Genomic DNA, 115343 nt, shown 5'->3' on the forward strand with positions numbered 1-115343 from the left:
GGCTTCCTTCAGGCCCTGCCGTTGGCCAACAGCGCCCTTGCCATTCGGATTATCTTCCCCTCAGTCAGGGTGATTCAGGTTTCTTTCAACCTGACGGGTTTGCCAGCTTCGCTGGGCAAACAAAAAACCCGCGACAAGCGCGGGTTCTTTAATAGCTACACCTGAACTCAGGCAGCAACCACCTGAATGGTTACGGTAGCTTTAACGTCTGCGTGCAGCTGAACACCGATTTCGTATTCACCTACGTTGCGCAGAACGCCGTCATACAGGCGAACTTCGCTCTTGGCCACTTCAACACCGGCAGCGGTGATGGCATCGGCCACGTCACGGGCACCGATGGAGCCAAACAGCTTGCCTTCGTCGCCAGACTTGGACTCGATAACAACGGCTTCCAGAGCAGCCAGTTGATCGGCGCGGGCCTGGGCAGCAGCCAGCTGGTCGGCCAGCTTGGCTTCCAGCTCGGCGCGGCGGGCTTCAAAAGCCGCTACGTTGTCTTTGGTAGCCAGTACTGCTTTGCCCTGGGGCAGCAGGAAGTTACGGGCATAACCGGACTTTACGGTTACCTGGTCACCCAGGCCGCCCAGCTTGGCGATTTTATCCAGCAGAATTACTTGCATGATTACCTTTCCTCTTTACAGGTACGAGTTAGGCCGCTGCTTACTTGTGCAGATCGGTGTAAGGCAGCAGGGCCAGGTAACGAGCGCGTTTGATCGCACGGGCCAGCTGGCGCTGATATTTAGCGCGGGTGCCGGTGATGCGGCTCGGTACGATTTTACCGGACTCGGTGATGTAGTTCTTCAGGGTAGCGATGTCTTTGTAATCGATCTCGGTAACACCGTCAGCGGTGAAACGGCAGAACTTACGACGACGGAAATAACGTGCCATGATTCTCTTCCTCTACTAAAACGTGAATTACTCGGCAGCGGCTTCGGCGCGAGCATCGTCGCGACGGGGCTGACGCTCTTCCTTGGCCTTGGCCATTTCGGAAGGCTCGGTAACGGCTTGCTTGGTGCGCATGATCATGTTGCGCAGCACGGCGTCGTTGTAGCGGAAGTTAGTTTCCAGCTCGTCGATCACAGCCTGGTCAGACTCAACGTTCATCAGAACGTAGTGAGCTTTGTGCAGTTTGTTGATCGGGTAAGCCAGCTGACGACGGCCCCAGTCTTCCAGACGGTGGATTTGACCACCGGCATTGGTGATGGCGCCGGTGTAGCGCTCGATCATGCCGGGAACCTGTTCACTCTGGTCAGGGTGAACCATAAATACGATTTCGTAATGACGCATGGATTGCTCCTTACGGGTTATAGCCTCGGCGCGGGCTCAGTCACACCAGCGGAGGCAAGGAACTTGATTTTAACGACTGATTTCAAGGCGGCGTAGTTTAAGGGATAACCAACCGGCCGGCAAGGAATTAAATGCGGGGACTGGGGACTGGGGACTGGGGACTGGGGTGTTTTTACCAATCCCTAATCCCAAGTCCCTATTCCCCGGTGTTTTCAGCGCAAGCGGCGCTGTAACCCGATGGCGGCAATCACGATTAACGCGCCGAGGTAGACGTTCCAGTCGGGGAACTCGGCAAACAGCACCATGCCCATCAGGGTGACGAAGATCAGCCCCGAATATTCGCTGGCGGCAATCTTGCTGGCGTCGGCCATGGCGTAGGCCATGATGCAGATGCCCTGATAGATAATGCCCACCAGGGTGGAGCCAATCAGCAGCCACCACACCTCACCGGGAGTGGGCTGCCAGCCAGGAATCGCCAGCGCCAGACTGGCGGGAATGGCCAGTGCCTGGGTCATAAACAGGGTGGCCAGCACAGAGCGACCCTGGGGCAGCCGGCGCACCAGCACATTGGAGGCGGCCATCGACAGCGCAGTGAGCAGCGCCACCCAGGCGGCCCAGTGCCACTCGGCGGGGTTGAGCACCACCAGTATGCCGCCAAAGCCGAGCAGGCTCACCCCGTAGGTGGCCGGACGCACCGACTCCCGGTTGATCAGCGCCGCCAGCGGCAGGGTCAGCAGGGGTGCGGCGTAAAACACCGCATTGGCGGTGGCCAGAGGCAGGTAGATCAGGCTGACAAACACGCAGGCGGAGCCCATCAGCAGCAGGTGGCCGCGCAGACAATGGATCTTCCACTGCCCCCAGCCTCTGTGTTCCGGCGCCAGCCGCCACCAGAACGGCAGCAGCAGCAGCGAGGTCAGGGTAAAGCGCAGAAACACATACTGGTAGGGCGTGATCTGGCTCTGCCCCATGAGTTTCACCAGCACATCGCCAAAGGAGATCATCAGGTTGCCGAGCACCAGCAAAAAAATCGCCAGCAGCTGGCTGTCGGCCCGCATACGGCCCACTAGCTGTTGCATGTCAATTCCATCACCCGATTAGCCCCTTGGGTCATTTGTTGTGAAGCGTGTAAGGGTGAGGAGCTGGAGTACCCCTCGTGTTGGGATTCGCTGCGCTCATCGCCAACCTACGTTTTACTCGTGAGGAGTGAGTGAGTAAGGAGTGAGGCATCTCCTCCCCCCCTCTCCCTTCACCCCTCACCACCATTACCCGCGCTGGCGCACCATTTCAAACAGGCAGACGCCGGTGGCCACCGATACATTCAGGCTGGATACCGAGCCCGCCATGGGAATGCTCACCAGCTCGTCGCAGTGCTCCCGGGTCAGGCGGCGCATGCCCTTGCCCTCGGCGCCCATCACCAGCGCCAGCGGCCCGGTAAACCTGGCCTGATAAATGCCGTGATCCGCCTCGCCGGCGGTGCCCACCACCCAGATGCCCTTGTCCTGCAGGGCGCGCAGGGTGCGCGACAGATTGGTCACCTGAAACAGCGGCACCACCTCGGCGGCGCCACAGGCCACCTTGCGCGCCACCGGCGTCAGGCTGGCGGACTTGTCCCGGGGCACAATCACCCCGTGCACACCGGCGGCGTCGGCGGTACGCAGGCAGGCCCCCAGGTTGTGGGGGTCGGTGACGCCGTCCAGCACCAGCAGCAGCGGCGTCTCGGTGCGGGCCAGCAGGGCATCGAGATCCGCCTCGTTCAGTGCCGGCAATGCCTTTATCCGGGCCACCACACCCTGGTGCTGGGCGCCGCCGGCCTTGCCGTCCAGGGTCTGGCGATTAGCCAGCTGGGCGCGCACGCCCACGGCCTGCAACTGCGTCTGCAGCTGCTGCAGACGGGCATCGTCCCGACCCTTGAGCAGCCAGACTTCCAGAATGTTTTCGGGGTGGTTTTCCAGGGCGGCGTTCAGGGCATGAATGCCGAAGATCAGTTCACTACTCATGTTTTTTCTCGGGGAATAGGGAATGGGGATTAGGGAGTGGGAAATGGGCTCAGGTATTAACTATTCCCTGCTCCCTATTCCCTACTCCCTGATAGGATCAACGGCGCTTGCGACCGCGGCTGCGGTTACGGGAACGGGGCTTGTCGCTCTTTTCGCCTTGTTCGCTCTTTTCGCCGCCCTTGCCGCCGGTGGGCTTGGCGCGCTTGCGCGATTTCAGGTTTTTGGCGCCCTTGCCGCCGTCAAACTCGGCCTTGGGGCCTTCCTCCACCAGCTCAAAGTCGATCTTGCGCTCGTCCAGGTTCACCGCCATGACCTTGACCTTGATCTTGTCGCCCAGGCGATAGCGGCGGCGGAAGTTCTCGCCAATCAGCTGCTGGCGGGCCGGATCGAACTGGTAGTAGTCGTTCTGCAGGCTGGAGATATGCACCAGACCGTCGATATGGAACTCGTCCAGACGAACAAAGAAGCCAAAGCCGGTCACGTTGGCGATGGTGCCGCCAAACTCGTTGCCCACATGATCCAGCATGTATTCACACTTGAGCCAGTCGGCCACGTCGCGGGTGGCGTCGTCGGCCCGGCGCTCGGTCATGGAGCAGTGCTCGCCCATGGGCGCCACTTCGTCATACTGGTAAGGCACGCCACCGGTCTTGCTGCGCTCTCCGCCGTGCATTTTGGCCAGCTGGGCCTTGATGGAGCGGTGCAGCACCAGATCCGGATAACGGCGAATGGGTGAGGTAAAGTGGGCGTAGGACTTCAGCGCCAGACCAAAGTGACCGTTGTTTTCGGCCTGATACATCGCCTGCTTCATGGAGCGCAGCAGCATGGTCTGGATCAGCTCCGCATCGGGTCTGTCCTTGATCTGCTCGGCCAGCAGGGCGTAGTCCGCCGGCTCCGGCTCCAGACCGCCTTTCAGCTCCAGGCCCAGTTCACCGAGGAAGCTGCGGAATCCGGTGAGCTTTTCCTCGCCCGGCTTGTCGTGTACCCGGAACAGGGCGTGAGCCTCCTGCTTTTCAATAAAGCGGGCGGCGGCCACGTTGGCCATGATCATGCACTCTTCAATGATCTTGTGAGCATCGTTGCGTACCACGGGCACGATCCGCTCGATCTTGCGCTGGGGGTTGAACACAAAGCGGGTTTCTTCGGTTTCAAACTCCACGGCGCCGCGCTGGTGGCGGGCTTCCTTCATCGCCAGATACATGCGGTTCAGCTCTTCCAGGTGCGGCACCAGCGGCGCGTAGCGCTCCCGCAGGGTTTCGTCCCCTTCCAGCATGGCGGCCACCTTGGTGTAGGTGAGACGGGCATGGGAGTTCATCACCGCTTCATAGAATTTGAAGCCGGACAGCTTGCCGGTGGCGGAGATGGTCATTTCCGCCACCATGCACAACCGGTCCACCTGGGGGTTGAGGGAGCACAGGCCGTTGGACAGCACCTCGGGCAGCATGGGGATCACCTGCTCGGGGAAATACACGGAGTTGCCGCGCTGATAGGCTTCCGCATCCAGGGGGGAATTGGGGCGCACATAATAGGACACGTCGGCAATGGCCACCCACAGGCGCCAGCCGCCGGAGCGCTTGGGCTGACAGTGCACCGCATCGTCAAAGTCGCGGGCGTCTTCGCCGTCTATGGTCACCAGCGGCAGATCCCGCAGATCCTTGCGGCCCGCCTTGGCTTCTTCCGGCACCTCTTCGGTGAGATTGGCAATCTGCTGCTTCACCGCTTCCGGCCAGTCGTGGGGAATGTCGTGGGTGCGCAGGGCAATTTCAATTTCCATGCCCGGATCCATGGTTTCACCCAGCACCTCGATGACCTTGCCGATGCCGGTCATGCGCTTGGTGGGGCGCTGGGTAATGGTGATCACCACCACCTGGCCCATGCGTGCGCCCATGGTCTCGCCCTGGGGAATAAGAATATCCTGGGCGATGCGGCTGTCGTCGGGCACCACATAGCTGACGCCGTTTTCCACAAAATAACGGCCCACCACGTCCAGGCTGCGGGACTCCAGCACCCGCACCAGACGGGCTTCGCGCCGGCCGCGGGAGTCAAAACGCAGGGGCTGCACCAGCACATAATCGCCGTGCATCACCGCATCCATCTCGCGCTGAGCCAGGAACAGATCGTCGCCGCCGTCTTCCGGGCGCACAAAGCCAAAGCCGTCGCGGTGGCCGATCACCTGGCCCTTGATCAGGTTCAGCTTGTCGGGCAGGGCGTAACACTTGTTGCGGGTAAACACCAGCTGGCCGTCGCGCTCCATGGCGCGCAGCCGGCGGCGCAGGGCTTCTTCCTGCTCTTCGCCGGCGAGGCTCAGCTCGGCGAACAGTTCGTCCCGGTTGGCCGGCGTCTTGCGCTGTTTCAGATGCTCAAGAATAAACTCCCGGCTGGGAATAGGGTTGTCGTATTTTTCGGCTTCCCGCTGCTGGAAAGGATCTTGTTGTTGTGACATAAGAGGGTCCGTTTGGAGCACTGTGATACAGGGTTTATATCAACAGTGTAAGAATAACAAGTGACAACACGCCCGGTTAAGCATTAACCGGGCGTGTTGAATATGAGGGAAGCCGCCGGGCATTACAGATTTTTCAGCATCTCTTCCGGCAGCGCCAGGCTCTGGTTGCTGTTGATGCCGATGCCCCGCTCAAGAATATTGCGGGCGATGGCCTTGGCCTCGTCCAGGGAGTGCATCACATAGGTGCCGCACTGATATTCGTTGAGCTCGGGGATCTGGGACTGATTTTCCACCTTGAGCACGTCTTCCATCGCCGCCTTCCAGGCACTGGCCACGCGCTGCTCGTCGGGCGCGCCCACCAGGCTCATGTAAAAGCCGGTGCGACAGCCCATGGGAGAAATATCGATGATCTCCACGCCGTTACCGTTGAGGTGGTTGCGCATAAAGCCCGCAAACAGGTGCTCCAGGGTATGAATGCCCTTTTCGGACAGAATTTCCTGGTTGGGCAGGCAGAAACGCAGATCAAACACGGTAATGGTGTCGTTGTGGGGGGTGGCCATGGTTTTGGCAACCCGCACCGCCGGGGCTTCCATACGGGTGTGATCGACGGTGAAACTGTCCAGCAGTGGCATGAGTAACTTCCTCAATTCAAATTCAATCAGTCATTGTGGCAAAAAAACCGCAAGGTTGAAACAAAAGAGCGGGGATTGGGGAGCCGGTGCCGTGCTGTGCTCGGTGCGAACCAGTCCCTATTCCCTAATCCCCAGTCCCTAAAGTTACACCGCTTCTTCGTTCTGCTCGCCGGTGCGAATGCGGATCACCTGGCCCACGTCGAGCACAAAAATCTTGCCGTCGCCGATCTTGCCGGTGCGGGCCGTGTTTTCAATGGCTTCGATGCAGGACTCCACCAGCTCGTCCTGCACCACCAGCTCCAGCTTGACCTTGGGCAGAAAGTCCACCATGTATTCGGCACCCCGATACAGTTCGGTGTGGCCCTTCTGACGGCCAAAGCCTTTTACTTCCGATACCGTCATGCCGGTAATGCCGCGCTCGGCCAGGGCCTCGCGCACGTCGTCCAGCTTGAAGGGCTTGATAATGGCTTCAATTTTTTTCATCGGTGGCTCCTTACCAGTTTGTTTTGCCAAATCCCGAGGTAATGGGGTAACGCCGGTCCTTGCCGAAATTGCGCGCGGTAATGCGCGGGCCCACGGCGCTCTGGCGGCGCTTGTATTCGTTGATGTCCACCAGCTTGATCACCCGGCGCACATCGGCTTCATCAAAGCCGGCGGCCAGCAGATCCTCCAGGGATTTGTCCTGCTCCACATAGCCTTCCAGAATGGCGTCGAGCACATCATAGGGGGGCAGGCTGTCCTGGTCGAGCTGATCCGGTGCCAGCTCGGCAGACGGCGGCCGGTCAATCACCCGCTGGGGGATCACATAGCCCAGGGTGTTGCGGTACCGGCACAGCTCAAATACCAGGGTCTTGGGCACGTCCTTGATGGGAGCAAAACCGCCCACCATATCGCCGTAGAGAGTGCAATAGCCCACCGCCACTTCACTCTTGTTGCCGGTGGTCAGCACCAGCCGGCGGCGCTTGTTGGAAATGGCCATCAGCAGCACGCCCCGGGAGCGGGCCTGCAGGTTTTCTTCGGTGGTATCGCGCTCGGTGCCTTCAAACATGGGAGCCAGCTGGCCCATAAAGGCGTCGAACATGGGCTCGATGGAGACGATATCGAACTCCACCCCCAGGCGCTCGGCTTCTTCCTGAGCGTCTTCCACACTGATGGAGGCGGTGTAGCGGAACGGCATCATCACCGCCTGCACTCTGTCCTTGCCCAGGGCATCCACGGCAATGGCCAGGGTCAGCGCCGAGTCGATGCCACCGGAGAGCCCCAGCACAGCACCGTTAAAGCCATTTTTGTTGATGTAATCCCGGGTGGCCAGCACCAGCGCCTGATACACCTCGGCCAGGGGCTCAAGGGCGGGCTGAATGGCACCGGGTACAGGCGCGCCCTGCTCAAACCGCACCAGTACCAGGTCGTCGGCAAAGGCGGGCAGGCTTTGAGTGAGTTCGCCCTGGGCGTTAAACACCTTGGAGCGACCGTCGAACACCAGCTCATCCTGACCGCCCACCTGATTGAGGTAAACCAGGGGCAGGGCATTGTCGCGGCTGCGCTGGGCCAGCAGATCCTTGCGGATCCAGGCCTTGCCTCTGTGGTAGGGCGAGGCATTAAGGCTGAGCAGCAGTTCGGCCCCCGCCGCCTTCGCCGACGCCGCCGGACCGGCTTCCCACACGTCTTCGCAGATCAGCAGGCCCAGCTGGTGGCCTTTAAACTCGATGACGCAGGACTCGGTGCCGGCGGTGAAGTAGCGCTTTTCGTCGAAAACACCGTAGTTGGGCAGCAGTTGCTTGAAATAACGCCCCTTCAACTCGCCCCGGTAAAAGAAGGAAGCGGCGTTATACAGCTTGCCGTTTTCCCGCCAGGGGTGGCCCACCACCAGGGCGATATGCTGACTGGCTGTGGCAAGCGTATTCAGCGCGGCGTCTACCCGTGCGTGCAGATCGTCGCGATACAGCAGATCTTCCGGCGGATAACCAGTCACCGCCAGCTCGGGAAACAGCACCAGATCGGCGCCCTGCTCAGTCGCATTGGCGGCGGCGGTCAGCATCAGTTGGGTATTGGCTTCAATGGCACCGACGGTCGGGTTAAGCTGGGCCAGCGCCAGGGTAAGGGATGAGGACATGATTGTTCTGTGGTTCAAAGGGCAATAACCGCCATAGTAATAAAAGACGGGGGCCTTGTCAGGCCCCCTGTATTCCATGGCTTAGGTACAGTTGCCCGGCAGAGCCGTACCCGATGGTCGCCCGATCACCACCAGCAGGCAGCCACCGGACACACTCTTCTGACCACTTAATGAAGCCGTCCAGGCGCCTGAAGGAACCGACTCGTACCCGCTGGGCAGGCTCGGGGACAGGGTAGCCGAAGAGCCAGGCGTCACATAGCAGTTATAGCTTATGCCCTGGTTATTGGCCTGCTTCCCTCCGTTGCCTCCTCCCTGGCCGGGAGAAGACTGAGTTTTACCACATACATCACCGTTGTACATGACTGACACACTGGTGTAGTGGCTATCGTTACAGGCGGCTTCCAGGTAATTCCCCGCCGCATCCTGAGCATAAGTCAGGCATTTTATCGGTCCACTGACACTGGCCAAGCCATTTATATCCGGCACCGTCACCTTCAGTTTCGATGTCTTGCGGTGTTTGTCATCATCCTTGTTTTCATCGGGCGACAATGGTTTAAAAGCGGTAATGCCGCTGTTACCACGCCGAATTGTAGCGGTGATGTCTGCATCCCCTTTCTCCTTGGCATTTACCACACCACGGCTGTAGGTACCATAATAGTTCTGGTTGGAGTCCACTATGGTCCGCACCGCTTCGTTGCTGACTGAGGCCACAGTGGTTGCCTTGTTAGAAGTCCAGTCCGCCAGCAGGGTCAGGTTTACCTCGTAAAAGGGCACATATTTCAACAAATTTGAAGGCGGTGTTTCGCTTTCACCGATGATTTCCTCGTCCAGATACTGGCGGTATTCCGGCGAAACGATATCTACATAAATACCCCTGGCCATCAGCTGCCGCAGACCGGGCTGCAAGCCATCAATATCCGTAGTGATCGGTGCATTCGAATCCAGAGCCAGAATTTCCTCCTTGTGATCGTTGAGGTAATTATCAAAGGTATCAGGTGAGTAATAACTTTCTCCCACCACCTTGTCGCCTTTTTCTACCTGGCTAAGAATGTATGCAATCACCACCTCATTTACATAATCCTGATAAGCCTGCCGTACGGCCGTGTTGGACAGAAGGGAGGCATCGAAAATATTCAGCGCCACCAGATTCCAGTCATTGGCCATTTCATAGATGCCATTGATGCGCACCATACGGCAGGCCTCAACATAGGGCAGAGACAAGGCAGCTGGAGTAAAACTATATACTTTAGTCGTGTTGTTATAGGTTGCATTGTAATGAGTACCGATGGGATCATCATCCCGCTTGACAATATTATACCAGTGGCTGAATTGAGTGCTGTCCGGGCCATCGAAGTGATTGGCGCAACACTTGGTGCACAAGGGATCCTGATTCTGCGTTGCCGGCACACCGGTCACCTTGCTGGCAGTCTCCCCCTTGACCCAGTATGAAAGCCCGGATACAACCGAACGCACCGACGGCAGGTCGGCGACGCCGGTGCTGCCGAGTTTGCAGTTGCAGGCCACCGTTGCCATGTCCTGCACCTGAGACTTCTTGTTGCCGGTGTCGTAGGCATTGGTATTGAATGCCACCCTGAGGCTGTCTGAACTGCCCTGCTGCACCAGCTTGGGCAAGGGGCGGCTGGTTTCCTGGGTAATGCCATCCCCAAGGGTGATGGGGATCACATTGGGAACCGTACCCGGGGTATGGGATACCTCGGGACCACCCAGCCCCAGCCCAATATTGCCCCCGCCGTTGCCCCCGCCAAAGCCGCTAAACGATTGCTTGGGGGACACCACAGAGGACAGGGTAAAGCTTTGAGGCTGTCCGGTATCATCCCAGTTAACGGTAACCGCGATTTCCTTTTTGTCCGAGGGCACTCCGGTCGGGGGAGGAGTCACCCACTGGCTATTGGCTTCGTCCCAGCCGTAGTCATTGACGGTCCAGGCCAGATCGTAGGAGATCTCGTCCACCGCGCGGGTTTCGGTGCCCCCGGAAATATTCTGGTAGCTCAGCTGATCCCTGAATTGCCGGAACTCATCCAGCTTGGACTCGGCCAGCCGCACGGCTACCTCCCGGTTGAGTCCGTCCCGGCTGTATTCCAGATAACTCTTGTTCAGCTGCAACAGGGCGCCCGCCGTCACCGCCACAATCACAAAGGCGATCAGCGCCTCTACCAGACCAAATCCTTGGTGCCGTTTCATGCCGCCTCCTGCTACCAGTCTTTCCAGCTGCCGGGAATGACATCAATGGAAATAAAGGGATTACTGCTGCCGCTTCCCAGGCCGCTGCTGGCGCAGGCACTGAGATCACAGATAATGTCTTCGTTATAAATAAAGCTGAAGGTGCCATTGGCCATGGTCACACTGTCGTGGTTGGCCAGCAGGCTGCCATAAAACTCGGCGCCGCCGTTGACCTTGATGTTATAGGCCGGAGCGGCGGCGGGATCTGAGTCATAGGAAAACAGTATGCCGTAGAATTTACTGCTGGCATTCATCACCACACTACTGTCCTTGACCAGCAGAATCACAGGGGCAGTGCTGGAGCCAATGGTGTCAAAAGTGCAGTTTGCCGCGCCCTCAACGATAAAAAAACCGGCGCCGCCGCTCAGCAGGGGATCCGTGCAGCTGCTGACAATGGCGGTGGCCTTGGCATTCAGCTTTTCCCAGGCAGCGGCGGAGTCCGGCTCGCCAAACACATAGTCGAACATGTCACTGGGAAAGCCGGGATCATTGTCAACAATATCGCTCCTGATAACCGTACTTGAGCCCTGCTTGTGGCTGTAGGCATTATTGGTGGTGCAGCCGCCATTCTTGTATTCGTGCAGGCCACAGGTCAGGGCACTGCCGCCTATGGTGACCGCGTCCTTGCTCCATACCGACACCGGCACTCCCTTGCCGCTGCCATTGGGATTGGCCACTATGGTGATATTACCGTTCAGGGGGGCCGTGCCACTGATGATCAGGGGGGCTGCCGGCCCGGAAGTATTGGGGTTGAGCACACCGCTTTCAGCCACCTGCACACTGACCCGGCTCTGCGCACCGCTCGCCAGGGTAGCGGTGGAAACTATCTCTCTGACGCCGTTTATCGGCACATCCTCGGCTATGGTCACCTGATAGGTGGCCGTGCCCGACGAGGTGCTGACCGTGCCGGCAGGAAGCGTCGTGACCGAGTCGCTGACATTGAGCCAGGCGATGGCCTCGGCCATGCCCTGCTCCGCCGCCGCCATGGCCACCCGGTAGTCGATTTCGTTCAGGGTAATACGCTTTTCCGATACCAGCACCTTGCCGATAAAGGCCGATACCGCCACCAGTATCGACACCAGGATCAGGGTGACCGCCAGAGTGGTAAATCCGTTGTGTCTGTTCATGGTTCAGTACCCGTCGTTACGCAATTTGATTTGTCGCTGCAGGCTGACGGACAGCCCCCCCCGTGAAGCATGGGACGCAGACACCGCCAGCTCGATGGCCCGCATGCCGGTGGTGCTGCTGCCGGATACCAGGGCAAACCCCAGATGATCGATCAACACTTCCTGGTCCGATATCAGCCGGCTCCAGCCGGTGGTGCTGTCGCACAGGCTGGCCATCGAGCCCGTAGCCACAGAGGCCGTGATGGAGTTGCTTTCCTGATATTCCAGCTGCTCGTTGGCGGCATCGTAATGATAAACACGGATCACCGGCTCACCGTCCCAGTAGCGGACGCGGATACAGTCCGGCGCCGTGGCGCCACTGGAGGCGTAGAGATCCGCCGAAGGAGAGAAGACATAGGCGGTTGAAGGCGCAGAAGATGGCGGCGTTCCGCTTTGTGCGTCTTCGGCGGCGCTGGGGTGGTAGCCCGCCCGGCGTATGTCACGCATCATGACATCGGCCATGCCCTGCACATCCTGATTCAGGCGCGACAACATCAGGGTGGTGTTGCCGGCGGCGATCACCGAGGCAAACAGCGAGGTCACGCCCGCCACCACAATCAGGCCAGCCACCAGCGACACCAGCATTTCCACCAGGCTCATGCCCTGTTGTAAGCGGCTGGCTAGCATGATGGCACTCCCATCAAATCATCAGCAGAGCAGGTTCTGATACGGCCGACATTAGACGTAATTAGCTTCATCATATGGTTGCCGTTAGAAAGCTGAATATTGCCACTGGAAAGACTGTTTCGTCTTGGGCCAAAGGTCAGGCGGCTGGGTGAATAGGAAGCCGTCAACATCATAGATGGATAGTTCTGGCTGCTGACGGCTTCAATAATATCTCCGGTGCAGTCACCAGATTCATGAAGTGTATAGCTCCAGCTTGTCGAGCCCGAATTGGTAAAACAGACGGTGACCTCACTGTTGCGCTTGATCGCCTCGCTGCGGGCCAGCTGCAGATCGGCATACACCGCCATGCCGGCGCTGCGCACCGTATATTGTTCGCGCAACCCTTGAAAGCTGGGCACGGCAACGGTCAGCAACACTGCCATCACGGCAAGGCCGACCAGCAATTCAACAAGGGTGAGACCGGACTGCTCTCCTGGCATGCTATCTGATTCCTCCATGAATACAGAGATATACTGCCGCAAGACACAAGTTGGGTTAAGCTTGAACCACTTACGGAGTTTAGACAAGGATGTTCTAAATGCGCAGATATAATGGTTTTACGCTGACAGAGCTGTTGATCACGGTAGCCGTGCTGGCCATCATCACTGCCGTGGCCTACCCCTCCTTTTCCAGCCACCTGCTAAAAAGCAAGCGTATTGAAGCCATACAGGCGCTGTACAGCATGCAGTTAAAGCAGGAAGACTGGCGCATCACCAACCCCTCCTACACCAGTTCGGCGACCAATCTGATAAGCCCGGTCAGCAACGCCCGCTATACCTTTAGCGCCTCGGTTTCCGGCAGCAGCTATACCCTGACCGCCACCGCCAAAGGCAGCCAGCTGAACGACAAGGAAGGCAGCACCGTCTGCTCACCGCTTACCCTGAACCGGGACAACAGCAAGTCTCCGGCCGCCTGCTGGCAATAAAAAACCGCCCCTCGGGGCGGCCTGATTATACCGATTTGATTTTGAGCTCGGGCGGTACTTCAAACACGATATTTTCTTCCCGGCCCGGGTGCTCGGTCACGGTATGACCGCCCAGCGACTGCAGATGGGAGATCACCTCCTGCACCAGCACTTCCGGGGCCGAGGCACCGGCGGTGACGCCAATGCGCGCAGCACCCTGCAGCCAGGCCGGCTCGATCATTTCCACACAGTCGATCAGGTGTGCTTCGGTGCCGATCTTCTCCGCCAGCTCCCGTAACCGGTTAGAGTTGGAGGAGTTGCGCGAGCCCACCACCAGCATCAGATCCACCTTGGCGGCCAGTTCCCGCACCGCGTCCTGGCGGTTCTGGGTGGCGTAGCAGATATCGTCCTTGCGCGGCCCTTCAATGGTGGGAAAGCGCGCCCGCAGGGCGTCGATCACGTCCGAGGTTTCATCCACGCTCAGGGTGGTCTGGGTGACAAAGGTAAGCTTGTCGGGGTGCTTCACCTGCAGCGCCGCCACGTCTTCCGGGTTTTCCACCAGATACATGCCGCCATCAATGCTCTCATACTGGCCCATGGTGCCTTCCACCTCGGGGTGGCCGGCATGGCCGATAAGAATGGTTTCAATGCCCTTGCGGCTGGCCCTGTGTACTTCCATATGTACCTTGGTCACCAGCGGGCAGGTGGCGTCAAACACCTTGAGGCCGCGCCGCTTGGCTTCTTCCCGCACCGCCTTGGACACGCCGTGGGCGGAGAAGATCACAATATTGCCGTCGGGCACCTGATCCAGCTCGTCCACAAACACGGCGCCGGCATCCTTGAGCTTGTTGACCACATAGCGGTTGTGCACCACTTCGTGACGGACATAGATGGGGGCGCCGAACTTTTCCAGGGCGCTCTGCACTATGCTGATGGCTCTGTCTACGCCGGCACAGAAGCCACGGGGGTTGGCGAGCAGGATTTGCATGATCAGGCTCCGTTTTCGTCGTCTACGCTCAGGATTTCCACCTCAAAGGTGACATTCTGACCGGCCAGAGGGTGGTTGAAGTCCACGGTCACCGAGTCGCCGGCCACACCGCGAATAATGCCGGGGATCTCGGCACCATTGGGCTGGGTGAACGACAGAATGGCCCCTTCTTCCAGCTCCAGATCGGCGCCAAAGCGGCTGCGCTCCATATGGTGAATGTTGTCCGGGTTGATCGGACCAAAGGCATCGTCCGGGGTCAGTTCAAACACCTTTTGGGCGCCGCTTGCCAGCCCCAGCAGGCAGGCCTCAAAGTTGTCGGTCAGGCTGCCATCGCCCATCTGCAACCGGGCGGGCTTGCCGTGCACCTGAGTGCTGTCGGCCACGGAGCCGTCTTCCAGCTTGATGGTGAAATGAAACAGCACCGTGCTGTTGGGGCCGATAAGTTTGCTCATTGGGGGCTGTCCTTTTTAAAGCTGTCGATAATGATCATGGCGGCGCCGATGAAAATAAAGCTGTCGGCCAGGTTGAACGCCGGCCAGTGCCAGTTGCCCACGTAGAAGTCGAGAAAATCGACCACATGGCCAAGCCAAAGCCGGTCAATCACGTTGCCGATGGCGCCGCCGATGATCAGCGCATAGGCCACCGGCAGCCAGCGCGCGGTGCGCGGCGCCTGATACATCCACCAGCCGAGCAGCCCGGTCACGGCAAAGGCCAGGCCGGCAAAAAACCAGCGCTGCCAGCCGCCCTGATCCGCCAGAAAGCTGAACGCCGCCCCCGGATTGTAAACATGCACCAGGTTAAAGAAGGGGGCGATCTCCACCCCCGGATAACCGTAATCCAGATAGTTTACGGTCAGCCATTTGCTCAGCTGATCCAGCACTATGGTGACCAGCGCCAGCCACCACCAGCGCAGGCCGCTATTGCGCACTGCCCGCATCAGGCAAACCGGCGAACTTCGCCGTCTCCGGCCACGTTGGACACACAGCGGCCGCAAATGCCGTCGTGGCCTTCATGGCTGCCCACATCGTCCACATGGTGCCAGCAGCGGCCGCACTTGTCGGCACCGCTTTTGGTAACCTTCACTTTCAGGCCGGCCAGCTCGGTGTCGGTGGCGTCCGCGGCGTCGGCAAGCGGCGCTATGGTGACCTTTGAGGTCAGCATCACAAAGCGCAGCTCATCACCCAGCTGGGCCAGCTTGCCGGCCAGGGCGTCGTCGGCATAGAGGGTAATGTCGGCTTCCAGCGCGCCGCCAATCACCTTGTCGCCCCGGGCGCTTTCCAATGCCTTGTTCACCGCCTGACGCACTCTGAGCAGCTCGGCCCAGTAGGCATCGTTCAGCTGCTCGCCTTCGGCCAGACCAAACAGGCCGTCGTAGAACTCTTCGGTAAACACGAAGCGCTCGCGCTTGCCGGGCAGCAGGGCCCAGATCTCGTCGGCGGTAAAGCTCATGATGGGCGCCATCCAGCGAACCAGGGCTTCCACAATATGGTACAGCGCGGTCTGGCAGGAGCGGCGCGCCTGACTGTCGGCCTTGGCGGTGTACTGCCGGTCCTTGATCACGTCCAGATAGAAGGAGCCCATCTCGATGGAGCAGAACTGCATCAGTTTCTGGGTGACCAGGTGGAAGTTGTACTCGTCGTAGGCCTGGGTGATTTCCTGCTGAATGGCCTGGGCGCGGCCCACGGCCCAGCGGTCGATCACCACCATGTTCTCCGGCGCCACCATGTCGGTTTCCGGGTTGAAGCCGTTGAGGTTGGCCAGCAGGAAACGGGCGGTGTTGCGAATACGGCGATAGGCATCGGCGCTGCGCTTGAGGATCTCGTCGGACACCGTCATCTCGCCGGAATAGTCGGTGCTCGCCACCCACAGGCGCAGAATGTCGGCGCCCAGCTTGTTCATCACCTCCTGGGGGCTGACCACGTTGCCGATGGACTTGGACATCTTGCGGCCCTGGCCGTCCACGGTAAAGCCGTGGGTCAGCACCTGGCGGTAAGGAGCATGGCCCTTCATGGCGGTGGAGATCATCAGGGACGACATAAACCAGCCACGGTGCTGATCCGAGCCTTCCAGATACATGTCGGCGGGGTAACCCTGAAACTCGGGACGCACGTCAACCACAGAGGCGTGGGTGGAGCCGGAGTCGAACCACACATCCAGGGTGTCGAGCACCTTGTCGTACTGATCGGCTTCCTCGCCCAGCAGTTCGGCCGGGTCCAGATCCCACCAGGCCTGAATGCCGGCTTTTTCCACCCGCCTGGCCACTTCTTCCATCAGCTCGGTGGCGCGGGGGTGCAGCTCCTGAGTGTCTTTATGCACAAACAGGGCAATGGGCACGCCCCAGGTACGCTGACGGGAGATACACCAGTCCGGACGGTTTTCCACCATGGACTGAATGCGGTTCTGACCCCACTCCGGCACCCACTGTACCTGTTCGATTTCGTTCAGCGCCTGACCGCGCAGACCGGCCTGATCCATGCTGATAAACCACTGCGGCGTGGCCCGGAAAATAATCGGGGTCTTGTGCCGCCAGCAGTGCGGGTAGGAGTGAGTGTAGGCCTCGTGGTGCAGCAGGGCACCGCGCTCCTTGAGCACCTCCACCACGGCGTCGTTGGCCTTGAATACGTGCTGGCCGGCAAACAGCTCGGTATCGGGCAGGTAAACGCCGTTGCCGCCCACCGGATTGGCCACTTCCAGGCCGTAGTGCTGGCCGACCGCAAAGTCTTCCTGACCATGGCCGGGGGCGGTGTGCACGGCACCGGTACCTGAGTCAGTGGTGACGTGATCACCCAGAATGGCGGGCACATCGAAGTCGTAGAAGGGATGCTTAAAGCGCTTGAGCTCAAGCTCGGCGCCCTGACAGTAACCCAGGTTGTGGTAATGAGTGATGCCGGCGCGGTCCATCACGTCCTTGACCAGATCGGCGGCCAGGATCAGCCGCTCGGGATGGTCGCCTTCCACCTGCACCAGGGCGTAGTTCAGCTCGGCGTGCAGCGCCACCGCCCGGTTGGCGGGCAGGGTCCAGGGGGTGGTGGTCCAGATCACCACAGACACCGGGCCCTTGCCGGTATGGCCCTCGGCGCAGTCAAAGCTGGCGGCCACGGCGGCTTCGTCAACGGCCCGGAAGCGCACGTCAATGGCCGGCGAGCGCTTGTCTTCGTATTCCACTTCGGCCTCGGCCAGCGCCGAGCCGCAGTCGGTGCACCAGTGCACCGGCTTGGAGCCCTTGTGCAGGTGACCCTTGTCGATGATCTTGCCGAGGGCGCGAATGATGTTGGCCTCGGTGTCGAAGTTCATGGTCAGGTAGGGATTGTCCCAGTCACCCAGCACACCCAGGCGAATAAAATCGGCCTTCTGGCCTTCCACCTGCTCTTTGGCATAGGCGCGGCAGGCTTCACGGAACTCGGCGGCAGACACCTTGACGCCGGGCTTGCCGACCTTGCCTTCCACCTTCAGCTCAATGGGCAGGCCGTGGCAGTCCCAGCCGGGAATGTAGGGAGAGTCGTAGCCCAGCAGGCCCTTGGACTTGACGATGATGTCCTTGAGGATCTTGTTGACCGAGTGACCGATATGAATGCTGCCGTTGGCGTAGGGAGGGCCGTCATGCAGAATAAACGGCTTTTTGCCGGCCTTGGCGCGACGCACGGCACCGTAGAGATCTTCATCAATCCAGCGCTGCAGCATGTCCGGCTCGCGTTTGGCCAGGTTGCCGCGCATGGGAAACTCCGTTTCGGGCAGGTTCAGGGTGTGTTTATAGTCGCTCATGGATCCTACATTCCGTTCGGTTCTGACACCGCCAGGCCGAACCATTTTCGGGCACTGGCGGCATCGCGTTGAATCTGCTCCTTCAACAGCGCAAAGGAAGCGAATTTTTGTTCATTTCGCAGCTTGTGGCACAGCTCTACTTCCACCTGCTCGCCGTATATCTCACCGGAAAAATCAAACAGGTGCACTTCCAGCAGGGCCTTGGTGCCGTTCACCGTGGGCTTGTGGCCGATATTGGCCACCCCGGGATAGCGCTGCTTGCCCAGTTTCAGTTCCACCGCATAGACCCCCGCCACCGGAATGACCCGGCGCTTGAGCGCCACATTGGCGGTGGGAAAGCCGATGGTGCGGCCCAGCTTGGCCCCATGGGCCACCCGCCCGCACAGACTGAAAGGGCGGCCCAGCATGCGGGCGGCATCGTCCAGCCGGTCTTCCGCCAGCGCCTTGCGAATAAGGGTGCTGCTGACCCGGCGGTTTTCCATGCGCCAGCTTCGCGTGCTGACCACCTCAAAGTCAAAGGCACGGCCGGCCTGGGTGAGCAGCCGAAAGTCTCCGCCCCGGTTGCGGCCAAAGCGAAAATCGTCCCCCACCACCAGAAAGCGCACGCCCAGCTTGTCGACCAGCAGACCGCGAATAAAGTCATCCGGACTCTGGGCGGCAAAACCGGCGGTAAAACGCACGCACAGCAGCCGGTCGATGCCGAGCCGGGCCAGCTGAGCGTATTTTTCCCGCAACCGGGTCAGCCGGGGCGGCGCATCGTGACCGGCAAACAGCTCCTGAGGCTGAGGCTCAAACACCATGACACAGGCGGGCACGCCCAGACGACGCGCCTGCTCCACCAGGCCACGCAGCACCGCCTGGTGCCCAAGATGCACGCCATCGAAGTTGCCAATGGACAGCACGCAGCCCTGATGCCACGGTTTGATGTTGTGAATGCCGCGAATTAGCTCCATAAGTCTCGCTGCCGGCCCCTGCAAATCGGCGGATTATAACTCAGCCGGCCCCCGGGATCAGCCCTTGATGGACAGCGACGCGATCGGGTGCAATCCCGTTGCACTATTCAGCCGCCCTGAAATGGCGGGGCCGCACGCCCAGCAGCAGCAGCAGCACACCGTAACACAAGGCGCCGGCTCCTATGTAGCCCAACAGATGCAGTGCACTTTGGGCCAGGTTCCACCCGGCCCAGATATCAAGAGAGGGTGACAGCCACCACAGCAACAGCGCCATGCCGGCGCCCGCTCCGGCCACCTGCCCCATAAAGACCAGGGTGGTTCTGCTCGGACTGTATACGGCCCGCTGGTGCAGCCCCCAGCCCAGCAGGCCGGCATTGAGCATGCCCGACAGGGCCGTGGCCAGGGCCAGCCCCACATAGCCCAGGGGAAAGATCAGCACGGCATTGAACACCATATTGGCCACCATGGCGATAATGCCAAAGCGCACCGGCGTTTTGGTGTCCTGACGGGCGTAATACCCGGGCGCCAGCACCTTGATTAGCATAAAGGCCTGCAGCCCCAGACCATAGGCCACCAGGCTTTTGCCCGCCGCCGCCACTTCTTCCACGCCGAACTCACCACGCATAAACAGCACCCGCAGCATGGGCTCGCTCAGCATGATCAGCCCCAGCATGGCGGGAAAGCCCATCAGCAGCACCATGCGCACACCCCAGTCCATGGTGGCGGCAAAGCCGTCTCTGGCTTCATCCACATGCCGGCTGGACAGAGCCGGCAAAATCACGGTGGCGATGGCAATGCCGAACAGCCCGAGAGGGAACTCCAGCAGCCGGTCCGAGTAATAGAGATAACTGATGGAGCCGGTGGCAAGAAAGGACGCCAGCATGGTGTCGAACAGCAGGTTCACCTGACTGACCGACACCCCGAACAGCGCCGGTATCATCAGGGTACGGATTTTCACCACCCCGGGGTGATGCCAGGCCCAGCGCGGCCGCACCAGCAATTTGAGCCTTGCCAGAAACGGAAACTGAAACAGAAACTGCACCAGGCCGCCGGCAAACACCCCCACCGCCAGACCAATTTCCGGCTGGGCCAAGTGAGGCGACAGCCACCAGGCTGCGGCAATGATGCACACATTGAGAAACACGGGAGTAAAGGAGGATACCGCAAACTTGCCAAAGGTGTTGAGAATGGCCCCGGCCATGGCGGTAAAGCTGATGAACCACAGATAGGGAAAGGTGATCTTGAGCAGCAGGGAGGCCAGTTCGAACTTCTCCGCCTCGGGGCCGTCCTGCAGCCACTCCATAAACCAGCCGGCGCCAAACAGGGCGGTCACCACCCCGGAGCCCAGCATGCCCGCCAGGGTGACCAGAGTGACGATCAACCCCAGGGTGCCCGATACCGCCGCCAGCAGATCCTGGGTGTCCTTGAAGCTTCTGGTCTGCTTGTATTCGGTCATCACCGGCACAAAGGCCTGGTTAAAGGCACCCTCGGCAAACAGCCGGCGCAGAAAGTTGGGAATGCGGTTGGCAAAAAAGAATACGTCGGCGGAGGCTCCCGCCCCCATCAGGTTGGCGATCACCACGTCCCGGGCCAGTCCCAGCACGCGGGAAACCAGGGTCATGGCAGAGACAATCATGCCCGACCGCAACAGCGCCTTGCTCAAAATGAAAACCTCACGGTAAGAAATTGCTGAACGCAGGTGAATACTGCTAGAATTCGGCGGACAGTTTAACCCCCTGCCCTGTGCCACGCCACAGGGCGGTGTTTATTTGCACAAATCAATTGACAATCAGCGGTGAAAAGGGCATATTCCTCGGCCTTTTATGAGCACTCGCTAAGACAGATTCAGGAGTTATACCTTGGCTAACATCAAGTCTGCTAAGAAACGCGCGATTCAGGCTGAGAAGCGTCGCAAGCACAACGCCAGCCGTCGTTCCATGGTTCGCACCTACGTGAAAAAAGTCATCGCCGCCATCGCTACCGGTGACAAGGCCAACGCCCAGAAGGCGTTTGAAGCCGCTCAGCCGCTGCTGGACCGCATGGCCACCAAAGGCCTGATCCACAAGAACAAGGCCGCTCGTCACAAGAGCCGCCTGAACGCTCAGATCAAGGCTCTGTAAGAGTTCTGACCAGGCGTTAAAAAAACCGGCTATATGCCGGTTTTTTGTTGCCTGTTTCTCGGTGAGGGGGGAGGTGTCAGGAGTGAGGCGAATACCTCCTCACGCCTCTCTCCTAACTCCTCACCGGCAGTACAGCCGGTGCAGCAGGGCGATCATTTCCCGCACTTCCTCACTTTTCAGCGAGTAATACACGGTCTGGGCTTCCTTGCGGGTGCTCACCAGGTTGTCGTTGCGCAAAATCGCCAGATGCTGGGACAGGGCCGACTGGCTCAGGCCCAGAAATTGGTTCATCTCCCCTACCGACAGCTCCTTGTCGAGCAGATGGCACAGAATAAACAGCCGTCGCTCGTTGGCCAGGGCCTTGAGCAGCTTTACGGCCTGAGCGGCATTGGCTTCCATGTCTTCGATATTCATGTGGTTGGTCGAGTTCACGTTTGGCTCTCAGCTGAATTCATCATCAAAGGTGGCAGGTGGCGTAACCGCCGAAAAGTCGTCAAGCCCCGAGAACAGTGAGCTGAAGTCGCTCTCGCACAGCCGCTTTACCGCCGGATGCTGGATCATGCGCTCGGCAAAGATCACGTAGTACTCTTCTTTCAGCTCAGAAGCCCGGCCAATCTCAACCACCGGCTGATACTGCAGTATAGCGTCCCGGTAAATGGCGGGGGCCACAAAGATACCCTGATTAAAAAAGCCAAAGGCCTTCATCAGGGCGGCATCGTCAAACTCCCCCAGGATCTGCGGCTTGAGCCCCTGCACCTCCAGCCAGTGGCGCAGCTGGCGACCCATGGCGGTACGCCGGCCAGGGATAAGCAGCTTGCGCTCTTCCAGGCAGGCGGGAAAAGGCTTTACCGGCAGCGGCTCGCGGCAGTAAAAGCCCATGTCGCACTCCCCCAGTTTCTTGGACAGCAGGCCGGCGTGCTGGGCCGAGTCCACCGGGCAGTCGGACAATATCATGTCGAGCTTGTGCTGGCTGAGCTGCTCCAGCAGCATTTCATGGGTGGACTCATAGCAGCGCAGGTGAATGGAGCCGTCATTGGGGATCACCGACAGCAGCACCCGGCTGGCCAGTCGCTTTGACAGGGCATCGGCAATGCCCACTTCAAACACCAGATGATCTTCCTTGCGGTAGTTGACGATATCCAGCATCTCGTAAGACAGGCTGAACATGCGATCCGCATACTGATACACCAGCTGACCCAGCTCGCTTGCCTCCAGCTGCCGGCCCTTGCGCTTGAACAACTTGCCCCCCAGGCGTTCTTCCAGCTGGCGGATCTGCCCGGTTACGGTCTGGGGCGTCAGAAACAGGGCTTCGGCCGCCTTGGTGACCGAGCCTTTTTTCTGGGTCATCCAGAAATAATAGAGATGGTTGTAGTTCAGGTGTGACAAGATGCCGTCTCCACGAATTCAATATTTCATCATAAAGAAACCGGCCGGGTTTTTACACCCGGCCGGCTCTGTCGATAAGGCATGTCTGGTTACACCAGCTGAGTATGCACCGATACCTTACGGCGCACCGGCTCTTTTTTTGGCAGTACCCTTCTCAGCATGATATAGCCACTCACTGCCGCCAGACTTGATCCCATCAGGATCCCCAGTCGCGACAGGTTGGCCAGCTGAGCCTGGTCGGCAAAAGCCAGTGACGAAATGAAGATCGACATGGTAAAGCCGATACCACACAGCACGGATACCGCAAATATCTGTTTAAAGCACACACCCGCCGGCAGCTGGGCATAACCCAGGCGTACCGACAGCCAGCTGACCAGGAAGATCCCCATGGGTTTGCCCAGCAGCAGACCCGCCATCACACCCAGGGGCAGCGCCGAGGTCAGATCGGCCAGGGACAGCCCTTCCAGCGACACGCCGGCATTCACAAAGGCAAACAGCGGCAATATCACAAAGGCGCACCAGGGATGGAGGAAGTGCTCCAGCTGCTTGGACGGCGAGAAGCGGTGGCCATAAAGCGGAATAAGGAACCCAAGGATCACCCCGGCCAGGGTGGCATGCACACCCGACTTGAGCACGGCAACCCAGATAATCCAGCCCAGCAGCAGGTAAGGCACCAGATTGCACACCCTGGCCCGGTTCAGCCATACCAGGCCGACGATACCGAGCGCGCCCACCGCCATGGCGGTGAAGTCCACACCATGGTTATAAAACAGCGCAATAATGATGATGGCGCCCAGATCGTCGATGATCGCCAGTGCCAGCAGAAACACTTTAAGGGTAAGAGGCACGCGCTTGCCCAGCAGCGCCATCACCCCAAGGGCAAAGGCGATGTCGGTGGCGGCGGGAATGGCCCAGCCACTCTGGTTGGCAGGCTCACCCAGATTCAGCAGCATAAACCACAAGGCCGGAAACACCATGCCACCAATGGCCGCCAGGGCCGGAAACATGGCTTTTTCACGGGTAGACAGGGCGCCTTCCACCATCTCGCGTTTGACTTCGAGACCCACCAGCAGAAAGAACACCGCCATCATGCCGTCGTTCACCCACAGCAGCAGTGGCTTGTCGAGGTTGAGATCGCTGATGCGCAGCTGAATGGGCATATTGAGGAAGTCCTGATACATACCGGACAGGCCGGTATTGGCCATCATCATGGCGATCAGGGCAGCAATAATTAACAGAATTCCACCGGCCGACTCCATGGCCAGGAAGCGTTTAAGCACATGAGACATATCGAGCTCCTTCTCAAAGAATAGCCCGAGTGTAATCAGCTTGTTACAGAGGTAATAATCGATTGTTTCTGATCAACACCTCGGGAAAAACGAAAGAAAGTGCATTACAACTTACAAATTCCGATGAAATTGAAATGTTAAACTAAAGTATAGCTTTATTTACAAACAAACATCTGTCAAATGGCAACTGGTGCTTTTATATGCGGGTGCGGATGGTACTCCTCCAGAATAAAATCCTCATAAGCATACTCAAACAGTGAATCCGGGCGGCGCGCCAAGCGCATTCTGGGCAATGCTCTCGGCTCTCGTCCCAGCTGCAGCCGGGCCTGCTCCAGATGATTGCTGTACAGGTGCACGTCGCCACCGGTCCAGACAAAGTCTCCCGGCTCAAGGTCGGCCTGCTGGGCCATCATCATAGTCAGCAGCGCGTAGCTGGCGATATTGAAGGGCAGACCGAGAAAGACATCACAGCTGCGCTGATAAAGCTGGCAGGACAGCTTGCCGTTGGCCACGTAGAACTGAAACAGGGCATGGCAGGGCGCCAGCGCCATTTGCTCGATTTCCCCCACGTTCCAGGCGGAGACGATAATACGACGGCTGTCGGGGTTGGTTTTGATGGTCTCCAGCGCCTGGCTTATCTGATCGATTACCCGGCCGTCGGCGGCTGCCCAGCTGCGCCACTGCTTGCCGTAAACCGGCCCCAGCTCGCCGTTTTCATCGGCCCATTCGTCCCAGATGCTGACGCCGTTTTCCTTGAGGTAGGCAGTGTTGGTGTCGCCGTTCAGAAACCACAGCAGCTCGTGAATAATGGATCTGAGGTGGCACTTCTTGGTGGTGACCAGCGGAAATCCGTCGGCCAGATTAAAGCGCATCTGGTGGCCGAACACCGACAGGGTGCCGGTGCCGGTGCGATCCTCTTTGCGCTCACCATGATCAAGAATATGCTGCATCAGCTCGAGGTAGGCTTTCATGCGGTTTTTGCTCCGTTACCAAACCAGTGAGGGCGGCGACAGGCCGCCCATAACATCAATACGCCACCGACCATCATCGGCAGCGACAACAACTGACCCATACTGAACAGGTCCAGATAAAGACCCAGCTGAGCATCGGGCTGGCGTACGAATTCCACCAGGAAGCGGAACAGGCCGTAGCACAGCAGAAACAGCCCGGAGATCACGCCCCGGGGCGGCCGGGCGCGCCAGGCCAGATTGAGGATAATCAGCAGCACCACCCCTTCCAGGGCAAACTGATAGAGCTGGGACGGATGCCGGGGCAGCTCGCCTGCTGCGGGAAAGATCACGCCCCAGGGCACATCGGTCACCCGGCCCCACAGCTCGCCGTTAATAAAGTTGCCCATGCGCCCTGCGCCCAGGCCAAAGGGGATCAGCGGAGCGATAAAATCGGCCACCGCAAAGAAGGTTTTATTGTGTTTGCGGCCAAACAGCCAGAAGGCGGTGAGCACGCCCAGCAGGCCGCCGTGGAACGACATGCCGCCGGACCAGATCTTGATGAGGTAAACCGGGTCGGCCAGAAAGGTGTCGAACTGGTAGAACAGCACATACCCCAGCCGGCCGCCGACAATCACCCCGAGAAAACCGTAGAAGAGCACATCGGAGACCTGGTCTTTGGTCCAGCCGGAGCCGGGTTGCGCCGCGCGCCGGTTGCCCAGCCACCAGGCAAACAGAAAGCCCAGCAGGTACATGAGGCCATACCAGTGCACCGCCAGCGGCCCCAGCTCAATGGCGACGGGATCGAAGCCGGGAAACACCCAATGAGAATCAGACATGCGCTTACCCCGAAAAATGGAAAGCGGGTATTGTAAGGCAAACCGTGATGAGTGTCTGTGGACCTGTGCATTTCGTCGGGCAAAGGGCAGGGTTATAAAGTGGCAGGCGCTGCTTTAGCTGGCGCAAACCTGAAGGCGACGGTGTTCCAGAGGCCTGTTGCACAGGCCCCGCCGACTAAAGTGGTGGCTACAATCCTTGCTGTTGCTTCAGCTACGATCGTTTAGACGATGCGCTACAACCCGGAGCGCAGCAGGCCGCCCAGGCCGCGCTCTTCCAGATAGCGGCCAAAGATGCCTTTAAAGGCGCCGACATGGCGGTGACTGAGGGCTTCCTGCAGCAGCTTTTGCAGCTCGTCGATGCGGGACTGCCGCACGATATACTTGATGCGCATGATGTTGCTGTTATTCATGCTGAAACGGCGATAACCCATGGCCATCAGCACCAGCACGCCGATGGGATCCCCCGCCAGCTCGCCACAGATGGACACGGGCCGGGCGTGCTTGCGGGCGGCGTCAATGATCTGCTGCAGGGCGCGCAGCACCGCCGGATGCAGGGAGTCGTAAATATCGGCCACCCGGCCGTTGTTGCGATCCACCGCCAGCAGATACTGGGTGAGGTCGTTGGTGCCCACCGACCAGAAGTCCACCAGCGGCGCCAGTTCGGCCAGCTGATACAGCAGCGACGGCACTTCTATCATCACCCCCAGGCTGGGATAGCGGATAATGCCCTGCTCATCGGCGGTTTCTGCCGATACCTCGCGCCAGGCCCGGTCCAGCAGCCGGCGGGCCACCCGCACCTCGTCCAGACTGCCCACCATGGGCAGCATGATCGACAGATTGTCGAGGCCGATGCTGGCTCGCAACATGGCCTTGAGCTGCACCAGAAAGATCTCGGGATGATCCAGGGTCAGGCGAATGCCACGCCAGCCAAGAAAGGGGTTTTCCTCGACGATGGGAAAATAGGGCAGCTGCTTGTCGCCGCCCACGTCCAGGGTGCGCATGCACACCGGCTTGCCCACATAGCTGGTGAGCACCCGGCGATAGCTGTGCACCTGCTCCTGCTCGGACGGAAAGCGATCCCGCATCATAAAGGGGATCTCGGTACGGAACAGCCCGACGCCGTCGGCGGCATCGTTCATGGCGATATCTGCGTCGGCACTGAGGCCGGCGTTCAGCAGCAGGGAGACCTGCACGCCGTCCAGAGTCCGTGAGGCTTCATGGCGCACGGTGGCAAAGAGCTCGTCCATCTGGGCTTCTTCGGCGATCACCCTTCGGTATTCCTTGAGCACCGAAGAGGCCGGCTCCACCAGCAACTCGCCGGTGTAGCCGTCCACCACCAGCAACCGATTTTCCAGCAGTTCAAAGGAGTGATCGATGCCCATGACCGCCGGAATGCCCATGGCCCGGGCCAGAATGGCGGCGTGGGAATTGATGGAGCCCCTGGCCGAGACGATGGCCATCAGCTTGTTGCGGGGAATTTCGGCGATCAGGGTGGCGCTGATCTCGTCGGCCACCAGAATGATGGGCTCCGACAACGCCAGCGGGCCGTCGTCTTCATGAATAAGCCGGGTCAGCAGGCGCTGCCCCAGATCCCGAATATCCGCGGCCCGTTCACGCAGATACAGATCGGACATATTGGCGAACTGGGCTATCTGTTTTTCACAGACCCGTTTAACCGCGCTGCCGGCGGTCCAGCCATGTTCAATCTCTTCGCGTATCAGGCCGATAAAGACCGGATCCTTGAGAATGTACTGGTACACCTCAAACACCGCCACCGACTCACCGGAGGGTGACTCCTTGAAACGCAGCGCCATGCCGTCGAGCTCAGCCTCCACCTGCTGCAACACCTTCTCGAGGCGCTGATGCTGCACCGGCAGATCGTCGGCACGGCGCAGCCGTACCCGATCCAGCTCGACCTTTGGCCGCCATACCCAGGCCTTGCCAATGGCCACCCCGGGCGAGCCGGCCAGGCCCCGCAGCATGCCGTGCCAGTTGCGGGAGCTGAGGTTGCCTCTGGCTTCGGCGTGGGCGATCACGGTGGCCAGCTGAGCCGCCAGGGTCACCAGAAAGGATTCTTCTCCTTCTTCAAACAGGCGCACCTGTTTTTGCTGCACCACCAGCACTCCCAGGGTTTTACGCTGGTGAATAATGGGTGCACCAAGAAAGGATCTGAACTCGTCTTCGTGGGCTTCGGGCAGGTATTTGAAACTGGGATGGTGCTGGGCGTCGGCCAGGTTGATCAGCTCTTCCTTTTCACCAATCAGGCCAACAATGCCTTCTCCCAATGGAATGCGGGCCCGGCCCACCGCCTCGGGGGCCAGGCCATCAGTGGCCGCCAGCAAATAAAAAGGATCTTCTTCCCGGCGTAAATAAATGGAGCAGCAGTCTGCCAGCATGACCTGACGGGTCTGTTGTGCCAGCTCCGCCATGGCCTCGTTCAGATCGGAGCTGGCCGTGACCCGCTGGACTATTTCCCTCAGTTCCCTTAACACGCTGCTCCCCCTTGTGCTACCTGTGTCGCCTGCGTCCGTCCCGCTGGCGCCCCTGATCCGCCCTGTGGCGGCCATGATCGCTTCGGTGACGGCCCTGCTCTGCCATTACGATGGGGGCGAACTCCCGCAGAACCCGCCGGTATACTTCCCGTTTAAAAGACACCACCTGACGCACCGGATACCAATAGCTGACCCAGCGCCAGTCATCAAACTCCGGATGCCCGTGGCAACCGAATTCAATGTATGATTCATGATCCGGGTCCAATCGCAGCAAAAACCATTTCTGTTTCTGACCAATGCAGACCGGGTTGCTGTCCCACCGGACCAGGCGCTTGGGCAACTTGTACTTGAGCCAGTGACGGGTTACCGCCAGCAGGGTCACATTTTCGGGCTTGAGCCCGATTTCTTCGTACAATTCCCGGTACATGGCCTGCTCGGGGCTTTCACCGTCGTCCACGCCCCCCTGGGGAAACTGCCAGGAGTGCTGACCATAGCGCCTGGCCCACAATACCTGGCCTTTGCGATTGCAGATCACTATGCCTACATTGGGACGAAATCCGTCACCATCTATCACGCAATCACCAGACTATAAAGCTAACATGGCAACGATTGTTCCATATTACCCCATTCCCGGCAAATCAAGCCTGCAGTCATAATCAGAGAGAGCCACTGAATAACTCACACTCATGTCAACAGTTATAAACAAAAAAAGCTGACTCTTCGAACCGTTTCCCCCAGAACATGTGGATAACATTGTGATCAAGTCGGTATAGTTGAAAGTGGCACCCTTGATTCTTTTACCTACGGTTTGTGATCAGCATCAACATAAAAATAAAAAAACCTTATTAAACAAAAAAATAAAAACATGATGGTGGATCAAGCTGGATCTTTGATCAGGCTGTTCTGCCATCATATCAATGTTGATAAGTTCACAAGCTCAAGAATCCATCACTAAAATGTTATCCACAGGGCGTTGTCGACTTTGCCTTTGCCGGCCATGAGAAAATCCTGTTTTTTTCTTCTCGTGAGCAGGCAGTCTGTTTTTTAGCAAGGTACTACCAGTTATCCAGTTTTTCTGTGGATAAGCTTGTGCAACGGCATGTTCATACTTGAGTAAAACGGGTATATGATCGGCCCCCGCCCCATGGGTACAGGCACCGCCCTGACACACAAAAGGTGAGCAAATTTTGAACATAACCGTATCCCGCCCGGACAGCCTCGATATTCTGCTGAATCGCGCTCAGGGGCTGGCCGGCCTGCCTCTGGCGGAGCTGGCCGGTGAACTGGGCCTGGCGGTGCCGGCCAGTCTGCGCCGGGACAAGGGCTGGATTGGCCAGCTGCTGGAACTGAGCCTGGGCGCCAGCGCCGGCTCAAAGCCGGAGCAGGACTTTCCCGAGCTGGGCGTCGAACTCAAGACCATTCCGCTGGACACCGCCGCCCGGCCGCTGGAAACCACCTTTGTGTGCGTGGCGCCGCTGCTCGACATCGCCGGCCTGACCTGGGAGACCAGCAATGTGCGCAACAAGCTGTCCCGGGTGCTGTGGGTGCCTGTGATTGGCGAGCGAGACACCCCCCCCGGCGAGCGCCTGATCGGCCAGCCGCTGCTATGGATGCCGAATGAAGAAGAAGAGTGGCTGCTGCGTCAGGACTGGGAAGAGATCATGGAGCTGATAAGTCTGGGCCGGGTACAGGAGATCACCGCCCGCCACGGCCAGGCCCTGCAGTTGCGGCCCAAGGCCGCCAACGGCCGCGCCCTGACCGACGCCATCGGCCCCGATGGCGGCTATATACAAACCCGCCCCCGGGGCTTTTACCTGAAAACCGGCTTTACCAAAGCCCTGCTGGCCCGGCATTTTATGCTTTGAGGCCGTGAGGGGTGAGGGGTGAGGGGCGATGAAATGTTGCAATTCGCTGCGCTCATTGACAACCTACGCCGCCACCGGCTCCTGAGTATTGAGTCGCCAGATCAGCATTAATACCAGCAGGATCCAGGGCACGGCGAACAGGTTCAGGCCGGTCCAGCCGAGCAGGGTCACGCCCTGACCGGCAAACAGGCTGCCAAGGGCCGCGGCGGTAAATACCAGAAACTCGTTAATGCCCTGCACCCGGGCCTTTTCCGCCGGCCGGTAACAGCGGCTCAGTAAATGAGTGGCGCCGATAAAGGTAAAGTTCCAGCCTGCGCCCAGCCACAGCATGCCCCACCAGTAGTGCCAGAAGCCAATACCGGACAGGCTCGCCGCCACGCTCAGCAGCAGGGTGGCACAACCCCAGAGGATCACGCTGCGGGTGCCAAAGCGGCGAATAAGGTGGCCGGTAAAAAAGGACGGCACAAACATGCCCAGCACATGCCACTGGATCACCAGGGCGGTATCGGGAAAGTCGTGGCTGTGATGCGCCATCGACAAGGGAGTGGCGGTCATCAGCAACACCATGATGCCATAGCCGATCATGCCCGAGGCCACCGCCGCCAGCAGCAGCGGCTGGCGAAACAGCTCCCCATAGGATCTCACCCGCTCACCGGGCGCAACCACGGTCGCCGCCGGCAGCGGCAGCAGCAGGATCAACAGCAAGGCCACCGCGTAAAGACCAAGCAGGCCATAAAAGGCACCGGCATACGCGCTGGCGTCATGCCAGTGCTGCGACCAGATCGCCAGATTGGGCCCGATCACCGCCGCCAGTACGCCACCGGCCATCACCAGGCTGATGGCCCGGGCATGCTGACCGCTGTCACAGGCTTCCAGCGCCGCGAAGCGGTATTGCTGGCCAACCCCAATGGCGATGCCGGTCAGAAAGGTGCCACAGGCAAACAGCCCGAGACTGGTCGCCACCAGCCCCTGCAGCGCCACCCAGGCGCCCAGCAGGCCAAACAGGTTGCCGAGCACAAAACCGGTCTTGCGACCCAGCCGCTGCATCAGGTGCGCCGCCGGCAGGGTGGCGGTGATCAGCCCGGCAAACTGACAGGCTACCGGCAGGGTGATCTGCCAGGCTTCAGCGGCCAGCTGCTGGCCGATCAGCGCCGACACCGACACCAGCAGAATATTGCCCGACATCAGCAGCGCCTGGGCAATGGCCAGCCCCCATACGGTAATCGGCATGACACATCCTTGGTTACATTAGAAACAATTAAAGCATCTTAACCCGCCCGCCAAAAAACAAAAAGGCCCGCAAATGCGGGCCTTTTTCGACAGCCGGTTCGGCTTATTTGGTGGCGAGACGCTCTTTGATCCGAGCGGACTTGCCGGAACGATCGCGCAGGTAGTAAAGCTTGGCACGACGCACGGCGCCGCGACGCTTCACTTCCACGCTGCCGATCAGCGGGCTGTGAGTCTGGAAGGTACGCTCAACGCCTTCACCGCTGGAGATCTTGCGAACGGTGAAAGAAGAGTGCAGACCGCGGTTACGCTTGGCGATAACAACGCCTTCGTAAGCCTGCAGACGCTCTTTGCCGCCTTCTACAACACGTACCTGTACGCGCACGGTGTCACCCGGTACGAATGCGGGGATATCGCTGCGCAGTTGTTCTTCTTCAAGCTGCTTGATGATGTTGCTCATGATATTTCCTTACCTAGGGTAAACTGAAAACTCTACTGCTTGTCCTGCTGTTCGCGGACAAATTGGGCAAGAAGCTGTTCCTGCTCGTCAGTCAGAGCTAGGTTGTTAAGCAGTTCCGGCCTTCTCGACCAGGTACGGCCCAATGCCTGCTGCATTCTCCAGCGTGCTATGTCTGCGTGGTTGCCACTGAGCAACACCTCGGGAACGGCCATTCCCTCCAGTTGCTCGGGACGCGTGTAGTGAGGATGATCCAGCAGACCTTCACTGAAGGAATCCTGCTCCGCACTCGCCATGTCGCCCAGTACGCCGGGCACCAGACGGGCCACCGCATCAATCAGCACCATGGCCGGCAATTCGCCGCCACTGAGCACGTAATCGCCCACCGACCATTCTTCATCGATATCGGCTTCAATCACGCGCTCGTCCACACCTTCATAGCGTCCGGCCACCAGGATTAATTTTTCCTGATTTGCCAGCTCGCGCACGCCCTGCTGATCCAGCCTGCGGCCCTGGGGTGAAAGGTAAATCACCTTTGCTCCCTCGCCCGCCGCTGCCCGCGCCGCCGCTATGGCGTCGCGCAATGGTTGCACCATCATCAGCATGCCCGGTCCGCCCCCGTAGGGTCTGTCGTCGACAGTGCGGTGTTTGTCCCGGGTGAAATCCCGCGGATTCCAGCTTTCAAATGTCAGCAGACCGTCTTTAACGGCCCTACCGGTGACCCCGTAGTCACTGACTGCCCGGAACATCTCCGGGAAGAGGCTGACGACCCCTATCCACATGATTCTCTCCGTGCAGGACTACCGGGATTAAAAATCCGGATCCCACTCTACTTCGATGATTCGGTCCTGAATATTCACGGACTTGATCACCTGTTGCTCCAGAAACGGAATCAACCGTTCCCGTTGACCAAATGCGTCGTTGGCATTGGCTTTGACCACCAGCACGTCGTTGGAGCCGGTTTCCATCAGCTGAGACACCACACCGAGGTCATAACCCCGGGTATTGCTCACTCGACAACCGACCAGATCGCGCCAGTAAAATTCATCCGCCGGCAGCGAGGGCAGAGCCTCGGCGCTGACTGCGATGTCGGCACCGGTCAGTGCCTGAGCCTCTTCGCGCAGGTCGATATCGGCCAGCTTGCAAATCAGGCTCTTGTTGTGGCGCTTCCATCCAGTGACCTGAATTTCACGCCAGCCTTTGCCATCGTTTATCAGCCAGGGCTGATAATCGAAAATGCCATCGGGCTGTTCGGTAAAGGAGTTGACTTTCAGCCAGCCCTTGATGCCGTACACGGCGCCCAGGCGGCCTACTATGACAGGTTCACTCACCTTACACTCCTCGCCCGACCGGCTCAGGCAGCGGCCTTGGAAGCGTCTTTGACCAGCTTGGCCACGCGCTCGGAAAGGCTTGCACCCTGGGCTACCCAGTGGTTGATGCGCTCGAGGTCCAGACGCAGTTTTTCTGCCTGGCCGGAAGCGATCGGGTTGAAGAAGCCTACTTTCTCGATGAAACGACCATCGCGAGCGTAGCGGCTGTCAGCAACTACTACCTGGTAGAACGGACGCTTTTTCGCGCCACCACGTTGTAAACGAATGGTTACCATACCGTCCTCTATTTACTTGAAACAAACAAGGTTCGCGAACAATGCGAACCCCGGCTTAAAATAAGCCGCGCAATTGTACTCCGATCAGGTGAGAATGCAACCAAAAGGGGGATGCGCGGCCCGTGTATGCCACCGGCCGAGGCCGGTGGCAAATTCGTGGTGACTCAGAACGGACCGCGACGGCCACCGCCGCCCAGACCGCCCGGCCCCATCATGCCCTGCATCTGGCTCATCATCTTGCGCATGCCGCCCTTGCCGGACATTTTCTTCATCATCTTCTGCATCTGGGTGAACTGCTTGAGCAGCTTGTTCACTTCCTGCACCTCGGTGCCCGAGCCCAGAGCGATGCGGCGCTTGCGGCTGCCCTTGATCAACTCGGGATGGCGGCGCTCCTTGGGGGTCATGGAGTTGATAATGGCCTCCATGCGCACGGTGAGCTTGTCGTTAACCTGATCCTTGACGTTGTCGGGCAGCTGGTTCATGCCCGGCAGCTTGTCCATCAGGCTCATCATGCCGCCCATATCACGCATCTGCACCAGCTGGTCGCGAAAGTCCTCCAGATCAAAGCCCTTGCCCTTTTTGAGCTTCTGGGCCATTTCGGCGGCCTTGTTCTTGTCCACCGAGCGTTCCATCTGATCGATCAGCGACAGTACGTCACCCATGCCCAGAATGCGCGAGGCCACCCGGTCCGGGTGGAAGGGCTCCAGAGCATCGACCTTCTCGCCCATACCGATAAACTTGATGGGCTTGCCGGTAATGTGACGCACCGACAGGGCGGCGCCGCCCCGGGCGTCACCGTCGGCCTTGGTGAGGATAACGCCGGTGAGCGGCAGCGCCTCGCTGAAGGCCTTGGCGGTGTTGGCGGCGTCCTGACCGGTCATGGCGTCGACCACAAACAGGGTTTCCACCGGCTCGATGGCGCTGTGCAGCTGCTGGATCTCGGTCATCATGTCTTCATCGACATGCAGACGACCGGCGGTATCCACCAGCACCACATCAAAGAATTTCTTGCGGGCGTAATCGACGGCGTTGCGGCCGATGTCCACCGGCTTCTGGCTGATGTCACTGGGGAAGCATTCCACCTCCAGATCCGCCGCCAGGGTTTCCAGCTGCTTGATGGCCGCCGGACGATAGACGTCGGCACTGACCACCAGCACCTTTTTCTTTTCGCGCTCTTTCAGGTATTTGGCCAGCTTGCCCACCGAGGTGGTTTTACCGGCGCCCTGCAGGCCCGCCATCAGCACCACGGCCGGCGGGCTGACCGCCAGATCCAGGGCCTCGTTGGCCTCGCCCATCACCGCCACCAGCTCGGCGTTGACGATCTTGATAAAGGCCTGGCCCGGGCTCAGGGACTTGGACACTTCCTGGCCCACTGCCCGCTCCTTGACCCGGTTGACGAACTCCCGCACCACCGGCAGGGCCACGTCGGCCTCGAGCAGAGCCATGCGCACTTCGCGCAGGGTTTCCTTGATATTGTCTTCGGTCAGGCGTCCGCGACCGCTGATGTTCTTCAGCGTGCGCGACAGTCTTTCGGTGAGATTCTCAAACATGAACTGCGTCCGCAAATGGCGAAAATTGCGACCAGTATAACCAAGTTGCGCCCCGAACTTAAGCGAACCCGGCTGGCGATGGGCGAGGCCTTGGGGGTATACTGCCCTTTCTTTTTATATTTCCGATAAATGGCTGACATTCATTATGGAATTGCTTGCTGTTCTGGCGATGGCATTTTACCTGTTGGCGGCCTTTGCCTGCGTGCACAATCTGTTTAATCCGCACAACAAGGGCCGCCGTTACGGCCTGATGGCAGCCGTCTGCGCCCTGCTGCTGCATGGCGCCTGGCTGATCAATACGGTGGTGCTGGTGCCGGGGCAGAACCTCAGCATGCTCAACGTGGCTTCCCTGGTCAGCCTGATGGTGGCCGGCCTGATGTCGCTGCTGGTGACCCGCTTCAACGTCTGGGTGCTGATGCCGGTTGTCTATGGCTTTGCCTTTCTGTTGCTGGTGGCCGACATGCTGCTGCCCGGTCACTACACCATGCATCTGGAAACCCGGCCCGAGGTACTGGTGCATATCGGTCTGGGGCTGATGTCCTATTCACTGCTGGGCATTGCCTGCCTGCTGGCCATTTTGCTGGGTTTTCTCGATCACCGGCTGAAAAAGCACAAGCTGACCAACCTGCCCGCCATGCCGCCGCTGATGACCCTGGAACGTCACCTGTTCCGGCTGATCTTTGCCGGCGTGGTGCTGCTGACCCTGTCCATTTCCACCGGCCTGTTCTTTCTGCAGGAAATGTTCAGCCCAGGCAAGGTACACAAGGCGGTGCTGACCATTATCGCCTGGTGCGTCTATGTGGGGCTGCTGTGGGGCCACCACCGTCTGGGCTGGCGCGGCCGCAAGGTAATATGGACCAGTGTGGCCGGCAGCCTGCTGCTGACCCTGGCCTATTTTGGCAGCCGCTTTGTGCGGGAAGTTCTGCTCGGTTCTTGACAGGCTTTCGGCAAACTCGTAGAAATTGATCAGGTTTTTTACACAGGACGGTCTGTTTGGACGACATATCGACGGGTGCCCTTGGCGGCATCCTGATTGCACTGCTGTTTGTTTCCGCCTTTTTCTCCAGCTCCGAAACCGGCATGATGTCGCTCAACCGCTACCGGTTGCGGCACCTGGTGCAAAGCCGCCACAAGGCCGCCACCCGGGTTGAAAAGCTGTTGTCCCGCCCGGACAGGCTGATTGGCCTGATCCTGATCGGCAACAACCTGGTCAATATTCTGGCCTCCGCCATCGCCACCCTGCTGGCCATTCGGCTGTTTGGCGACTATGGCGTGGCCGTGGCCACCATAGGACTGACCCTGGCGGTGCTGATCTTCTCGGAAGTGACCCCCAAGACCCTGGCCGCCCTCTACCCGGAAAAGGTCGCCTTTCCCGCCTCCATTATTCTGCGGCCGCTGATGGTGCTGCTGTATCCGGCGGTGTGGACCATCAACGCCATTTCCAACGGTCTGCTGGTGCTGTTTCGCATCAACCCCAAGGGCGGCGAAGATACCGCCATCAGCTCGGAAGAGCTGCGCACCATCGTCAACGAGGCCGGTGGCCTGATCCCCCGCCGCCACCAGGACATGCTGGTATCGATTCTGGATCTGGAAAAGGTGACGGTGGACGACATCATGGTGCCGCGCAACGAGATCTACGGCATTGACATCACTCAGGACTGGCGGAGCATCAACCGCCGGCTGCTGCAGAGCCCCCACACCAAGGTGCTGCTGTACCGGGACAATATCGATGATGCTCTGGGCTTTATTCACGCCCGGGACGCCCTGCGACTGCTGGGCCGGGAAGAGCTGTGCAAACCCAGCCTGATGCGGGCGGCACGGGAAGTGTATTTTATTCCCGAGGCCACACCGCTGAACGTGCAGCTGCTCAAGTTTCAGCGCAACAAGGAACGCATCGGCCTGATTGTGGACGAGTACGGCGATATTCAGGGGCTGATCACCCTGGATGACATTCTGGAAGAGATCGTCGGCGACTTTACCACCACCATCAGCCCTACCCTGAGTGACGAAATCCAGCCTCAGGATGACGGCTCCTACCTGATTGAAGGCTCTGCCAGCATTCGGGATCTGAACAAGGAGCTGAACTGGAACCTGCCCACCGACGGCCCCCGCTCGCTGAACGGCCTGATCCTGGAGTATCTGGAAGACATTCCCGAGGCCAATATCGGCCTGCGGGTGGCGGGTTATCCGATAGAAATTCTGGAAGTGGAAAACAATGTAATCAAGCAGGTGCGGGTGCAGCCCCAGTATTATCTGCCGGGGCCTTGATGACCGTCCATTCCTGCCAGATTAAAGACGCACTCATTGTATGCGCGGCCTGTAGGCGCCGCTTCAGCTGGCGCAAGCCTGAAGGCTACGGCGCATTCAAGGCCTGTTGCACAGGCCCTGCCGACTAAAGTGGCAGCTACAACGGAACCGGAATGCACTCAGCCCGCGCTGCGGCGCAGGCTTTCCGCTTCCAGATGAGTAAAGATGGTCATCAGCTCGTCCCGGTTTTCCACCAGATCCGCCAGGGTGTACTGCTCCATCACCTGCAAAAAGGCTTCCATGGCCTCGGCCAGGGCATTCCGCAGCCGGCAGGCCGGTATCAGATGACAGGCCGGGCTGCCACAGTCGATGCCCCTGAGGTTATTTTCCAGCAGCCGGATCACTCGGCCCGCGTTGATATCCCTGGGCTCACGGGCCAGACGAATACCCCCATTCTTGCCGCGCAGCGCCTCCACATAGCCCTCACGGGCCAGCTGATTGATCACCTTGACCATGTGATTGCGGGATACATCATAGAGCGCCGATACCCGGGCCACGCTGGTCAGCTCTCCTCTGGGCAGAGTGGCAAGGTACATCAGGGCCCGCAGGCCAAAATCGGTATAGGTGGTCAGCTTCATGAGCGATGTGTCCTGACAGTGGGCACTAACATATATACATAATACACATTCATGAGCACACTGACATTAAATGTCAGCCCTGGTCACGCTTGACCCGGTTCCAGTAACCATCCAGCTCTTCCAGGGAGCAGGCGCGACTGTCCTTGCCATCGGCGGCCAGGGCCTGCTCCACGGCGCGAAAACGACGCTCAAACTTGTCGTTGGCCCGGCGCAGCACGCTTTCCGGCTCCTGCTTGAGATGGCGCACCAGATTGACGGTGGCAAACAGCAGATCCCCGAGCTCGTCGGCAATGCGGTCATCATCACGTTCGGGCTGGTTGAGCTCTGCCATGACCTCGTCCAGCTCTTCGTGGATCTTGTCCACCACCGGCGGCAGCTCGCGCCAGTCAAAGCCCACGGCGGCGCAACGTTTCTGCATCTTGTGGGCCCGGGTCAGTGCCGGCAGTGCCAGGGGAATGTCATCCAAGGCGCTGGTGGCCGACTCATTACGCTGCTTGCGTTCCTCGGCCTTGGTGGCCTCCCAGTTGGCCTTGATGGCCGCCTCGTCGTCAAAGCGGACATTACCAAAGACATGGGGATGGCGGCTGACCAGCTTGTGGCTGATATTCTGTACCACATCACCAAAATTAAAGCGCGACTGCTCCTCGCCGAGACGGGAGTAGAACACCACCTGAAACAGCAGATCCCCCAGCTCTCCGGGCAGCTCATCCCAGGCCTCACGGGCAATGGTGTCGGCCACTTCGTAGGCCTCTTCCAGAGTGTGAGGCACTATGCTGGCAAAGTCCTGCTTCAGATCCCAGGGGCAGCCGTTTTCCGGATCCCGCAGCGCGGCCATGATCGCCAGCAGATCGGTCAGTGAATATTGATGTTGTTCCATGTGTCTCCCTAAAGCCGCCGGGCTTCCAGAATATCCGGCAGCTGACTGATCCTGGCCAGAGTACGGCTCAGGGTGTCGATATTGTAGACTTCCAGCTCCATGTCGATGGTGGCGGTCTGCTGCTTGCGGTTGGAGCTGCTGTTGACTCCCATCACATTGATCTTCTCATTGGCCAGTATGGTGGTGATATCCCGCAGCAGACCGGAGCGGTCGTTGGCCACCACCCGCAGGGTGAGGTGATAGCCACCGCCGTTGTCTTCGCCCCAGACCGCATCCACCATGCGTTCGGGGTGCTGGGCCGCCAGCTCCTTGAGCTGATCGCAGTCGGCCCTGTGGATGGAAATACCCCGCCCCTGAGTAATAAAGCCGATGATCTCGTCGCCGGGAATGGGCTGGCAGCAGCGGGCGGTATTGGTGAGCAGGTTGCCCACCCCCTGCACCACAATATGGCCCCTGGGCTTGTGGTCCTGATGCTTTTTCGCGGCCTTCTGCTCCAGCTCCCGCAGCACCTGTTCATCCTGCTCTTTGCTGGTGGGCTTCTTGTGCTGGCTCTGCAGGTAGTTGAGCAACTGGTTAATACGCAGATCGCCGCCACCAATGCCCGCCAGCAAGTCATCCAGGTGAGTGACATTGAATCGCTCCAGGGCCTTTTTATCGACCTGGGACAGGGTCAGCCCAAGACGCTCCAGCTCCTTGTCGAGCAGCTCACGCCCGGCGTGAATATTCTTGTCCCTGTCCTGTTTCTTGAACCAGGTCGCCACCTTGGAGCGGGCGCGCGAAGTGCGCAGAAAGCCCTGATTGGGGTTCATCCAGTCACGGCTGGGATTGGGCTGCTTCTGGGTGATGATCTCCACCTGATCGCCGGTCTGCAGCTGGTAGGTAAAGGGCACGATGCGTCCGTCCACCTTGGCGCCGATACAGCGGTGACCCACCTGACTGTGCACATAATAGGCAAAATCGAGGGGCGTGGCGCCGGCGGGCATGTCCACCACGTCGCCTCTGGGTGTGAACACATAGACCCTGTCTTCAAATACCTGGCTGCGCAGCTCGTCCACCAGTGAACCGCTTTCGGCCATGTCTTCCTGCCAGGCCAGCAGTTTTCTGAGCCAGGCGATTTTTTCTTCGTATCCGCCCTGCTTGCCGCCGGCAGCGCCTTCCTTGTATTTCCAGTGAGCCGCCACCCCCAGCTCCGCATCCTGGTGCATCTGATCGGTGCGGATCTGGATTTCAACGGTGCGCCCTTCCGGTCCGATCACCACCGTATGTATGGACTGGTAGCCGTTGGGCTTGGGATTGGCGACATAGTCGTCGAACTCACGGGGAATATGGCGCCACTGGGTATGCACTATGCCCAGCGCAGCGTAGCAGTCCTGCAGCCGGTGGGTCACCACCCGCACCGCGCGCACGTCAAACAGCTCGTCAAAGTCCAGATCCTTTTTCTGCATTTTGCGCCAGATGCTGTAGATGTGCTTGGGCCGGCCATAAACCTCGGCCTCCACGCCGGCTTCATGCAGGGCGTTTTTCAGGCTGGTGACGAAATTGGTGATGTAAGCTTCCCGGGCCAGCCGCTTTTCATCCAGCAAGTGAGCGATACGCTTGTAAGTGTCCGGGTGCAGATAGCGAAACGACAGATCCTCCAGCTCCCACTTGAGCTGGCCGATGCCCAGCCGGTTGGCCAGAGGCGCGTAGATATTGGCGATTTCCTTGGCCACCAGCACCCGGGTTTCCTCGTCGGCGCTTTTGACTTCGCGCAAACAGGTAATACGTTCCGCCAGCTTGATGACCACGGCGCGAACGTCTTCCACCATGGCCAGCAGCATGCGCCGCACCTTGTCGACCTGATCTTCGTTGCCCTTGTCGCCATGCACATGCTGCAATGAACGAATGGCCTCCATGTCGGCCACCCCCCGCAGCAAATGCTGAATATTGTTGCCGAAATCCTCGCATACCTGCTCAGGACCCAGGGCGCCATATTCCACAAAGGGATAGAGCAAGGCCGCTTTCAGGGTGTCGGCATCCATGCTCAGGGTCAGCAGAATGCCGACCATTTCCACCCCCTGGGCCAGCAGCCGGTCCCTTGCCTCGGCACACAACTCCAGTCGCTGGCAGTACTCGTAAACCGCCTTTAGCCGCGTCCGTTCATTGGCGTCCAGCGGCAGGCCATCGGCCCATTCCTGCAGGCAAAAGGTCGACTTGAGATGAGTTTCGCGCACGGCAACCATAAGCGTCCTTAACTGAGTTCAAACAACGCCATCGCTTCGCAATGGGGCGTATGGGGGAACATGTCAATCAGCCCGAGCCGGCTGAGGCGGTAACCGGCCGCCAGCAGCACTTCACTGTCCCGGGCCAGGGTGGCCGGATTGCAGGAGACATACAGCAGCCGCTCCGGCGCAAGCTCCGCCAGATAGGGCATGACCCGTTCGGCCCCGGCCCGGCCCGGGTCGATCAGCACATGGCCAAAGCCTTGCGCCACCCAGGGCTCTTGGGTGAAGTCGGTGGCCAGATCGGCCCGGTAAAAGCGGGCCTGGTTCAGCCGGTTGTCTTCGGCATTGCCCCGGGCCTGCTCCACCATTTCCATCACGCCTTCCACCCCTGTCACCGGATGACCGGCAGCAGCCAGCGGCAGGCTGAAATTGCCGATGCCGCAGAACAGATCCAGCACGGGAGCGCCGGGGTCCGGGGCCAGCCAGTCGATGGCCTGGCGCACCATGCGTTCGTTAAGGGCTGCATTGATCTGAATAAAGTCCCCCGGCGTAAACGAGAGCCTGAGATTATCTATCTGATAATAAAGCGGAAATGGAACATGTAAAGGGCGCCGGGCAGTATCGTCCTGTAAAAACAGCGCCAGCGTCCGCGCCTGGGCAAAGGCCAGCAGGGCGTCCAGATCCGGCGCCGGCAGGTGTCCCTTGTGACGCAGCAACAGGGCCACGCCTTCGGCCGAGTCATAGAGCTCCAGATGGCCCAGCTGACGCAGGGCTGTCAGCCGGTTCAGCAGCTGACGCAAGGGAGCGATCAGCGCCGACAGTACCGGCGTCAGCACTCCACAATGCTCAATCTCTGCCAGTTCGTGAGACTGGGACCGGCGAAATCCCAGCGCCACGCCCTTGCCCCGGCGGCGAATGGCCAGCCGGGCCACCCGGCGGTAGCCCTGCCCTTCCCCCTGCAGCCATTCCGGCTCGGGCAGCTCATTCACGCCATGACGGCCAAACAGGCTGAATACCGCCTTTTGTTTCAGCGTCCGCTGGGCTTCGAGCGGCAACTGCTGCAGGTTGCAGCCGCCACAGTCGGCCACATGGGCACAAAAGGGTTTTATTCTGTCGGGCGAGGCCTTGAGCACTTTCTGCAGGGTAGCGGTGGCGTAACGGCTGGTCTGGGTAGTCAGTTTTACCCGCACTTCCTCACCGGGCAACACGCCTGCCACAAACAGGGGTTTGCCCTGATGGCGGGCGACCCCCATGCCATGGCTGTTAAGCTCAAGAATGCGAATATCAAGTGGCGTTTGCACCGGTGCTGCGGGCTTTTTGACCTTGAAGAACTGAACCATAAAACGTGGAGCCCTCGAACCGGCTATGTCATCATAAGTCTACTGTCTTTTGAACGCGCATTGTCCCACATAAGCCCACTATGACCAAATACGGCCTGCGAGCCCGGGTACTGGCCTTTACCATTATTCCCACCCTGATCATCGGCATTTTGCTGGCGGGTTACTTTTCCGTGAACCGCTATCAGCAACTGGAAGAAGCGCTGATCAAGGAAGGCGTCAACGTGATAGAGCCCCTGGCCCTGGCCAGCGAGCTGGCGCTGACCGGCCGCAACCGGGAAGCCCTGAATCGCCTGCTCAGCAATATTCACCGCAACAATACGCCGCTGGTCAACGCCATTGCGCTGTTCGACCCCGAGGGCCGGCTGCTGGTGACCTCCAACTATCACCGGAATTTCAGCACCCTGCGTCTGCCTGACGGCACGGCCATTCCCGCCACCACTCAGGTGGAAACCGGTGAACACGGCATTATTCTGCGCACGCCGGTACTCACCGACGCATCCCGGCCCGATGCCCTGTGGGAAGAGTCCTCCACCCAAGCCCTCGGTTATGTGGCCATGCAGCTAACCGACGACTCGGCCATGCTGCTGCACTACCGCGACACCTTTTTTGCCGGCCTGATCGTGCTGCTGGGCGTGTGTCTCAGTGCCCTGTTCGGGGTCAGGCTTATCAAGGGCGTGTCTCAGCCCATCACCGACATGGTGAGCGCCGTGTACAAAATTCGGGAAGGCCGGCTCGACACCCGGGTCAGCGGCGAGTTTACCGGCGAGCTGGAAATGCTTAAAAACGGCATCAACGCCATGGCCAAGTCGCTGTCGGAATACCACGATGAAATGCAGCAGAACATCGATCAGGCCACCTCGGATCTGCGCGAAACCCTGGAGCAGATCGAGATACAGAACATCGAGCTGGACATGGCCAAGAAACGGGCCCAGGAGGCGGCCCGGGTCAAGACCGAGTTTCTGGCCAACATGTCCCACGAGCTGCGCACCCCGCTCAACGGCGTGATCGGCTTTGCCCGGCAGCTGCAGAAAACCAAGCTCACCTCCAGTCAGCTCGACTACCTGAAGACCATTGAAAAGTCGGCCCAGAATCTGCTTGGCATCATTAACGACATTCTCGACTTTTCCAAACTGGAAGCGGGCAAGCTGAAAATGGAGCAGATCCCCTTCTCCCTGCGCGACACCCTGCAGGAGGTGATGACCCTGCTCGCTCCCAGTGCCCACGACAAGGGACTGGAGCTGTCGCTCAGGGTGGATGCGGCGGTGCACGACAGCCTGGTGGGGGATCCGCTCCGGCTGCAGCAGGTGCTCAACAACCTGGTGGGCAACGCCATCAAGTTCACCGAGCAGGGCAACGTGGACGTGCGGGTGGACGCCCGGCCCGCCGGCCAGCCGGAACGCACCGGTCTGTGCATTCATGTGCAGGACACCGGCATCGGCATTTCCGACAGCCAGCGCCGTCAGCTGTTCCAGGCCTTTAACCAGGCCGACTCCAGCATTTCCCGCCGCTATGGCGGCACCGGGCTGGGACTGGTGATCACCCAGAAACTGGTGCACCAGATGGCCGGCGATATCGAACTTTACTCCGAGCCGGGTTCCGGCTCGGTATTCAGCTTTACCCTGGAGCTGGACAAGGCCGCCCTGCCCCTGGCCGAGCCCCTGCCACTGGCGGAGCTGACCGGCAAAACGGTGCTCTATCAGGAAGAAGACAGCTTCAGCCGGCGCGCTACCAGCGCCCTGCTGCGGGAGTGGGGCATGCAGGTGCTTTACGAGCCATCGGCCGAACAGCCCGTCGATATGGCCCTGCTCGGCTTTGGCCCCCATGCCCTGCCCAGTCAGATAGAGCAGGAACTCAGACGCCAGCTGGCCTTTGACAACAAGACGGTGATCCTGCTGAGCTCCACCGATCCGACCCTGAGCGACTCCCTGCTGGCGGCCGGGGCCGCCCATTGCCTGAGCAAACCGGCCCACTACCATAAACTGGCTCAGGCCCTGACCGAACAACGCCGGCCCGCCGACGAGCCGGTGACGCCCATCGCCCTGCCGCCGCCCGACTCCCGTCTTCCGTTGCGGGTGCTGGCGGTGGACGACAACCCGGCCAATCTCAAGCTTATCAGCGCCATGCTGGGCGAGCTGGTCAACCAGGTGGATACCGGCCGCAACGGTCAGGAGGCGCTCAACCTGGCCACCGTCAACCAGTACGACATTATCTTTATGGATATTCAGATGCCGGTGCTGGACGGCATTCAGGCCACCCGGGAAATCCGCGGTCAGGGTGGGCCCAACGCCACCACGCCCATCGTCGCCGTCACCGCCCACGCCATCGCCGGTGAACGGGACCGGCTGCTGGAGCAGGGCATGGATGACTACCTGGCCAAACCCATCGACGAGACCATACTGACCCGCATTATCAGCCACTTCGCCCACAAGCCGGAAACCCGTGGTCAAATCGACTGGTCGCTGGCATTGCAGCGGGCCGGCGGCAAGGAGGCCCTGGCCAGGGAAATGCTGAGCCTGCTGCTGCAGAGCTTTGACGAGTTTACCCCGCGCCTGAGTGCGGCATTGGCCGGTGAGCTGGGGGAGAGTGCGCTCTATGGTCCGCTGCACAAGTTGCACGGCGGCGCCGTGTATTGCGGTGTGCCTCAGCTGCAGTCACTGCTGGCCGCTCTGGAGCAGGCCCTGCTCGACAAGCAGCCCATTGACGACCTTGAGCCGGAGCTGCTGGAGCTGGAAGAGCGTATTGAACAGATACGGGAAGAAGCGAAAGCTTTTTTATAACACCAGGGATTGGGGATTAGGGACTCGGGACTGGCAAAGAACGGGACCTTTCCAGTCCCCATTCCCCAGTCCCGAATCCCCGGGTTTACACGCCCTGTCTGGCTTCGCGCAGCAGCCGCTTCATGTCGCGCACCGCCTTTTCCAGGCCGTCAAAGGCGGCCCGGGCGATGATGGCGTGGCCGATATTCAGCTCCAGCATCTCGGGAATGGCGGCGATGGGTTTGACGTTGTGGTAATGCAGGCCGTGGCCGCCGTTGACCTTGAGCCCGGCATCGTGAGCATAAGAAGCAGAGGCGGCAATGCGCTTGAGCTCGGCCAGCTGTTCGGCTTCGCTGGCAGCATCGGCGTAATGGCCGGTGTGGATTTCAATGTAGGGGGCACCGGCAGCCACCGCCGCATCGATCTGGGTCCGGTCGGCATCGATAAACAACGACACCAGAATGCCCGCTTCCCGCAGCCGGGTAACCGCATCTGTGATCCTGTCGAGCTGGCCGGCCACGTCCAGGCCGCCTTCGGTGGTCAGCTCTTCACGCTTTTCCGGCACCAGACAGACAAAGGCTGGCCTGGTACGACAGGCGATGTCGAGCATCTCCTCGGTCACCGCCATTTCCAGATTCATTCTAGTCTGAATGGTCCGCGCCAGGATCTCCACATCCCTGTCGGTAATATGCCGGCGATCCTCGCGCAGGTGCACGGTAATGCCATCGGCTCCCGCCTGCTCGGCCACGGCGGCGGCATAGACCGGATCCGGATAGCTGGTGCCCCGGGCGTTGCGCAAGGTGGCGATATGATCGATGTTCACACCCAAATACAGTTCACTCACTGGGACTTCCTCTCTTTCCTTTGATAAACAGGGCCCGGCTTTTCAGCTCCCGCCCTTCCAGATAAGGCGCCAGCGCCAGACGACTGAAACGCTTGGCCGCCGCCAGTACCTCCGGGCTGCTCAGCTCAAGCTCGGCCAGGGCATACAGCCAGTCGCCACGAAAGGCGCCGGGCTCGGCCCGCTCCAGCGCCACAAAGCCGGCTTCGGGCAGGTAAGCATACCAGCCCCGGGAAGATACCGCTGCCCCGGTGTGAGCCTCCTGAGTAAAATCCACCCCATAGCCGAGCACATTCAGCATATAAAACTCGAAATAACGCAGACAGGGCTCAAGAGCACTGCCAAGCGCCAGCTGTTGCAGGGTGTCCTGATAGACGTCAAACACCTCGTCAAAGGGGGTCTGCACTTCCAGCAGGTAATAGATCAGCTCATTGAGATAGAGGCCACTGTAGAGGGCGGGGCCGGCCAGAGCAATGGCCGGGCCGGTGGCTTCGGCACTGTACAGGGTTTTCAGCTCGCCCTTGCCGCCAAAGGTCAGTCGCAAAGGCACAAAGGGCTGCAACAACCCCTTTAAAGAAGAGCGGGGCTGACGACTGCCCCGGGCCACCAGGCTTTGCCGCCCCTGCTCACGAGTGAACACCTCCACCAGCTGGCTGGTTTCCCGGTAGGGACGGCTGTGAATGACAAAGGCGGCGTGCGCCATGCTCAGTCGTCGCCGTAACCCAGGCTGCGCAGGGCACGCTCGTCATCGGCCCAGCCGGACTTGACCTTGACCCACAGTTCCAGATAGACCTTTTGCTCCAGCAATCGCTCCAGATCGAGGCGGGCTTCGGTACCTATGGTGCGCAGCTTGTCACCCTTGTTGCCGATCACCATGCGCTTCTGGCCACTGCGCTCCACCAGGATCAGGCCGTTGATATGCACCACGCCCTTGTCATCCACCTGGTAACGCTCGATCTCCACGGTGATGGAATAGGGCAGCTCGTCACCGGTAAAGCGCATCAGCTTTTCGCGAATGATCTCCGCCGCCATAAAGCGGGAAGAGCGGTCGGTGATGTAGTCTTCCGGAAAATAGTGCAGCGAGGGCTTGAGCCGGGACTTCGCCAGTTTGGCAATGGTATCCACATTGGTGCCCTTTTCCGCCGAAATCGGCACGATATCGGCAAAGTCCATTTGCTGGGCCAGCCACTGCATATGGGGCAGCAGCGCCTCCTTGCTCTCGACGTTGTCGATCTTGTTGATGGCCAGCACCACGGGGCAGCTCATGCGGCGCAGCTTGTTCAGCACCATGTCGTCGTCCTTGGTCCACTGGGTACCATCCACCACGAACACCACCATTTCCACATCACCCAGGGAGCTGGAAGCCGCCCGGTTCATCAGCCGGTTGATGGCACGCTTTTCCTCGATGTGTAGGCCCGGGGTGTCGACATAGACCACCTGATGGGCGCCGTCGGTGTCGATACCCATAATGCGGTGACGGGTGGTCTGCGGCTTTTTCGAGGTAATGCTGACCTTCTGCCCCAGCAGCCGGTTCAGCAGAGTGGACTTGCCCACATTGGGCCGGCCGACAATGGCCACAAAGCCACAATAGGTTTGCTTTTGATCTGTCATAACAAGGTATCCAGGGCCTGCTCGGCCGCCGCCTGCTCCGCCTTGCGGCGGCTGGTGCCCACACCCACCACGGGCTCGTCCAGGCCGTCCACAATGCAGTGCACGGTAAATTTCTGATTGTGGGCTTCGCCAATAACGTCGACCACTTCATAGCTGGGCAGCGGCTTGCGCTTGCCCTGCAGCAGCTCCTGCAGCCGGGTCTTGGGATCCTTCTGCTCCACGCCGGGCTGAATGTCGTTCAGCCGGCTGTCATACCAGCTCAGCAGCAATTGAGTAATGCGCTCGATGCCGCTGTCGAGGTAGATGGCGCCGATCAGGGCCTCCACCGCGTCGGCCAGAATGGACTCCCGGCGGTAACCCCCGCTTTTCAGCTCGCCGGGCCCCAGGATCAGGTACTCACCCAGTTCAAAGTCCCGGGCCAGCTCGGCCAGGGTCTTTTCCCGCACCAGGGTGGCGCGCATGCGCGACATGTCGCCTTCATTGACCTTGGGAAAGCGGTGAAACAGGGCATCGGCGATCACCATGCTGAGTATGGAATCGCCGAGAAACTCCAGCCGCTCGTTATGGCGGGAGCCGGCGCTGCGGTGGGTCAGCGCCCGTACCAGCAGCGCCTCGTCATTAAAGGTATGGCCCAGTTTTTTTTGCAGGTTGTTCAGTTTTTTCATTAATGAATTGCGCCTATTCGGCTGAAACGCACATCACTGGGCACCCACTCAGGCAGCCAGCTGTCGGCGTTGCGATCAAACTCAAAGCTTATCCAGATGGCAACCGCTTTGCCCACCAGGTTGGCCTCGGGCACAAAGCCCCAGAAACGGCTGTCGGTGCTGTTGTCACGGTTGTCACCCAGGGCGAAGTAGTGTCCTTCCGGAACGACCCATTCATTAATGGCCGTGCCCGGCTGGCGGTGATACATGGATACGCGATCCGGCAGCAGCGGGTTTTGCAGAACGTCGTGAGAACGCTCGGTCAGGCTTTCCTGATAGCGGGCCAGAGGAATGCCCATCTGGGTAAACTCGCCGCTTTGTTCAAACTTGAGCGGCACCGGTAGCGCTTCATCAGCACAGTCGTTTCCATTGCAGGCTGGCTGAATATACAGCTGCTTGTCGCGGTATACGATACGATCACCGGGAAGACCCACAATACGCTTGATGTAGTCGATGCGGGGGTTTTCCGGATATTTGAACACCGCAATATCGCCCCGTTCCGGCTTGCCGGTGGGAACCAGGGTGGTGTTGGTGACCGGCTCCTTCAGCCCGTAAGAGAACTTCTCCACCAGAATAAAGTCCCCCACCAGCAGGGTGGGCATCATGGATCCGGAGGGGATCTGAAACGGTTCATAGATAAAGGAGCGCAGCACCAGTACCGCCGCGATCACCGGAAAAATGGATCTGGCCTGCTCAATCCAGCCCGGAGTGGCGGCGGCCTTGGCCAGCGCCGCCGCGTCCACCTTGTTGCCGTGGCTGGCTTGTGCCTCTGCCAGCCGGCGCCCCCGCTGGGGCGCCCAGATCCACTTGTCACAGGCCCAGATGATGCCGGTGACCAGAGTCACCAGCACCAGGATCAGGGCAAAGGTACTTGCCATGGTTACTTGTCCTTACCAACGTGCAGAATGGCGAGGAAGGCATCCTGCGGAATGTCCACCCGGCCCAGGGACTTCATTCGCTTTTTACCCTCTTTCTGCTTGGCCAGCAGCTTTTTCTTGCGGCTGACGTCACCGCCGTAACACTTGGCGGTCACGTCCTTGCGCAGGGCCTTGACCGTGCTGCGGGCGATAATCTGGTTGCCGATGGCCGCCTGAATGGCGATATCGAACATCTGCCGCGGAATAAGCTCGCGCATCTTCTCCACCAGCTGACGGCCCCGGAACTGGGCGTTGTCCTTGTGGGTGATGATCGCCAGGGCGTCGACCCGGTCGCCGTTGATCATGATGTCGAGACGCACCATGTCGGCGCCCTCAAAGCGCTTGAAGCCGTAATCCAGAGACGCATAGCCCCGGCTGGTGGACTTGAGCCGGTCAAAGAAGTCGAGCACCACTTCCGCCATGGGAATATCGTAGGTCAGCGCAACCTGATTGCCGTGGTAAACCATGTTGGTCTGCACGCCGCGCTTCTCGATACACAAGGTGATGACGTTGCCCAGGTATTCCTGAGGCACCAGAATGTGACACTCGGCGATGGGCTCGTGAATTTCTTCAATATTGTTCACCGCCGGCAGCTGGGACGGGCTGTCGATATAGATGACTTCACCGTCGGTCTTGACCACTTCGTATACTACCGTGGGCGCCGTGGTGATCAGATCCAGATCGTATTCCCGCTCCAGACGCTCCTGAATGATCTCCATGTGCAGCATGCCGAGGAAGCCACAACGGAAACCAAAGCCCAGCGCGTTGGAGGTTTCCGGCTCGTAGAACAATGAGGCGTCGTTCAGCGCCAGCTTGTCGAGCGCGTCACGGAAGGCTTCATAGTCGTCGCTGGAGATGGGGAACAGGCCGGCATACACCTGGGGCTTGACCTTCTGGAAGCCGGGCAGCGCTTTTTCTGCACCGTGTTTGGCATGGGTCAGGGTATCCCCCACGGGCGCACCGTGAATGTCCTTGATGCCACACACCACCCAGCCCACTTCGCCGCAGTTGAGGCCGTCGGTGTCCTTTTGCTTGGGCGTAAAGATACCGATGCGATCCACGCCCCAGACCTGACCGGTGCTCATCACCTTGATCTTGTCGTTCTTCTTCAGGCTGCCGTGCTTGATGCGCACCAGCGACACCACCCCCAGGTAGGAGTCGAACCAGGAGTCGATGATCAGCGCCTGCAGCGGCCCTTCCGGCTCACCCACGGGCGACGGAATCTTCTGAACTATGGTCTCCAGCACCTGATCCACGCCCAGGCCGGTCTTGGCAGAGCAGCGCACCGCATCGATGGCGTCGATGCCGACGATGTCTTCAATCTCTTCCGCCACCCGCTCCGGCTCGGCCTGGGGCAGGTCTATCTTGTTCAGTACCGGCACCACTTCCAGGTTCATGTCCAGCGCGGTGTAACAGTTGGCCAGAGTCTGTGCCTCAACCCCCTGACCGGCATCCACCACCAGCAGCGCCCCTTCGCAGGCGGCCAGCGAGCGGGATACCTCATAGGAGAAATCCACATGCCCGGGCGTGTCGATGAAGTTGAGCTGGTACTGGTTGCCGTCCTGCGCCTGGTAGTTCAGGGTCACACTCTGGGCCTTGATGGTAATGCCGCGCTCGCGCTCCAGATCCATGGAGTCGAGTACCTGTTGCTGCATTTCCCTATCGGTGAGGCCGCCACATACCTGGATCAGGCGATCGGACAGGGTCGATTTGCCGTGGTCGATGTGAGCGATGACGGAGAAATTACGAATATGCTTCATGATGCGATAAGGCGTCCGTAGTCAATGGCGACAATAAAGACGGGATTCTACCGGATTCGCGGCACAGTGACCAATCCTTAGTCTGCAGGGGCGGTACTAATCTTCACTTCGGGCCAGCGGTATCAGGGCATCCAGTATCACCGGATGATCCTTTTTGCCTCTGTGGCGGGACAGCCGTGATGCCAGACCAAAACCCAGCACTCCGCCGGCCAGCGCTCCCGCTATGCTGCCCCCATCCGCAAAGCCGGCCCAGCTTGCCAGCAGCCCGCCCGCCAGCAGGCACAACAGCGGCAGCAGATACACCAGCAGGGCGCCGGTAATGAGACTGTGCTCGGGAATACCGATGCGTACCTGCTGGCCGGGTCTGAGCTCGAGACCGGTGGCGATCACAAACCGGTGATCCCGTCCGGGCAGCGCCTTTGACACCAGGCCGGTGCCACAGCTGCTGCTTTGCCGGCACTGGCCACAGGCCGATTTGCTGAAACAGCTGACTTCCACCGCTCCCGTGTGCACTGTGGTAACGGTGGCGATTTCTTCAATCATTCTTTTGCCTCCACCGCCTCACTGGGCGCTATCGACTCGGCAATGCGGCGGGCGGTATCGGCGGGTACATCACCCACCACGGTCACTTCCACCCGCCCCGGACTGACCAGGCTGACCAGATGAGTCGCTCCCTGGCGCACCAGCTGCTGACGGGATTCATTAACCTGCGACTCGGCCACATACACAGAGATATCAACCACACCGTTGGATGCCATCAGGTATTCTACCGGCTGTTCCGTCAGCGGCAGACGGTGGCGATTTTGAGTGCGGATCTCAAACCCTGCCGGCAGCCAGCCGGCCTGCCAGGTTGCCGGCGCCCCGGCCGCCGGCTGTGCATCGGCCAGTGGCATGGCCGGAGGCAGGTGAATATTCTGCAACTCCTGCAGCAAAGGCGCCGGTTGCTCACTGATGGACAGTGCCACCCCCATGCTCTGTGCCACCAGTGACGCTTCATGATCCAGGGTGTCGAGGCGCAGCAACAGACCGCTCTGCTGATCCAGCCATAATACATAGCCATAGCAATGCTCGGCCTTTGGCAGCAGCCGTACCAGATTGGCGGTGCGCCCCAGTACCCGGCTGCGTCCGGCGATCACCGCCTCGTAATGCTCAAGCAGGTGTGTGAGCGGCAGATGCTGCACACGCGTGAACAGCCCTGGTAAACGGGCATTGCGCAGGGTGTAACCTTCGGAGCTGTAATCGAAGAAACTGGTTTCATCGTCCCGCTGCAGGAATTCCCGGGGACGACCATTCAGGTGCAGCAGGTGGGTCAGGGTCTGACCATCGAGGTGACCCCGGGTCAGTCTTTTGGGCTCGGGCTCACCGAGACCGGACTCGACCAGCGTCAGTTCGAAGTTGAGTTGATGATAGGCCTGCTGCATGTTTTTCAGCAGTGCCACAGGATCGGCTTCAACCGTGGCCCGGGCGGGCCACGCCATGACCAGCAAAAATACCAGTGCCGTCCGCAATCCGTTCTGAATCAAGAAGCTGTCACCTCAGTCCTGACGCAGCCGTTGCTGCAGCTCATGATCCATCAGTACCGCATTGATGCGCCGTTCCTGTTCCAGCAACCGCTGCTCATTTACCCGCTGCGGCATATCAGCCTGATAGTTCAGGCTGACCGGCGCAACGCCACCACTCATGGGCACGGTATTGAGCACCGGCGACTGGATGGCCGAAGGCTGACTGTATTGCTGTACGCCAAAAATCACCGCCGCCGACACCGAAGCGGCAATGGCAAACTGACCGGCATGACGCAGGGCAGGCTTGAGCCGGCTGAAACCAAAGCGCGGCCGCACCACCTTTGCCGGCTCCCGGGCAACCGAAGCCGGCTCTGCGTTACTGTCGTTAGCCGCAGTCAATGGGGCATCCTGCTCCAGCGCCGCCATAACACGGTCGCTCAGATCAAATGGCAGCCGCTCGGGCAGCTCGTTACGCAGGGCATCGCCGTACAGGTGATAGCGGCCAAAGGCGTCGGCCAGCTCCTTGTTGCCGGCAACGTCTTCCAGTAACACCCTGTCCTGAATTTCTCCGTCTACCAGTGCCGATATTTGCTCTTTGTTAGCCATAACACTTCCCCGTTCAACTCCGAAGCAAGGGGGTTACCCGCTTGTCTATTGCTTCCCGAGCCCGAAAGATACGTGAACGCACGGTGCCTACCGGACAATCCATGACACTCGCAATGTCTTCGTAGCTCATTCCTTCCAGTTCCCGCAACGTAATCGCCGTTTTAAGATCGTCCGGCAGTCCGTCTATGGTGTCAAAAACGGCCCGGCGGATTTCTTCGGTCAGCATCAGATTTTCCGGTGAGGCCTGCTCCTTGAGCGCCTCGCCTCCGCCGTAATACTCGGCGTCTTCAATCTCCACGTCAGAACCAGGGGGGCGCCGCCGCTGCGACACCAGATGATTCTTGGCGGTGTTGACCGCAATGCGATACAGCCAGGTGAAAAAGGCACTTTCACCGCGAAAGCCGGGCAATGCCCGATAGGCCTTGATAAAGGCCTCCTGGGTCACATCGGGCACGTCTCCGGGGTTGGACACGTAACGGGACACCAGGTTCGCCACTTTGTACTGATATTTTTTCACCAGCAGGTTGTATGCATTCTTGTCACCCCGCTGAACCCGCTCGATCAATTGCTGATCCGTCAAATTTTCGCTCATACGAGCCGTGTAACCTCCGATTCTTCCGGTGCTCGACCACCAGCCCGTCACAAGCGTACCTTAATGGACTCCAACGGCGGGAAAAAGTTCTGAACTCATTTGGAAAAGCCAATTACGGCTGCGCAAAAGGGACGCATGGGATAACATGCAATGATTCTCCATTTCAAGCCAATGATACTTTATGAAGGATCCTGTTGAATATCTCTGCGATGTACTCATCATTGGCAGCGGTGCCGCCGGCCTGTCTCTGGCGCTGAAACTGGCCAGTCATGCCCGTGTGCATGTGCTGTGCAAAGGGCCGCTTGCCGAAGGCGCCACCCTGTATGCTCAGGGTGGCATTGCCGCCGTCTTTGATGAAACCGACAGCATCGAATCCCATGTGGCCGACACCCTGATCGCCGGCGCCGGCCTGTGCGATGAGCAGGTCGTGGAACTGACCGCCCGCAACGCCCCCGACGCCATTCGCTGGCTGATCGGACAGGGAGTACCCTTTGATACCGAAGAAACCGAACAGGGAGAGCCCAGCTATCACCTGACCCGGGAAGGCGGACACAGCCACAGACGCATTTTTCACGCCGCCGATGCCACCGGCCGGGCGGTACAGACCACGCTGATCGAGCAGGTGAAGCGCCATCCCAACATTCATGTGCTGGAACGGGTCAACGCCCTGGATCTGATCACCTCCGCCAAAGTCGGCCTGCCCGGCAACCGGGTGCTGGGCGCCTATGTCTGGAACCGCAACAAGGAGCGGGTGGAAACCGTGCGGGCCAAATTCGTGGCCATGGCCACCGGCGGCGCCTCCAAGGTCTATCAGTACACCTCCAATCCGGATGTCAGCTCCGGCGATGGTATCGCCATGGCCTGGCGGGCCGGCTGCCGGGTGGCCAATATGGAGTTCAACCAGTTCCATCCCACCAGTCTGTATCATCCGGACGACAACAACTTTCTGCTGACCGAGGCTCTGCGCGGCGAAGGAGCTCACCTGCTGCGCCCGGATGGCAGCCGCTTTATGCCCGACTTTGATGACCGTGGCGAGCTGGCGCCGCGGGACATAGTGGCCAGAGCCATCGACCACGAGATGAAACGCCTCGGCGCCGACTGCATGTACCTCGACATCAGCCACAAACCCGCCGATTTTATCATCAGGCACTTTCCCACCATTTATGAGCGCTGCCTGAAAGTGGGCATCGATATCACCAAACAGGCCATGCCGGTGGTGCCCGCCGCCCACTACACCTGTGGCGGCGTGATGGTCGACCACAAGGGCCGCACCGATATCGACGGTCTCTATGCCATTGGCGAGGTGTCCTACACCGGTCTGCATGGCGCCAACCGCATGGCGTCAAACTCGCTGCTGGAGTGCATTGTGTTTGCCCGCGCCGCCGGCGAGCACATGCTGGCAAACCTGGCCACCACCCCTGAGCCGCCCATGTTGCCGCTGTGGGATGAAAGCAAGGTGACCGACTCCGACGAGGAAGTGGTGATCCACCATAACTGGCACGAGCTCAGGCTGTTTATGTGGGATTATGTGGGAATAGTGCGCTCCAACAAGCGGCTGGAGCGGGCCAAGCGCCGTATCGAGTTGCTGCAGCAGGAAATTCAGGAGTACTACGCCAACTTCCGGGTCAGCAACAACCTGCTGGAGCTGCGCAACCTGGTGCAGGTGGCGGAGCTGATTGTGCTGTCGGCCATGGAACGCAAGGAGTCCCGGGGACTGCATTACACCCTGGACTATCCGGACCAGCTCGACAACCCGCAGCCTACCGTACTCACTCCCGTCAACTACTGCGGCCGTCAGCCGGGGTAAAGCAGTTGCCGTGCCAGGCGCCGGTACACGGCGTCGGGCACCGCATCCTGAAACAGCCACAGCGGTGGCCAGGGATCGTCCTTCAGCACCAGCAGCAAAAAGCCGGGACCGGCCCGGCTGTAACGGGACAATTCGCCGCGGCGGCCGTTAAGGCTGAGCACGCCTTCATGAAATTCGCCCTGCAGCCGGTAACGCCGGCTGCCACGCCACATCAGCACCACCGCCAGCAACCAGCCGGGGACAAGCCAGGGCAAACGGTCGGCACTCAGCAACAGCGAAGCGGGCAGCCATAACAGCAAGGCCAGCCCCAGCAGGTAGAGCTGGTGCAACCGTGAGGGCTCAGCGTTGATTGCGAATCTGGTTACGCTCAAGAATGTAGCTCACCATGCTCTGCAGGGCCGCATCCTTTGAGCGGTCGTGGCCCATAAACCAGGCGAACAGATCCGGGTCATCACATTCCAGCAGGCGGCGGAAGGTCGCCTGCTGCGCCTCGTCAAGGGCATCGTATTCGTGCTCCACAAAAGGCGCGAGGATCACATCCAGCTCGAGCATGCCCCGGCGGCATGCCCAGATCAGGCGGGGTTTGTCAGTGCTAGTGAGCATGTCGGCTTCCATGTAACAAAACAAAGCTCATGGTATAAGGTCGAATGAGTACTGACAAATAACTTGGCCGTCTTTACCATAAGGGTCACATTTTAGGAATGAAACAGAGGGTATTCCCGTGTTTAGCATCGCCTCATCTCCCCAACTCTACCCGCTGACCGACAGGGCCGTGATCAGCCTGACCGGCGACGAGCGGGTCAAATACCTGCAGGGTCAGATTACCTGCGACGTGACCGCCCTCAACCCCGGTGACGCCAGTCCCGGTGGCCACTGCGACAGCAAGGGCAAGCTGTGGGCATCCTTCTGGGTGGCCAACCAGGGTGAACAGCTGTTGCTGGTGCTGAACCGCTCGCTGGTGACCCGCCAGCTGCCGGAGCTGAAAAAATTTGGCGTCTTTTCCAAAGTGGATATCGATGATGCCAGCGAACGCTGGCAGGTCTGCGGTCTGGCCGGTGAAGGACTGTCTCACTGGCTCAGCCACGAGGTCGGCGACGGCAACCTGTGGCAGGGCGGTGTGATTATTCCGGTGGCCGCCGAGCATGCGCTGCTGGTGCTGCCCAAAGACGCCGCTCTGCCCGACCTGCCCCGGGGCAGCGAGCAGGAATGGCAGGGTCTGATGATCCAGGCCGGACTGCCGGACATGAGCGCCGAGCATCAGGGCGAATACATTCCCCAGATGCTCAACCTGCAGGCCATTGGCGGCATCAGCTTTAACAAGGGCTGCTACATGGGTCAGGAAACCGTGGCCCGGGCCAAGTATCGCGGTGCCAACAAAAAGGCCATGTTTATTCTGGAAGGCGAAGCGGAAGCCGAGGTAACCGTCAACCAGGATCTGGAACTGCAGCTGGGCGACAACTGGCGCCGGGCCGGCACCGTGCTGAGCCTGTGCCAGCAGGGCAACCATTGCCTGCTGACCAGTGTGCTCAACAAGGATCTCGACGCCGACACCGTACTGCGCATCAAGGATCAGCCCGGCAGCCGGCTGCGGCTGCGCGCCCTGCCCTATAAACTGACCGACTGAGCCCTCCCCCGCCGGCAACGGCGGGGGGCTTTTCTCATTCGCAAGGATACCGCATGCGCACCACCAAAGATCGCATTCGCCACACCATCGGCTTTGAGCTGCTCGGTCTCGTTATCTTTACACCGCTGGCAAGCCTGGTGTTTGGCTTTGAACTTCATCTGATGGGCGTGCTGGCGGTCGCGGGGTCGCTGATTGCCACCGTCTGGAACTATCTTTACAACCTGCTGTTCGATCACGCCATGCTGAGATGGCGCGGGGATGTCCGCAAGACCACGCTGATCCGCGTGTTTCATGCCCTGCTGTTTGAAGGTGGTCTGCTGCTGCTGTTTTTGCCGATGATCGCCTGGTATCTGGGCATCAGCCTGTGGGATGCTTTCGTGATGGACATTGCCATGGCAGCCTTCTACCTGGTGTACGCCTTTTTCTATAACCTGGCCTACGACCGCATTTTCCCCATTCCCAATCCCACCGCTCAGGGATCCTGATCAAAAAAACCGCCCGAGGGCGGTTTTTTCAACAAGAAGTGAATATTACTTGCCGCGGGCCGGCTCTGCCTCGGTGTCATCGATGGTGTCGGGATTACCTTCCATCTTCGCCACTATGGTGTTGACGGCGGTATCGCCCACCACGTTGGACGAGGTACAGAACATGTCGTTAATGCGGTCTACCGCCATGATGATGGCCATGGCCTCCACCGGCAGGCCCATCTGGTGCAGCAGTACACCGGCCATCACCACGGCGCCACCAGGTACACCACCCACGCCTACCGACATCAGCAGCACGGTCACACCCACGGTCAGCAGATCGCCGGTGGGAATGGGCGTACCCGAGATATTGGCGGCAAAAATGGCGGCCAGGGTAATATAGATGGCAGAGCCGGACATATTGATGGTGGCACCCAGGGGCACACCAAAGCCGGCGATGGCCCGGGATACACCCAGCTTCTCGGTCAGGGTACGCATGGTCACCGGAATGGTGGCGTTGGAGCTGGCGGTGGACAGGGAGAACAACAGCTGCTCTTGAGTGGCCTTGCGGAACACGCCCGGCTTGATACCGGTGGTCAGCCAGACCGCCAGCGGATACACCACCAGGATCCAGAACGCCAGCACCATCACCACCATGGCCACATAACCGGCCACCGACATCAGGGTATCCGCTTCCAGAGTCGCGCCCAGGCTAATCATCAGGGCGAACACACCGTAAGGCGCCAGGGTCATCACCAGACCCACCAGCTTCATCATCACCTCGTTGGCCATGCGGAAGGCGCGGGCCGCCGGTGCCGCAGTGGCACCCAGGCCCTGAATGGCCAGGCCGGTAAGAATGGCCATAAAGATAATCTGCAGCATGTCGCCGGAAGCAAAGGCCTGTACCGGATTGCTGGGCACAATGTTCACCAGCATGGCCCCCAGATCCGGGGTTTCGGTGGTGGTCAGCTCCACCGCGCCGGTAGCACCGTGAGGCAGGGTGGCGCCCAGGCCGGGCTGGAAGATCACACCCACCAGAATGGCGGCGGCAATCGACAGCATGGTGTTGATGATATACAGGCCAAAGGTCTTGCTGCCCAGACGACCGAAGCTGGCGATATCCCGCAGCTCGCAGATGCCGGTGACGATGGAGATGTATACCAGAGGAACCACCATCAGCTTGATCAGTGACACAAACATGCCGCCCAGGCCTTCGGCCAGGCCGACCAGCCCGTCGTTAAGCAGGGATACATCCTTGAACAGGTACTGGATGGCGCTGCCGATCAGCAGGCCAACAAAAAGCCCGGTAAAGATCCGGGTGGAAAGAGAGCCTTTCATTTCTACATCCTCAGAAAAAGCCAAATCATTTATCTGCTATTTATTATTTTTGTAGATAAGTTAACCAGTCGTTCCGTAAGCGCCCGGATTTTACATTCAAAAAACAGGGCAGCAACCACAATGATCCACTTCATGCCCCTGCGCGTGACAAAGATCACAAAAACAAGCCTTGGTGAAATGGAGGGCTGCACAGGAAAGCCTACCCTCCCGACCCCTTTTCAAGGCTCCCGGGCGGTGCCGAATAAAAGTGCTGGTATGGGGCTTCGGGTTGACACTGCAGCCGGGGCTGACTGTACTGGGGTGAGTCCCGTTCGCGGACATGGATGTTTCACTTTCCACGCATCACAGGGGGCAGGCATGCATACACAGATCCCCAGCTTCTCACTGGATGAATACCGGCAGCGTCTGGCCAGAGTCAGGGCCGCCATGCACGAGCAGGATATACAGACCCTGATCGTGCACGATCCGGCCAATATTGCCTGGATCACCGGCTACGATGGCTGGTCCTTTTACACTCCTCAGGCTGCCGTGATCACCCTGTCCGGCGAGCCCATGTGGTTTGGCCGTCAGATGGATGCCAACGGCGCCCGCCGCACCGTCTGGCTGCAGGAAGAAAATATTCTGTGGTATCCGGACTACTATGTGATGAACCCGCCGATGAACGCCATGGAATATCTGGCCAACCAGTATCTCAAGCCCCATGAATGGGCCTATGGCCGTATCGGTCTGGAAATGGACAGTTACTACTTCACGCCGGCCGCCTGGCAGGCGCTGAGCGAAAACCTGCCCGACAGCGAGCTGGTGGACGCCACCGCCCTGGTCAACTGGTGCCGGGCCATTAAGTCGGATGCCGAGCTTCGCTACATGCGCATTGCTGCACGTATTGTGGAACGCATGCACGCCGCTGCCCTGGAGATGATAGAGCCAGGCCTGCCCAAGCACCTGCTGGTGGCGGAAATATACCGGGTGGCCATGGAAGGATACGAAGGGCACTTTGGCGACTATCCTTCCATGGTGCCCATGCTGCCCTCGGGTCCGGACGCCTCGGCGCCACACCTGACCTGGGACGACCGGCCCTTTTGCCGGGATCAGGGTACCTTCTTCGAACTGGCCGGCTGTCACCGCCGCTATCACTGCGTGCTGTCACGCACCATCTATCTGGGCCGGCCCACCGATAACTTTCTGCGTGCCGAAGAAGCGCTGAATGCCGGACTGGAAGCCGGGCTGGCAGCTGCCCAGCCGGGCAACCGCTGCGCCGACATTGCCAACGCCCTCAACGCCACCCTGGCCGAATACGGTTTTGACCGGGAAGGCGCCCGCTGCGGTTATCCCATTGGCATGGGCTACCCGCCGGACTGGGGAGAGCGCAGTATGAGTCTGCGCAATACAGATCACACCATATTGCAGCCGGGCATGACTTTTCACTTTATGCCCGGCCTGTGGCAGGAAGACTGGGGGATGGAGACCACCGAAAGCATTGTGATCACCGAAAACGGCGCCGAGCCCCTGTGCAACTATCCGCGCCAGCTGTTTGTAAAAAAGTAATTACCAACAGCCAGGCGAACACATGCAACAGGATCGCGATGACATTCGAATACTGCACATTCTGCAGCGAGCGAATACAAGAAAGGGGCCGTACGGCCCCTTTCTTTTACAGGATCTGACGGATCACCCGGCCAAAGCGGCTGATACCCTCTTCAATGGTAGCGGCATCGGACCCGGAATAACTGAAGCGGGCGGTGTTGAGTATGTCCGGCCGCACATAGAAGGGCTGGCCGGGCACAAAGGCCACGTTTTCCTTGATCGACAGGTTGAACAGCTCCATGGCACTGATGTGCTCGGGCAGACGAACCCACAGGAACATGCCACCTTCCGGACGGGTGAAGTCGAGTCCCGGGCAATGGCGCAGCAATGCCTGCTCCATGGCGTTTTTCTGCTCGCCGTAAACGGTACGAATGCGATCGATATGGGCATCCAGGCTGTTGTCCTGCAGATAGCTGTACAGCACCTGCTGGGCAAAACCGTTGGTGTGCAGATCGGAAGCCTGCTTGGCAATGGTGATCTTCTGGCGCAGCCAGCCGGGCACCAGCATCCAGCCCAGGCGGAAGGACGGCACCACCACCTTGGAGAAGGAGCCCAGCAGCACCACGTTTTCCGGCGCCAGTTTGGCGATGGGCGGCAGGTGCTCGCCTTCAAAGCGCAGCTCGCCGTAGGGGTTGTCTTCCACCATCAGTACATTGTTGCGCACCAGCCGCTCGGCCACCGCCTTGCGCTTTTCCAGGCTGTAGCTCAGACCCGACGGATTCTGAAAGTTGGTCACCCCGTACATCAGCCGGGCATTACCGGGCTCGGCCAGCAAGGCATCGAGCTCATTCAGATCGGGACCGTCATCGTTGAGCGATACGCCCTGAAACTCGGGCTGATAGACCGACAGCGCCTGAATGGCGCCCAGATAACCCGGCTCCTCGATGATCAGTTTGGACCCCTCGTCCACCAGCACCTTGCCGATAAGATCCAGCGCCTGCTGGGAGCCGTTGGTGATCAGAATATTGTCGGGATCCACCTCCATGCCGTGCTGGGTGCGGTAGCGGGCGGCGATATACTCGCGCAGCGGCCCGAAACCCTCGGTAGCGGCATATTGCAGCGCGCCGTTGCCCTTGTTCTGCAGCACCTTGGCGGTGGCCACTTCCAGCTCTTCGTTAGGAAAAAATGCCGGATTGGGCAGACCGCCGGCAAAGGAGATCACTTCCGGATTGACGGCGACTTTGAGTATTTCTCGAATAAAGGAAGGCTCTACCTTGGCAAAGCGCTTGGCAAAAAACGGCTGCATAGGGGTCTCTCTGAATTACAACGCATGGCGGGCGCCAACAAAACCTTTCTTTTGTATCAGAAAACAGCTCAATAACAAACCATAAACATCACCCGGTTTGCGCCGGGGCCGGCCTTGTGGTCGAATGCGCCCATGCCAAACAACCTTGCCATTCCAGTGAACTCTTCTTCCTTTTCCCGGCGCATTCTCGCCTGGCACGACCTGCACGGCCGCAAGACCCTGCCCTGGCAGCAAAACAAGACCCCCTACCGGGTGTGGGTCTCGGAAATCATGCTGCAGCAAACCCAGGTCAGCACCGTTATTCCCTATTACCAGCGCTTTATGGAACGCTTTCCCGATGTGGTCAGCCTGGCCGATGCCGACCAGGATGAGGTGCTGCACCTCTGGACCGGGCTGGGCTACTACGCCCGGGCCCGCAACCTGCACAAGGCCGCCCAGGTTATTCGCGATCACTATGACGGACGTTTTCCCGAACGCTTTGAGGAAGTGCTGGGCCTGCCCGGCATCGGCCGTTCCACCGCCGGCGCCGTGTTGTCTCTCTCGCTGGGGCAGCATCACGGTATTCTCGACGGCAACGTCAAGCGGGTGCTGACCCGCTGGCTGGGGCAGAAAGGCTGGCCGGGCAAAAAGGAAGTGGAAAACGCGCTCTGGGACAGAGTGGCCGAGCTCACCCCCAGCGACGGTGTAAGCCAGTACAACCAGGCCATGATGGACATGGGCGCCACCATCTGCACCCGCAGCAAGCCCGCCTGCGAACGCTGCCCGGTGAGCACCGACTGCCAGGCAAGACTGCTGGGCACCCCCACAGCCTTTCCCGAGCCCAAACCGAAAAAGACCGTGCAGCCGGAAAAGCGCGCCTGCTTTGTGCTGCTGCAGAGCGGCGAGCAGCTGCTGCTGGTGCAAAGACCGCCGCAAGGGTTATGGGGCGGACTCTACTGTTTTCCCGAGTTTGCCGGCGAGGACGAAATGCGCCGCTGGCTGGCCCGTTTTCCCGATGCGAGCGAGCCCGATCCCCTGCCCGGCTTTCGCCATACCTTCAGTCATTTTCATCTGGACATTACCCCCTGGCGGGTACAATTGCCGCACATTCCCGCCGAGGTCATGGCGGGTGACGAGCGTCTTTGGTATAACTTGCGTCAACCGGCACCGGTAGGTCTGGCGGCCGCCACCAAAAAGCTGCTCGCCTACCCGCAACTGCACAAGAGGACATAATGAGCCGAACCATTTTTTGCCAGCGTTTACAGAAAGAAGCCGAAGGTCTGGACTTTCAGATGTACCCGGGAGAGCTGGGCAAGCGCATTTACGACAACATCTCCAAGGAAGCCTGGTCCGAATGGCAGAAGAAGCAGACCATGCTGATCAACGAGAAAAAACTGAACATGATGAACGCCGATCATCGCCAGTTGCTCGAAAAGGAAATGGTCGCCTACCTGTTTGAGGGCGCCGATGTTGATATCGAGGGTTACACCCCCCCTTCCGGCAACTAATTCACCGCTTTGCTCAAGCCTTGAGCGAACGCACTCAAGGCCGGAAAAAGCGGTTGACTTGCCTGGGGCGATCGATTTAAATGACGCCCCGTTGCCCAGATAGCTCAGTCGGTAGAGCAGGGGATTGAAAATCCCCGTGTCGGTGGTTCGATTCCGCCTCTGGGCACCATTTTTCGGTGTCTTTTCAAGTAAAAGCCCAAACGCCCAGATAGCTCAGTCGGTAGAGCAGGGGATTGAAAATCCCCGTGTCGGTGGTTCGATTCCGCCTCTGGGCACCATTTTTCGGTTCTTTTTCAAGAAAAAGCCCAACGCCCAGATAGCTCAGTCGGTAGAGCAGGGGATTGAAAATCCCCGTGTCGGTGGTTCGATTCCGCCTCTGGGCACCATCCTGAAAGCCTCGCGAAAGCGGGGCTTTTTTGTTTTAACCCTCTCCCCCGCCTGATCACGAAAAGCCGGCCTGAGCATGGTATTCCCCCCCACGATTTTCTAGGATAGAAAAAAACAGGCAAGGGATGCCACCATGAAACGTTTTGCACTTCTGCTGTTGCTGGCTCTGGGGCCGGCCCATGCCAACCATGAGCACGACGATTCCGATCTGCCTCACTGGATGGTGGAAAAAATCACCCCCATGCACGACAGCGTCACCGACTGGCTCGACAATAACGCCCGCAATATCGACAACTTCTTTGGTACCGATGACAGCCTGACCATTGAAAATGACTCCTACCTTCGCTTCAGCCAGGAGTTCACATGGCATGAGCGGGATCGCTATGACTGGGACACCGCACTGCGGCTGAAGCTGGATCTGCCCACCACCAAGGAGCGGCTGCGCATACTGATAGAAAGCGATCCGGAAGAAACTCAGGGCACCCTGGCCGAGCAGGGTGCCAACACCGCCCGCAGCAATAACAATTTCAGAACCGAGGACTTTCTGATCGGCCTGCGCCGCCTGAGCGACCGGGACAAGCGGGAAGACTGGCGTTTTGACGCCGGGGCCGGTATCAAGGTCAAGCTGCCGCTGGATCCTTATGTGCGCTTTACCGGTGAACGCCTGTGGCAGCTGGGCGACAGCCCCTGGCAACTCGACTCCTGGAGCCGGGCTTCATGGTTTAACGAAGAAGGCTACTCGGTGCGCAGCCGCTGGGATCTGGGCCGGCCCCTCAGCGACATTTATCACCTGCGCTTTATTACCAATGTACAGTGGCAGGAACAAGTCGATACCCTGGAGTATTCCGAAGGCATTGAGCTCAACCAGCTCCTCGGCAGCCGCAGTGTCATTCGCTATGCCGCCGTGGCCGTGGGCCGCAGTGCGACAAATCCCCGGCTGCACGACTACTACCTGCTCAGCCACTACCGGCGCAATCTGCACCGGGAAATCCTGTTCGTGGACTTTATTCCCGAGCTGCATTTCCCCAGGGAGCAGAATTACGATGCCGAGTTTGGCGTAACCCTGCGTCTGGAATTGCTGTTCCGGGGAGACCTGTCCTGGAACAGGTAAGTCGCCGGAGCCCCCTCTCCCGGCTTGCCACCTTCTACAGGAGACGATGAAAGTTTTGTGAACCCGCTACCGGTCACAAAAATACCTGTTGACCCCCATCAGGGAACCGGTTAGAGTGATTTTGGCTCTGAGAATACCGCTGAATTTATGTTCATTACGAAGTTCCTAGTAGTACCTCGTCCTGTATTTCATAAGTCAAGGCCGTGTTTTCAAGTCGATTTTTCTAGCAAGTTTGTTTACAGGATTTAGGTATGTCTAACACTGTTAAAGGTAAAGTAAAGTTCTTCAATGAAGCCAAAGGTTTCGGTTTCATCGAGCAAGAGCAAGGCCCTGACGTATTCGTACACTTCAGCGCCATTCAGACTCCGGGCTTCAAGACCCTGGCTGAAGGTCAGTCCGTTGAGTTCACCGTAGCCCAAGGCCAGAAAGGTCCTCAGGCTGAGAACGTAGTACCTCTGTAAGAGTCTGCGTTAAAAAGAATTCCAAAGCCGCGCTCTTCGAGCGCGGCTTTTTTATGAGTGCTTTTCGGCATTGACTAGAAGCGCCCGACTGCGAAAACCGACAGCCCCTTCAGCACCAGCGCTCCCACGACCACACACACTCCCAGGCTGAAGGCCGTATCTACCCCAGCTTGAGCCAGCACCGCCGTCAGCAGGCTGGCCGACAACATCTGCATTGCCCCCGACAGCGCCGCCGCCGAGCCAGCCAGCTCCCGGTAAGGATCCAGCAGCCGGCTCATGGCGTTGGGAAAAGCCATGCCATTGCCCAGCGCCTGAATAAAAACCCCCGCCACCATCAGCCAGGGTTCAAGGGGCATCAGCATGATCCACAGCCCTGCCGCCAGCTGAAGAAAAGGGCTGAAGCGCAACACCTGCTCGGCCCGTACCCAAAACTGAATACGGTTGTTGATGATGCCCCCCAGCAATAACCCCAGCGCCGGCAGCAAGGCCCAGCGACCATACTCAGCCGCGCTCATGCCAATCTGATGCTGCATCACATAGGGCAGCACAGATATCGAGGTCATCATCAGGGAAAACTGCCCCCAGAGCATGCCACCGTGACCAAGAAAGTGGCGCTGACCTATCAGGCTCAGATAGCTTCTGATAATACGCCCGGGATGAAGACTGAGACGCGGGCCTGTGTGAGTTTCCCGAAAGCGCGCCAGCAACACCAGCCACAGCAGACCGATATAAAGCATCATGGCGGCGAACACGCTTTGCCAGCCGCTGACGTCACCCAGCATGCCTCCCAGCGCCGGCGCCAGCACCGGAGTAATGGCCGCCGCCATGGCCATGTATGACAGCGCGTTACGCAGTGCCGGCCCTTCAAAGCTGTCCCGCAGCATGGCCCGGGACACCACGGCACCACAGCCAGCCCCCAGCCCCTGCAACAGTCGGCCCGCCAGCAGCCACTCAAAAGTGACACCAGGTAACAGGCACAGCCCCACTCCGCACAGGGACAGGGCCAGTCCACCCAGCAGCACCGGACGCCGCCCTCTGGCATCGCTGAGCGGGCCATACAACAGTTGCACCGGTCCAAAGGCCAGCAGGTAGGCGGAAATCAGCCACTGTACCCGTTCCGGATCCTCGGCCAGTGCCTGGCTGATGCCGGGCAGAATGGGAAATACCAGCCCCAGACTGAACTGACCCATACTGACAATAAGGCAGGCCAGCACCATAATAGTGGTGCCGGAGACAGAAGAGATCACTTTGGCTCCTTTCGTTCGTATTGGTATTGGTAAAAATAGCGAGGGTAATGCCTGCGGCTTGCTTTCCCCAAAAGAGACATCGCCGGGGAACAGAACATTTAATTTGCGCTTTACTTTGACAAGGCAACCGTTCATTAAGCACAATCAAGACTGAAAAATAACAAAAAGGACTGACCGACATGACCGCCCCATCATCGAACCCCCAATCGCTGCAACAAGCCTTTTCATTGGGTAACGGGCAGGATGCGGCACTGAACTGGTTGCGCAAAAATCAGACCCACTGCGCCATTTTCCTGACCAATGGTATCAAACTTGAAGGGATGATCAGTGCCTTTGACCAGTACAGCATTCTGCTGTCCGATCCCCGTGGTCAGCAACAGCTGATCTACAAGGCCAAAATTTCCACCATTTCTCCGGCCAGCCGCCGGCCGCCGCGTACCGGCGTGATCATCAACAAGCCCCGTCGTCCGCGCTACGACAGCCATCATGATCACCATGGCCACCGGGATGATCATTCCGGCAACGACAATAACGACAACGATCACTAATACATCGTTTCGGTTGTTCAGACCAAAAAAATGGCCGCTTGCGCGGCCATTTTTTATATCAGTTCCAGCTCTTCCATTACCCGGCGAATGCGCGCCTTGGTGTCCTGCTGCAGCGGCACCACCGGAATTCGGCAGTGTTCCCTGGCCAGGCCCAGCAGCGACAACGCATATTTGGGGCAGGCCGGGTTTGGCTCGGCAAACAGCACCTGGTGCAGGGGCATCAGCCGATCCTGCAGGCCGCGGGCTTCTTCCCACTTGCCGTTCAGGGTCAGCTCCTGCAGCTGGGCACACAGCCGGGGCGCCACGTTGGCGGTCACCGAAATGCAACCCTGGCCACCGGCCACGTTGTAAGACACGGCGGTGCCATCTTCACCAGAGAGCCAGGCAAAGGGCTTTTTGATCAGCTGACGCTCGGCCCAGGGACGGTTCAGATCGCCGGTAGCATCTTTTACGCCGGCAATGCGCGGCAGCTCGGCAATACGGGCCATGGTGGCCGGCTGAATGTCGACCACGGCGCGGGGCGGAATGTTGTAGACGATGATCGGCAGCTCGGTGGCGTCGTGCAGCATCTTGAAGTGAGCGTACAGACCTTCCTGATTGGGACGATTGTAGTAACCGGCCACATGCAGGGTGGCATCGGCTCCGGCTTCCTGGGCACAGATACTGTATTCAATGGCTTCAACCGGGTTGTTGGAGCCGGCACCGGCAATCACCGGCACCCGGCCGGCGGCCTGTTCGGCCACAATTTCAATTACCCGGCAGTGCTCGTCGTGAGTCAGAGTCGGACTTTCCCCGGTGGTGCCCACCGGCACAAGGCCGTGAGTACCCTCCTCGATGTGCCAGTCGACCAGACGACGCAGGGCCGCCTCGTCAAGACGGTCACCGTCAAAGGGGGTAAGCAGGGCAACTAATGAACCGCGAAACATGGAAACTCCTTCTCCTGATCAGAGGATTGAATTTTTAATTAAAAAACCCCGGGCGCATGTGCGTAACCGGGGTTTTGACAAAGACGGGTCTGGACAAGTCAGGCGTCGGTCACGCAGGGGAAAGGGCCGCTTCACGTTTAAGCGGTTTTGCCGGTATGCGTTTGACGATAAACACCATAAATAACACCTGTATGAACCTTGAACTGCATCTTTTGCCAACCACCGGCAAATGTCAAGGGGGGACTCCCCATGTATAATGCGGATTTTGGCAATTAAAGCAGGAACACCACATGTATGAGGCCCTGACCCCGGTCAGCGAAATGCTGAGCCGCAACCTGGACATGCTTAGCCACCAGCCACTGCTGGTGTGCGGCCTGCTGGAGGACGATCTGCCGGGGCTGCTGGCAGAGCAAGGCCCGGCCCCCCGTGTTTTTACCACCGACTTTCGCTATTTTCAGTGGCTGAACGCCAGAAAGGGCGTTAAAGCAGAATTTGGCGCCCTGCCCGCCAATGAGCCTGCCGCCGGCCTGCTGCTGCTGATGCCCAAGGCCAAGGCCGAGGCCCAATATCTGCTGGCCGCCTGCCTGCCGCTGCTGGCTCCCGGCGCGCCCGTATTTATCGCCGGCGACAACAAGGGCGGGGTCAAGGCCGCGCCCAAACTGCTGGCGCCCTGGTGCGACCAGATCAACAAGGTCGACAGCGCCCGCCGTGCCAGCCTGTATCAGGCGGAGCTGAGCCGACCGGCCCCGGCCTTTGCCGCCAGCGACTGGGTCGGCCGTTATCCGCTGGCAGAAGAAAACCTGACCGTGTGCACCCTGCCCGGCGTGTTCAGCGCCGATCATCTGGATGCGGGCACGCGCCTGCTGCTGGATAACGCCGGCGCCCTGCATGGCCGGGTGCTGGACTTTGGTTGCGGCGCCGGCGTGATCGGCGCCAGCCTGCTGACACGCAACCCCGGCATAGAGCTGGAACAGATCGACATCAATGCGCTGGCACTGGAAGCCAGCCGCCTGACCCTGACCGAAAACGGCCTGCAGGCAAGGGTATATCCTTCCGACGGCCTGAGCGAGGTGCAGGGCCGCTTTGACTGCATTATCAGCAACCCGCCCTTTCACGCCGGGTTAAAGACCTTTTACAGCACCACCGAGACCCTGCTGCGTGAGGCCAAGGGTTACCTCAGGCCCGGTGGCAGCCTGTTGCTGGTGGCCAATGCCTTTCTGCCCTACCCGGAGCTGATTGAGCAAAGCTTTGGTCACTGCGAGACCCTGGCCGCCAACGGCCGTTTCAAGATCTACCGGGCGCAGACCTGAATATGGCAAAACTGACCCTTTTTTAAGCAAACGGCTAGCAAGGCTGTTTTTTTTATGTTTTTACAAAAAAAGCGTATTGACGGCCGGTAAAAAATCTATAGAATTCGCAGTCCTCAGCACGGGCGAGGGTGGCGGAATTGGTAGACGCGCTAGCTTCAGGTGTTAGTGTCCTTCGGACGTGGGGGTTCAAGTCCCCCCCTTCGCACCACTGAGAAAATGACGGCCTCATTTTAAACAGCCGAACAATTTGAGCATGCGAGGGTGGCGGAATTGGTAGACGCGCTAGCTTCAGGTGTTAGTGTCCTTCGGACGTGGGGGTTCAAGTCCCCCCCTTCGCACCAAGCTTAACGGCTTGCGAACGGCTCAAATATCAGCATGGTGGCCCATGTAAAACAGCCGGACAATCAGGTATGCGAGGGTGGCGGAATTGGTAGACGCGCTAGCTTCAGGTGTTAGTGTCCTATGGACGTGGGGGTTCAAGTCCCCCCCTTCGCACCAAGATTGTTGAACTCCCTGAATAAATTCCCCTTCTGCTTTTCAATCCAAGTTCCCTTTTGTAAAAAAACCGTTACTACATATTGCAATCGCTTTAGTGCGCCCGCATCATCATTGTCGTGTTAATGATTTGTTGCAGGTGAGTCCATGCGTTGGATGTTGTGCACACTGCTGTGTCTGTTGCTGTTGCAACCCGTCTTTGCCCTGGGCAAGGGGGCGTTCAACTCGAGTGATCACCAATTTGCCCCGCAGAGTCAAATCACCGACAACATGCCCTCACCGGGTGGTGACGAGCCACAACACACATTGTCGTTCATCCCCTCCCAACTCGATGGCCCGTGCCCTGACGCGACCATTGCTCCCCTCAGCGCTCACCGTGGTATTCGCCTGCTCGCGCTGCGACAGGCCCGAGGCCCACCTCACTCTTTCTTCGTCTGAACTCCGCCGGCAAACGCTGGCAGCAAACACCCTATTTAACCCGGCCGCCAAGAGACCGGGAACCGACGAGGAAAGAACCATGAGAACACTGCCCCTGTATACCGTAGAAGCCGCCGATCACCTGGTCATGCCCCGCCAGCTGAGCCATGCGGATCTGAGCTCACCGGCGCTGGAACTGGTTGAAGATTTCGGTCACAGCTCCCCCGCCCTGATCGATGCCGACACCCCTGCCGCCTATACTCAGGAAATGATGCTGCGCGAGCACAGCCGCTACAAGCTGGTGGTGGATACCAGCGGCGAGCTGGTGGGACTGCTGGCCCGGGAACACCTGTCCGGCCAGGTGATGATACGCCGGGTGGCCAATGGCGATCTGCGCCACGAGATAATGGTGTCGGATCTGATGCAGCCCCGAGAGCAATTAAAGGCCCTGGCCTATGAGCAATTGCTGGACTGTACCATCGGTGAGGTAATCGCCACCCTGCAACACAGCGGCGAGCAGTACTGCCTGATCCTGGATAGGGATCAACACCAGATCCGCGGCGTGATCTCGGCCCGGGATCTGGCCGAGCGGCTGCATATCGATCTGGATATCAGCAAGGCCCCCACCTTTCTGAACATCTTCGACTCGCTGTCCGACTGATACAAAAACGGGGCGCTCCAGAGAGCGCCCCGTTTTTCTTTACCTCAGCTCCAGGTGGGCACGGCAAGCATCAATCCCAGCCCGGCCAGGCCACCCACCGGCAGCCAGTACCAGTGCCTGCTCACCGACGGCATGGCCAGCATCAGGGCAAACAAGGCAAAGCCGGCGCTCAGCCACAGAGTGAGCGACGACGCCGGCACCCACCACACCAGAGTTAACCATCCCAGAACCAGTAACACCACCATGACCACCTCCTTTGCCAAAGGTGATAATAATTATCAGTTGTGTTACTGGCAAGAGTTTATTGAATCAGGGTAAACAGCGCTACTGTCTCCACATGCATGGTATGGGGGAACATGTCCACCGGGGTGGCCTCGGCCAAGGTAAAGCCGTGGGCTTTCAGCCAGGCCGCATCCCGGGCCAGGCTTTTGGGGTTGCACGACACATACACCAGCCGCGCCGGGCGCATTTCGGCCAGGGTATTGAGCAATTGCTCATCGCAGCCCTTTCGTGGCGGATCCACTACCACTACGTCTGCGGTCACGCCCTGATGATAAAGATCCGGCACCAGCTGCTCGGCGGCACCGCAGTGAAAGCTGACATTCTCTATGCCATTGCGCACGGCACTGCGCCCGGCGTCGGCCACCGCCTCGGGCACAATCTCGATGCCGTGCACCCGTGCGGCATGGGGCGCCAGAAACAGGCTGATGGTACCGATGCCACTGTAGAGATCAAACACCGTCTCGCTGCCGGACAGCGCCGCCAGCCGCACCGCTTCCCGGTACAGGGTTTCAGTCTGGCGCGGGTTAATCTGATAAAACGACAGCGCCGAAATATCGAAATCCAGCTCACCGAGGCGATCGCTGATGGTTTCTTTTCCCCACAAGGTGCTCACCTGCTCGCTCAGTATGCGGTTACCGGCGGCGTCGTTCAGGCACAGCTGAATGCTGGCCATGTGCGGAACCTGAGCAAGCTGCTCAACCAGCGCCGTCAATGCCTTCGCTTCCGGTTCTTCCGCCACCACCAGCACCACCATCAGCTCACCGCTGTGCACGCCGTCCCGCACCATCACATAGCGCACACAGCCACTGTGATGGGCTTCATTAAAGGCCGCTACCGCCTGGTCCCGCATCCACTGGTGCACCAGGGCGGTGATCTCGGCAGTGACCGGCGCCTGTACCCGGCACTGCGCCACTTCCACCAGCCGGTGACTGTGCTTGGCGTAAAAACCGATGGTCGGGCCGGGCTGCACCGCATATTGGGCCTTGTTGCGGTAATGAAAGGGCTCGCTCATGCCCAGGGTCTCGCCCACCGGGCAGGTCAGCGCCTGCTCCTGCAGTGCACCGAGCAGCAGCTCCCGCTTGAGCGCACGCTGGGCGGCATAGTCCATCACCCTGAGCTGGCAGCCGCCGCACTCGGTGTGCGGGCAAAAGTCGGCGCGCCGCCCCGGTGCCGGGGTCAGCACCCGTCTGAGCTCGGCCTGGGCATAACGGGGTTTGGCCAGGGTCACCCGCGCCTCCACCTCGTCGCCGGGCAGCGCCCCGGCCACGTAAACGGGCCTGCCGTCATGGCTGGCAATGCCATCGCCCTTGTCGGTAAGGCTGTGAATGGAAAGGGTAAGCAACTGGCCGGTCTTGAACATGATATGCACTCTGGTAACTACAAACACCGGCCGAAACCGGACAAGGGGCAATTTTACCCGAGCCGCCGCCCGGGCAACAGCCCGCCGGCCTCTGCAATGAAAGTGCGGCTACAAGTGACGCCAGTGCTGGGCTATGCTGGCAACCGAGCACACATAATATACAACGACAAGGACTTCTCATGGGCACCCAGCGCGACACCCTTTTTCGCTATCTCAGCATGCTGCAACTCATTCCCCGAGCCCCTCACTACCGGGCCACTACCACCCTTAAAGACATGCTGGAAGAGCGGGGCTTCAAGGTGGAGCTGAGAACCATTCAGCGGGATCTGGAAAAGATGTCGAGCCATTTTCCGCTGCACTGTAATCAGAGCGAGCGTCCCTTTCGCTGGTCATTTGATGCCGGTTTTAAAAGCGGCCTGCCGGCCATGGACACCGCCACCGCCCTCACCCTGGTGCTGGCGGAGGAATACCTGAAGAGCCTGCTGCCGTCCATCGCCGTAGACCGGCTCGGTCAACAGTTCGACAGCGCCCGCAAGTTTCTCGATGGCCTGCAACAAAATGGCTATGCCGACCGGGCCCGGCGAGTGCGCGCCATTCCCGATGGCAAGGCGCTGTTGCCGGCACAGGTGGATGCCGGCGTGTGGCAGGGCATCAGCGATGCCCTGCTCCATCACCAGGCCGTGGACGTGCACTACCTCAGCCGGCAAAAAGGCGAAATCCAGCAATACACCCTGCATCCCCAAGGGCTGGTGGCACGCCACAGCGTCAGCTATTTGCTGGCCACAGTGAACGACTACGATGACGTGCGTCAGTTTGCCCTGCACCGGATCAGGCAGCTGAGCCCAAGCCGGATGCCGTTCCGGCAACAACCGGAATTCAGCGTGGAAAGCTATATCACCCATGGTGGCTTTGATTATCCTCTGGGGGCCAGGCAGGTAGAGCTGGTGGCTCGTATTTCACCGGATCTGGCCTGGCGGCTGAGAGAGACACCGCTCAGCGAACAACAACAGCTCTCTGCCCCCGGCGATGATGGCCGCATCACCCTGACCGCCACCGTGCCCAACGATCAGCAAACCCTGTGGTGGCTGACCGGATTTGGCCCCAGAGTGGAAGTAGTGCAACCGACCGAGTGGCGCCGTATCCTGGCCGAGCAGGCCCGACAAATGCTGAAACAATACACCGGGCCGGCAGACGATACACAGGGTCGCCTGGATCGAACAGCATAGCCGCACCATCCCACCACCTTATGCAGGAGGCCATCATGCCCTTTAATCCGCTGGAATGGATAGTATCCACCAATGCTCACTACCAGCCACAGCGTCGCCCTTGTCTGGAGCTGAAGGCACAGCTGGGTGGTTTTTTCAGCGACGAACTGCTCGCTTCCGCCGGCTTTGTGATCCTTGATGAACTGCCCTCGCCGCCCCGCGCACAGGTAGCAGCACTGGGCCTGGATGAATTGCTCTCGCCCTCGGCCATAGGCCTGACCCTGGCCGATACCTATTACCTCAAGCCTCCGGCGGCCGGACAGCTTCGAGTACATTTTCACGAGCTGGTGCATGTGGTGCAGTGGCAAGCCCTGGGCCCCGCCCGCTTTGTGGAACGCTACTTACAGGAAATTCGTCAGCATGGTTACCGTCAGGCACCACTGGAGCGCATGGCCTACGAACTGGAACACCGCTTTGCTCTCAACCCCGATGGCCATTTTGATGCTCAGGCGCGCGTACTGAGTCTGCTGGGACAATAGCGCTGGCAGGGCCCTGAGCTCATTGGCGTGACCATGAATATCACCAATCAGATCGTACATGCGTCCCCTTTAATGATGAATGCTGTGTTCGGCTTATCCTGTTCCCTTCAGGCGACGCCGGGTGTCGCCCAGGCGATAAAGAATGGTTGTATGGCCAATCCGCCATCGTACAGATACCTTAAACATTAAAGTCTCAAACAGGTATGGCCCACCAACATCAAGCGCCTGCACAAGGAGAGTCACCATGAACCAGATCACGCCACCAGCCCTGTTCGTCTGCCTGCAACACCGCCATAACGGCCAGCAACTCAGGGTAATCCAGCACAGTCCCGATAGTTCTGCTCCCATGCTATGGGCCATGGATGCACAGGGGAAATTGCATGAGCTGCCCATGGGTCCCGAGCTCGCCGGAACCTGGCATCTGCACGATGCTCCTGTCTTGTCTGCCAAGGATCCCGCCCGCATTCTCGGCTGCCTGCTGGCCGGTGCCGCCGGCGATGCCCTCGGAGCGCCGGTGGAGTTTATGAGCTGGTCCGAGATTGAGCGTATCTTTGGCCCTGGCGGCATTCGCACCATGGCCGAGGCCTATGGCCGGCGCGGCGCCATTACCGATGATACCCAGATGATGCTGTTTACCGCCGAAGGCCTGCTGCGCGCTCAAGTGCGGGCGGAAGCTCACGGCCTGTGCCACCCGCCCTCGGTGGTGCACCATGCGCTGCTGCGCTGGCTGCTGACCCAGGGCCAATCACCGGAAAAGGAAATGGAGCCGGACGGCTGGCTTGTCAAGGAGCGCCGGCTCTGGGCCAGGCGGGCGCCGGGCAATACCTGTCTGAGCGCCCTTGCCGCCAGCAGCCACTTTGGTGAACAGGCACAAAACAACAGCAAGGGCTGTGGTGGCGTCATGCGGGTGGCGCCCTGTGCCTTTTTCGATAATGCTTTTGAGCTGGCCAGCGACAGTGCCCGGTTTACCCATGGCCACCCCAGCGGCTATCTGGCAGCCGGGCTGTTTGCCGATATTCTGCATCGTCTGTGGCAGCACGGTTATTCTCTGGAAGCGGCCTGTACCGCTGCTCTTGCTGCCCACGGAGACCTGCCGGGCATGGAAGAAACCCGGTTGTTGGTTGAACGGGCGCTGCGGCTTTACCAGAGCGGCGAGCAGCCTACCCCCCGGCGCATTGAGGAATTGGGCGGCGGCTGGGTGGCGGAAGAAGCCCTGGCCATCGGCCTGTGGTGCGCCTTGAGTGCCAACAGCCTGGAAGAAGGCATTATTCTGGCGGTCAACCATAGCGGCGACAGCGACAGCACCGGCCTGATTGCCGGCAACCTGCTGGGTCTGATCCATGGCCCGCAGGCCATTCCAGCCCACTGGCTGAGTGAACTGGAGCTGAAAGACGTTATCACTCAAATAGCGGCAGATCTGTGCTTTGTCCCGTTAAGGTACTGGGATTATGACGACACCGATGTGTCCGACTGGATCTGGCAGCGCTATCCGGGCTGGTAAGCCTGCCCTGGTGTCAGCTTGAGCCGGTCAAGCCCGCTTCCTGCACCCAGTGGGGAATGCTCCGCCGGGTCCAGCGTGCAAATTTGAGTTTTTCACCCAGGTAAAAGTTGCGGTAGGCCTGTACGGCATCACCGGGCACCTTGTACTGTTCCGGCATGGCCTGGGCAAATTCGGTCAGGCCGATGGACGGGTACTCGAACTGCTGTATCTGCGCCAGCACCGGCATGGACCTGTGATCCTGCTCCTTGCGGTAGCGATAGCGGTATTCGGCATTCAGGGCATGAGCAAGCTGGGCCAGCCACTGAAAGTTGTCATACGACTCTTCCACCCAGAGCACGCTGGGGTGCTTTATATGGGTGGGTTTGTAGGGCGTATCAAAGCCCTTCTTGTTCAGCGCGGTGCACAGTATCTGCACGCTTTCCAGGATCATCTTGACCACATGCTGATCGCAATGATATTCGGCACAGCGCTCTATGTCATTGTCCAAAATGAAAATATTCACAAGTGTCGTCCCGTCGGGTCACCGAATTATTGTGAAAGGGAACAAGAATCGGCGCAACGGCCAAAAGCGCGAAATGGTCAGCAAAACGCGAACGGCGGGCACAAAAAAACCCGATAAAATCGGGTTATTTGTTGGTAGCAGTGGCCGGACTCGAACCGGCACGCCCGAAGGCAAGTGATTTTGAATCACTCATGTCTACCAATTCCATCACACTGCCACCGGTAGACTCACCATGAGTGAGCGGTTGCATTATACCCCTCCTCCCTGCCCCCGCAACCGGATTATGAGCCGACAGGCGCCGAGTGAGCATTATTTGCGCGGCCAGCTTTGGCTTTTTCACGCCGCCGCTTTTGCTAGAATGCACCCCTTCGTTAACCAAAGGAACATGACTGGTGGCTTCTTCTTATGCGGGTTTGCCCCGGGCCGGGGTGCTGCGTCGCCTGGGCGCCTGGCTGTATGATTTTCTGGTGGTGGTGGCGCTGCTGATGGTGGCGGGCTTTGTCTGCTTCGGGCTCACCGCCCTGGCGCTGCACCTGGGCTGGATAGGTCTGGGGGAGCATGAAGACACCGCCGCCCTGCTGAGCGCCAGCCGGGGTTATCAGCTGATTTTGCTGGGGGTGGTGCTGGGCTTTTACTGCTGGTTCTGGCGTACCAGCGGCCAGACCCTGGGCATGCGCGCCTGGCGGCTCAGGGTGCAAAACACCGATGGCTCAAGGCTGAGTCTGGGCCAGTGTCTGGTGCGCGCCGTGGCGGCGCTGCTGGGGCTGGGAAATTTCTGGATATGGCTCAACCCGCGCAGCAAACTGGCGCTGCAGGACAGGCTGGCCCACTGCGAAATGGTGGTGCTTACCAAGGAGCAGAACAAGGAACTGCTGAGCCGCTGATGTGGTGAGGGGTGAAGGGTAAGGAGTGAGGAGCAAAAACACGCCTCTCAGCCTCCTCACCCCTCACCCCTCACTTTTAAGCCCGGCGATTGAGCAGAAACAGCGCCACGCCAATAAACAGCAGGCTGGGGCCGAGCGCTCCCAGTATGGGCGGAACGTTATAGACCAGGCTGATGGGCCCGAACACCTCGTTGGCCACATAAAAACCAAAGCCGAACAGAATGCCCAGCAGCAGCCTGGCCCCCATGGTCACACTGCGCAGGGCACCAAACACAAAAGACGAGGCCAGCAGCATCATGGCGATCACCATGACCGGCTGCAGCGCCTTGCGCCAGAACTCAAGCGCATACAGGCTGCCGTCCTGGCCGTTGTCTTCCAGATAGTTTTCGTATTCCCACAGGCCACGCATCGACAGCTCGTCCGGATCAATGGCCACCACGCCCAGTTTGTCGGGCGTGAGACTGGTTTTCCAGCGGCGGCTGGCCTGCTGCTCGGTAACAATGGACTCGCCGTGATTAAACAGGGTGTCGGTCAGGTTTTGCAGGGTCCATTCGCCCTCCCGGTAATCGGCGCTGGCGGCCTGGGTAATGCGCTCAAGGCGCAGCTTATCGTCGAAATAATACAGGGTAATATTGCGCAGGGTGCCGTCGCGCCGGGCCTGCCCGATATTGATATAGGCCTCGCCGTCCCGGGCCCAGACCCCGTGCACCGACAGCACCACCTGGCCGCCGGAGCGGGCCTGGGTGCGCAGATCGTCCGCCGCCAGCTTGGTGGCCGGTGCCAGGTACTCACCGATCAGCATGATCACCAACATCAGCGGCACCGCGGTTTTCAGGGCGCTGGCCACAATGTTGAAACGGGAGTTGCCCGCCGCCTGCATCACCACCAGCTCGCTGGAGCTGGCCAGCTGGCCCAGGCCGATCAGGCCCCCCAGCAGCGCGGCGATGGGAAAGAACAGCACGATTTCCTTGGGCATGGACAGCAGCACGTAGTAAAAGGCGGAGAGCAGGGTGTAGCTGCCCTCACCCACGCTGCGCAGCTGCTCCACGTAACGGATGATGGCCGACAGGCCCACCAGCACAAACTCGCACAACAGCATGGCCATCAGTACGGTGCGGCCAATGTAACGATCGAGAATATTGAACATCAGGCAGCCCTGCTCCGTGTGAGTTTTTCCCGGGTGCGGTTCCACCAGGCGGTTTCCGTCAGATTAAGCGGCAAGGCCACCAGCAGCAAAAAGACCAGGGGCACCACATAAAGACCGGGCAAAGGCGGCAGGCTGCCCCCTTCCACCGCCGAGCGCGACGCGGTTTGCAGCAGAAAGTAGGCCAGGTACAGCAGAATGGCCGGCAGCAGTTTGGCATAGCGTCCCTGCCGCGGGTTGACCACCGCCAGCGGCACCACCACCAGGGTCAGCACCAGCATGGACAGCGGCAACACCAGCCGCCACTGCAGCTCGGTGCGCTGCAGCAGCTCGTCGGCATGCAGCAGCTCGTGGCTGGGCATGGCCTCAATGCGGCGCTGGGCGGTTTCCACTTCTGACGGACGAATATAAGCGCTGTATTCGTCAAACTCGGCCACGTCGAACTCCCGGTTGCCGGGCGTACCGCTGTAACGGCGCCCCTGCTCCAGGGTCAGCCACTGGCCGCCGTCCCGCTCATGCAGCCGGCCGCCGTCGGCCACCACGATGGCGGGCTCGCGCTGAGCCTGCCCCTGCTGCACCACAAACAACCGGTTGAGCCGGTTGCCCTCATCGTCCTCTTCCAGCCCTTCCACATAGCCCACAATGCGGCCGCCATCCAGACTCATGAAACGGGCCTCGCGCAACACCGCAAAACCCGGGTCGGCCTTGACCTCTTCACGCAGCTGATAGACCCGATCCTTGGCCCAGGGATTGAGCCACAGCGAGTTGAACAGCGCCACCGCCGTCCACAGCAAGGCCAGCACCAGGGTGGCCCGCATAATGCTGCCCGGCCCCATGCCCACCGCCTTCATCACCGTCATTTCGCTCTCGGCGTAAAGCCGGCCATGGGCGAACAGAATGCCGATAAACAGGCTGATCGGCAGCATCAGGGTGGCCATTTCCGGCAGGTTGAGCAGCAGCAGTTTGCCCACCAGGGTACCGGGGATCTCGCCACTGGCCGCCTTGCCCAGCACGTCGATAAAGTTCTGGCTGATAAAGATGAGCAGGAGCACAAACAGCACGGCCAGCTGAGTCTTCAGGGTTTCCCGAAACAAATAGCGGAATGCAATCACGGTTAATCCCAGTGTAAACTTGTCTTTTTTAATGGAAACGCTTAACAATAAGCGTAAAATCACGATTTTCGCATATTAACTGTGCGAAATACGACGCCTTTTCGATGTCCGTCATTATCGTTCATTCGGCGTCCATTGTCTTCAGGCTCAGGAGAATCCATGGAGTTCAGTGTAAAAAGCGGTAGTCCCGAGAAACAGCGCAGCGCCTGCATTGTGGTGGGTGTGTTTGAACCGCGCCGGCTGTCACCGGTGGCCGAGCAGCTCGACAAGGTCAGCGACGGCTACCTCAGCTCGCTGCTGCGCCGCGGCGATCTGGAAGGCAAGCCCGGCCAGACCCTGCTGCTGCATCAGGTACCCGGCGTGCTGGGCGAGCGGGTGCTGCTGGTTGGCTGCGGCAAGGAGCGCGAGCTGGATGAACGGCAATACAAACAGATCATTCGCAACACCATCAGCACCCTGAACGACACCGGCTCCATGGAAGCGGTGTGCTTCCTCACCGAGCTCCACGTCAAGGGCCGCGATACCTACTGGAAGGTACGCCAGGCGGTGGAAACCACCCTCGCCAGCCTGTATACCTTTGACCAGTTCAAGACCAACAAGGCCGAGCCGCGCCGCCCGTTGCGCAAGCTGGTGTTCAATGTGTCCACCCGCCGTGAGCTGACCATAGGCGAGCGCGCCATTGCTCACGGTCAGGCCGTGGCCCGGGGTGTGCGCGTGTGCCGCGATGTGGCCAACATGCCGCCCAACGTGTGCAACCCCGCCTATCTGGCTTCTCAGGCGCGCCAGCTGGCCGACGCCTGGGACAACATCAGCACCCGGGTGATCGGCGAGGAAGAAATGGCCGAGCTGGGCATGAACGCCTACCTGGCGGTGGCCCGTGGCTCCCACAACGAAGCCATGATGTCGGTGATCGAGTACAAGGGCCATCCGGACCCCGATGCCCGCCCCATCGCCCTGGTGGGCAAGGGCCTGACCTTTGACGCCGGCGGCATCTCGCTCAAGCCCGCCGAAGCCATGGACGAAATGAAATACGACATGGGCGGCGCCGCTTCCGTGCTGGGCACCATGCACGCCCTGGCCGAGCTGCAGCTGCCGGTGAACGTGGTGGCGCTGCTGGCCGGATGTGAGAACATGCCCGACGGCAACGCCTACCGCCCCGGTGACATTCTCACCACCATGTCCGGCCAGACCGTGGAAGTGCTCAACACCGACGCCGAAGGCCGGCTGGTGCTGTGCGATGCCCTCACCTTTGTGGAGCGCTATGAGCCGGAAGCGGTCATCGACGTGGCCACCCTTACCGGTGCCTGCATTATCGCCCTGGGTCACCATACCTCCGGATTGCTGGCCAACCACAATCCCCTGGCCCACGAGCTGCTCAATGCCTCGGAGCAAGCCGGTGACAAGGCCTGGCGCCTGCCCATGAGCGACGAATATCAGGAGCAGCTGGAAAGCCCCTTTGCCGACATGGCCAATATCGGCGGCCGGCCGGCAGGCACCATTACCGCGGCCTGTTTCCTGAGCCGGTTCACCAAGAAATACAACTGGGCTCATCTGGATGTGGCCGGCACCGCCTGGCAAAGCGGCAAGAACAAGGGGGCCACCGGTCGTCCGGTGCCGCTGCTGACCCAGTTTCTGCTGAACCGCGCCGGCGCCCTGAACGTCGAAGAATAAAATGAGCACCGGCTGTTTTCACCTGTTGCCCAACGACGACGACACCCTGCTGCAACAGCGGGTGTGCCGTCTCGCCACCGACTGCTACCGCCAGGGCCAGAGCGTGTTTATTTACACCACCGATCAGGCCATGGCAGAAGCCATAGACGAGCGCCTGTGGCAACAGGAAGCCGACAGCTTTGTGGCTCATAACCTGCAGGGCGAAGGCCCGCGTCAGGGTGCGCCCGTGATGATTGGCTGGCAGCCGCCGGCAAACGGCCGTGCCGTATTGATCAATCTGGCTGCTGAAGCGCCCGCCTTTGCCCGCCGTTTCGGTAAGCTGCACGACTTTGTGCCGGCCTCCGATGCAGGCAAACAACTGGCCCGGGAGCGCTTCAAGGCCTACCGGCAGGCCGGTTTCGAGCTGACCACAGAGCCGGTACCACCCCAAACTCAAGATGTATAACACCATGGAAAAAACGTTTAATCCCAACGCCATCGAGCAGGCCCTGTACCAGCAATGGGAAAGCAAGGGCTACTTCAAGGCCCACGGCGATACCAGCAAAGATGCCTACAGCATCATGATCCCACCGCCCAACGTCACCGGCAGCCTGCACATGGGCCACGCCTTTCAGGACTCCATCATGGACACCCTGATCCGCTACCAGCGCATGCAGGGCAAGAACACCCTGTGGCAGGTGGGCACCGACCACGCCGGCATCGCCACCCAGATGGTGGTGGAGCGCAAGATCGCCGCCGAGGAAGGCAAGACCCGTCACGACTACGGCCGTGACGCCTTTATCGACAAGATCTGGGACTGGAAAAAGGAATCCGGCGGCACCATCACTCAGCAGCTGCGTCGCCTGGGCGCCTCGGTAGACTGGGAGCGCGAGCGCTTCACCATGGACGAGGGCCTGTCCAACGCGGTGAAGGAAGTGTTCGTGCGCCTGTATGAAGACGATCTCATCTACCGCGGCAAGCGCCTGGTGAACTGGGATCCCAAGCTGCACACCGCCATTTCCGACCTGGAAGTGGAAAACAAGGACAAGAAGGGCCACATGTGGCACTTCCGCTATCCGCTGGCCGACGGCGTCAGGACCGCCGACGGCAAGGACTACCTGGTGGTAGCCACCACCCGTCCGGAAACCATGCTGGGCGATACCGCAGTGGCGGTGAACCCGGAAGATCCGCGCTACAAGGATCTGATCGGCAAGGACATTATCCTGCCCATCGTCAACCGCCGCATTCCCATCGTGGGCGATGACCACGCCGACATGGAAAAGGGCACCGGCTGCGTGAAGATCACCCCGGCCCACGACTTCAACGACTACGAAGTGGGCAAGCGTCATCAGTTGCCGATGATCAACGTGCTCACCTTTAACGCCGCCATTCGCAACCAGGCCGAAGTGTTTACCACCACCGGTGAGCCTTCTGACGTCTACAGCCCCGAGCTGCCCGTGGCCTATCACGGCCTGGATCGCTTTGAAGCGCGCACCGCCGTGGTGGCCGAGCTGGAAACCCTTGGGCTGCTCGACAGCATCAAGGATCACGATCTCACCGTGCCCTACGGTGACCGCGGCGGCGTGGTGATCGAGCCCATGCTCACCGACCAGTGGTACGTGCGCGCCGCGCCCCTGGCCAAGGTGGCCACCGAGGCGGTGGAAAACGGCGAAATCCAGTTCGTACCCAAGCAGTACGAAAACATGTACTTCTCCTGGATGCGCGACATTCAGGACTGGTGCATCTCCCGCCAGCTGTGGTGGGGTCACCGTATTCCCGCCTGGTACGACGAGTCCGGCAAGGTCTATGTGGGTCGTGATGAGGCCGAAGTGCGCGCCGCCCACAACCTGGGTGATGATGTGGTGCTGAGCCAGGACGACGACGTGCTCGATACCTGGTTCAGCTCGGCACTGTGGACCTTCTCCACCCTGGGCTGGCCGGAGAAGACCCCGGAGCTGGCCACCTTCCATCCGTCCAGCGTGCTGGTCACCGGCTTTGACATCATCTTCTTCTGGGTGGCGCGCATGATCATGATGACCATGCACTTCATCAAGGACGAAAACGGCAAGCCACAGGTTCCGTTCAAAACTGTTTACGTCACCGGCCTGATCCGCGACGAGAACGGCGACAAGATGTCCAAGTCCAAGGGTAACGTGCTCGACCCCCTCGACATGATCGACGGCATCGATCTGGAGTCGCTGGTGACCAAGCGCACCGGCAACATGATGCAGCCCCAGCTGGCCGCCAAGATCGAGAAGCGCACCCGCAAGGAATTTGCCGACGGCATCGAGGCCCACGGCACCGATGCCCTGCGCTTTACCCTGTGCGCCATGGCGTCTACCGGCCGTGACATCAACTGGGACATGAAGCGCCTGGACGGCTACCGCAACTTCTGCAACAAGCTGTGGAACGCCTCCCGCTATGTGCTGATGAACACCGAAGAGCAGGACTGCGGTCAGAGCGGTGGTGAGCTGCAATACTCGCTGGCGGATCGCTGGATCCGCGCCCAGCTGCAGGCCACCATCGCCGATGTGCGCAGCGCCCTGGACGGCTACCGCTTTGACCGCGCCGCCAGTGCCCTGTACGAGTTTATCTGGAACCAGTTCTGCGACTGGTATCTGGAGCTGACCAAGCCGGTGCTGTGGCACGGCTCCGAGGCCGAGCAGCGCGCTACCCGCAAGACCCTGATCGAGGTGCTGGAAACCCTGCTCCGTCTGGCGCATCCGATCATGCCCTACATCACCGAGGAAATCTGGCAACGGGTGGCCCCGCTGGCCGGCCGTGGCGGCGACAGCATCATGCTGGCCGCCTACCCCGAGGTGGACGCCGCCGAGCAGGATGAGCAGGCCATGGCCGATCTGGAGTGGGTGAAACGCTTTATCGTGTCCATCCGCAACCTGCGTGCCGAGATGAACATTCCCCCGGGTCAGGCCCTGAGTGTGCTGCTGCGCCCTGCCGGCGACGATGCCCGCCGCGCCACCGATAACGACGCCTTCCTCAAGGCCATGGCCAAGCTGGAGAGCATTACCCTGCTGGCCGCCAGTGAGGAAGCCCCCGTGTCCACCAAGCAGCTGATCGGTGACACCGAGCTGCTGCTGCCCATGGCCGGCCTGATTGACAAGGACGCCGAACTGGCGCGCCTGCAAAAGGAGCTGGGCAAGGTACAGGGTGAAATCAAGCGCCTCGAAGGCAAGCTCAACAACCAGGGCTTCGTGGCCAAGGCCCCCGCCGAGGTGGTGGCCAAGGAGCAGGAAAAACTGGCCGACTATCAGGCCACCCTGGCCAAGCTGGAGCAGCAGCGCGACCAGATCGCCAGCCTGTAATCCCGGCGGTAGCCCCTAAAGTAACAGCCCCGGCACATGCCGGGGCTTTTTTGTGGTGTTTTCGACCCCTCGCCCTTAACCTGAAAATATAACGTTTACCAATGGAGCAGCCTCATGAAAATACATTATGCAGTCTGGCTGACAGGACTGCTGGCCGGTACCGCAGCGGCCGGCGACATGAAACAGGCGCTGCTGGACGCCCACAACAGCGCCCGGGCCGAAGTGGGTGCCGGCCCGCTGCTCTGGTCGGTCCGGGCCGAGCAACAGGCCGCAAGCTGGGCACGGGTACTGAGCCGGCGCTGCGATATTGAGCACAGCCAGGGCTCGGGCTTTGGCGAGAATCTGTTTATGGGTACACGAGGCTATTACGACGAGCTGGACGGGGTAAAAAGCTGGGAAGACGAGAAGCGGTATTATTCGGGGCAACCGCTCAGCCGGGCGCTGGTTCCCAAAGTGGGCCACTACACCCAGATGGTATGGCCGGATACGCGTGAACTGGGCTGCGCCACCAGCACCTGCAACGACATCATGATACTGGTGTGCAATTACTATCCGCCGGGAAACTACCTGGGCGAAAGCGCCTGGTAAACGGGGCCGGCAGGCCCCATTTACGCCAGATTCATTTTACGTCCGGTTAATCATCGTCGTCGGTATCCACCTGGTTACCGATAACCCCTCCCACCACAGCTCCGCCCAGCGTACCCATGGTGCTGCCGCCGGTCAGTACCGAACCACCCACGGCGCCGGCACCGGCACCAATGGCGGTATTGCGATCCCGCTGGGACATGTTGCTGCAGCCCGCCAGCCCCAGCAGCAGTACGGCCGCCAATGTGACCGTCTTCATTTTGCCATCGATCATCATGGTACATTCCCTCTGTTCGCGAGGATCATTATCCTCACTTTTCAGTGTAAGCCGTGAGGTCTTCGCTTTCATGTCAGGAACACCGATACCTGCTGGAGGTTGTCGCATAGATCAGGGAGCCAGCCATAACAGCCGCACCACGGCCACATTGGCAATGCTGACCAGCAGCAGAAAGCTCACGTAGATCATCACCAGATAACGAAAATAATTGTGCCGGCTGTGCTGAATCAGCCCCAGCTTTTCCTGATGAGCGCGGTGGGCCTGAGCGATTTTGCCAAACAGGGTCAGCTCAAAGTGCATCAGCGCCAGGCTGATCAGACTGAGCACGGTGCCCAGCAGCGGCGCTATCAGTATCCAGCCCCTGAGCACCTGGGTGATTTCGGGCTTGAGATAAGGCACGGCGCCCAGCAACACCACGGCCACGGTAATGCGAAACAGCTTCTGCCAGATATGATCGTGGCGATACTTGTACTCGTCCCACAACTGCATGTGGGGATCCGGCGGTGGATACATAACAGCGCTCCCGGTAACGGTTTGCGCCACTATAGCATGGCCTTGAGTCCCATCTCCCCATTACCCGGCCGCCCCTGATCGCCCTGAGTGAAATCACAGACTCCTTCGGGAAAGACCGTCTGCAACATGGCCATATGCGGCCGCATATCGAGCCCGCCGTAAAATCCCCGGGCCACCGCCTTTTCCACCGGGATCAGGGCGCACTGGAACAGCTCACCGGTCAGCGGTGCCCCGGCCACATTGCGGGGCGAACGGTAGGGAGGATAGCGCTGCAGGCAGGCGCCGGTGTCGGCATCCCCGCGCCATGGGCCATTCCATACATTATCTCCCTCGGCGATCAGTTCACCGCTGTCGGTCCAGCAGGCATCCTGGGCGCTGGCCGGGCGCTGGCCGCTGGTCAGCCATTCATCCAGCACCTCAAAGGCCCTGTCGCTGGGATTAAAGGGCTTGCCGCTTTGCCAGATCACCATGTTGTCGACCTTGCCTCTGGCGGCCTGCATACGCAGCCATACCGACTGGGTGGCGTAGGAATGGTGCATGTCGAGCTCGGGGTCCAGGTAGTGACGTACATCGATCACCGGAATATCGATATTGCCCAGAAACACATGACCGGAACGGTAGGCGGCGGCAATGGCGTCACGGTTACCCCGGCTGCGGGGCGCCACTTTTACCATATCGGCCCGGTTGCGCTCAAACACCCACAAGGGCACCGGACTGCCCGGGGTTTTCTGCATATTGTGATCACTCCAGATGGATACGCCGGCCAGGCTGTCGTCACCGGTCAGAACCCAGAGCTTTTCCTGCACCATCTCGGCCGGCGGTTTCCAGCTGCCAATATTGGCGTTAAGGTGAAAAAACTCGGCAGGGGAAATATCTCCCCGTTTCAGGGCATCCAGCCCGTACTGCACGCCTGTGTTGTCATGGGTGCGGTGGGCGTAGCCGTTTTCATCCACGCCGTAAACATGGGCCAGATCGTGCCAGTGGCTGAAACGCGCTTTTGCTACCACCGCCGGCGAATAGTAATGGGCACGGTGGGAATAGTGCGGGTTGTTGGTCAGCGGCGCCAGCCCGCGCCAGCTTTTGGAGCACTCGGTGGCGCCCGGTGGCAAGCCGGGCAGACGCAGTCCCAGCCCGGCCATGCGCGCCCAGCGATAATACTTCTTGAACTCGTGCTCCACCTCGCTGCTGGCCGACACTCCCATCACCAGCCCCCGGTTTTCCTGCACCTGCCAGCGCTTGTTCTCCCGGGCGGTCACATCGAAGTAATATTCAAACAATTCACAGTCCAGCGCCCAGATGCTCTGGGTGATCATGTCCGGGTAGCTGTACTGGGGAATAAGGGCGTCGAGCAGGCCCGGCTTGTTCTGGGCAAACAGGTATTGCTGTACGGCGCCGCCGGATCCGCCGATGCCCACGGTATAATCGGGCTTGCCGTAGCGGGCCACAAACTGCGCCTTGACCATTTCGGCGGTGTTGGCCGCCAGCCACATATTGTAGTGATTACTGGTAACATTGCCGCTGGAACCTGCCAGGGCATAGCCCTGGGCCAGCTGGGTGATCAACCGGCTGCCTACCCGGCCCAGGCTCATCTTGCCCTGGCGCTTGCCGATGCCGACGCCGCCCTTGAAATGAAAGATCAGCTTGTTGTTCCAGTAGGGGCTGTGGGTATCGGTGACCGGCGTCCGTGGATCCGCCAGCATGGCCAGCACATACACAAAACGGTTGATGGTGCCCTGCTCCACCCTGAGCACAAAGGGAATGCGCAGGCCGTCGCGCTCTATCCAGTCCATGTCCTCGGGGTAGTCACCGTCGGGCAACCGCCGGAAATCATTTTTGTCTTTCACCCGGTAGTAGTAATCGAGCCGGGTTTTCAGCAGGCAGTCCTTGCTGTGGCCAAGCAGCTTCTGCTTGTTCTTGATGCCCTTTTCCTCGGCATACACAGGGGTGCCGATGCCCTCCTGATTATCCACCAGCGGCTGTCCCAGGCCGGACTCTTCGGTATTGCAGGAAAACGGATACTGCAGCGGACCGAGAGAAGTGTCCACGGGCCCGACCTCGCCGGGCTGCACCGGAAAATCAAAGGCGGAAAGATCGAGCTGTACCAGGGAAGCGTGAGGCCCGTCATAGGGCGGGCGGGGGTGAGCCGGATCATAGTCCGGTGGCAGGCTTTCCACCACCACTTCGGGCGGGTCCGGCAGCAGGTGCCGGCCCAGGCGAGCCTGGATCTCACTGCAACCGGACAGAACAACCAGAAAAGGCAGGAACAACGGCAGGAAGGCGGCGCGCTTGCACATGGTACTCTCCTTGATCCATGCATGTATGGATCAAGCTTAGCCGAGCCCGTCACGCCATGCCGAGGTTGTTACTCGCCGGCCTCCTCAAAGTAGGTGCCCCAGCCATCGTAATCGATGCCGTATTTCTCGGCGATGGGCAACAGCTCGGCCACCTGCTGCATGATCTGCTCCTCGTCGAGGGCGCTGTCGGTCACTGCGTCAAAACACAGCAGGGTCTGGCCCCGCTCCAGGGTCAGCTCCTCGGCATCGGTTACCTCGTAGCCGGCCTTGAAGCAGTCCACCGCTGCCTTTTCCAGCCGGGCAAAGTTCTGGCCGGAAAAGTGGTGCTCTATGGTGTATTCGGCATCGGGGTTACTGCCATCATTCAGCAGGGATTCAATGATTTCGCGGGTCTCTGCCCGCCAGTCGGTGGCTTGGCTCATGATTCGGCTCCGGTTTGGGTAAGAGAGTCAGGGCGGCGGACTTCCTTGTCGAGCCGGGCAATGCCATCGGCAATCTGCTTGCGGCTCTGCTTGAGCAGGTCGCGCAGCTGTGCCGGCTCAAGGTCGCTCACGTCGATGGGCGGCATAATTTCGATAATCACTTCACCATTATCCCAGCGGTTGAGATCCACCTGACCAAAATAGCTGGAGCAGGCAATGGGCACAATGGGCACCCTGGCCTGCAGAGCAATATGAAAGGCGCCGGTCTTGAACGGCAGCAGCCCTTTGCCCTTGCTGCGGGTGCCTTCGGGAAACATCCAGATGGACAGCTTGCGGCTGCGGATTTTTTCCACCACCTTGCCGATGGTACTGGCGGCCTTGGCCTTGTTTTCACGGTTGATCAGCAGATTGCCACTGAGCCAGAACAGGGGGCCGAACAGAGGGATCCAGAACAGGCTGTTTTTGCCGATGGCCACGGTACGCGGCGACAGCACTCCCGGATGGGTAATGATGTCCCAGTTGGTCTGGTGATTGGCGATATAAATGGCCGAGTCGAGGCTCCTGACATGTTCACGGCCGCGAATGCTGACCTTGAGGCCAACCAGCGGGCAGGCCAGGTGAAACAGACGACCGAGCAGATAGACGTTGTTCGGATGACGAGGACGAACCAGGCACACCAGGGTACCCAGCACAAACACAACGACCATGGCCAGACCAAGCAACAATATCCGCAACAGCTTTAACATGAACAATCCTCGCAATTTGAGACACGGCAGTATACTGACCGCTTTCCAGGGGAACAAGGCCGGAGGACTCATGCAGGAGCCAGGGCTTCAGTGCCCAGCTCTGCAGCCCGTTCCCGGCACCAGACGTTTTCCATCCGGTTCATTGCTACAGAGCCACCATCCCAGGCCCACACCAGCCAGGGCCAGCAGCAGAGACAGGATCACCATGGCTATGGTGGCGTAGTGGTTTTGCATGCGCTGCTGTTCGATGCTTCGTTCCAGCCTGGTCTGTAGCAGGCTGATAAACTGGCCAACCGACTCACTCATCACATCACTGTAACGATCGTAATCGGCATTGAACACCTTCCCCCGGGCCCGGGAGTGGTTTCCCGACTCCATCAACCGCAGCGCCTCCGCCTCCAGCCGCGCCAGAGTCAGGGTAGCCTGGCGCGCCCTTTCCAGCAGGTTGAGCTCTTCCCGGCTAAGCATCATTTCGCGCAGCAGCTGCGCGTTCGAGAGCAGCCTGCCATTGGGGCGGGCCATGCGCCCCTCAGTAACCGCCAGGGTATGATAGTAGGAAGCAAGGGCCCGCTCAGAGCCGGTGTAGACATAGTCGCGAATGCTGGCGCTGAGCTGCTCTGACAGTAACTGTATCTGGTTGGCGGTGCCGGTATACTCAAACCGTATTTGCTGGGCCTGCTCCAGTCCCTTCTGGGACTGCAACAACAGGTATAAGGCTCCCCCGCTCATAAGTAACAACGCCGGAGCCAGGCACAGTGTCAGCCGCAGAATTACTCTGTAATGCATATCAGCCCCTTTTCTTATCCCGTTTTATTGTTTTGTATATCCCTCGTAGGGGAAGGGAATTATCGGCCAAAGTATTGCCAAGTGAAACCACCCCTATCACTGCCACAGGGATTTGGCGCGAAACGCTCACAAGACGGCCTGCCGCAGGGAGATATGTCAGAAAAGTGATGTTTAGCGGAGCAAAAAAAGGCCGCCCAAGGGCGGCCCGTGTATTCAGCAGCGGCGTACTCAGCTCAGCTTGCCATGACACTGCTTGTATTTCTTGCCCGAGCCGCAGGGGCAGGGATCGTTACGACCCACCTTCTGGCCTTCGCGCACAAAGGGGGCCCCCTCACCGGTCGCGGCAGCGGATTGTCCTTCTTCGGCCAGCGGGTTTTCCGCCTCGGCATGGCTGTAGCTCTGGGGCAGGCGCTCGGCTGCCTCACGCCGTCTGGCTTCGGCCTCCTCCACTTCTTCCTGGGACTGCACCCGCACCCGGCTGAGAATGCTGACCACTTCCCGCTTGAGGTTCTCCAGCATCTGGGTAAACAGCTCGTAGGACTCGCGCTTGTATTCCTGTTTGGGGTTTTTCTGGGCATAGCCACGCAGATGAATGCCCTGGCGCAGATGGTCCATGGCCGCCAGATGTTCCTTCCACAGGTTGTCGAGGGTCTGCAGCATCACCGAGGTTTCAAACTGGCGCAGCACGTCGGCGCCGACCACGGCTTCCTTCTCTTCATAGGCTTTGCCGGCTTCGGCCAGTACCCGTTCCAGGATCTGCTCGTCGTGCAGTTTGTCGTCCTGCTTGAGCCATTCAGTGATGGGCAGCTCCAGGGCGAAATCGCTTTTCAGCCGCTGTTCCAGGCCGGGCACATCCCACATTTCTTCCAGAGACTGGGGCGGAATGTATTCATTGACCACGTCGGTAAGTACGTCTTCCCGGATCACCGCGATGGTGTCGCGAATATCACCGGAGTCGAGCAGTTCGTTGCGCTGCTCATACACGACTTTGCGCTGATCATTGGCGACATCGTCAAACTCAAGCAGATTCTTACGAATGTCAAAGTTGCGGGTTTCCACCTTGCGCTGGGCGTTTTCGATGGCCCGGGTTACCCAGGGGTGCTCGATGGCCTCGCCTTCTTCCATGCCCAGCTTTTTCATCATGCCGGTGACTCGATCCGAGGCAAAGATGCGCATCAGGGCGTCTTCCATCGACAGATAGAAACGGCTGGAGCCCGGGTCGCCCTGGCGGCCGGCCCGGCCCCGCAGCTGATTGTCGATGCGGCGGGACTCGTGACGCTCGGTGCCGATAATATGCAGGCCGCCGGCGGCCAGCACCGCCTCGTGGCGCTGCTGCCAGTCGGCCTTGATGGCGGCGATTTGCTCCTCGGTGGCGCCTTCACCCAGGGCCTCGATTTCCGTCTGCCAGCTGCCGCCGAGCACAATATCGGTACCCCGGCCCGCCATGTTGGTGGCGATGGTCACGGTGCCGGCACGGCCGGCCTGAGCGATGATCTCCGCCTCCTTCTGGTGGAACTTGGCGTTGAGTACCTGATGCCGAATACCCTGCTTGTCGAGAATGGAGGAGATCAGCTCGGAGTTTTCGATGGAGACGGTGCCCACCAGCACCGGCTGGCCCCGCTCCACACAGTCCTTGATGTCGGCGACAATGGCCTGGTACTTCTCCATGGCGGTCAGGTACACCAGATCACCCATGTCCTTGCGGATCATCGGCTTGTTGGTGGGGATCACCACAGTATCCAGACCATAGATATGCTGGAATTCAAAGGCTTCGGTATCGGCGGTGCCGGTCATGCCCGCCAGCTTGTCGTACAGGCGGAAGTAATTCTGAAAGGTAATCGAGGCCAGGGTCTGGTTCTCGTTCTGGATCTTCACCCCTTCCTTGGCTTCCACCGCCTGGTGCAGACCCTCGGACCAGCGACGGCCCGGCATGGTGCGGCCGGTATGCTCGTCCACAATCACCACTTCATCGTTCTGCACGATATAGTCAACGTTGCGTTCAAATAAAGTGTGGGCGCGCAGGCCTGCGTTGACGTGGGCCAGCAGGGTAATGTTGCCGGCAGAGAACAGGGAGTCGTCTTCCTGCAGCAGGCCCATGCGCTTGAGCTCGTCTTCCACGAAGATCTGACCGTTCTCGGTGAGCAGCGCCTGCTTGTTCTTTTCATCCACCGTGTAGTGGCCATCACCGGTATATTCCTCAGTATCTTCCTTGTCCTGTTTCACCAGTTTGGGGATCAGGGTGTTGATGCGAATATACAGCTCGGAGCTGTCTTCCGCCGGACCGGAGATAATCAGCGGCGTACGGGCCTCGTCGATCAACACAGAATCCACTTCGTCCACCAGAGCGTAATTCAGGGGCCGCTGCACTCGCTGCTGGGGCGAAAACGCCATGTTGTCCCGCAGATAGTCAAAACCGAATTCGTTGTTGGTACCGTAGGTGATGTCGCAGGCGTAGGCGGCCTGTTTTTCCTGGTGGCTCATGCCCGGCAGGTTGCAGCCCACGGTCAGGCCCAGGAATTCAAACAGCGGCCGGTTGCCTTCGGCGTCGCGCCGGGCCAGGTAGTCATTCACCGTCACCACGTGTACGCCACGGCCACTGAGGGCATTCAGGTACACCGGCAGGGTACCGGTCAGGGTCTTGCCTTCACCGGTTTTCATTTCGGCTATCTGGTTGTTGTTGAGCACCATGCCGCCGATCATCTGCACGTCGAAGTGGCGCATGGCAAACACCCGCTTGGAGGCCTCGCGCACCACCGCAAAGGCCTCGGGCAAAATCTGCTCCAGGGTTTCACCCTGCTCCAGGCGAGCACGGAACTCCACCGTTTTGCCCTGCAGCTCGGCGTCCGACAGGGCCTCGAACTTCGGCTCCATGGCATTGATTTCATTTACTACCTTGCGCAGTCGCTTGAGGGTACGGTCATTACGGCTGCCAATTATTCGAGTGAAGAGTTTGGTAATCATGCTTGGCCAATTGTGATGTTGAAAAAGGATGCCTCACGCGCCGGCGAGGCCATAACGAAAATAGTGCCGGTAAGGCATGGCCCCGGGTGGCCGGCCCTGTTCTGACATTTCATCATGCAAATGTAACCCGTTGGGGCACAGGGTAAAAGAGTCTGCCGCCGAAGAATGGCACTCATCTGTGCTGGCGGCATGCCGGTATATGCTCGGAACGGAAATTATATGGTGATGAAAGGGCTGTTATTCAAGGGGAGCCGGCACCAAAAGGGGGAGGCCTGAGCCAGGCGAGATAAAAACTGACGCGCTTTGTAGCAGAAATCGCGGAAAAACCACGCCGGCGCGGAGAGGTGCCGGCGTGTGCATACAGGATCAGGCGGGCTGAAAGGCGGTGTCGTAGTAACGGATCGGCGATTCGGCGCCTTCATCGCCAAAGGTGACCATTTCCCAGGCATCGGTCTGCGCCAGCATGGCCCGCAACAGATTGTTGTTCAGGGCATGACCGGTCTTGTAGGCACAGAACTCACCCAGAATGCTGTGATTGCACATATACAGGTCGCCGATGGCGTCCAGCATCTTGTGCTTCACAAACTCGTCGGGATAGCGCAGGCCGTCCTCGTTGAGCACCTTGTACTCATCCAGCACCACAGCGTTTTCCAGGCTGCCGCCCAGCGCCAGGTTCTGGGAGTGCAGATACTCGATATCACGCATAAAGCCAAAGGTTCTGGCCCGGCTCAGTTCTTTCACAAAGGAGGCACCGGAAAAATCCAGTACCAGATGCTGACTGCGGCCTTCAAACACCGGGTGCTTGAAGTCGATGGTCAGATCCATGCGAAAGCCCTTGTTAAAGGGGCGCAGCTCGGCCCACTTGTCACCGTCTTCCACCCGTACCGGCTTTTTGATGCGAATAAAACGCTTGAGCGCGTTCAGCTCGCGAATACCACCGGACTGCAGCAGGTAAATAAAGGGATGAGAGCTGCCATCCATCACCGGCACCTCGGGGGCATCCACCTCGATATAAAGGTTGTCGATACCCAGCCCCGCCAGGGCGGCGGAAAGGTGCTCAATGGTGGATACCCGCACACCGGCATCGTTTACCAGGGCAGTGCACAGCATGGTGTCCTTCACCAGATCGGCGTCGGCCCGAATCTCGACCTGCGGATCCAGATCGGTACGACGAAACACAATACCTGTGTTGGCCGGCGCGGGAACAAAGCGCAGCTGCACCTTGTGACCGGAATGCAGGCCGATTCCGGTGGCCTGCACGGTATTTTTCAGAGTTCGTTGTCTAATCATAGGATTGTCCGTTAGTCAGATAGCCCGATTCGAACCATATAAAATGGCCACATATGCTAACACATTTTTGCCCGGTCACGCCAATTCAGCGTATTTTTCAGTCAGCCTGCTTGCGCAGAAAGGCCGGAATATCCAGGTAATCCAGATCGGTTTTGACCTGAGTATTGTCGGCATTCACCGCCAGCTTGCCGGGCTGTTCGTCGTGGCCGCTGTCGGCACGGCGCAGGCCGTTGTCGTCGCGGCTGTTACCGGACTTCACCAGGGTAATATCGGGCTTGCGCTCGGCACCGATGCCGGTGGCCACCACGGTGACCCGCAGCTCGTCGGTGATTTCCGGATCCAGTACGGTGCCCACCACCACGGTGGCGTTCTCGGAAGCAAAGGCCTTGACCGCGTTGCCCACGGTTTCAAACTCTTCGATGCTCATGTCGAGACCGGCGGTGATGTTGACCAGAATGCCCCGGGCGCCGGCCAGATCCACGTCTTCCAGCAGCGGGCTGGAAATGGCCTTCTCGGCGGCTTCCTCGGCTCTGTCTTCACCGGTGGCGTGACCGGTACCCATCATGGCGGTACCCATTTCCCGCATCACGGTACGCACGTCGGCGAAGTCGACGTTGATCAGGCCCGGACGGGTGATCAGTTCGGCAATGCCCTGAACCGCACCCAGCAGCACGTTGTTGGCCGCCTTGAAGGCATCCAGCAGGGAAATGCCCCGGCCCAGCACCTTGAGCAGCTTGTCGTTGGGAATGGTGATCAGCGAGTCAACGTGCTTGGCCAGCTCGTTGATGCCCTGCTGGGCGTAGTTCATGCGCTTTTTGCCTTCAAAGGCAAAGGGCTTGGTCACTACCGCCACCGTCAGAATACCCAGCTCCTTGGCCACCTCGGCCACCACAGGGGCGGCGCCGGTACCGGTGCCACCACCCATGCCGGCGGCAATAAACACCATGTCGGCGCCGTCCAGCAGATCGCGAATGGCGTCCTTGTCTTCCAACGCCGCATCGCGCCCTACTTCCGGATTGGCACCCGCGCCCAGGCCTTTCGTAATGGCGCTGCCGACCTGCAGGGTATGGTGGGCGCTGGCATTACGCAGCGCCTGGGCATCGGTGTTAATGGCCAGGAATTCAACCCCTTCCAGGTTTTCCCGCACCATGTGTTCAACGGCGTTACCGCCGCCGCCACCGACACCAACCACTTTAATGACGGCTTCCTGCTCGTGATCATTCATCAGTTCAAACATAGGATTACCCCTCTCTCCGCTTTGGTCCTGGTTTCCTGCCAGGATTAAAATTCACCACGCAGCCAGTTGCCAACCCGCTTGAGCAGGCCGCCGACACTGGACTTGCTGCTGTATTCCTGCTGAGGCATGGACTGATGTTCCTTGCCGTATTGCAACAAGCCTACGGCGGTGGAATACACAGGTGTCTCAACATAATCCGATAATCCCTTGACGCCACCAGGCTGACCGATGCGCACCTGGCACTGGAAAATCTGCTCGGCGCACTCCACCAGGCCTTCAATCTGGGCGGCGCCGCCGGTCAGCACCAGGCCGGCGGCCAGCTGATGCTTGACCCCGGCCTTCTTCAGCTCATGCTGTACCCGGGTCAGCTCCTGGTTGATCATGCCCAGCAGCTCGCTGTAGCGGGGCTCGATCACCTCCGCCAGGGTCTGGCGCTGCAGGCTGCGCGCCGGCCGGCCGCCCACACTGGGCACTTCGATGTTGTCTTCCTTGCTCACCAGCCGACTGAAGGCACAGCCATGGCGTACCTTGATGGCCTCCGCATCCAGGGGCGGCGTGCCAAAGGCGTAGGCGATGTCACTGGTCACCGTGCTGCCGGCATAGGGAATCACCCTGGTGTGACGCAGGGCGCCACCGGTAAATACCGCCATGTCCATGGTGCCGCCGCCGATGTCCACTACGCATACACCCAGCTCCTTTTCATCTTCGGTCAGCACCGCATAGCTGGACGCCAGGGCGCTGAAAATAAGCTGGTCTACCCGCAGCCCCAGGCGCTCCACGCACTTTTCAATGTTGCGCGCCATGTCGTTATGGCAGGTGATGAGATGCACCTTGGCATGCATGCGCACTCCCGACAGACCGATGGGGTTTTTGATCCCCTCCTGAAAGTCGATGGAGTACTCCTGAGGGATCACATGCAATACCCTGTGCTCATCGGACAAGCGCACCGACTTGGCGGTGTGGATCACATTGTCCATGTCTTCCTGGGTCACTTCCTCGTCGGACACCGGCACCATGCCGGTTTCGTTACGGCACTCGATATGCTTGCCCGACAGCCCCAGATACACGGAGGTGATCTGGCAGTCGGCCATCATTTCGGCCTCGTCCACCGCCCGTTTGAGGGATTTGACCACCGACTCGAGATCGTTCACGCCGCCCTTGTCCATGCCCTTTGCAGCATGGCTGCCCAGACCGATGATGTTCAGATCACCGTCCGGTAGCACTTCGCCCACCAGGGCGGTGACCTTGGCCGTGCCGATATCAAGCCCGACGATCAGATTTCGTTCCGCGCTCTTGGTCATTCTTCGTCTCTTCGTCCTGCTTCCATCCCACTGCCAGTCCGGTATCGTAACGCAGGTCGAGATAAGCCACTCGCTCGCGTCCGGTAATGCCCGGATAGACATTCACAAATCGTTGCAGACGGGCTTCGATGTCGTCCCGCCCCAGTATCAGCCTGACGCCGTCACTCAGGGTCAGCTCCCAGGAAAACCGTGGCGTCAGGTGCAGCCGGCTGATGTCATAGCCTTTGGTTTCCAGCAACGGCTTTAATCTCCGGTATTCTTCCAGCACACGAGCGGCTTCTTCGTCCGGGCCCGACAGCGCTATCAGCTCAAGCTCCCCTCTGTCGGCCTCAAACACCTCGCCATGAGTATTGACCAGGGCATCCTCGTTCCACAATGCCACCACCGGCTGCTCGACAATATAAACCCGCAGGCTGTCGGGCCACTGTTTGCGCACCGAGGCCTGGTATACCCAGGGAAGCTGCAGCAGTTGCTGTTGCACCCGGTCCACCTCCAGAGTGAAAAAGTTACCCACTTCGGGCAGCGCCAGCACCGACTGACGAATATCATCCCGGCTGACAAAGCGGTGCTCGCCCTGCACAATCAGGCTGTTTACCGGCACCTGGTTGGCCGCCGTGGCCCAGATCACCGCCTGCCAAAGGCTCCATAGCAGGCCGCTCAGCACCAGCAGAAAGAACACCAGACCAGACAGAAAACCCAGCCGGGTACGGGGAACAGCGGCCTCGCTCATGTCAGTCCGCCATTTCCAGCACGCGCACCACCAGCTGGTCAAAGTCGAGGCCGGCCACCCGGGCCGCCTTGGGCACCAGACTGGTTTCGGTCATGCCCGGCACCGTATTGACCTCCAGCAACCACCACTGACCGCTGCGATCACGCATCAGATCCACCCGGCCCCAGCCACTGGCGGCCACCGCGTCAAAGGCGCGCAGGCACAGCTCGCCCAGCTCCTGCTCTTCCGGCTCACTCAGGCCACAGGGGCACAGGTATTCGGTGTCGCCCGACTGGTATTTGGCCGAGTAGTCGTAAAAGGTGTGGGGTGTGCGCAGACGAATGGCTGGCAGCGCTTGCTCACCGAGAATGCTGACGGTGTATTCATCGCCGTCGATAAAACGCTCCAGCAGCACCTCGTCATCAAATTCAAAGGCTGCGTCAATGGCTGCGGCCAGCTCAGCGGCACTTGCCGCCCGGGCCATGCCGATACTGGAACCCTCGTGAGACGGCTTGACGAACACGGGCCCGCCAAAACGAGCCATCAGCTCACCGGCCTGCTCGGAGCGATAATGCTTGCGGCGCACGATTTCAAAATCGGCGGTGGGCAGCCCCATGGCGCGCCACACCTGTTTGGTGCGGATCTTGTCCATGGCCAGCGCCGCCCCCAGCACCCGGGAGCCGGTGTAGGGAATGCCCAGATGCTCCAGCGCACCCTGCAGGGTGCCGTCTTCGCCGCCCCGGCCGTGCACCACGATAAAGGCGCGGTCAAAGCCCTCTTCCTTCAGTTGCGCCAGGGGGTAATCCCGGGTATCTATGCCGTGGGCATTGACTCCCGCCCGCTGCAGACCGGCGAGCACGGCGGCGCCGGAGCGCAGCGACACTTCCCGCTCGGCGGAACGTCCGCCAAAGAGCACAGCCACCTTGCCGAATTGTTCCATCATTGCTCTCCTTGCTGTTTCATCGCCTCGACCGAGAGTTTAAAGGCACCCAGCTTGCGGGCCAGGGCGCCCACGTTGCCGGCGCCCTGAGTCAGTACAATGTCGCCGTCCTGCATCAGGTCCGCCAGCACCATGGGCACCTCATCGGGGGTGGCCACGTAAATGGGCTCCTGGCCCCGGCTGCGAATGCTGCGGCACAGGGCCCGGCTGTCGGCGCCGGGAATGGGTGATTCGCCTGCACTGTACACTTCCAGCAGGATCAGCACATCGCTTTTTGACAGGACATCGACAAAATCCTCATACAGATCCCGGGTGCGGGTGTAACGATGAGGCTGGTAAATGGTCACCAGCCGGCGCTCGGGCCAGCCGGCGCGCACCGCCTTCTGGGTGGCGCGCACCTCGCTCGGATGGTGGCCGTAATCGTCCACCAGCTTGACCCGGCCACGGCCGGTGTCGAACTCGCCATATTGCTGAAAGCGCCGGCCCACGCCCTCAAATTTTTTCAGCGCCGCCAGAATGGCTCCGTCTTCAATGCCATCTTCGCAAGCCACGGCAATCGCCGCCGCCGCATTCTGGGCATTGTGCCGGCCCGGCAGGTTGAGCTGCACGTCCAGGCAGCTGCCATCGGGACGGCACACGCGAAAACGGCTGTGATCCGCGCTCTGCTGAAAGTCTTCTACCCGGTAATCGGCTTCTGCATTAAAGCCATAGGTCACAAACTGACGGCCGATACGCGGCAGCAGGCTCTGCACCACCTCGTCATCGATACACAGCACCGCCAGGCCATAGAAGGGCAGGTTGTGCAGAAAATCGATAAAGGTGCCTTCCAGCTTGCTGAAATCGCCGCCATAGGTGTCCATGTGATCCGCTTCAATATTGGTGACGATGGAGACCATGGGCTGCAGATGCAGGAAGGAGGCATCGCTTTCATCGGCCTCGGCGATCAGATAGCGGCTGGAGCCCAGGCGGGCGTTGCAGCCGGCGCTGTTGAGCAGACCACCAATCACAAAGGTGGGATCCCGCTCCGCCTCGCCGTAGATGCTGGCCACCAGGCTGGTGGTGGTGGTCTTGCCGTGGGTGCCGGCCACCGCAACGCCGTGGCGAAAACGCATCAGCTCCGCCAGCATTTCGGCCCGACGCACCACCGGAATGCGCAGATCCCGCGCCGCCAGCAGCTCGGGGTTGTCGGCCTGAATGGCGGTGGACACCACCACCACGCTGGCTCCGGCTACCTGCCGGGCATCATGGCCCAGAAAAATGGTGGCCCCCATGGCCTGCAAGCGGTCGGTCACCGGATTATGGGCAATATCAGAGCCGGTAATGGCATAGCCCTCGTTGGCGAGCACCTCGGCAATCCCCCCCATACCGGCGCCACCGATGCCGATAAAGTGAATGCGTCTGACCCTTCTCATCTCGGGGATCATGCTTCTCAGTTTTGCCAGTTCAACCTTGGTCATGCCAGTCTCTCGTTTATTTCGCCAGGGCGCGCAGGCAGTCCGCCACCCGCACCGCCGCATCGGTAATCGCCAGTTGCCGGGCTCTGCCGGCCATGTCCAGCAGCTGCTCACGGCTGCCGGCCAGTTGTTCCAGTTGTTGCGCCAGTGCTGCCGGCGTGAGCATGCGCTGCGGCATCAGCAGGGCCGCGCCTTCATTCACCAGCGCCTGTGCATTTTTTGTCTGGTGGTCGTCCACTGCATGAGGCAGGGGCACAAAAATGGCGCCAATGCCCGCCGCAGCCACTTCCGATACCGTCAGCGCACCCGCCCGGCACACCACCAGATCGGCCTCGCCGTAGGCGGCGGCCATATCGGTAATAAAATCACTCACCTCGGCCTTCACCCCCTGCGCCTGATAGGCGGCCTGTACCGCCGTGCTGTTGCCCCGGCCGCACTGATGGCGCACCGTCATCCGGGCCTTCACCAGTGCCAGTGCCTCGGGCAGGGTCTCGTTAAGCACTTTCGCGCCCAGGCTGCCGCCCACCACCAGCAGCCGCAGCGGCTGCTCCCCGGTGCCTATCCGTTCGGCCGGGGCCGGCAGGGCCACCACCTCAGGGCGAACCGGGTTGCCAACCACCTCGCCCTCGTCAAAGGCACCGGGAAAGGCCATTAGTACCTTGCTGGCCATGCGTGCCAGCAGCCGGTTGGTCATGCCGGCGGCGGCGTTCTGTTCGTGCAGCACCAGCGGAATACCTGCCAGCCTGGCCGCCAGCCCGCCCGGGCCGGCGGCAAAGCCGCCCATGCCCAGCACCACATCGGGCCGGGTTTGCTTGAGTATGCGCCGGGCCTGGCGCACGGCATTGGCGATTTTAAACGGGGCTGAAAGCAGACGTTTGACCCCATTGCCACGCACGCCGGAAATACTGATGGTATGCAGCGGATAGCCATGCTTTGGAACCAGCTGAGCCTCCATCCGATCGGCAGTACCCAGCCAGTGAATGGTCCAGCCTTCCTGCTCCAGCAAGTCTGCCACCGCCAGTCCGGGAAAAACATGGCCGCCGGTACCGCCGGCCATCACCAGCAGGGTTTTGTTTTCGCTCACAATGCCTCCCGCTGTCTGGCCTGCATATGATCACGCCGCCATTCAAAGTCGATGCGCACCAGAATGGCCACGGCGGCACTCATCACCAGCAGGCTGGAGCCGCCGTAACTCACCAGGGGCAGGGTCAGGCCCTTGGTGGGCAGCATGCCCGAAGCCGCGCCCACATTGACCACGGTCTGAAAGCTGAACCAGATGCCGATGCCCATGGCGAGATAGCCCTCATATTGCCGGCCGCCATTGAGTACCTTCTGACCAATGCGCAGGGCCTTGAACGCCAGCCAGCACTGCAGCAGCAGCACCAGCATCACCCCGGTAAAGCCCAGCTCCTCGCCGAGAATGGCAAACACAAAGTCGGTGTGGGCCTCGGGCAGGTATTCCAGCTTCTGAATGGAGTTGCCCAGCCCCTCCCCAAACCAGCCGCCCCGGCCAAAGGCCATCAGCGACTGGGTCAGCTGATAACCGCTGCCAAAGGGATCGTCCCAGGGGTTAAGAAAGGAGGTCACCCGCTTGACCCGGTAGGGGGCCATGGCGATCAGGCCCGCCACCAAGGCGGCCCCCAGCAACACCAGGCTGATAAACTGGCCCATTCGTGCGCCGGCGATAAACAGCATGCCCAGCGTGGTCACAAACAGCACCACCACGGATCCCAGATCCGGCTGCATCAGCAGCAGAAACGACAACATGCCCATGACCGCCAGCGGCTTGAGAAACCCCTTCCAGTGACCACGCACCTCGTCCTGCTTGCGCACCAGAAAGCCGGCCAGAAAGGTAAACAGGGCCAGTTTGGCGATTTCCGCCGGCTGCACGTTAAAGAGGCCCAGCGCCAGCCAGCGCTTGCTGCCATTGATTTCGCGGCCGGCCACCAGCACCAGCACCAGCATGAGCAGCGCCAGGATCAGAAAGCTGCCGTTGTACTGTTGCCAGCGCTCCATGGGCACCTGCAGCACCAGCACACTGAGAAACAGACAAATCAGCAGAAAGCTGCCGTGACGCTTGACGAAATAAAAGGGATCGTCTCCCACCGCTATGCCCTCGGCAATGGAGGCGGACGACACCATCACCAGGCCAATAACCATCAGTGCCAGCGACAGGATCACCAGCTGACGGTCATAGATATGGCCCTGAGACGGGCGAAGCAGCCAGTCTGCACTCAAGGAGGGCAGCAGCCTCATAGGGCCTCCACCAGCGTGGCGAAGTGATCGCCCCGGACCAGGTAGCTGGAATACATGTCGAGGCTGGCGCAGGCCGGAGCCAGCAGCACCCAGTCACCGGGCTGCGCCTGCTGTGCGCACCACGATACAGCCTCACTCATATCGGCCACTTCATGGGTATTGTCACCCAGCTCAAGCAGCTGCGCCCGGTCCTGACCCAGGCAGGCCATACCGGCAATTCGCGTGCTGAGCAGCGGTACCAGAGGTCCAAAGTCCTGGCCCTTGCCCTGGCCGCCGGCGATCAGCCAGAGCCGGCCGGTCAGGCCATCGGCGATGCCGTCGATGGCCGCCAGGGTAGCCCCCACATTGGTGGCCTTGGAATCATTGATCCAGCGCACTCCCTGCTTCTCGGCAATAAACTGGCAGCGATGAGCCAGACCGCCAAACCGGCGCAGCACCGCCAGCTGGGCAGTGCGGGAAATGCCCGCTTCATCCGCCAGGGCCATGGCCGCCAGGGCGTTAAGCTGGTTGTGGGCACCGACAATACGCAGCTCGCGCACCGGTAACACCGGCTCGCCATGCACCGCCAGCCAGCGCTCACCCTGATGCTCGACGCGGCCATAGTCCTGCTCGTTCAGGCCAAAGCTCACCGCCCGGCTGCCGGCCGGCGGCAGCGTCTCACCGTCTTCCCGGTTATATACGCACAGACCGGCGCCATGATAGATGCCGAGTTTGGTGTCTCTGTAGTGGGCCAGGGAGTCGTAACGATCCAGGTGATCCTCGCTGATATTGAGCACGGTGGCGGCCAGTGCGTTGAGACCGGGGGTGGTTTCGAGCTGAAAACTGGACAGCTCCAGTACCGCCAGGTTGAGCGGCTCCTTCAGCAGCTCCAGCGCCGGCGTGCCGATATTGCCGCCCACGCCCACCGCCAGGCCCGCCTCCGCGGCCATCTCGCCCACCAGGGTGGTGACCGTGCTCTTGCCGTTGGAACCGGTAATCGCAATCACGGGAGCCCTGCACTCGCGCAGAAACAGCTCGACGTCCCCGATGATCTCAACGCCGGCCCCGGCCGCCTGCTGCAGCCCGGGGGTCGCCAGGGGCACGCCGGGGCTGGCGATGATCAGTTCGGCATTGAGCAATACCCCGGCATTGAGGCCACCAAAGTGGCACTCCAGCCCTTCAGGCAGCTGCTCGGCGCCCGGCGGCGCGGTCCGGGTGTCCATCACCACCGGGCGCACGCCCCGGCGCATGCAGTAATGCACACAGGAAAGCCCTGTCTGACCCAGTCCGATAATCACAGTGCGAGCAGGGATCATGGCGTTATCTCAGCTTGAGGGTGGCCAGGCCGGTGAGCACCAGCATCAGGGTAATGATCCAGAAGCGCACAATCACGCGAGGCTCTGGCCAGCCTTTCAGTTCATAGTGATGGTGAATGGGTGCCATGCGAAAGACCCGCTGGCCGCGCAGCTTGTAGGAGCCCACCTGCAGGATCACCGACAGGGTTTCGATCACGAAAATGCCGCCCATGATCACCAGCAGAAACTCCTGACGCACCAGCACGGCGATCACGCCAAGGGTGGCCCCCAGCGCCAGTGAACCCACATCGCCCATGAATACCTGAGCGGGAAAGGTGTTGAACCACAAAAAACCCAGGCCGGCACCGACAATGGCGGTACACACCACGGTCAGCTCGCCGGCATTGGCTACGTAGGGTATGTGCAGGTATTCGGCAAACTTGACGTTGCCGGTAGCCCAGGCCACCAGCGCAAAGCCTGCCGCCACCATCACGGTGGGCATAATGGCCAGGCCGTCGAGACCGTCGGTCAGGTTGACCGCATTGCTCGAGCCCACGATCACGAAGTAGCTGAGCACCACAAAGAACAGTCCGAGCTGGGGCATCACATCCTTGAAAAAAGGCACCACCAGCTGGGTCTGGGCCGGATCCTTAGCAATCCAGTAAACAAAGCCCGCCGCCGCCAGCGCCGCCGCCGACTGCCAGAAGTACTTCCAGCGGGCGATCAGACCGTCGGTATTCTTGCGCACCACCTTGCGGTAATCATCCACAAATCCGATAGCGCCAAAGGCCCCCAGCACAAACAGCACCACCCATACATAGGGGTTAGACAGCCGGGCCCACAGCAGCACAGACACAAAAATGGCAATCAGGATCATCAGGCCGCCCATGGTGGGCGTGCCCGCCTTGCTGAAATGGGACTCTGGACCGTCGTTGCGCACCACCTGGCCAATCTGCAGTTTCTGCAGCCGGCGAATAAGCCGGGGACCGATCCACAGCGACACCAGCAGACCGGTCAGAATGGAAATGATGGCCCTGAATGTGAGATAGGAAAAAACATTAAAAAAGCTGAAATGGGGAGTCAGCCATTCCGCCAGCCAGACTAGCATAGCTCTCCCTCCTGAATGGCCCGGACCAGTTGTTCCATCCGGGCACTGCGTGCACCCTTGACCAAAACGACCACCTTGTTGTGTGCAGCCAGGGCTGCTTTCAGCTCCGGCCACAGTTGTTGCTTGTTGTCAAAATGGCGACCCTGAGCCGCCGTTGCCGTTTGCCGGCTGTCCTCACCCACGGTCAGTACGGCATCAATGCCGAGCCGGCGGGCATGCTCACCCACCTTGACGTGCATCTCGCGGCTGTAATCACCGAGTTCGGCCATGTCGCCAAACACAAAAATACGGTAACCCGGCAGGCTGGCCAGGGTATCCAGACCCGCCAGCACCGAGGCGACGCTGGCGTTATAAGTATCATCCAGTACCGTCAGACCGGGTCGCGTCCATACCTGCAATCGCCCCTTTGCCTGCGCGAAGGCGGCAAGTCCGGTCGCAATCTCTGCCAGGGTGGCGCCCAGCTGCTCGGTGCCGGCGGCCGCCGCCAGGGCATTGGCCACATTGTGTTTGCCGGGCACCGGCAGTTGCACTTCCACCTCACCCTGAGGCGTCAGCAAGCGGAAACGGGCGCAGCCGGCAGCATCGAGACTGATATCACGGGCCTGATAGTCACGCCGATCGCCGAAATACGTAAGCTCCACCTGCTGTTTCCACAGGCTGCAGAAGGGACTGTCGCCGTTGGCGATGGCCACGCCATCAGGCTCCAGGCCGCTGTAGATTTCTCCCTTGGCCTGGGCGATACCTTCCAGGGAGCCAAAGCCTTCCAGGTGCGAGGCTTCCACATTGTTAATAAGCGCCACATGGGGCCTTGTCAGCGAGCTGGTCCAGGCGATTTCACCGATGTGATTGGCGCCCAGCTCAATCACCGCATAGTCGGTGCTCTCGCTCAGTTCGCACAGGGTCAGGGGCACGCCAATCTCATTGTTGAGGTTGCCCCGGGTGGCCAGCACTTCCCCTTTCTGGCGCAGTATGCTGGCAGCCATTTCCTTGACCGTGGTCTTGCCACAGCTGCCGGTAATGGCCAGCACCCGCGCATGGCTCTGCGCCCGCACCAGGCCACCGAGCACCCCCAGGGCCAGCCGGATATCGGCCACACGGACCTGGGGCAGGTCCAGATCCAGCCAGCGTTCCACCAGCAGGGCGGCAGCGCCCTGCTCCACCGCCTGGATAGCAAAGTCGTGGGCGTCAAAACGCTCACCGGACAGCGCCACAAACAGGCAGCCCTCATTCATGGGCTGACGGCTGTCGGTAGACACCGCCAGAATATCGCGGTCGGCACCGCGCAGCTCGCCGCCGGAGGCGGCGGCCAGCCGGTTCAGGGAAATCGCAATCACCGGGCGTCTCCCAGCAGGGCGGCCACGGTTTCCCGGTCGCTGTAATGGATGGTTTGCGTGCCCACTATCTGATAATCCTCATGACCCTTGCCTGCTACCAAAATGATGTCCCGCTCGTCCGCTGCGCCCAGAGCATGGGCAATGGCCTCGGTCCGGGAGTGAATAACGATGGCCTCCTCCGGCACATTCAGCCCGGCCTGCATGTCGGCGATGATGGCTTCGGGCGACTCGGTGCGCGGATTGTCATCGGTCAGGATCACCACGTCGGCGGCACTTTCTGCCGCCGCCGCCATCAAGGGGCGCTTGCCCCTGTCCCGATCGCCACCGCAGCCGGTCAGACACCACAGCCGGCCCCGGCAATGCTGACGCAAGGCCTGCAGTACCTGTTCCAGGGCATCCGGTGTGTGAGCGTAATCCACCACCACCAGGGGTTTGCCCGGGGCGGTAAAGGGCTCCATGCGCCCGGCCACCCCCACCAGTTTCGGGGCCGTTTCCAGCAGCCGTTCAAAAGACTCACCCAATACCAGCAGCGCGCCCATGGCGGCCAGCAGATTGGCGACGTTGAAACGGCCGATCAGGGGGGCGGATAATACACCATTCCCCCAGTCGGAGTTAATGGTCACTTTCACTCCGTCGCCGTAAAAATGTACCGTTTCCGCCACCAGCTGACGGCCGGGAAAATCTGCCAGCCGGCCATGCAGGCTGTAGGCCACGGCATTCGGGTAACGCCCCAGCCAACGCCGCCCGAGCACGTCGTCGGCATTGATCACTCGGCCCCCTTGGCACAGCTCAAACAGGCTGCGCTTGGCCTCGCCGTATTCGGCCATGGTGCCGTGATAATCCAGGTGATCCCGGCTCAGATTGGTGAACACCGCCACGTCAAAATCGAGCGCGGCCACTCTGTGCTGGTGCAGGCCGTGAGACGATACTTCCATGGCCACTCTGTGCGCACCTGCTTTCAGCATGGCTGCCAGTTCCGCCTGCACCTCCAGCGCCGAACCCGTGGTATTGACCGCCGGTCTGAGCTGGCCACAGAGGCCATTTCCAAGGGTGCCCATCACGCCGGTACTAGTGCCCAGCAGCTGACTCCAGTGGGCGATCAGCTGGGAGACGGTGCTTTTGCCGTTGGTGCCGGTGACCCCCACCAGCTGCAGTTGCCCGGAAGGCTCGCCGTAAAAGGCCCCGGCCAGCCGCGACAGCTGCTCCGGCAGCCGGTAAACCCCCAGCAGACGGTGGTCCTGAGCATTCAGGCCGGCCAGCTCGGGATCGTCGACCTGATACATCACCGCCGCTGCGCCCTGCTGCAGGGCGCTGTCGATAAAGCGGCGACCGTCGGTCTGATGACCGTTAACGGCAATAAACAGACAGCCGGGGGTGACACTCCGGCTGTCGAGGGTAATGCGATCAATGGCGATAGCCGGAGCCGAATGGCCCAGGGGAATCGCCAGTTCTCTAAGTGTGAGGGACAACGGCTGCCTCCTGTCCTGCCAGCTGGAATTGTTCTTCGGTAGCCGCATCGGGGCGAATGTTGAGCAGCTGCAGGGCACCACTCATCACCTCGGCAAATACCGGGGCCGCCACCTGGCCGCCATAATACTGATCGCCCTGGGGCTCGTTGATCACCACCACCATGGCCAGGCGGGGATCGCTCAAGGGAGCCACACCGGCAAACAGACCCACATAGTCGCTGCCATAGCCGCCGGCGATGGCCTTGCGAGAAGTCCCCGTCTTGCCCCCCACCCGGTAACCGGCAATGGCCGCATTGGTGGCGGTTCCGCCCGGCTTTACCACGCTTTCCAGCATGTGCAGCACCGCCTCGGCATGACGACGGGGAATCACCTGTTCCCCTGCCGGCCGCTGACTGCGCTTGACGATGCTCAGCGGATAACGCATACCGCCATTGGCCAGAATGGCGTAGGCCTGGGCCAGCTGCAGCGGCGTGACGGTAACACCGTAACCAAACGACAGCGTGGCCTGCTCGATATCGGACCAGCGCCGGCGCTGGGGCACCATGCCGGTGCTCTCGCCCACCAGCCCCATGCCCGAATCGATGCCCAGACCAAAGCGGTAAAGGGTATCGAGCATCTGGGCCGGCGTTTCTTCCATGGCCATGCGCACCATGCCCATGTTGGAAGAGCGCTGAAGCACGGTTTCCACGCTGATATTGCCGAGGTTACGGTGATCCGATACCCGTTTGCCGCCCAGCCGCATCCAGCCCGGATTGGTATCGATCATGCTGTCAGCCTTGATCACGCCGTTTTCCAGGGCACTCACCACTATCATCGGCTTGAGGGTGGAGCCGGGCTCATAGGCATCGGTTACCGCCCGGTTGCGGGCACGAAAGCCCTGATACTGGCTGCGGTTGTTGGGGTTGAATGAAGGCGCATTGACCATGGCCACCACTTCGCCGGTCTTGACATCCAGCATCACCAGCGAGGCCGAGGTGGCCCGGTGGAATTCAAAGGCGCGTTTGAGGGAACGGTAGGCCAGCGCCTGTACCCGCTGGTCTATGGTCAGCTCGATATTGTTGGCCTGACGCGCTTCCGATACCACTCCCAGATCCTCGATAACCCGGCCCAGGCGATCCTTGCGCACCTTGCGTTCGCCGGGCTGAGCGGTGAGCCAGTCGTTAAAGGCGCGCTCTATGCCTTCTATACCGGCACCGTCGATATTGGTCATGCCCACCAGGTGAGCATTGATCTCACCGGTAGGATAAAAACGCCGTTCTTCCGGCCGCAGGTGCACCCCCGGCAGGCGCAGCTTGCGAATATATTCGGCCACCGCCGGTGTCACCTGGCGCTGCAGGTAGACAAAACGTCGTTTGGGATCCTGCACTCTGGACAACAGCTTGTCGTGCGGCACCCCCAGCACTTCGGCCAGCGCCCGCCAGGCCTGCTCCTTGTCGAGGCTGTGCTCGGCATGGATCTGTTTGGGATCCGCCCACACCGCCTGCACCGGCACCGATACCGCCAGCTCTTCGCCGTTGCGATCCATGATCATGCCCCGGGAAGTATTGCTGACCGCAGTGGAGCGCAGGGAGCGCAGATCCCCTTCCAGCCGCAACCGATCCGGCGAGATCACCTGGATCCAGGCGGCCCGGGCAAAAAGGGCAAAAAAGGCCAGCAGGATGACGCCGCAGGTAAAGTAAAACCGCCCGCGGGCCAGCATGGGCTCTTTTTTCTGCTTTTTGCGCCAGCTCATGGTTGCATCACCAGTTTTTCCTTGCCCGGCTCGGGCCGTTTCATGCCCAGCTTCTCACGGGCCAGCGCCTCGATGCGGCTGTGCTCCATCAGGGTATTCTGCTCCAGCAAGAGATTGCGCCACTCAATATCGAGCTTGTCCTGCTCGGCCATCAGTTCGTTGTATTCACTGGTCAGCTGCCGGGTGCCATGGGTTACCACGATCACCGTCATGGCCGATACCACTGTCATGATGGCAAGCCCCAACAGCCATTTGTAACGCCACAGATCCAGCCCGATCTCCCGGGCCAGGTTGATGCGGCTGTCCATTACTCACCGGTCTCCAGCCGCTCGGCTACCCGCAATACCGAGCTGCGCGCACGGGGGTTGGCTGCCACTTCCTCAAGCGACGGCTTTTGCGCCTTGCCCACGCTCTTCAGCGTGCGACCACCGGCCAGCTGGGCTTCCGTCAGCGGCAGACCGGGAGGCACCTCGGGGCCCTTTTCCTGCTTGCGAATAAAGTGTTTGACCAGACGATCTTCCAGGGAGTGAAAGCTGATCACCGACAGCCGGCCACCCGGTGCCAGCACATCCAGCGCTCCTTTCAGCGCCTGTTCGATCTCGTCCAGCTCGCTGTTGATATAGATGCGAATGGCCTGAAAGCTGCGGGTGGCGGCGTGCTTGTTCTTTTCCTTGCTGGGGTTAACCCGGGCGATCATCTCCGCCAGCTGGCGGGTACGGGTCCAGGGGGTAGTCTGGCGGTCGTGCACGATGGCCCGGGCAATCTTGCGGGCATGACGTTCTTCACCAAAGGTTTTCAGCACCCAGGCAATGTCATCCATGTCCGCATGGTTGAGCCAGTCGGCGGCACTTTGGCCACTGGAGGGATCCATGCGCATATCCAGGGGACCGTCTTTCTGAAAACTGAAGCCGCGCTCGGCGTCATCCAGCTGAGGCGACGACACGCCCAGATCGAGCAGAACGCCGTCGACCTTGCCGGTCAGCCCTTCGGCTTCCATCATTCCGGCCAGACGTGAAAACGGTCCGTGCAGTATGCGAAAGCGGGGATCATTGATTTGCTCTGCCACGGCAATGGCCGCCGGATCCCGGTCAATGGCCAGCAGCCGGCCGTTGGGACCCAGTTTTGACAGAATATGGCGAGAGTGCCCGCCCCGACCAAAGGTACCGTCGACATAGATGCCGTCGGGGCGAATATTAAGACCGGCCACTGCTTCTTCAAGCAGAACGGTAATGTGTGCCTGTTGTTCACTCATGGTTATAGCGAAAAGTCCCGCAATCGTTCGGAGGATTCCCAGCCTTCGCTTTCCAGCGCCTGCAGGTCATCGTTTATTTGTTGTTGCCAGCGGGCATCGCTCCAGACTTCAAAACGATTGAGCTGCCCCACCAGCATGATTTTTTTCTCAAGCCCCGCATGCTGCCTGAGAGTGCCGGGAACCAGAAGACGTCCATGACCATCCAGCTCGCACTCGGTAGCATGCCCCAGCAGCAATCGCTGCAATCGCCGTTCCTGAGGGTGAGTGCTCGACAGACTACGCAGCTTTTTTTCTATCAGCTCCCATTCGCCAAGCGGATACAGCAACAGGCAGGGATGACTGATGTCGATGGTGCACACCAGCAGGCCGTCGCACTCTTCATGCAATGGCCCGCGATATCGGGTTGGTATGGCCAGCCGCCCCTTGCTGTCCAGGCTGATGGCATGGGCACCGCGCAGCATTCAGAGTCCTGTTGATTCCGCTTTGTTCCACAAAGATCCACTTTTTCCCACCGCACCAAGTGTAAGGAGCCAATACCGGCATTTCAAGCAAGGAAATAACGGCTCACGACAAAGGACTCTGTGGGCACTGGCCTTCAACGGGGCCGGTGAAGATATAAAGCAGAAAAAGAGGAAGGATTAAAATAAGGCGGAAAGCAAGCAGCGCAGCCATAGGCTGCGCTGCTGATAGAAAGTGGTTGAGCTGGCCTGTAAGCCGGGTTCTGTATCGGGCAAGCCCGATTGACAATCATTCCTCTAGGCCGGCAATCGCTCGCCGGCTCCAGCAACCTACCCGCCTCCAGCGCGGGCCGCGCCTGTAGGAGGCCTATTTGGTCTTGCTCCGGGTGGAGTTTACCGTGCCACGGACTGTTGCCAGCCGCGCGGTGCGCTCTTACCGCACCCTTTCACCCTTACCTGTGCCCTAAGGCCATCGGCGGTCTGCTCTCTGCTGCACTGGTCGTGGGCTCACGCCCCCCAGGCGTTACCTGGCACCCTGCCCTGTGGAGCCCGGACTTTCCTCCCCCTCGCCCGTCTGCCAAAGGCACAACGACGAGGCAGCGATTGTCCGGCCAGCTCGGCGCGCAGTGTACCTCAGCCGGGCCAGCGGTGCCAGTGTAAATCCTTCCCGGTTACAGCCCCGCTTCCAGACCGTATTTGTACAGGGCGTTCTTTTTCAGGCCGTGGATCTCGGCGGTCAGGGCGGCAGCCTTTTTCAGCCCCAGGTCGGCGCTGAGCAGCGCCAGGGTCTTCAGCGCCGGCACCGGCAGGGCATCGGCCTCCGCCTTGTGCCCGGCCACCATCAGCACGATCTCGCCACGGCAGCGGTTGGCGTCTTCCTTCAGCCAGCCGAGCATCTCTCCGGCCGGCAGGCCATGAATGGATTCAAAGGCTTTGGTCAGCTCACGGGCGACCACCAGACGGCGTTCCGGGCCCATGATGTCCACCAGTGCCGTCACCGTATCGAGCAGGCGGCGGGGGGATTCGTAAAACACCATGGTCCTGGGCTCATCCTTGAGCGCTTCCAGCTTGTCGGTACGCGCCTTGTCTTTTGCCGGCAAAAAGCCTTCGAACACAAAACGATCCGTGGGCAGACCGGCTGCCGACAGGGCGGTGACCGCCGCACAGGGTCCGGGCAGGGCTACCACCTGTACACCGGCCTCGCGACAGCGGTTGACCAGGTGATAGCCCGGGTCGCTGATAAGCGGCGTGCCCGCATCCGACACCAGGGCGATGCTCTTGCCTTCCAGCAGGCGGCCAACAAGCTGCTCGGCCTTGTGTTGCTCGTTATGATCGTGCAACGCCCAAGTGGGTGTGCCAATCTGGTAGTGAGACAGCAGCTTGCCGGTATGCCGGGTGTCCTCGCAGGCGATCACGTCCACCTGGCTCAGAATATCCAGCGCCCGCTGGCTGATGTCTCCCAGGTTTCCGATGGGGGTAGGCACAATATAAAGGGCGGCAGCCTGGCTCATAAGGACTCCTGTGCAAGCAATTGTTTCACCGTCCCGGCCCGATTACACTTAGGACCAGAATGACTCAGCATGGGAAATAAGGGATTGGCAACTCAAACTCAATGGGCCAGTGTAACACGACTGCTGTGCACCCTGGTGCTTTCATCCGTACTCGCCGCCTGTGGTACCGGGCTAATGCAACCAAAGGTGACTCCCGAACCGGCCCCCGACATGTTCAGTCCCCTCAGCCGGCCCGTGGAGCAGTATTTGGCTCAGGCCGACGTCGCCACCGGTGACAACGCCTTCGCCTGGCGAGTGCTGACGGTACGGAGCCTGCTGCAACAAAATCACGTTGCCGAAGCAAAGGCCCGGTTGCAGACCCTGCGTACCGGCGCCACCCTGCAACAAATACCCGTTGTCAGCCTGCTTGAAGCCGCCACCCTGCTGCAGGAAAAACAACCGGGCCAGAGCCTGCAGCGGCTGCTGAGCATAGATGCCCGGCGTCTGCCCTCATCGGGTCAGGCCTATCTGTGGCTGCTGCAAGCCAATGCCTATGAGCAGCAGCAACAGACTCTTGAAGCCGCCAAAGCCCTTGTCGCCCGCCATTCGCTGCTGACCGGTCCCGCCCAGAACAGCAACCGGGAACGTATTTACCAGCTGCTGAGTACCCAGTCCCCCTCCGCCCTGCGTCAGGCACAGGGCAGAAGCAATTCGGCCGACGCCAATGGCTGGTTCCGGCTGATGGCCATTCTCAATGCCGAAGGACTGCCCGCCGCTCAGCGCAACTGGCAACTGCAGTCCTGGAGCAGCAGCTATCCGGAGCACCCGGGCCGGGCTTATCTGCCCGAATCCCTGAGCACCGCTCAGGGACAGTCATTTGATCCTGCCCATATCGCCGTGCTGTTACCCCTGTCCGGTCGCCTGGCCGAACAGGGAGAAGCCATTCGCAACGGCATTCTCAGCGCCAGTCAGGGCCAGTCGGCCCGGGTCAGCTTTTTTGACACTCAGGGCACCGGCATGGCCGCGCTCTACCAGCAGGTCATGCAGGCCGGCGCCGATTTTATTCTCGGCCCCCTGCTCAAGGAAAACGTGGATGCCCTGCTCAAGCAGGATCCGGCCATGCCGGTACTGGCCCTGAACCAGCCAGCCTATCAGCCGGAGCTGGCCGCCTTTTACTACTTTTCCCTGTCCCCCGAAGGAGAAGCTGCCGATGCCGCCCGCCGCATGTGGGACGACGGCCATCGGCAGCCGCTGGTATTTGCACCGGCCAACGAGCTGGGCCGGCGGGTAGCCGCCGAGTTCGATCGTCAGTGGCAGGCCCAGAGCGGCCTCCCCGCCATTCTCGCTTATTTCAGTGATCAGGCCGGCATCGAAGGCGATGTCCGACGGGCCCTGAGCCGCCGGCCCGCCACCGCCGGTCAGGTATTGCCGGTGAACGGTGAACCCGGCCTGGTACCCGAGGCCCGACCGGCCGATTCGGTGTTTATGGTCACCAACGCCGCCGAAACCCGCTATATTCTGCCTTACTTCGATTTTGTGCGGGACAGCCGGGCCGAGCGTCTGCCCACCTATGTCATCTCCCGCAGCTATATTCCTGCCGGTGAAGCCCCCATGGGTGAGCTGGCCGGATTGCGCCTGGCGGACATGCCCTGGCTGTTTGACGGCACGCCTCGGCTGAAGGAAGAAGTGCTGGAGCTGTGGCCCGATGCCGACACCGCCTGGCTCAGGCTGTTCGCCCTGGGTTTTGATGCCAGAACCCTGATACCGCAGCTGCCAGCCCTGCGCCAGGGCGCACCGGCAATACCCGGGCTGACCGGCGAGCTGACGGTATCGCCCGAGGGCGTGCTGCAGCGCCGCCTGCAATGGAGGGAGTACGTCAATGGCAACTGGATTTCCATCGGACAAGAGCCCGGGCAGCAATAAACGCGCCTACGGCGCCATTCACGAGCGCCGGGCCGAAGACTATCTGCAGGCTCAGGGGCTGCAGCCGGTCACCCGTAACTATCAGTGCAAACTGGGTGAGATCGACCTTATTATGCGCCAGGGCAACACCCTGGTGTTTGTGGAAGTACGCTTTCGCCAACGCAGTCAATTTGGCGGCGCGGCGGTGTCGGTTACCCGGGCCAAACAGGCAAAATTGCGCCGCACCGCACTCTGCTATCTGCATATGAAGGGACTGAACGAAGCGCATCAGTCCTGCCGTTTCGACCTGGTCGCCTGTGACGGCGACCAAATCAACTGGATACAAAACGCCTTTTAAGGAGCCTCATGCAGGAAGAAATAAAAGCCAGCTTTACCGAAAGCATTCAGACCAAGATTGCCGCCGCCGAGGCGCTGCCCGACGACATTCTGGCCGCCGCCCAGATGATGGTGATGTGCCTGCTTAACGGCAACAAATTGCTGGTGTGCGGCAACGGCGGCTCCAATGCCCTGGCCCAGCTGTTTGTCAGCGAGCTGATTAACCGCTATGAAACCGAACGCCCGGCATTGCCGGCCATCTGTCTGACCCTGGACACCAGCAGCATCAGCGCCGTGGCCGTGGATCACCACTTCGATGACGCCTATGCCCGCCAGATCAGGGCCCTGGGTCAGGCCGGCGATGTGCTGGTAGTGATTTCCACCAGCGGTCACAGCCGCAACCTGATCAAGGCCGCCGAGGCGGCGCTGAGCCGGGACATGACCATAGTGGCCCTGAGCGGTGGCGACGGCGGCGAGCTGGCGGGCCTGCTTGGCCCCAACGATGTGGAAATACGGGTGCCGGCCCTGCGTGCGCCACGTATTCACGAGGTAAACCTGCTCACCCTTCATTGTTTGTGTGACCTGATTGACCGCACCCTGTTTCCCAGCCAGGAGGACTGACTGAATGAACAAGACACTGGCCGTTATGCTGACGTCACTCACCCTGTTGCAGGGCTGTGCCGGCCTGGTGGCCGCGGGCGGCACCACCGGCGCCAATATGATTACCGACAGACGTACTCTGGGTACCCAGATCAGCGATCAGACCATTGAAATGCGCGCCCTGCACCGCCTGGGTGAAGAAAAACCCATGTGGAACGAAAGCCGCTTTGCGGTGATCACCACCAATGGCAAGGCCCTGCTGATCGGTCAGACCCCCACCGAGGATTACCGGATACGGGCCGAGGAAATTGTACGGAGCGTGCCCGGGGTAAAAGAGGTGTTCAACGAGGTTCGCATCGGCCAGCCCCTCACCCTGACTCAGCAGAGCCGGGACACCTGGCTGACCTCCAAGGTCAAAAGCACCCTGCTGGCGGAAAAGAACATCGACGGCTCCAAGCTCAAGGTAGTGAGCGAGAACGGCGA

General features: G+C 60.1%; 110 protein-coding genes, 7 tRNA genes and 1 other RNA gene (1 of these 118 running past the window's edge). 35 read left to right on the forward strand and 83 right to left on the reverse strand.

Features of this window, described 5'->3' with window-relative positions; genetic code table 11:
* Window positions 1-167 precede the first annotated feature (167 nt).
* The 13 genes from rplI to DA373_RS02735 form a co-directional block, all read right to left on the reverse strand.
* Window positions 168-617, reverse strand: coding sequence for a 50S ribosomal protein L9 (rplI, locus tag DA373_RS02675; RefSeq protein WP_107850821.1), 450 nt, complete (start codon window positions 615-617; stop codon window positions 168-170).
* Window positions 618-657: 40 nt separating this feature from the next.
* Window positions 658-885: a 30S ribosomal protein S18 gene (gene rpsR, locus DA373_RS02680; protein WP_014291460.1), complete on the reverse strand. Its 228-nt coding sequence runs from the start codon at window positions 883-885 to the stop codon at window positions 658-660.
* 27 nt (window positions 886-912) lie between these two features.
* Window positions 913-1284 carry a 30S ribosomal protein S6 gene (rpsF, locus tag DA373_RS02685; RefSeq protein WP_107850822.1) on the reverse strand — a complete coding sequence of 124 codons (372 nt, stop codon included), beginning with the start codon at window positions 1282-1284 and terminating at the stop codon, window positions 913-915.
* 212 nt (window positions 1285-1496) lie between these two features.
* Window positions 1497-2360, reverse strand: coding sequence for a DMT family transporter (locus DA373_RS02690; RefSeq protein WP_107850823.1), 864 nt, complete (start codon window positions 2358-2360; stop codon window positions 1497-1499).
* A 186-nt stretch (window positions 2361-2546) separates the two neighbouring features.
* Complete coding sequence (rlmB, locus tag DA373_RS02695; protein WP_107850824.1) at window positions 2547-3281, reverse strand: 23S rRNA (guanosine(2251)-2'-O)-methyltransferase RlmB; 735 nt, start codon at window positions 3279-3281, stop codon at window positions 2547-2549.
* Between the two features lie 97 nt (window positions 3282-3378).
* Window positions 3379-5721 (reverse strand): ribonuclease R, encoded by a 2343-nt coding sequence (rnr, locus tag DA373_RS02700; protein WP_107850825.1) that lies wholly within the window; start codon window positions 5719-5721, stop codon window positions 3379-3381.
* Between the two features lie 122 nt (window positions 5722-5843).
* Complete coding sequence (gene luxS, locus DA373_RS02705) at window positions 5844-6353, reverse strand: S-ribosylhomocysteine lyase (RefSeq protein WP_107850826.1); 510 nt, start codon at window positions 6351-6353, stop codon at window positions 5844-5846.
* Between the two features lie 144 nt (window positions 6354-6497).
* On the reverse strand, window positions 6498-6836 hold the full coding sequence (gene glnB, locus DA373_RS02710; RefSeq protein ID WP_107850827.1) for a nitrogen regulatory protein P-II: 339 nt from the start codon (window positions 6834-6836) through the stop codon (window positions 6498-6500).
* Between the two features lie 10 nt (window positions 6837-6846).
* Window positions 6847-8466 carry an NAD+ synthase gene (locus tag DA373_RS02715; RefSeq protein ID WP_107850828.1) on the reverse strand — a complete coding sequence of 540 codons (1620 nt, stop codon included), beginning with the start codon at window positions 8464-8466 and terminating at the stop codon, window positions 6847-6849.
* An 81-nt stretch (window positions 8467-8547) separates the two neighbouring features.
* Window positions 8548-10668, reverse strand: coding sequence for a type IV pilus modification PilV family protein (locus tag DA373_RS02720; protein WP_107850829.1), 2121 nt, complete (start codon window positions 10666-10668; stop codon window positions 8548-8550).
* Between the two features lie 11 nt (window positions 10669-10679).
* Window positions 10680-11834, reverse strand: a complete 1155-nt coding sequence (locus DA373_RS02725; protein WP_107850830.1) for a pilus assembly PilX family protein — start codon at window positions 11832-11834, stop codon at window positions 10680-10682.
* Between the two features lie 3 nt (window positions 11835-11837).
* Window positions 11838-12500 carry a PilW family protein gene (locus tag DA373_RS02730; RefSeq protein ID WP_107850831.1) on the reverse strand — a complete coding sequence of 221 codons (663 nt, stop codon included), beginning with the start codon at window positions 12498-12500 and terminating at the stop codon, window positions 11838-11840.
* The gene (locus DA373_RS02735) at window positions 12494-12979 is read right to left on the reverse strand and encodes a GspH/FimT family pseudopilin (RefSeq protein WP_107850832.1); all 486 of its coding nucleotides are present in this window, start codon (window positions 12977-12979) and stop codon (window positions 12494-12496) included. The genes DA373_RS02730 and DA373_RS02735 overlap by 7 nt, the downstream gene beginning before the upstream one ends.
* 98 nt (window positions 12980-13077) lie before the next feature.
* On the opposite strand from DA373_RS02735, the gene DA373_RS02740 reads away from it, so the two are divergent.
* Complete coding sequence (locus DA373_RS02740; protein WP_107850833.1) at window positions 13078-13464, forward strand: type IV pilin protein; 387 nt, start codon at window positions 13078-13080, stop codon at window positions 13462-13464.
* A gap of 25 nt (window positions 13465-13489) precedes the next feature.
* Here the strand turns inward: DA373_RS02740 and ispH are convergent, their stop codons facing one another.
* The 6 genes from ispH to murJ form a co-directional block, all read right to left on the reverse strand.
* On the reverse strand, window positions 13490-14431 hold the full coding sequence (ispH, locus tag DA373_RS02745) for a 4-hydroxy-3-methylbut-2-enyl diphosphate reductase (RefSeq protein WP_107850834.1): 942 nt from the start codon (window positions 14429-14431) through the stop codon (window positions 13490-13492).
* Window positions 14432-14433: 2 nt separating this feature from the next.
* A complete protein-coding gene (gene fkpB, locus DA373_RS02750) occupies window positions 14434-14883 on the reverse strand; it encodes an FKBP-type peptidyl-prolyl cis-trans isomerase (protein WP_107850835.1) in 450 nt (149 codons plus the stop codon).
* Entirely contained in the window at window positions 14880-15368 is a 489-nt protein-coding gene (lspA, locus tag DA373_RS02755) for a signal peptidase II (protein ID WP_107850836.1), read from the reverse strand. The genes fkpB and lspA overlap by 4 nt, the downstream gene beginning before the upstream one ends.
* Complete coding sequence (gene ileS / locus DA373_RS02760; RefSeq protein WP_107850837.1) at window positions 15368-18193, reverse strand: isoleucine--tRNA ligase; 2826 nt, start codon at window positions 18191-18193, stop codon at window positions 15368-15370. The genes lspA and ileS overlap by 1 nt, the downstream gene beginning before the upstream one ends.
* A 5-nt stretch (window positions 18194-18198) precedes the next feature.
* Window positions 18199-19146 (reverse strand): bifunctional riboflavin kinase/FAD synthetase, encoded by a 948-nt coding sequence (gene ribF, locus DA373_RS02765; RefSeq protein ID WP_107850838.1) that lies wholly within the window; start codon window positions 19144-19146, stop codon window positions 18199-18201.
* Between the two features lie 103 nt (window positions 19147-19249).
* A complete protein-coding gene (gene murJ, locus DA373_RS02770) occupies window positions 19250-20809 on the reverse strand; it encodes a murein biosynthesis integral membrane protein MurJ (protein ID WP_107850839.1) in 1560 nt (519 codons plus the stop codon).
* A gap of 196 nt (window positions 20810-21005) precedes the next feature.
* Here murJ and rpsT point away from each other — a divergent pair, with 196 nt between their 5' ends.
* Window positions 21006-21266 carry a 30S ribosomal protein S20 gene (gene rpsT, locus DA373_RS02775; protein WP_094278143.1) on the forward strand — a complete coding sequence of 87 codons (261 nt, stop codon included), beginning with the start codon at window positions 21006-21008 and terminating at the stop codon, window positions 21264-21266.
* Between the two features lie 120 nt (window positions 21267-21386).
* Here rpsT and DA373_RS02780 read toward each other — a convergent pair whose 3' ends face one another.
* The 7 genes from DA373_RS02780 to rppH form a co-directional block, all read right to left on the reverse strand.
* A complete protein-coding gene (locus DA373_RS02780; RefSeq protein WP_107850840.1) occupies window positions 21387-21680 on the reverse strand; it encodes an ArsR/SmtB family transcription factor in 294 nt (97 codons plus the stop codon).
* A 27-nt stretch (window positions 21681-21707) separates the two neighbouring features.
* Complete coding sequence (gene nhaR / locus DA373_RS02785) at window positions 21708-22652, reverse strand: transcriptional activator NhaR (RefSeq protein ID WP_107850841.1); 945 nt, start codon at window positions 22650-22652, stop codon at window positions 21708-21710.
* 89 nt (window positions 22653-22741) lie between these two features.
* Window positions 22742-23941 carry a Na+/H+ antiporter NhaA gene (nhaA, locus tag DA373_RS02790; protein WP_107850842.1) on the reverse strand — a complete coding sequence of 400 codons (1200 nt, stop codon included), beginning with the start codon at window positions 23939-23941 and terminating at the stop codon, window positions 22742-22744.
* Window positions 23942-24117: 176 nt separating this feature from the next.
* Window positions 24118-24912 (reverse strand): thymidylate synthase, encoded by a 795-nt coding sequence (thyA, locus tag DA373_RS02795; RefSeq protein WP_107850843.1) that lies wholly within the window; start codon window positions 24910-24912, stop codon window positions 24118-24120.
* Window positions 24909-25727, reverse strand: a complete 819-nt coding sequence (lgt, locus tag DA373_RS02800) for a prolipoprotein diacylglyceryl transferase (protein WP_107850844.1) — start codon at window positions 25725-25727, stop codon at window positions 24909-24911. The genes thyA and lgt overlap by 4 nt, the downstream gene beginning before the upstream one ends.
* A gap of 233 nt (window positions 25728-25960) precedes the next feature.
* Entirely contained in the window at window positions 25961-28219 is a 2259-nt protein-coding gene (gene ptsP, locus DA373_RS02805) for a phosphoenolpyruvate--protein phosphotransferase (RefSeq protein WP_107850845.1), read from the reverse strand.
* A gap of 16 nt (window positions 28220-28235) precedes the next feature.
* Window positions 28236-28793, reverse strand: coding sequence for an RNA pyrophosphohydrolase (gene rppH / locus DA373_RS02810; protein ID WP_107850846.1), 558 nt, complete (start codon window positions 28791-28793; stop codon window positions 28236-28238).
* Between the two features lie 613 nt (window positions 28794-29406).
* On the opposite strand from rppH, the gene mutH reads away from it, so the two are divergent.
* Window positions 29407-30084: a DNA mismatch repair endonuclease MutH gene (mutH, locus tag DA373_RS02815; protein WP_107850847.1), complete on the forward strand. Its 678-nt coding sequence runs from the start codon at window positions 29407-29409 to the stop codon at window positions 30082-30084.
* 63 nt (window positions 30085-30147) lie between these two features.
* Here the strand turns inward: mutH and DA373_RS02820 are convergent, their stop codons facing one another.
* From DA373_RS02820 to ffh, 6 genes are all read right to left on the reverse strand, one after another.
* A complete protein-coding gene (locus DA373_RS02820; RefSeq protein ID WP_107850848.1) occupies window positions 30148-31314 on the reverse strand; it encodes an MFS transporter in 1167 nt (388 codons plus the stop codon).
* A 103-nt stretch (window positions 31315-31417) separates the two neighbouring features.
* Complete coding sequence (gene rplS, locus DA373_RS02825) at window positions 31418-31771, reverse strand: 50S ribosomal protein L19 (RefSeq protein ID WP_019936062.1); 354 nt, start codon at window positions 31769-31771, stop codon at window positions 31418-31420.
* A 32-nt stretch (window positions 31772-31803) separates the two neighbouring features.
* Window positions 31804-32550, reverse strand: coding sequence for a tRNA (guanosine(37)-N1)-methyltransferase TrmD (trmD, locus tag DA373_RS02830; protein WP_107850849.1), 747 nt, complete (start codon window positions 32548-32550; stop codon window positions 31804-31806).
* A 27-nt stretch (window positions 32551-32577) separates the two neighbouring features.
* Complete coding sequence (gene rimM, locus DA373_RS02835) at window positions 32578-33099, reverse strand: ribosome maturation factor RimM (protein ID WP_107850850.1); 522 nt, start codon at window positions 33097-33099, stop codon at window positions 32578-32580.
* A 23-nt stretch (window positions 33100-33122) separates the two neighbouring features.
* Window positions 33123-33374 (reverse strand): 30S ribosomal protein S16, encoded by a 252-nt coding sequence (gene rpsP / locus DA373_RS02840; protein WP_014291428.1) that lies wholly within the window; start codon window positions 33372-33374, stop codon window positions 33123-33125.
* A 164-nt stretch (window positions 33375-33538) separates the two neighbouring features.
* Window positions 33539-34924, reverse strand: a complete 1386-nt coding sequence (gene ffh, locus DA373_RS02845) for a signal recognition particle protein (protein WP_107850851.1) — start codon at window positions 34922-34924, stop codon at window positions 33539-33541.
* Between the two features lie 145 nt (window positions 34925-35069).
* On the opposite strand from ffh, the gene DA373_RS02850 reads away from it, so the two are divergent.
* Both DA373_RS02850 and DA373_RS02855 read left to right on the forward strand, forming a co-directional pair.
* Window positions 35070-35861: a cytochrome C assembly family protein gene (locus tag DA373_RS02850; RefSeq protein ID WP_198650220.1), complete on the forward strand. Its 792-nt coding sequence runs from the start codon at window positions 35070-35072 to the stop codon at window positions 35859-35861.
* 56 nt (window positions 35862-35917) lie between these two features.
* Entirely contained in the window at window positions 35918-37192 is a 1275-nt protein-coding gene (locus tag DA373_RS02855) for an HlyC/CorC family transporter (RefSeq protein WP_107850853.1), read from the forward strand.
* Between the two features lie 158 nt (window positions 37193-37350).
* Here DA373_RS02855 and DA373_RS02860 read toward each other — a convergent pair whose 3' ends face one another.
* From DA373_RS02860 to rlmD (DA373_RS02875), 4 genes are all read right to left on the reverse strand, one after another.
* Window positions 37351-37809, reverse strand: a complete 459-nt coding sequence (locus tag DA373_RS02860; protein WP_107850854.1) for an Rrf2 family transcriptional regulator — start codon at window positions 37807-37809, stop codon at window positions 37351-37353.
* A 73-nt stretch (window positions 37810-37882) separates the two neighbouring features.
* Entirely contained in the window at window positions 37883-38686 is an 804-nt protein-coding gene (gene mazG / locus DA373_RS02865) for a nucleoside triphosphate pyrophosphohydrolase (protein WP_107850855.1), read from the reverse strand.
* Window positions 38687-38694: 8 nt separating this feature from the next.
* Window positions 38695-40908 carry a GTP diphosphokinase gene (gene relA / locus DA373_RS02870; RefSeq protein WP_107850856.1) on the reverse strand — a complete coding sequence of 738 codons (2214 nt, stop codon included), beginning with the start codon at window positions 40906-40908 and terminating at the stop codon, window positions 38695-38697.
* Window positions 40909-40916: 8 nt separating this feature from the next.
* Entirely contained in the window at window positions 40917-42230 is a 1314-nt protein-coding gene (rlmD, locus tag DA373_RS02875; RefSeq protein ID WP_107850857.1) for a 23S rRNA (uracil(1939)-C(5))-methyltransferase RlmD, read from the reverse strand.
* A gap of 80 nt (window positions 42231-42310) precedes the next feature.
* Between rlmD (DA373_RS02875) and barA the strand changes: the two genes are divergently transcribed.
* Window positions 42311-45007: a two-component sensor histidine kinase BarA gene (gene barA, locus DA373_RS02880; protein WP_107850858.1), complete on the forward strand. Its 2697-nt coding sequence runs from the start codon at window positions 42311-42313 to the stop codon at window positions 45005-45007.
* An 85-nt stretch (window positions 45008-45092) separates the two neighbouring features.
* Here barA and pdxJ read toward each other — a convergent pair whose 3' ends face one another.
* The 10 genes from pdxJ to rpoE all read right to left on the reverse strand — a co-directional run bounded on the left by pdxJ (window position 45093) and on the right by rpoE (window position 53519).
* Entirely contained in the window at window positions 45093-45830 is a 738-nt protein-coding gene (pdxJ, locus tag DA373_RS02885) for a pyridoxine 5'-phosphate synthase (RefSeq protein WP_107850859.1), read from the reverse strand.
* Complete coding sequence (gene recO, locus DA373_RS02890; RefSeq protein ID WP_107850860.1) at window positions 45823-46530, reverse strand: DNA repair protein RecO; 708 nt, start codon at window positions 46528-46530, stop codon at window positions 45823-45825. The genes pdxJ and recO overlap by 8 nt, the downstream gene beginning before the upstream one ends.
* 2 nt (window positions 46531-46532) lie before the next feature.
* Complete coding sequence (gene era, locus DA373_RS02895) at window positions 46533-47438, reverse strand: GTPase Era (protein WP_107850861.1); 906 nt, start codon at window positions 47436-47438, stop codon at window positions 46533-46535.
* Window positions 47435-48103, reverse strand: coding sequence for a ribonuclease III (gene rnc, locus DA373_RS02900; protein ID WP_107850862.1), 669 nt, complete (start codon window positions 48101-48103; stop codon window positions 47435-47437). The genes era and rnc overlap by 4 nt, the downstream gene beginning before the upstream one ends.
* On the reverse strand, window positions 48103-49020 hold the full coding sequence (lepB, locus tag DA373_RS02905) for a signal peptidase I (RefSeq protein WP_107850863.1): 918 nt from the start codon (window positions 49018-49020) through the stop codon (window positions 48103-48105). Before lepB ends, rnc begins: the two co-directional genes overlap by 1 nt.
* Window positions 49021-49022: 2 nt before the next feature.
* Window positions 49023-50819, reverse strand: coding sequence for a translation elongation factor 4 (lepA, locus tag DA373_RS02910; RefSeq protein WP_107850864.1), 1797 nt, complete (start codon window positions 50817-50819; stop codon window positions 49023-49025).
* A gap of 96 nt (window positions 50820-50915) precedes the next feature.
* Entirely contained in the window at window positions 50916-51362 is a 447-nt protein-coding gene (locus DA373_RS02915; RefSeq protein ID WP_107850865.1) for a SoxR reducing system RseC family protein, read from the reverse strand.
* Entirely contained in the window at window positions 51359-52342 is a 984-nt protein-coding gene (locus DA373_RS02920) for a MucB/RseB C-terminal domain-containing protein (RefSeq protein WP_232821174.1), read from the reverse strand. Before DA373_RS02920 ends, DA373_RS02915 begins: the two co-directional genes overlap by 4 nt.
* Window positions 52343-52354: 12 nt before the next feature.
* Window positions 52355-52927 carry a sigma-E factor negative regulatory protein gene (locus tag DA373_RS02925; protein ID WP_107850866.1) on the reverse strand — a complete coding sequence of 191 codons (573 nt, stop codon included), beginning with the start codon at window positions 52925-52927 and terminating at the stop codon, window positions 52355-52357.
* A gap of 13 nt (window positions 52928-52940) precedes the next feature.
* Complete coding sequence (gene rpoE / locus DA373_RS02930; protein WP_107850867.1) at window positions 52941-53519, reverse strand: RNA polymerase sigma factor RpoE; 579 nt, start codon at window positions 53517-53519, stop codon at window positions 52941-52943.
* 181 nt (window positions 53520-53700) lie between these two features.
* Between rpoE and nadB the strand changes: the two genes are divergently transcribed.
* Window positions 53701-55326, forward strand: a complete 1626-nt coding sequence (nadB, locus tag DA373_RS02935) for an L-aspartate oxidase (RefSeq protein ID WP_107850868.1) — start codon at window positions 53701-53703, stop codon at window positions 55324-55326.
* On the opposite strand, the gene DA373_RS02940 is transcribed toward nadB, so the two are convergent.
* Together DA373_RS02940 and DA373_RS02945 are read right to left on the reverse strand one after the other, a co-directional pair.
* Window positions 55314-55697, reverse strand: a complete 384-nt coding sequence (locus DA373_RS02940; RefSeq protein ID WP_107850869.1) for a protein YgfX — start codon at window positions 55695-55697, stop codon at window positions 55314-55316. The genes nadB and DA373_RS02940 overlap by 13 nt on opposite strands.
* A complete protein-coding gene (locus tag DA373_RS02945) occupies window positions 55666-55929 on the reverse strand; it encodes an FAD assembly factor SdhE (protein ID WP_107850978.1) in 264 nt (87 codons plus the stop codon). The genes DA373_RS02940 and DA373_RS02945 overlap by 32 nt, the downstream gene beginning before the upstream one ends.
* A gap of 112 nt (window positions 55930-56041) precedes the next feature.
* Between DA373_RS02945 and ygfZ the strand changes: the two genes are divergently transcribed.
* Entirely contained in the window at window positions 56042-56950 is a 909-nt protein-coding gene (gene ygfZ / locus DA373_RS02950; protein WP_198650223.1) for a CAF17-like 4Fe-4S cluster assembly/insertion protein YgfZ, read from the forward strand.
* Between the two features lie 53 nt (window positions 56951-57003).
* Window positions 57004-57435, forward strand: coding sequence for a PACE efflux transporter (locus tag DA373_RS02955; protein ID WP_107850871.1), 432 nt, complete (start codon window positions 57004-57006; stop codon window positions 57433-57435).
* Window positions 57436-57480: 45 nt separating this feature from the next.
* On the opposite strand, the gene DA373_RS02960 is transcribed toward DA373_RS02955, so the two are convergent.
* Window positions 57481-58752 carry a dicarboxylate/amino acid:cation symporter gene (locus tag DA373_RS02960; protein WP_107850872.1) on the reverse strand — a complete coding sequence of 424 codons (1272 nt, stop codon included), beginning with the start codon at window positions 58750-58752 and terminating at the stop codon, window positions 57481-57483.
* 357 nt (window positions 58753-59109) lie between these two features.
* Between DA373_RS02960 and DA373_RS02965 the strand changes: the two genes are divergently transcribed.
* Window positions 59110-60297: a M24 family metallopeptidase gene (locus tag DA373_RS02965; protein WP_107850873.1), complete on the forward strand. Its 1188-nt coding sequence runs from the start codon at window positions 59110-59112 to the stop codon at window positions 60295-60297.
* 106 nt (window positions 60298-60403) lie between these two features.
* Here DA373_RS02965 and DA373_RS02970 read toward each other — a convergent pair whose 3' ends face one another.
* A complete protein-coding gene (locus DA373_RS02970; protein ID WP_107850874.1) occupies window positions 60404-61582 on the reverse strand; it encodes an aminotransferase-like domain-containing protein in 1179 nt (392 codons plus the stop codon).
* Between the two features lie 132 nt (window positions 61583-61714).
* Here DA373_RS02970 and mutY point away from each other — a divergent pair, with 132 nt between their 5' ends.
* The 7 genes from mutY to DA373_RS03005 all read left to right on the forward strand — a co-directional run bounded on the left by mutY (window position 61715) and on the right by DA373_RS03005 (window position 65028).
* A complete protein-coding gene (gene mutY, locus DA373_RS02975; RefSeq protein ID WP_408635742.1) occupies window positions 61715-62794 on the forward strand; it encodes an A/G-specific adenine glycosylase in 1080 nt (359 codons plus the stop codon).
* Window positions 62794-63069, forward strand: a complete 276-nt coding sequence (locus DA373_RS02980; RefSeq protein WP_107850875.1) for an oxidative damage protection protein — start codon at window positions 62794-62796, stop codon at window positions 63067-63069. The genes mutY and DA373_RS02980 overlap by 1 nt, the downstream gene beginning before the upstream one ends.
* Window positions 63070-63162: 93 nt before the next feature.
* Window positions 63163-63238: transfer RNA gene (locus DA373_RS02985), tRNA-Phe, on the forward strand.
* A 33-nt stretch (window positions 63239-63271) separates the two neighbouring features.
* A tRNA-Phe gene (locus tag DA373_RS02990) sits at window positions 63272-63347 on the forward strand.
* A 32-nt stretch (window positions 63348-63379) separates the two neighbouring features.
* Window positions 63380-63455, forward strand: a tRNA-Phe gene (locus DA373_RS02995).
* Between the two features lie 134 nt (window positions 63456-63589).
* Window positions 63590-64567: a hypothetical protein gene (locus DA373_RS03000; RefSeq protein WP_107850876.1), complete on the forward strand. Its 978-nt coding sequence runs from the start codon at window positions 63590-63592 to the stop codon at window positions 64565-64567.
* A gap of 251 nt (window positions 64568-64818) precedes the next feature.
* Complete coding sequence (locus DA373_RS03005) at window positions 64819-65028, forward strand: cold-shock protein (protein WP_014291396.1); 210 nt, start codon at window positions 64819-64821, stop codon at window positions 65026-65028.
* A gap of 74 nt (window positions 65029-65102) precedes the next feature.
* Here DA373_RS03005 and DA373_RS03010 read toward each other — a convergent pair whose 3' ends face one another.
* The gene (locus tag DA373_RS03010) at window positions 65103-66275 is read right to left on the reverse strand and encodes a multidrug effflux MFS transporter (protein WP_107850877.1); all 1173 of its coding nucleotides are present in this window, start codon (window positions 66273-66275) and stop codon (window positions 65103-65105) included.
* A 179-nt stretch (window positions 66276-66454) separates the two neighbouring features.
* On the opposite strand from DA373_RS03010, the gene hfq reads away from it, so the two are divergent.
* On the forward strand, window positions 66455-66823 hold the full coding sequence (hfq, locus tag DA373_RS03015) for an RNA chaperone Hfq (RefSeq protein ID WP_107850878.1): 369 nt from the start codon (window positions 66455-66457) through the stop codon (window positions 66821-66823).
* Between the two features lie 53 nt (window positions 66824-66876).
* On the opposite strand, the gene dapA is transcribed toward hfq, so the two are convergent.
* Window positions 66877-67749 (reverse strand): 4-hydroxy-tetrahydrodipicolinate synthase, encoded by an 873-nt coding sequence (gene dapA / locus DA373_RS03020; protein WP_107850879.1) that lies wholly within the window; start codon window positions 67747-67749, stop codon window positions 66877-66879.
* A 290-nt stretch (window positions 67750-68039) separates the two neighbouring features.
* On the opposite strand from dapA, the gene rsmC reads away from it, so the two are divergent.
* From rsmC to DA373_RS03050, 5 genes are all read left to right on the forward strand, one after another.
* Window positions 68040-69059, forward strand: coding sequence for a 16S rRNA (guanine(1207)-N(2))-methyltransferase RsmC (gene rsmC, locus DA373_RS03025; protein WP_107850880.1), 1020 nt, complete (start codon window positions 68040-68042; stop codon window positions 69057-69059).
* A 122-nt stretch (window positions 69060-69181) separates the two neighbouring features.
* Window positions 69182-69267: transfer RNA gene (locus DA373_RS03030), tRNA-Leu, on the forward strand.
* Window positions 69268-69314: 47 nt separating this feature from the next.
* A tRNA-Leu gene (locus DA373_RS03035) sits at window positions 69315-69400 on the forward strand.
* 71 nt (window positions 69401-69471) lie between these two features.
* Window positions 69472-69557: transfer RNA gene (locus tag DA373_RS03040), tRNA-Leu, on the forward strand.
* A 514-nt stretch (window positions 69558-70071) separates the two neighbouring features.
* Window positions 70072-70632 carry a CBS domain-containing protein gene (locus DA373_RS03050; protein WP_107850882.1) on the forward strand — a complete coding sequence of 187 codons (561 nt, stop codon included), beginning with the start codon at window positions 70072-70074 and terminating at the stop codon, window positions 70630-70632.
* 44 nt (window positions 70633-70676) lie between these two features.
* On the opposite strand, the gene DA373_RS03055 is transcribed toward DA373_RS03050, so the two are convergent.
* Together DA373_RS03055 and rlmD (DA373_RS03060) are read right to left on the reverse strand one after the other, a co-directional pair.
* Window positions 70677-70877, reverse strand: a complete 201-nt coding sequence (locus DA373_RS03055) for a hypothetical protein (protein WP_107850883.1) — start codon at window positions 70875-70877, stop codon at window positions 70677-70679.
* Between the two features lie 56 nt (window positions 70878-70933).
* Window positions 70934-72274 carry a 23S rRNA (uracil(1939)-C(5))-methyltransferase RlmD gene (gene rlmD, locus DA373_RS03060; RefSeq protein WP_107850884.1) on the reverse strand — a complete coding sequence of 447 codons (1341 nt, stop codon included), beginning with the start codon at window positions 72272-72274 and terminating at the stop codon, window positions 70934-70936.
* A 179-nt stretch (window positions 72275-72453) separates the two neighbouring features.
* Here rlmD (DA373_RS03060) and DA373_RS03065 point away from each other — a divergent pair, with 179 nt between their 5' ends.
* The 3 genes from DA373_RS03065 (at window position 72454) to DA373_RS03075 (ending at window position 75519) form a co-directional block, all read left to right on the forward strand.
* Window positions 72454-73500, forward strand: coding sequence for a helix-turn-helix transcriptional regulator (locus tag DA373_RS03065; RefSeq protein ID WP_107850885.1), 1047 nt, complete (start codon window positions 72454-72456; stop codon window positions 73498-73500).
* Window positions 73501-73535: 35 nt separating this feature from the next.
* The gene (locus DA373_RS03070) at window positions 73536-74018 is read left to right on the forward strand and encodes a hypothetical protein (RefSeq protein WP_157953675.1); all 483 of its coding nucleotides are present in this window, start codon (window positions 73536-73538) and stop codon (window positions 74016-74018) included.
* A gap of 244 nt (window positions 74019-74262) precedes the next feature.
* Window positions 74263-75519 carry an ADP-ribosylglycohydrolase family protein gene (locus DA373_RS03075; RefSeq protein WP_198650221.1) on the forward strand — a complete coding sequence of 419 codons (1257 nt, stop codon included), beginning with the start codon at window positions 74263-74265 and terminating at the stop codon, window positions 75517-75519.
* 13 nt (window positions 75520-75532) lie between these two features.
* Here DA373_RS03075 and DA373_RS03080 read toward each other — a convergent pair whose 3' ends face one another.
* The gene (locus DA373_RS03080; protein WP_107850888.1) at window positions 75533-76021 is read right to left on the reverse strand and encodes a pyrimidine dimer DNA glycosylase/endonuclease V; all 489 of its coding nucleotides are present in this window, start codon (window positions 76019-76021) and stop codon (window positions 75533-75535) included.
* A 132-nt stretch (window positions 76022-76153) separates the two neighbouring features.
* Window positions 76154-76238 (reverse strand) — tRNA-Leu (locus DA373_RS03085).
* 175 nt (window positions 76239-76413) lie between these two features.
* Here DA373_RS03085 and DA373_RS03090 point away from each other — a divergent pair.
* Complete coding sequence (locus DA373_RS03090; RefSeq protein ID WP_107850889.1) at window positions 76414-76905, forward strand: RDD family protein; 492 nt, start codon at window positions 76414-76416, stop codon at window positions 76903-76905.
* A 76-nt stretch (window positions 76906-76981) separates the two neighbouring features.
* On the opposite strand, the gene lptG is transcribed toward DA373_RS03090, so the two are convergent.
* Together lptG and lptF are read right to left on the reverse strand one after the other, a co-directional pair.
* Window positions 76982-78052 (reverse strand): LPS export ABC transporter permease LptG, encoded by a 1071-nt coding sequence (gene lptG / locus DA373_RS03095; RefSeq protein ID WP_107850890.1) that lies wholly within the window; start codon window positions 78050-78052, stop codon window positions 76982-76984.
* Window positions 78052-79161: an LPS export ABC transporter permease LptF gene (gene lptF / locus DA373_RS03100; protein WP_232821175.1), complete on the reverse strand. Its 1110-nt coding sequence runs from the start codon at window positions 79159-79161 to the stop codon at window positions 78052-78054. Before lptF ends, lptG begins: the two co-directional genes overlap by 1 nt.
* Window positions 79162-79320: 159 nt before the next feature.
* Between lptF and pepA the strand changes: the two genes are divergently transcribed.
* The 4 genes from pepA to DA373_RS03120 all read left to right on the forward strand — a co-directional run bounded on the left by pepA (window position 79321) and on the right by DA373_RS03120 (window position 84722).
* Window positions 79321-80832, forward strand: coding sequence for a leucyl aminopeptidase (gene pepA / locus DA373_RS03105; protein ID WP_107850891.1), 1512 nt, complete (start codon window positions 79321-79323; stop codon window positions 80830-80832).
* 1 nt (window position 80833) lies between these two features.
* Window positions 80834-81277, forward strand: coding sequence for a DNA polymerase III subunit chi (locus DA373_RS03110; protein WP_107850892.1), 444 nt, complete (start codon window positions 80834-80836; stop codon window positions 81275-81277).
* A gap of 4 nt (window positions 81278-81281) precedes the next feature.
* Window positions 81282-84134 (forward strand): valine--tRNA ligase, encoded by a 2853-nt coding sequence (locus DA373_RS03115; protein ID WP_107850981.1) that lies wholly within the window; start codon window positions 81282-81284, stop codon window positions 84132-84134.
* Window positions 84135-84248: 114 nt separating this feature from the next.
* Window positions 84249-84722: a CAP domain-containing protein gene (locus DA373_RS03120; protein WP_107850893.1), complete on the forward strand. Its 474-nt coding sequence runs from the start codon at window positions 84249-84251 to the stop codon at window positions 84720-84722.
* Between the two features lie 46 nt (window positions 84723-84768).
* On the opposite strand, the gene osmB is transcribed toward DA373_RS03120, so the two are convergent.
* From osmB to rsmI, 25 genes are all read right to left on the reverse strand, one after another.
* The gene (gene osmB / locus DA373_RS03125; RefSeq protein WP_107850894.1) at window positions 84769-84996 is read right to left on the reverse strand and encodes an osmotically-inducible lipoprotein OsmB; all 228 of its coding nucleotides are present in this window, start codon (window positions 84994-84996) and stop codon (window positions 84769-84771) included.
* A gap of 111 nt (window positions 84997-85107) precedes the next feature.
* Window positions 85108-85509 (reverse strand): hypothetical protein, encoded by a 402-nt coding sequence (locus DA373_RS03130; RefSeq protein WP_107850895.1) that lies wholly within the window; start codon window positions 85507-85509, stop codon window positions 85108-85110.
* Window positions 85510-85538: 29 nt separating this feature from the next.
* The gene (locus DA373_RS03135) at window positions 85539-87803 is read right to left on the reverse strand and encodes a DUF6351 family protein (protein WP_107850896.1); all 2265 of its coding nucleotides are present in this window, start codon (window positions 87801-87803) and stop codon (window positions 85539-85541) included.
* Between the two features lie 68 nt (window positions 87804-87871).
* Window positions 87872-88225 (reverse strand): ribonuclease E inhibitor RraB, encoded by a 354-nt coding sequence (gene rraB / locus DA373_RS03140; RefSeq protein WP_107850897.1) that lies wholly within the window; start codon window positions 88223-88225, stop codon window positions 87872-87874.
* The gene (locus DA373_RS03145; RefSeq protein ID WP_107850898.1) at window positions 88222-88971 is read right to left on the reverse strand and encodes a 1-acylglycerol-3-phosphate O-acyltransferase; all 750 of its coding nucleotides are present in this window, start codon (window positions 88969-88971) and stop codon (window positions 88222-88224) included. The genes rraB and DA373_RS03145 overlap by 4 nt, the downstream gene beginning before the upstream one ends.
* An 87-nt stretch (window positions 88972-89058) precedes the next feature.
* Window positions 89059-89757: a chemotaxis protein gene (locus DA373_RS03150; protein ID WP_107850899.1), complete on the reverse strand. Its 699-nt coding sequence runs from the start codon at window positions 89755-89757 to the stop codon at window positions 89059-89061.
* Window positions 89758-89985: 228 nt separating this feature from the next.
* The gene (gene secA / locus DA373_RS03155) at window positions 89986-92718 is read right to left on the reverse strand and encodes a preprotein translocase subunit SecA (RefSeq protein WP_107850900.1); all 2733 of its coding nucleotides are present in this window, start codon (window positions 92716-92718) and stop codon (window positions 89986-89988) included.
* Between the two features lie 366 nt (window positions 92719-93084).
* Window positions 93085-94008, reverse strand: coding sequence for a UDP-3-O-acyl-N-acetylglucosamine deacetylase (lpxC, locus tag DA373_RS03160; RefSeq protein WP_107850901.1), 924 nt, complete (start codon window positions 94006-94008; stop codon window positions 93085-93087).
* A gap of 97 nt (window positions 94009-94105) precedes the next feature.
* A complete protein-coding gene (ftsZ, locus tag DA373_RS03165; protein WP_107850902.1) occupies window positions 94106-95245 on the reverse strand; it encodes a cell division protein FtsZ in 1140 nt (379 codons plus the stop codon).
* A 44-nt stretch (window positions 95246-95289) separates the two neighbouring features.
* The gene (gene ftsA / locus DA373_RS03170; protein ID WP_107850903.1) at window positions 95290-96546 is read right to left on the reverse strand and encodes a cell division protein FtsA; all 1257 of its coding nucleotides are present in this window, start codon (window positions 96544-96546) and stop codon (window positions 95290-95292) included.
* On the reverse strand, window positions 96506-97276 hold the full coding sequence (locus DA373_RS03175; protein WP_107850904.1) for a cell division protein FtsQ/DivIB: 771 nt from the start codon (window positions 97274-97276) through the stop codon (window positions 96506-96508). The genes ftsA and DA373_RS03175 overlap by 41 nt, the downstream gene beginning before the upstream one ends.
* 1 nt (window position 97277) lies before the next feature.
* Entirely contained in the window at window positions 97278-98198 is a 921-nt protein-coding gene (locus DA373_RS03180) for a D-alanine--D-alanine ligase (RefSeq protein WP_232821176.1), read from the reverse strand.
* A complete protein-coding gene (murC, locus tag DA373_RS03185; RefSeq protein ID WP_107850906.1) occupies window positions 98195-99652 on the reverse strand; it encodes a UDP-N-acetylmuramate--L-alanine ligase in 1458 nt (485 codons plus the stop codon). Before murC ends, DA373_RS03180 begins: the two co-directional genes overlap by 4 nt.
* A 13-nt stretch (window positions 99653-99665) precedes the next feature.
* Window positions 99666-100733, reverse strand: a complete 1068-nt coding sequence (gene murG, locus DA373_RS03190; protein ID WP_114692578.1) for an undecaprenyldiphospho-muramoylpentapeptide beta-N-acetylglucosaminyltransferase — start codon at window positions 100731-100733, stop codon at window positions 99666-99668.
* A complete protein-coding gene (gene ftsW / locus DA373_RS03195; protein WP_107850908.1) occupies window positions 100730-101905 on the reverse strand; it encodes a cell division protein FtsW in 1176 nt (391 codons plus the stop codon). The genes murG and ftsW overlap by 4 nt, the downstream gene beginning before the upstream one ends.
* Window positions 101902-103200, reverse strand: coding sequence for a UDP-N-acetylmuramoyl-L-alanine--D-glutamate ligase (gene murD / locus DA373_RS03200; protein WP_107850909.1), 1299 nt, complete (start codon window positions 103198-103200; stop codon window positions 101902-101904). The genes ftsW and murD overlap by 4 nt, the downstream gene beginning before the upstream one ends.
* 4 nt (window positions 103201-103204) lie before the next feature.
* Window positions 103205-104287 (reverse strand): phospho-N-acetylmuramoyl-pentapeptide-transferase, encoded by a 1083-nt coding sequence (gene mraY / locus DA373_RS03205; protein WP_107850910.1) that lies wholly within the window; start codon window positions 104285-104287, stop codon window positions 103205-103207.
* Window positions 104281-105621, reverse strand: a complete 1341-nt coding sequence (locus tag DA373_RS03210) for a UDP-N-acetylmuramoyl-tripeptide--D-alanyl-D-alanine ligase (RefSeq protein ID WP_107850911.1) — start codon at window positions 105619-105621, stop codon at window positions 104281-104283. The genes mraY and DA373_RS03210 overlap by 7 nt, the downstream gene beginning before the upstream one ends.
* Window positions 105618-107090: a UDP-N-acetylmuramoyl-L-alanyl-D-glutamate--2,6-diaminopimelate ligase gene (gene murE / locus DA373_RS03215; protein ID WP_107850912.1), complete on the reverse strand. Its 1473-nt coding sequence runs from the start codon at window positions 107088-107090 to the stop codon at window positions 105618-105620. The genes DA373_RS03210 and murE overlap by 4 nt, the downstream gene beginning before the upstream one ends.
* Window positions 107074-108822, reverse strand: a complete 1749-nt coding sequence (locus DA373_RS03220; RefSeq protein ID WP_107850913.1) for a penicillin-binding transpeptidase domain-containing protein — start codon at window positions 108820-108822, stop codon at window positions 107074-107076. Before DA373_RS03220 ends, murE begins: the two co-directional genes overlap by 17 nt.
* The gene (gene ftsL / locus DA373_RS03225; protein WP_107850914.1) at window positions 108819-109130 is read right to left on the reverse strand and encodes a cell division protein FtsL; all 312 of its coding nucleotides are present in this window, start codon (window positions 109128-109130) and stop codon (window positions 108819-108821) included. Before ftsL ends, DA373_RS03220 begins: the two co-directional genes overlap by 4 nt.
* Window positions 109130-110074, reverse strand: a complete 945-nt coding sequence (gene rsmH, locus DA373_RS03230) for a 16S rRNA (cytosine(1402)-N(4))-methyltransferase RsmH (protein ID WP_107850915.1) — start codon at window positions 110072-110074, stop codon at window positions 109130-109132. Before rsmH ends, ftsL begins: the two co-directional genes overlap by 1 nt.
* A 2-nt stretch (window positions 110075-110076) precedes the next feature.
* Complete coding sequence (mraZ, locus tag DA373_RS03235; protein WP_107850916.1) at window positions 110077-110535, reverse strand: division/cell wall cluster transcriptional repressor MraZ; 459 nt, start codon at window positions 110533-110535, stop codon at window positions 110077-110079.
* A 233-nt stretch (window positions 110536-110768) separates the two neighbouring features.
* Window positions 110769-111151: RNase P RNA component class A (gene rnpB / locus DA373_RS03240), an RNA gene on the reverse strand.
* Between the two features lie 52 nt (window positions 111152-111203).
* On the reverse strand, window positions 111204-112043 hold the full coding sequence (gene rsmI, locus DA373_RS03245) for a 16S rRNA (cytidine(1402)-2'-O)-methyltransferase (RefSeq protein ID WP_107850917.1): 840 nt from the start codon (window positions 112041-112043) through the stop codon (window positions 111204-111206).
* A 174-nt stretch (window positions 112044-112217) separates the two neighbouring features.
* Here rsmI and DA373_RS03250 point away from each other — a divergent pair, with 174 nt between their 5' ends.
* The 4 genes in view from DA373_RS03250 to dolP are tightly spaced (at most 8 nt apart) and all read left to right on the forward strand, a layout consistent with a single transcriptional unit that may run on beyond the window.
* On the forward strand, window positions 112218-113945 hold the full coding sequence (locus tag DA373_RS03250; protein WP_232821177.1) for a penicillin-binding protein activator: 1728 nt from the start codon (window positions 112218-112220) through the stop codon (window positions 113943-113945).
* Entirely contained in the window at window positions 113902-114282 is a 381-nt protein-coding gene (locus tag DA373_RS03255; RefSeq protein ID WP_107850919.1) for a YraN family protein, read from the forward strand. The genes DA373_RS03250 and DA373_RS03255 overlap by 44 nt, the downstream gene beginning before the upstream one ends.
* 8 nt (window positions 114283-114290) lie before the next feature.
* Complete coding sequence (locus DA373_RS03260) at window positions 114291-114881, forward strand: D-sedoheptulose-7-phosphate isomerase (protein ID WP_107850920.1); 591 nt, start codon at window positions 114291-114293, stop codon at window positions 114879-114881.
* 4 nt (window positions 114882-114885) lie between these two features.
* On the forward strand, window positions 114886-115343 hold the 5' portion of the coding sequence (gene dolP / locus DA373_RS03265) for a division/outer membrane stress-associated lipid-binding lipoprotein (RefSeq protein ID WP_107850921.1). 121 nt of this gene lie beyond the right edge of the window; only the first 458 of its 579 coding nucleotides appear in the window; it begins with the start codon at window positions 114886-114888; the stop codon falls past the right edge of the window.

This window comes from Oceanimonas marisflavi (assembly GCF_003049725.1).
GTDB classification, from domain to species: Bacteria; Pseudomonadota; Gammaproteobacteria; order Enterobacterales; family Aeromonadaceae; genus Oceanimonas; species Oceanimonas marisflavi.

Bases quoted from the DNA above. Each gene is read 5' to 3' on its own strand.
- dapA (WP_107850879.1), bottom strand. From the start codon at position 67,749: ATGTTTCGCGGTTCATTAGTTGCCCTGCTTACCCCCTTTGACGGTGAC.
- DA373_RS02690 (WP_107850823.1), bottom strand. From the start codon at position 2,360: ATGCAACAGCTAGTGGGCCGTATGCGGGCCGACAGCCAGCTGCTGGCG.
- rpoE (WP_107850867.1), bottom strand. From the start codon at position 53,519: ATGAGCGAAAATTTGACGGATCAGCAATTGATCGAGCGGGTTCAGCGG.
- DA373_RS03250 (WP_232821177.1), top strand. From the start codon at position 112,218: ATGCAACCAAAGGTGACTCCCGAACCGGCCCCCGACATGTTCAGTCCC.
- lspA (WP_107850836.1), bottom strand. From the start codon at position 15,368: ATGCGGGCAGTGCGCAATAGCGGCCTGCGCTGGTGGTGGCTGGCGCTG.
- rnc (WP_107850862.1), bottom strand. From the start codon at position 48,103: ATGAAAAAACTGAACAACCTGCAAAAAAAACTGGGCCATACCTTTAAT.
- ispH (WP_107850834.1), bottom strand. From the start codon at position 14,431: ATGCAAATCCTGCTCGCCAACCCCCGTGGCTTCTGTGCCGGCGTAGAC.
- lgt (WP_107850844.1), bottom strand. From the start codon at position 25,727: ATGTCTGATTCTCATTGGGTGTTTCCCGGCTTCGATCCCGTCGCCATT.
- ftsZ (WP_107850902.1), bottom strand. From the start codon at position 95,245: ATGTTTGAACTGATGAATGATCACGAGCAGGAAGCCGTCATTAAAGTG.
- secA (WP_107850900.1), bottom strand. From the start codon at position 92,718: ATGATTACCAAACTCTTCACTCGAATAATTGGCAGCCGTAATGACCGT.
- rpsF (WP_107850822.1), bottom strand. From the start codon at position 1,284: ATGCGTCATTACGAAATCGTATTTATGGTTCACCCTGACCAGAGTGAA.
- lpxC (WP_107850901.1), bottom strand. From the start codon at position 94,008: ATGATTAGACAACGAACTCTGAAAAATACCGTGCAGGCCACCGGAATC.
- DA373_RS02970 (WP_107850874.1), bottom strand. From the start codon at position 61,582: ATGCAGCCGTTTTTTGCCAAGCGCTTTGCCAAGGTAGAGCCTTCCTTT.
- lptG (WP_107850890.1), bottom strand. From the start codon at position 78,052: ATGTTCAATATTCTCGATCGTTACATTGGCCGCACCGTACTGATGGCC.
- DA373_RS02850 (WP_198650220.1), top strand. From the start codon at position 35,070: ATGGAATTGCTTGCTGTTCTGGCGATGGCATTTTACCTGTTGGCGGCC.
- DA373_RS03005 (WP_014291396.1), top strand. From the start codon at position 64,819: ATGTCTAACACTGTTAAAGGTAAAGTAAAGTTCTTCAATGAAGCCAAA.
- DA373_RS03135 (WP_107850896.1), bottom strand. From the start codon at position 87,803: ATGTGCAAGCGCGCCGCCTTCCTGCCGTTGTTCCTGCCTTTTCTGGTT.
- rsmC (WP_107850880.1), top strand. From the start codon at position 68,040: ATGTATGAGGCCCTGACCCCGGTCAGCGAAATGCTGAGCCGCAACCTG.
- DA373_RS02925 (WP_107850866.1), bottom strand. From the start codon at position 52,927: ATGGCTAACAAAGAGCAAATATCGGCACTGGTAGACGGAGAAATTCAG.
- hfq (WP_107850878.1), top strand. From the start codon at position 66,455: ATGACCGCCCCATCATCGAACCCCCAATCGCTGCAACAAGCCTTTTCA.
- DA373_RS03115 (WP_107850981.1), top strand. From the start codon at position 81,282: ATGGAAAAAACGTTTAATCCCAACGCCATCGAGCAGGCCCTGTACCAG.
- DA373_RS02965 (WP_107850873.1), top strand. From the start codon at position 59,110: ATGCATACACAGATCCCCAGCTTCTCACTGGATGAATACCGGCAGCGT.
- rnr (WP_107850825.1), bottom strand. From the start codon at position 5,721: ATGTCACAACAACAAGATCCTTTCCAGCAGCGGGAAGCCGAAAAATAC.
- era (WP_107850861.1), bottom strand. From the start codon at position 47,438: ATGACAGATCAAAAGCAAACCTATTGTGGCTTTGTGGCCATTGTCGGC.
- DA373_RS02955 (WP_107850871.1), top strand. From the start codon at position 57,004: ATGCGCACCACCAAAGATCGCATTCGCCACACCATCGGCTTTGAGCTG.
- DA373_RS02860 (WP_107850854.1), bottom strand. From the start codon at position 37,809: ATGAAGCTGACCACCTATACCGATTTTGGCCTGCGGGCCCTGATGTAC.
- rplI (WP_107850821.1), bottom strand. From the start codon at position 617: ATGCAAGTAATTCTGCTGGATAAAATCGCCAAGCTGGGCGGCCTGGGT.
- DA373_RS03050 (WP_107850882.1), top strand. From the start codon at position 70,072: ATGAGAACACTGCCCCTGTATACCGTAGAAGCCGCCGATCACCTGGTC.
- murD (WP_107850909.1), bottom strand. From the start codon at position 103,200: ATGATCCCTGCTCGCACTGTGATTATCGGACTGGGTCAGACAGGGCTT.
- thyA (WP_107850843.1), bottom strand. From the start codon at position 24,912: ATGAAAGCCTACCTCGAGCTGATGCAGCATATTCTTGATCATGGTGAG.
- rlmB (WP_107850824.1), bottom strand. From the start codon at position 3,281: ATGAGTAGTGAACTGATCTTCGGCATTCATGCCCTGAACGCCGCCCTG.
- DA373_RS03070 (WP_157953675.1), top strand. From the start codon at position 73,536: ATGCCCTTTAATCCGCTGGAATGGATAGTATCCACCAATGCTCACTAC.
- nadB (WP_107850868.1), top strand. From the start codon at position 53,701: ATGAAGGATCCTGTTGAATATCTCTGCGATGTACTCATCATTGGCAGC.
- DA373_RS03000 (WP_107850876.1), top strand. From the start codon at position 63,590: ATGAAACGTTTTGCACTTCTGCTGTTGCTGGCTCTGGGGCCGGCCCAT.
- DA373_RS02725 (WP_107850830.1), bottom strand. From the start codon at position 11,834: ATGAACAGACACAACGGATTTACCACTCTGGCGGTCACCCTGATCCTG.
- recO (WP_107850860.1), bottom strand. From the start codon at position 46,530: ATGGCGCACGCCGCCTTTGTCATTCACAGCCGTCCCTACCGGGAAACC.
- mraY (WP_107850910.1), bottom strand. From the start codon at position 104,287: ATGCTAGTCTGGCTGGCGGAATGGCTGACTCCCCATTTCAGCTTTTTT.
- DA373_RS02820 (WP_107850848.1), bottom strand. From the start codon at position 31,314: ATGCCGATTACCGTATGGGGGCTGGCCATTGCCCAGGCGCTGCTGATG.
- mutY (WP_408635742.1), top strand. From the start codon at position 61,715: ATGCCAAACAACCTTGCCATTCCAGTGAACTCTTCTTCCTTTTCCCGG.
- mazG (WP_107850855.1), bottom strand. From the start codon at position 38,686: ATGGAACAACATCAATATTCACTGACCGATCTGCTGGCGATCATGGCC.
- relA (WP_107850856.1), bottom strand. From the start codon at position 40,908: ATGGTTGCCGTGCGCGAAACTCATCTCAAGTCGACCTTTTGCCTGCAG.
- murC (WP_107850906.1), bottom strand. From the start codon at position 99,652: ATGACCAAGGTTGAACTGGCAAAACTGAGAAGCATGATCCCCGAGATG.
- DA373_RS03065 (WP_107850885.1), top strand. From the start codon at position 72,454: ATGGGCACCCAGCGCGACACCCTTTTTCGCTATCTCAGCATGCTGCAA.
- DA373_RS03110 (WP_107850892.1), top strand. From the start codon at position 80,834: ATGAGCACCGGCTGTTTTCACCTGTTGCCCAACGACGACGACACCCTG.
- DA373_RS02735 (WP_107850832.1), bottom strand. From the start codon at position 12,979: ATGCCAGGAGAGCAGTCCGGTCTCACCCTTGTTGAATTGCTGGTCGGC.
- DA373_RS02780 (WP_107850840.1), bottom strand. From the start codon at position 21,680: ATGAATATCGAAGACATGGAAGCCAATGCCGCTCAGGCCGTAAAGCTG.
- DA373_RS03260 (WP_107850920.1), top strand. From the start codon at position 114,291: ATGCAGGAAGAAATAAAAGCCAGCTTTACCGAAAGCATTCAGACCAAG.
- DA373_RS03180 (WP_232821176.1), bottom strand. From the start codon at position 98,198: ATGATGGAACAATTCGGCAAGGTGGCTGTGCTCTTTGGCGGACGTTCC.
- DA373_RS03075 (WP_198650221.1), top strand. From the start codon at position 74,263: ATGAACCAGATCACGCCACCAGCCCTGTTCGTCTGCCTGCAACACCGC.
- ffh (WP_107850851.1), bottom strand. From the start codon at position 34,924: ATGTTTGAGAATCTCACCGAAAGACTGTCGCGCACGCTGAAGAACATC.
- osmB (WP_107850894.1), bottom strand. From the start codon at position 84,996: ATGATGATCGATGGCAAAATGAAGACGGTCACATTGGCGGCCGTACTG.
- rpsP (WP_014291428.1), bottom strand. From the start codon at position 33,374: ATGGTAACCATTCGTTTACAACGTGGTGGCGCGAAAAAGCGTCCGTTC.
- glnB (WP_107850827.1), bottom strand. From the start codon at position 6,836: ATGAAAAAAATTGAAGCCATTATCAAGCCCTTCAAGCTGGACGACGTG.
- rplS (WP_019936062.1), bottom strand. From the start codon at position 31,771: ATGAGCAACATCATCAAGCAGCTTGAAGAAGAACAACTGCGCAGCGAT.
- DA373_RS03255 (WP_107850919.1), top strand. From the start codon at position 113,902: ATGGCAACTGGATTTCCATCGGACAAGAGCCCGGGCAGCAATAAACGC.
- DA373_RS03175 (WP_107850904.1), bottom strand. From the start codon at position 97,276: ATGAGCGAGGCCGCTGTTCCCCGTACCCGGCTGGGTTTTCTGTCTGGT.
- DA373_RS02720 (WP_107850829.1), bottom strand. From the start codon at position 10,668: ATGAAACGGCACCAAGGATTTGGTCTGGTAGAGGCGCTGATCGCCTTT.
- lepA (WP_107850864.1), bottom strand. From the start codon at position 50,819: ATGAAGCATATTCGTAATTTCTCCGTCATCGCTCACATCGACCACGGC.
- DA373_RS02960 (WP_107850872.1), bottom strand. From the start codon at position 58,752: ATGAAAGGCTCTCTTTCCACCCGGATCTTTACCGGGCTTTTTGTTGGC.
- rsmH (WP_107850915.1), bottom strand. From the start codon at position 110,074: ATGAGTGAACAACAGGCACACATTACCGTTCTGCTTGAAGAAGCAGTG.
- lepB (WP_107850863.1), bottom strand. From the start codon at position 49,020: ATGGCAAGTACCTTTGCCCTGATCCTGGTGCTGGTGACTCTGGTCACC.
- fkpB (WP_107850835.1), bottom strand. From the start codon at position 14,883: ATGAGCAAACTTATCGGCCCCAACAGCACGGTGCTGTTTCATTTCACC.
- mraZ (WP_107850916.1), bottom strand. From the start codon at position 110,535: ATGCTGCGCGGTGCCCATGCCATCAGCCTGGACAGCAAGGGGCGGCTG.
- barA (WP_107850858.1), top strand. From the start codon at position 42,311: ATGACCAAATACGGCCTGCGAGCCCGGGTACTGGCCTTTACCATTATT.
- ftsA (WP_107850903.1), bottom strand. From the start codon at position 96,546: ATGACCAAGAGCGCGGAACGAAATCTGATCGTCGGGCTTGATATCGGC.
- rsmI (WP_107850917.1), bottom strand. From the start codon at position 112,043: ATGAGCCAGGCTGCCGCCCTTTATATTGTGCCTACCCCCATCGGAAAC.
- trmD (WP_107850849.1), bottom strand. From the start codon at position 32,550: ATGTGGATAGGGGTCGTCAGCCTCTTCCCGGAGATGTTCCGGGCAGTC.
- DA373_RS02730 (WP_107850831.1), bottom strand. From the start codon at position 12,500: ATGCTAGCCAGCCGCTTACAACAGGGCATGAGCCTGGTGGAAATGCTG.
- DA373_RS02915 (WP_107850865.1), bottom strand. From the start codon at position 51,362: ATGATTGAAGAAATCGCCACCGTTACCACAGTGCACACGGGAGCGGTG.
- rraB (WP_107850897.1), bottom strand. From the start codon at position 88,225: ATGAGCCAAGCCACCGACTGGCGGGCAGAGACCCGCGAAATCATTGAA.
- DA373_RS02945 (WP_107850978.1), bottom strand. From the start codon at position 55,929: ATGCTCACTAGCACTGACAAACCCCGCCTGATCTGGGCATGCCGCCGG.
- DA373_RS03120 (WP_107850893.1), top strand. From the start codon at position 84,249: ATGAAAATACATTATGCAGTCTGGCTGACAGGACTGCTGGCCGGTACC.
- nhaA (WP_107850842.1), bottom strand. From the start codon at position 23,941: ATGTCTCATGTGCTTAAACGCTTCCTGGCCATGGAGTCGGCCGGTGGA.
- DA373_RS03145 (WP_107850898.1), bottom strand. From the start codon at position 88,971: ATGTTAAAGCTGTTGCGGATATTGTTGCTTGGTCTGGCCATGGTCGTT.
- ftsL (WP_107850914.1), bottom strand. From the start codon at position 109,130: ATGGACAGCCGCATCAACCTGGCCCGGGAGATCGGGCTGGATCTGTGG.
- DA373_RS02980 (WP_107850875.1), top strand. From the start codon at position 62,794: ATGAGCCGAACCATTTTTTGCCAGCGTTTACAGAAAGAAGCCGAAGGT.
- DA373_RS02715 (WP_107850828.1), bottom strand. From the start codon at position 8,466: ATGTCCTCATCCCTTACCCTGGCGCTGGCCCAGCTTAACCCGACCGTC.
- ftsW (WP_107850908.1), bottom strand. From the start codon at position 101,905: ATGAGGCTGCTGCCCTCCTTGAGTGCAGACTGGCTGCTTCGCCCGTCT.
- DA373_RS03055 (WP_107850883.1), bottom strand. From the start codon at position 70,877: ATGGTGGTGTTACTGGTTCTGGGATGGTTAACTCTGGTGTGGTGGGTG.
- rlmD (WP_107850857.1), bottom strand. From the start codon at position 42,230: ATGGTTCAGTTCTTCAAGGTCAAAAAGCCCGCAGCACCGGTGCAAACG.
- ileS (WP_107850837.1), bottom strand. From the start codon at position 18,193: ATGAGCGACTATAAACACACCCTGAACCTGCCCGAAACGGAGTTTCCC.
- rlmD (WP_107850884.1), bottom strand. From the start codon at position 72,274: ATGTTCAAGACCGGCCAGTTGCTTACCCTTTCCATTCACAGCCTTACC.
- DA373_RS03220 (WP_107850913.1), bottom strand. From the start codon at position 108,822: ATGAGCTGGCGCAAAAAGCAGAAAAAAGAGCCCATGCTGGCCCGCGGG.
- luxS (WP_107850826.1), bottom strand. From the start codon at position 6,353: ATGCCACTGCTGGACAGTTTCACCGTCGATCACACCCGTATGGAAGCC.
- DA373_RS02740 (WP_107850833.1), top strand. From the start codon at position 13,078: ATGCGCAGATATAATGGTTTTACGCTGACAGAGCTGTTGATCACGGTA.
- rpsR (WP_014291460.1), bottom strand. From the start codon at position 885: ATGGCACGTTATTTCCGTCGTCGTAAGTTCTGCCGTTTCACCGCTGAC.
- DA373_RS03130 (WP_107850895.1), bottom strand. From the start codon at position 85,509: ATGTATCCACCGCCGGATCCCCACATGCAGTTGTGGGACGAGTACAAG.
- ribF (WP_107850838.1), bottom strand. From the start codon at position 19,146: ATGGAGCTAATTCGCGGCATTCACAACATCAAACCGTGGCATCAGGGC.
- DA373_RS03150 (WP_107850899.1), bottom strand. From the start codon at position 89,757: ATGCATTACAGAGTAATTCTGCGGCTGACACTGTGCCTGGCTCCGGCG.
- pepA (WP_107850891.1), top strand. From the start codon at position 79,321: ATGGAGTTCAGTGTAAAAAGCGGTAGTCCCGAGAAACAGCGCAGCGCC.